We start from the raw sequence: 99,322 nt of genomic DNA on the forward strand, positions 1-99,322 counted from the left end.
ATGGAGCTGACTGATACTAATCGGTCGAGGGCATGACCAAGCAAGGTGATAGGTAGGATGAAGAAAATATTTCTTGTATGCAGTTTTGAAGGTATATATAAAAGGTAAAAAGCAATCAACATATGTTGGTTGCTTTTTTTACAGAAAAAATATCAGTGAGAGAATTTTTATATTTATTTACAACAAGATTTATGATCAAATTCAGGATTAAATGCGTAGAAGTTTTTACTATCTAATTTATCCTGGACAATTCTGAGGCTTTCTCCAAAACGTTGATAATGAACAATTTCACGTTCGCGAAGGAATCGGATAGGATCACAGACTTCAGGATCTTTGATAAGACGCAAAATATTATCATAGGTAGTACGGGCTTTTTGTTCGGCAGCCATATCTTCATGAAGATCTGTAATAGGGTCACCTTTAGACTGGAAAGTTGTAGCACTCCAAGGAGTTCCACTGGCAGCCTGTGGCCAAAGAGCAAGTGTATGGTCAACATAATATTTATCAAAACCGGATTTTTCTAGCTGTTCCGGAGTCAGATTGCGTGTGAGCTGGTGTACAATGGCGCATACGATTTCCATATGGGCAAATTCTTCGGTAGCAATGTCTGTTAGTGTGCCAATTACTTCATTATAAGGCATGGTATATCTCTGAGAAAAATATCTCAAAGAAGCTCCTAATTCTCCATCCGGTCCACCGAACTGTGATAAGATAATCTGAGCAATCTTCGGATTTGTCTGAGTAATTTTAACAGGGTATTGTAACCGTTTTTCATAATTCCACATAAATTAACATCCTCCTTCCTGCCATGGCCAAGGTTCATTGATCCATTTCCAGCAATCCATAGGTGTATTTGCAGTATCCAGTGTTAGAGGTCCATAATATTTTGCGTATTCCTTTAAGGCCTGCACACGCTGTTTTTTAAATTCATCAAAGAATTCCAGGGCTTCAGGACAATTTGGATGTGTGTCGAGAAATAATTTTACGTCATCAACAGCAAAACTTACGATATTGATCCATTCCAGAAGCTCTTTTTTACAAGGTCTGTTTTCATTCATCGAGGGCTACCACCTTTCCAACAAAATGGAAGATTCAGTTCGGCAAAAATAGTTCCGCACCGGAATCCTTTTTCAACTTCATAGAGAGAACGCCACTCCTGCCATGGAACATAGGCCATTGCAATGGAAAGACCGCTTAATTTGTCGTGATCGTAAATATTACAGCACGGACGGGACGGTGTGGACGGTGATACAGAAGGCGGCATTGTTCTATTGCTTCCACCGACATGACATCCGTTAGAATGGTTTTGACGCATATAATCCGGCGTATTATAACGATAATTTGGCATTTAAAGTACTCCTTTCGATAAGATTATGCAATAATAGTATATGAAAATTAAAGAAAGTTGTGAATCAGACAGTTGTTTTTAAGAACGTATCTGAGTATAATAGATACGATTGGAGAGTAGAATATGGTAAAAGAAAATAAAAAAAGAAGCACGAATACCAGAGTGAAAAAGAAAGAACACAGCATCGCATACTTCGATTACAGTCTGTTGGCAATATTGATCTGCCTGATCTGCTTTGGACTGGTCATGCTATATAGTACGAGCTCTTACAGCGCAATGATGAAACAAAACGGAGACAGCCTGTTTTACTTTAAAAGACAAGTCCTGTTCTGCATTGTGGGTTTGATCGGGATGTGGATCGTAAGTAGAATAGATTATCATTGGTATTTTGAAAGATCAAAGTTCTTCTATTTTATTTCTATTTTTATGATGTTCCTTGTAAAGACACCATTGGGAAAAGAAGTAAATGGAGCAAAAAGATGGATTAAACTTCCGTTCGGACAGCAGCTACAGCCGGCAGAGATTGCCAAGATTGCGATCATATTGTTTATTCCGGCATTGATCTGTACGATGGGAAGAGAGATAAAGACGCTGGAAGGAATTGTGAAAGTACTGGCATGGGGGGCTTTTTCAGCAACAGTAGTCTTTATTATTACAGAAAATTTAAGTACGGCAATTATTGTTATGGGAATTACGTGTATTATGATTTTTGTGGTACATCCAAAGACAAGAATATTTATCATAATTGCCGTAGGAATTATTTTAATAGGAATTGTCGGTGCGAGGGTTCTTGGTATGGCAATGGAGACCAGTGGGAACTTCCGTCTGAGACGTATTCTAGTATGGCTGAATCCAGAGAAATATGCATCAGAAGGCGGCTACCAGATCATGCAGGCATTGTACGCAATTGGATCAGGAGGATTTTTTGGAAAAGGTCTTGGTAACAGTGCCCAGAAAATGATCATTCCAGAAGTTCAGAATGATATGATTCTTTCTATTATCTGTGAGGAGCTTGGAGTATTTGGTGCAATCATGGTTCTGATCCTGTTCGGAATGCTTCTGTACAGATTATTATTTATTGCGCAGAATGCACCGGATCTTTATGGTTCATTAGTGGTGAGCGGAATATTTGCACATATTGCATTGCAGGTAATATTAAATGTTATGGTTGTGATCAATTGTATTCCGACAACAGGAATCACACTTCCCTTTATCAGCTATGGCGGTACGTCGGTGCTATTCTTAATGGCGGAAATGGGACTGGCATTGGGAGTCTCTTCAAAGATTAAAATTGCTGAATAAAAAGCTTTCATTTCTTTTTCAAATATGCTATGATAAATAATGTAGTATTTAAAACTACTTCTGATGAGAATAGATGACTCGGAAAGAGTTTTGATATCAATAATATAAAGTAATAATACGTTACATTGGGAGGAATATATGAGTTACAAGATTATCATAGATAGTTGTGGTGAATTGACAGAAGAAATGAAGAAATCGGGGAATTTCGAGACAGCTTCGTTACAGATCGATGTTGGCGGACATCATATCGTAGATGATGAAACATTTGATCAGGCAGATTTTTTGAAGAAGATCAGAGAATCTGAAGAATGCCCGAAGTCATCATGTCCGTCTCCGGAACGTTATATGGAAGAATATCACTGTGAGGCAGAGCACATATATGCAGTGACGTTGTCTGCAGAACTCAGCGGTTCTTATAACAGTGCGGTACTTGGAAAGAATTTATATGAAGAAGAATACGGAGAGAAGGATATTTACGTATTTAATTCCAGATCGGCATCGGTAGGAGAGACGCTGATCGGGTTGAAGATTGCCGAATGTGAGAAAAAAGGACTCAGCTTTAAGGAAGTAATTGATACAGTAGAAGCTTATATTGAAGAGCAGCATACCTATTTCTTACTGGAAACATTGGATATACTGAAAAAGAACGGAAGACTGAAAGGGTTAAAAGCAGTGGTCGCAACGGCATTAAATATTAAGCCGGTGATGGGATCTACTCCGGATGGAAATATTCAACAGCTTGCAAATACAAGAGGAATGAAAAAAGGGCTGGTCAGAATGGTGGAACAAATAGTGGCTGATCTTAAGAACCCGGAAGAGAAGATACTTGCGATCTCTCACTGCAATTGCAGAGAACGCGCAGAGACAGTGAAAAATATGCTTCTTGAAAAAGCAGGATTCAAAGATATTATTATTGTAGATACTGCGGGAATCAGTAGTATGTATGCAGCTGACGGAGGCGTGATTGTAGTTGTATAATCCGATGGAGTGTGGTAGAATAGATACATCGGAAAAAAAGGAGCAAAAGAACTATGAGTCAGGCAAAAGTAGATAAATATAAAGAAGCGAAGAAAAACCGGAAGAAGCAGATGAAAAAAGAAAAGATACAAAGCTATCTGCGCAGAGGTGTGGCATGTATCGTTGCAGCAGCACTGATAGGAATGGCAGGTTTTTCTATATATAATATATATGAGTCAAAACAGCCGAAGCAGGAAGTAACGGTTGATTATTCTGCAATAGCAAGTCTCAGTCAGTCTTTGTCAGATAACGGAACGTCGGCCGAATAGAGAAGAAGAAAGAAAAATGCGAGTGAACAGGAAAAATCCTGTTCACTATTTTTTTGCCTTAAAATTCTCTTAATTTCCCTAAAAGGCTTGAAAACAGTAAAAAAGTAGTTTACAATGGGTTCAAGTGGTAGAAAGTGGTGAAAAGTGGAACAAAGTGGTATGAAAATGGATGAAGCCGGAAAGGAAGAATAACTGATTTTACCGGAAGAACTTCAGAAGATACCACCGGGAAAAGGAGAATTCTATGCTGAAAGGAGAGTACAGTCATAATATTGATGCCAAAGGGCGGCTGATCATTCCGGCCAAGTTTCGTGACGATTTAGGGGAGCATTTCGTCATTACAAAAGGAATGGAGAATTGTCTGTACGTATATCCGGAAGCAGAATGGAACACTTTTGAAGAAAAACTTAATGCATTGCCAACCACCACTGACAAAAAAGCACGTGCGTTTGCATATTTCTTTCAGGGAAGTGCAGCGGACGGCGACCTTGATAAGCAAGGCAGAACTCTAATCCCTTCTGTACTGCGTACATTTGCACATCTGGATAAAGAAGTTGTATTCATCGGTATGGGGAAGCGTGCCGAGATCTGGGATAAGGCAAGATGGGATGAAAAGAATGCTGAAGTGGAACTTAACATTGAAGATATTGCATCTGATATGGAAGAAAACGGATTCAGTATCTAGAGGGAGAAGATATGGGATTCGAACACAAATCAGTATTACTGAATGAGACAATTGAAGGATTAAACATCAAGCCGGATGGTATCTATGTAGACGGAACGCTTGGTGGAGGCGGACATGCATACGAGGTGTGCAGGCGTCTCGGTGAAAAAGGGAGTATTATAGGAATAGACCAGGATGAAGCAGCAATCGAAGCTGCAGGCATCCGATTAAAAGACTTCGGGGAGAAGGTCACAATAATCCGAAGCAATTATTGTGATATGAAGTCGAAGCTTCAAGAACAGGGAATTGACAAGGTCGATGGAATAGTACTTGATCTGGGCGTATCTTCTTATCAGTTAGATACGGCAGATCGGGGATTTTCCTATCGCGAAGATGCACCTCTGGATATGAGAATGGACAGACGTCAGAAGATGACTGCCAGAGACATCGTCAATGATTACTCAGAGATGGATTTGTACCGCGTGATCAGAGACTACGGGGAGGATAAGTTTGCAAAAAATATTGCAAAACATATCGTGGCGGCACGCGGGAAAAGTCCGATTGAAACAACGGGGCAGCTGACAGAGATCATCAGAGCTTCAATACCAATGAAATATCAGAAAAAATCCGGACATCCTGCAAAGAGAACATTTCAGGCTATTCGGATTGAACTGAACAGAGAATTAGAAGTATTGAAAAATTCTCTGGATGACATGATTGAAATACTAAACCCGGGTGGAAGATTGTGTATTATTACATTCCATTCGCTGGAAGACCGGATTGTAAAGAGTGCATTTAAGAAAAATGAGAATCCATGCACCTGCCCTCCGGATTTTCCTGTGTGTGTATGTGGCAATGTTTCTAAAGGGCGTGTTGTTACCAGAAAGCCGATTCTTCCAAGTGAAGAAGAATTAGAGTATAACAGTCGTTCTAAAAGTGCGAAACTCAGAATATTTGAGCGTTCTTAATGAAGAATGATATGTGATCAGACAGAAAGGAGTGGCGTAGATGGCAGCAAGAAGATCTTATGCAAGCGATAGACGCCAGTCCGGTGGATATCGTTCCATGCAGTATGGAAGCAGACAGGCTTATATGTATGGTAATATAGTTACCAAGCCGGAATATGAACCGCGAAGAAGAAAATCATCTGCAAAACCAAAAAAGAAAGTAAGCAGACAGGTGCAGAAGAACAGAAATCGTGCACTGCATATGAATGCAGCTTATGTGATTTTTCTCGCAGTTGCAGCAACTGTTGTGCTGTTATTGTGCGTTAATTATGTACGCTTACAGTCGGAACTGACTCGAAGATCCAAACATGTCACTGCATTACAGGAAGAACTGGCGGATCTGAAAGAGGAAAATACGACAAAATATAACGCAGTAGTGGATTCTGTCAATCTTGACGAGATCCGGGAAAGAGCGATCAATCAACTTGGCATGACATATGCTGCGGCTGATCAGATCGTGGAATATGATAATCCTGCTTCAGACTATGTAAAACAGTATGAAAATATTCCGGAAAATGGTGTACTTGCTCAGTCAGACAAGAATAAGAAATAGGTGGAAATATGGCAAGAAAGAAGAAAAATTTCTTTAAGAAAAAAATTTCAGGCCTTATGCAGAGAAAGCTAGTAATGCTCTTTGGAGTAATCATACTAGCTTTTGTTTTCTTGATAGGGTGGATTACTTATATCAATGCTTCGAAAGGAGAAAAATATACCAAAGTCGTGCTGGATCAACAACAGTATAATAACCGTACGATTCCATTTAAACGTGGAGATATCGTAGACCGTAACGGTACGAAACTTGCGACAAGTGAGAGAGTATATAATGTTGTAGTCGATGCCAAAGTGATAACAAGTAACAAAAAGTATATGAATCCGACAGTAAAAGTATTGGCAGAGTGCTTCAGTTTGAAGAAGAAAGCAATACGTACTCAGGTGAAGAAGAATCCGAACAGCCGGTATATTGTCCTGAAAAAAGGAGTCAGCTATGCAAAGGCGCAGGAATTTGAGAAGATTACAGCAGATACGAAGCATAATCCTAATGTGCAGGGCGTATGGCTGGAGGAAGATTATACAAGGCAATATCCGTATAAAACACTGGCAAGTGATGTAATCGGATTTACAACGAATGGAAATGTAGGAAGTAATGGAATAGAGGCATCATATAATTCCATTCTGAATGGAACAGATGGCAGGGAGTATGGGTATCTGGATGAAAGTTCTGGATTTGAAAGAACTGTGAAGGAACCGGATAATGGAAGCACTGTTGTATCAACAATTGATCTTCAGGTGCAGAGTATTGTAGAACAGCATATACTTGCATTTAACGAAGAACACAAGGATGAAGAGACAGAGGGAGAAGGAAGTAAGAATACCGGAGTGATCGTGATGAATCCTCAGAATGGAGAGATTCTTGCAGAAGCTTCGTATCCGAATTATGATCTGAATCATCCAAGAGATCTGACAAAGTATTATACAAAAGCACAGCTGAAAAAGATGACGGATAAAGAAAAGCTGAATATACTGAATGATCTTTGGAATAATTATTGTGTCAGCAATACTTATGAACCGGGATCGACATTCAAACCATTTACCATATCGGCAGGTCTTGAACTTGGAGATCTTACAGGAAATGAGAATTATGTCTGTGGCGGTGTATTGCACGTGGGAGATCATGACATTCACTGTAGTAACAGATCAGGACACGGGCCGGAGACGTTGAAACAGGCTTTGGAGAATTCGTGCAACGTTGCACTGATGCAGATCGGTGAAAGTATCGGAACAGAAGAATTCTGCAGGTATCAAAGATTGTTTGGGTTCGGAGAATATACAGGAATCGATCTTCCGGGAGAGGGAGAGACAAGCGGACTGTTGTATACACCGGCGACTATGGATCCGGCCAGTCTGGCGACAAATGCATTTGGGCAGAATTTTAATGTTACAATGACTCAGATGGCGGCATCTTTCTGTTCGCTGCTCAATGGCGGCAATTATTATGAGCCGCATGTTGTAAAGCAGATTCAGGATGAAAATGGAAATGTTACAGAGAACAAAGATCCGGTGCTGGTTAAGAAAACAATTTCAAAAGAGACCAGTGATATCATTAAGGATTATATGCTGGGAGTTGTTGAGGAAGGAACCGGTGCGAGTGCGGCGGTAGAGGGGTATGCTGTCGGAGGTAAGACCGGTACAGCCGAGAAGCTGCCTCGTGGAAATGGAAAATATCTTGTTTCTTTCATCGGATATGCACCACAGGAAAATCCACAGGTTATGGTGTATGTTGTCATTGATGAGCCAAACTCGGCTGTTCAGGCAAACAGTGGTTATGCAACACAGCTTGCATCACAGATCATGACAGATATATTCCCTTATCTTGGAGTAGAGAAAAAAGATGGTGCGTCTGATACTATAGAAACATCCGCAGAAGAGACAACAACACAGACAGCACAGGAATAACTGTAAAAGTATATGGAATTCATAACCTCATAGAAGTTTTCATAAATTATAAGAAAAACTTCTATGAGGATTTTTTATTATGAAAAACAAAACATTTCATAAAAGAAAAATACTGGTGGTATTCGCCGGAGCCTTTGCGATGATATTTGTTTTGATCGGAAGACTGACCTATCTTATGGTATTTGATGCAGAATATTATCAGAAAAAAGCGGAAGATCTGCATGAGAGGGAGCGTGACATTAAGGCTGCGAGAGGAGAAATCCTTGACAGGAATGGGAAAGTTTTGGCAACAAACCGGACGGTATGTACAATTTCTGTGATCCATAGTCAGATCAGGGAAGCGGAAACAGTCATTGATAACTTATCGGAACTTCTTGAAATGAATAGCAGTGAGGTGCGCAAACGTGTGGAAAAGATATCATCCATAGAAAGGATAAAATCAAATGTGGATAAAAAAACGGGAGATAAGATCCGAAATCTGGGGATGGCAGGAGTAAAAGTAGATGAAGATTTTAAAAGATTTTATCCATATGATGCGCTTGCCTCTAAAGTATTGGGGTTTACCGGAGCTGACAATCAGGGAATCATCGGACTTGAGGTAAAATATGATAAATATCTGAAAGGTGTTGACGGTAAGATCCTGACAACAACAGATGCAAGAGGAATCGAACTGGATGGTGTCGCAGAAGACAGAAAAGAGCCAGTGGCAGGGAATACATTAAAGATCAGTCTGGATTATAATATGCAGAAGTATGCTATGCAGATGGCGGAAAAAGTGCGGCAGGAAAAGCAGGCGGAAAAAACGGCAATTCTTCTTATGAATCCTCAGAACGGGGAAATATATGCGATGGTAAACGTTCCGGAATTCAATCTGAACCGGCCGTTTGAGCTGAATACGGAAGAAGAGTCGGATGAAAATATGACGGATGAGCAGAAGCAGGATGCTCTGAATCAGATGTGGAGAAACGGATGTATCAACGATACTTATGAGCCGGGGAGCACATTTAAGATCATTACAGCATCTGCAGGTCTGGAAGAAGGGGTAGTCCGTCTTACAGATCAGTTTCAATGTCCCGGATATAAAATGGTAGAAGACCGCAGGATACGGTGTCATAAGGTGGGAGGGCATGGTACGGAGAACTTTGTGCAGGGTATACAGAACTCATGCAATCCGGTATTTATAGAACTGGGACTTCGTATCGGAGTCGATAGATTTTGCGATTATTTTCATAAGTTTGGTCTGATGAATCTGACGGGGGTAGATATCCCGGGAGAAGCAGGGACGATCATGCATAAAAAGGAAAATATCGGACAGGTAGAACTGGCTACGATCAGTTTTGGACAGTCGTTCCAGATTACACCAATCCAGCTTGCAGCGACAGTAAGTGCACTGATCAATGGGGGAAAGAGAGTGACGCCGCACTTTGGAACGGAGATCCTGAATGAAGACGGGAAAGTAACGAAAGAATTTCACTATAGTGAAAAAAAGCATATTGTTTCGGAAAAGACATCTGAGACTATGAGGATACTTCTGGAAAGTGTCGTTTCTGAAGGGTCCGGAAAGAATGCGTATGTGGAAGGATACAGAATCGGAGGCAAGACGGCGACCTCCCAGACATTACCGAGAAGTGCGAACAAGTACATATCTTCTTTTGTGGGATTTGCCCCGGCAGATGATCCAAAGATCCTGGGAATGTGTGTGATCTATGATCCGCAGGGAATTTATTACGGAGGTACGATCGCAGCTCCGGTAATCGGTAATATTTTCGAAAATATATTGCCTTATCTTGGCATTGAAAAACAATTGGAAATGCAGTATACTAGGTAAAGTTAGAGATTAACTGAATAACAAAAGAATTAAAGAGGTGGATTATGGATTATAAGGTGTTTATTCCGGTATTGATTTCATTTGTGTTAAGTGTGATTCTTGGTCCTCTTGTGATACCTGTACTCAGAAGACTTAAGATGGATCAGACGGAGAGAGAAGATGGAGTGCAGTCTCATTTGAAGAAAGCAGGAACTCCGACGATGGGAGGCGTAATGATCCTGTTGGCGGTTGTGATCACTTCCGTTATTTATATCGGACGTTATCCGAAGATCATTCCGATCCTGTTTTTGACACTTGGATTTGGTCTGATCGGATTTTTGGATGATTATCTGAAAGTTGTAATGAAACGTTCGGACGGGTTATATCCAAAGCAGAAGATGGCACTTCAGATCGTGGTAACAGCAATCTTTGCATTTTATATGGTGAAATTTGCAGGGGTTCCACTTACAATGCTGATTCCTTTTAGTGGGGGAAGATATCTGAACATTGGATGGCTGGCAATTCCATTGATGTTCTTTGTAGTGATCGGAACCGTAAATGGTGTGAATTTTACAGATGGACTGGACGGCCTGGCATCCAGTGTTACGGTTTTGGTTGCAACATTCTTTACGGTTGTCGCAATTGGAACAAAAAGCGGAATTGAGCCGATTACCTGTGCGGTGGTGGGAGCACTCCTTGGATTTCTGCTGTTTAATGTATATCCGGCAAGTGTGTTTATGGGGGATACGGGTTCCCTGGCGCTGGGAGGATTTGTAGCATCCGCAGCATATATGCTCCAGATGCCGATTTTCATCATCATTGTTGGATTTATCTATCTGGTAGAAGTATTATCCGTTATGATCCAGGTAACATATTTTAAAAAGACCGGCGGTAAAAGAATCTTTAAGATGGCGCCGATACATCATCATTTTGAACTGTGCGGATGGTCAGAGACAAGAGTTGTTGCAGTATTTTCGATTATCACAGCAATTTTATGCCTGATCGCACTGATGGCTATGTAGGAGGGTAACATGGAAGTAAAAGGAAAAAAAGTACTTGTATTTGGTCTTGGGATCAGTGGAATCGGAGCTGGAAAGATTCTGGAAAGACAGGGAGCGGAAGTCGTACTGTATGATGGAAATAAGAAGCTTATGGAAGAAAAAGTAAGACAGCAGTCCGGTGCAGACAGCAACGCAAAGATCATAATTGGTGAGTTTCCTGAAGAAATCCTTGCAGAACTTGATATGACTGTATTAAGTCCGGGAGTTCCGACAGACCTTCCGGTGATCGAAAAGATGCGTAAGCAGGGAATTACGGTTATCGGAGAGGTGGAGCTTGCTTATCAGTTTGGAAAAGGCGATGTTCTTGCTATTACAGGAACGAACGGCAAGACGACTACAACTACACTTCTTGGTGAGATTATGAAGAATTATCAGGATGATGTATTTGTTGTTGGAAACATTGGAACACCGTACACAACTGCAGTAGAAGATATGACAGAGAATTCGATCACGGTTGCGGAGATGAGCAGTTTCCAGTTGGAAAGTATTGTTGAATTCCGTCCGAGGGTCAGTGCAATTCTTAATTTTACACCGGATCATCTGAACCGGCATCATACGATGGAAGCGTATGTGAATGCAAAGAAGAATATTGCAAAGAATCAGACAGAAGAAGACTACTGTATCCTGAATTATGAAGACAAACTGACAAGGGAATTTGGCAATGAAGTAAAAGCCAGAGTTCTATATTTCAGCAGTCAGCGTAAACTGGAAGAGGGAATATATCTGGAAGAGGGAAATATCATCTACAATTATGAAGGTGTAAAAGAGACAATCTGCCATGTAGATGAACTGCAGATTCTTGGAACACACAATCACGAGAATGTTATGGCGGCATGTGCGATGGCAGCAGTTTACGGAGTTCCTGTAGGAGTGATCCGTGAAAGTGTGAAAGCGTTTGGTGGTGTGGAGCATCGTATTGAATATGTAACAGAGAAGAATGGAGTTACATATTATAACGATTCAAAAGGAACCAATCCGGATGCTGCGATCAAAGGAATCCAGGCAATGAAGCGTCCGACTGTTCTGATCGGTGGCGGATATGATAAAGGCTCTGAATATACAGAGTGGATAGAAAGTTTTGACGGAAAAGTAAAAAAACTGATTCTTCTTGGGGATACCAGAGAAAAAATTGCTGCTGACGCTGAAAAGTGCGGATTTACTGATTATATGTTTGTAGATTCATTTGAAGAAGCAGTGCTCACGGCAGCGAAGATTGCAAAAGAGGGAGAAGCGGTTCTGCTTTCACCGGCATGTGCAAGCTGGGATATGTTCCCAAGTTACGAAGTACGCGGAGAGAAGTTCAAAGAGATTGTAAATTCCTTATAAGGAGTGAACGGGTTGAAGTATTCGTGGCAGTCAGAACAAACGGAACAGAAAAAATGTGACAGAGTTCTGATATTAGTACTGGCAATCATTATCGTAACTGGTCTTGTGATTCTCTACAGCACAAGTGCATATAATGGAGAGATAAAATTCCAGGATACGTTTTATTATCTGAAAAAACAGGTATTTGCAACGCTTCTCGGGATTATGGGTATGTGGTGTATAGCGAATATAGACTATCATATCTGGAAAAAGTGGGCAGTTCCGGGATATCTGTTATCTATTTTACTCGGAGTACTGGTAATGTTGTTCGGAGAAGAATACAATGGGTCCAAAAGATGGTTGTCTTTTGGACCATTTTCTTTTCAGCCATCGGAATTTGCAAAGGTTGCGGTGATTCTGTTCCTGACATATATCATACTAAGAAATGCAGAAAAAATGTGGAAATTTTCAACAGTCTGCAAGATTGTTATCAGTGTGCTGCCAATTGTAGGTCTGGTTGGGGCGAGCAATTTGAGCACAGCGGTTATTATTCTGGGAATAGCAGTCATCCTGGTATTTGTCGCAAGTCCGAAGTATGGGCAATTTGCGTGGATGGTGTGTCTGGGGTGTGCATTTATGGGGATATTTCTTGCTATGGAAAGTTACCGGCTTGAACGGCTGCAGATCTGGCAGCATCCGGAAAAATATGAGAAAGGCTATCAGACACTTCAGGGGCTGTATGCAATCGGATCAGGAGGATTGTTTGGCAGGGGACTTGGAAGCAGTATCCAGAAACTCGGATTTGTACCGGAAGCGCAGAATGATATGATATTTTCTATTATCTGTGAGGAAATGGGATTGATCGGGGCAGTATTTGTAATGTTATTATTTTTCATCCTGATATGGCGCTTTTTTATTATTGCATCTCATGCACCCGATCTGGAGGGAGCTTTGATCGCATCCGGCGCAATGGCACACATGATGATACAGGTAATTCTTAATATTGCGGTTGTGACAAATACCATACCGAATACGGGAATTACATTGCCATTCATCAGTTATGGAGGAACTTCGGTTATGTTCCTGCTTTTTGAAATGGGGCTTGTGTTGAATGTGTCATGTTTGGTAAAATAATATACATGTGGATGAAAGGAAGTTTGAATCATATATGGGAAACCAGAGGCCAAAGAAAAAACAAGGGAACAAGAAGAATGGAAAAAAGCATCATGTATATGCAGTGATTGTTCTGCTGCTGGCAGCAGCGATCATCATTATCGGAGGTATTTTGCTGTTCTATATTCAAGAAATAGAAGTAAGCGGAAATGAGTACTGTGACAGTCAGGAGATTGTGAATTGCGTGCAGAATGATAAGCTGTCGGATAATTCTTTATATGTAGTTGCAAAATATTCTATGGGAAAAGGAACCGTACCGAAATGTCTGGATTCTTTAAAAGTCAGAATGAAAAATCCGTGGACACTGCAGATTACGGTAAAAGAAAAGGCAATTACCGGGTGCGTGAAAACCGGAACAACCTATAGTTATTTTGATCAGAGTGGACTTGTGGTAAAACAATCTTCGGTAAAAGATGCGCAGATACCGGTTGTAGAGGGACTGAAGATAAAATCAGGCAAACTGTATAAGCAGATCCGAACATCAAATCAGACAAAATTTAATGAAATACTGGAAGCATGTGCAGAAAGTCAGAAATATGGGATATATCCGGAAAATGTGACGGTAAAACAGCAGCAGATCTATATGAAATTTGGAAATGTAAGTGCCTGTCTGGGAAGCCAGGTATCTGGTGAACAGATTGCTCAGATCAAGCCGATCTTAAAAAAGCTTGGTGATAAAGAGGGAATCCTGCATTTGGAGACCTATTCAGAGAATAACACTACGATTACTTTTGAGATGAAAGAAATTTCACAAGAAAATTAGAAAAATTAGAGAAATTCTATTGATATTTTACACGAAAGTCTATATTATATACTATATATAGCAAACTGAGTTCATCTCACTTGCTCTATCAATGGGATGTATAATATATAATAAGGATAACAAAGGAGGAGAAACCCTTGCTAGAAATTAAAACAAATGAATCAGAAGCAGCGGCAAAAATAATTGTTGTTGGAGTCGGTGGAGGCGGTAATAACGCAGTAAACCGAATGATTGATGAGCAGATTGCCGGTGTTGAATTTATAGCGATCAATACAGATAAACAGGCACTTCAGCTGTGTAAAGCTCCGACATTGATGCAGATCGGTGATAAGATCACAAAAGGTCTGGGAGCTGGTGCAAGACCAGAGATTGGTGAGAAAGCTGCAGAAGAAAGTGCAGAAGAAGTATCAGCAGCACTGAAAGGTGCTGATATGGTATTTGTAACTTGTGGTATGGGCGGCGGAACAGGAACAGGTGCTACACCGGTTGTTGCCCGCATTGCAAAAGAACAGGGAGCATTAACAGTTGGTGTTGTAACAAAGCCTTTCCGTTTTGAGTCAAAGACACGTATGAACAATGCCCTTGCAGGAATTGAAAAATTAAAAGAAAGTGTAGATACACTGATCGTAATCCCGAATGATAAACTGCTGGAAGTTGTAGACAGACGTACAACGATGCCGGAAGCTTTGAAGAAAGCTGACGAAGTGTTACAGCAGGGTATTCAGGGAATCACAGATCTGATCAATGTACCTTCACTGATTAACCTTGACTTCGCAGATGTACAGACAGTTATGACAGATAAGGGAATTGCCCACATTGGTATCGGTCAGGGACGTGGTGATGATAAAGCACTGGAAGCTGTAAAACAGGCTGTTGCCAGTCCGCTTCTGGAGACAACTATTGCCGGAGCATCTCATGTCATCATCAATGTATCCGGTGATATCACACTTATGGATGCATCCGATGCAGCAGAATATGTACAGGAACTGGCCGGAGAAGATGCGAACATCATTTTTGGTGCAATGTATGATGATTCCAGAGCAGACGAAGCTACAATTACTGTAATTGCTACAGGACTTCATAATGTTGGCGGAAGTGCTTCAAAATTAAAATCAAGACTGGAAAATCAGGGAAGAACATCTGCGATGCCACATGGTCAGCAAGGACATGCATCTGCATATGAGAGACCGGTACGTCAGAGCAGTGCAATGTATGGACAGCAGCAGGCAGTACGTACACCGCAGGCAGAACGTCCGGTATCACCAAGACTTGATTTCGGAACAACAACACAGAGAGAGACAACGGGAACTGCAACAAGACGTCCAATGGGTGGAACCACTCCTACACTGGATACACCTAGAACACCTACAAGCAAGGTGAAAGAACAGTCAATTAAAATTCCTGATTTCTTTAAAAAATAATCACATAAAGAATAGTACTACTTAGAATACAGAGAATATGCCGCAGGCAGTTTCTCTTACATACATTACTATAAGAAAGATCGTACACAGGTTGGCGTGAGCTGACTTGTATACGGTCTTTTTTTGTGTATCTTAGTTTTACTAATATGTTCGCAGGGTTACGAGAGCTGTCGAACGAAAAACGGAATCACATACAGTATCTGACAAAATCCTTTTGAAAAAATTTATATAATGTTACTTGTTTAAAAAAACAAATTTATTTCTGTGCACGGAAAGAGAAAGAAGGCCTGATGTGTACTATGAATTATATGTAGATGTGTTTTTTATGGTGAATTTTACAATGGATGCGATTCTTTTGATCCTTCTGAAGAAATTACTTGCCTGTCCGGCGGGGTATGGAAGGGTTTTTGCAGGAGCAGCAACTGGAGCCGCGATGACATGTATTGCAATTGTCATATTCAGGAAAACACCGGTATTAAGATTTGTAGTATTTCATGGAGTCATTAATGTAGTAATGATGAAGGCCGGCCTTGGAATAAAATGGGGCCGGGAATTGTTCAGAGGATGGGTGCTCTTGTATATAGAGTCATTTCTGCTGGGAGGTGTGTTCCAGTTCGTTCAACAGTATATAAGGCGGGGAAGTATGTTCTTTTTATTGGCTGTAATCAGTTACTACCTCGTGTCGGTAATCTGGAAAATCATTTTATTCTTTTCAGAGAAAGGAAATCGTTACTGTGAAGTCGAAGTGTTTTTTGGAGAAAAAAATGACAGACTGAGAGGACTGATAGATACAGGGAATACATTGAGTGATACGATCAGTAATGATCCTGTCAGTATTATAGACAGAGCATCTGTAAGAAGACTGACAGAGGAAAAGAAACCGGAACGATTCAGATATATTTCTTATCATTCCATCGGGAAAAAAGAGGGTGTGATGCCGGCGTTCCGGCTGGATAAGATGCAGATCATACGGGATGGAAACAAGATAAATGTGGAACATCCATTAGTGGCAGTAAGTGAAGAAGAATTAGGTTCAGAAAATTATCAGATGATTATCAATCCAGATATATTGACAGGAGGAAAGAAAAATGGTGATAAAAGTGGCAGTTCCACATCAGTTTAAATTGAAAGTTATTCCGGATTTCCGGTCTCTCTTTTTTTCGGACAAAAAAGACATTCATTATATAGGAGGATCGGATATTCTTCCGGCACCATTGGAAACAGAGGAAGAAAGAAAAGCAATACGGGGACTGGGGACAGAGAATGATGAACAGGCAAGAAAAATGCTGATTGAACACAATCTTCGTCTGGTTGTGTATATTGCAAAGAAATTTGATAATACCGGAGTAGGAGTTGAGGATTTGATTTCTATAGGTACAATTGGGTTGATAAAAGCAATTAATACGTTTGATCCAGATAAGAATATCAAACTTGCAACGTATGCATCCAGATGTATTGAAAATGAGATTCTGATGTATCTGAGGAGAAATAGTAAGACCAAGATGGAAGTGTCGATTGATGAGCCTTTAAACGTCGACTGGGATGGAAATGAACTGCTGTTGTCGGACATTTTGGGAACAGAGGAAGATGCTGTCTATAAGGATCTGGAAAATGATGCAGAGAAGAAAGTACTGATCAAAGCAATCAGCCGCCTGTCAGGAAGGGAACAGATGATCATCCGGATGAGGTTCGGTTTGGGGACAGCCGACGGAGAAGAAAAGACACAGAAAGAGGTGGCAGATATGCTTGGTATTTCCCAGTCTTACATATCCAGATTAGAGAAAAAGATTATGCAAAGATTGCGCCGGGAAATGGTGAAGTATTCCTGAAAATGTGCTACAATAAAAAGAAAAAGGGGTTGGTCATATGAGGCTTAGTTTTTTTGGAGCAGCCCATGAAGTGACTGGAAGCTGTCATCTTCTTGAAGCATGCGGAAAGAATATCTTGATTGACTGTGGAATGGAGCAGGGACCGGATCTTTACGAGAATCAGGAACTTCCGGTTGCACCGGGAGATGTAGATTACATTCTTCTGACACATGCACATATTGATCATTCCGGAAATATTCCGCTTCTGGTGAAAAAAGGATTTTCCGGGGAGATCATCACCACATTTGCAACGGCGGATCTTTGTGATATTATGCTTCGTGACAGCGCACATATTCAGGAATTTGAAGCGGAATGGAGAAACAGGAAGGCAAGAAGAAGCGGAGAACCGGAATACGAACCGATTTATACGGTTGCAGACGCAGATGCCGCAACGAAGCTTCTGGCACCGGTAGATTACGGACAGAAGATTACGTTGTGTGACGGAATTGAAGTAAGATTCAATGATGTGGGGCATCTGCTTGGATCGGCAAGCATTGAAGTATGGATAACCGAAGGAGATGTCTCAAAGAAGGTTGTATTTTCCGGAGATGTGGGAAATGTCAATCAGCCGATCATTAAAGATCCCCAGTTAGTAAAAGAGGCAGACTATCTGGTGATCGAATCTACATACGGAGACCGTACACATGGTGAGGATATTCCAGATTATGTGGGAGAGTTTACAAGGATTTTGAGAGAGACATTCCAAAAAGGCGGCAATGTGGTGATTCCTTCTTTTGCGGTTGGACGTACGCAGGAGATTTTGTACTTTATCCGTGAGATCAAAGAAAAGAATCTGCTTCCGGAATTTCCGGGATTTGAAGTATATGTGGACAGTCCGCTTGCAATCGAAGCGACGAATGTGTTTAATAAAAATGTCAAAGGATGTTTTGATGAGGAAGCAATGGAATTGGTAAATCAGGGGATTAATCCTCTGCTGTTCCGGGGTCTGAAGACGACGATTACCAGTGACGAGTCCAGACAGATCAACTTTGATACAAAACCGAAAGTTATCCTGTCTGCATCCGGTATGTGCGAAGCAGGACGGATCCGGCATCATTTGAAACACAATCTGTGGCGTCCGGAATGCACGATCTGTTTTGTGGGATATCAGGCAGTCGGAACGCTTGGAAGAAAACTGATTGAGGGTGCAGAGAGTGTAAAGCTGTTTGGAGAGAATATTACGGTCAATGCCAGGATCGAGGTATTGAAAGGAATCAGCGGACATGCAGATATGAATGGTCTTTTGGACTGGATTAGGGGATTTGAAAAAATACCGGACCGCGTAATGGTTGTGCATGGGGAAGATACAGTGACAGATCATTTTGCAAAACTGGTAGAAGATACATTCGGTTGTCCGGCATTCGCACCATATTCAGGTGGAACGGTAGACCTCGCAGCAAATGAGATTATAACGATCGGACAGAAGATTCCGAAAAAATCAGATGAGAAACCGAGTAAGCTTAAGAGTGCATCCGCATTTAATCGTCTGGTGGCAGCTGCAAAGCGTTTGCTGAACGTTGTGTATAAGAATGAAGGCCTGGCGAATAAAGATATGGCCAAGTTCGAGACCCAGATTCAGAATCTGGCAGATAAGTGGGATAGATAACGCAGAATCTGCCAGATGTCAAGGAGTAAAATTTTTTTTATTTGATAAGAAACCGCATAAGCCTGTGCGATAAGGAGCATCATCTTAATAGAAACTGATGGATGAGATTCTGACAGGAGGTCTGTAATGGCACAGGGAAAGGTAGAAATATGTGGTGTGAATACGGCAAAGCTTCCTATCCTGAATGAAGAGGAGAAGGAAGCTTTGTTTGTACGCATCAAAGAAGGAGACCGGGAAGCGAAAGAAGAGTACATTAAAGGAAATTTACGACTTGTCCTGAGCGTGATAAGACGATTTGGGGCAAGCGGGGAGAACCCGGATGATCTGTTCCAGATTGGGTGTATCGGACTGATTAAGGCGGTTAATAATTTTAACACAGAATTAGAGGTAAAATTTTCCACCTATGCAGTACCAATGATCATTGGAGAAATCAGAAGGTACATGAGAGATAACAATTCCATTCGTGTCAGCCGGTCACTCAGAGATACGGCATATAAAGCAATCTATGCAAGGGAAAGTTACAGAAAGAAGAACCAGAAAGAACCGACGGTGCAGGAAATTGCGACAGAAATTGGCATATCCAAAGAGGATATTATGTTTGCTTTGGATGCAATCCAGATACCGATGAGTCTGCAGGAACCGGTCTATAATGATGGTGGAGATGCATTGTATGTGATGGATCAATTGAGTGATCAGACGAATAAAGAAGAAAAATGGGTGGAAGACCTGTCACTGGAGGAAGCAATGAAGCATCTTGATGAACGGGAACGTTATATTATCAAGCTCCGGTTCTTTCAGGGAAGAACGCAGATGGAAGTTGCAAAGGAGATACGGATATCCCAGGCTCAGGTCAGCAGGCTGGAGAAGAATGCGTTGAAAACTATGCGCCAGTACCTTATCTAAGGGCTGGCGCATTTTTGGTATTGCATTTTTGACGGTCTCATACTATGATATTTGCAGGAGGAATTTGTATAATGAAAGCTTGTATATTTGATCTGGATGGAACATTAACAAATACATTGGAATCTATGACATATTCCGTAAATCTGACACTTGAGGAGATGGGACTTTCCAAGATCACAAAAGATCAGTGCAGGTTGTTCGTCGGGAATGGCGCCAGGGTATTAATGGAAAAGTCACTGAAAGCAGCCGGAGACACAGATGCTTCAAGGATTGAAGAGGGGATGGAAATATACGGACGTATATTTGACCGGAATTGTACATATCATGTAACACCTTATGAAGGAATCCCGGAGATGTTGAAAGCATTGAAAGATAAAGGAATTCACCTGGCAGTTCTTTCCAATAAGCCGGACCGTCAGACAGTAAAAGTTGTGAAAGCAATCTTTGGAGAAGAATTGTTTGATTATGCACAGGGACAGAAAGAAGGTATCCGAAGAAAACCGGAACCGGACGGAGTATGGTATCTTATAGAACAGATGCATGTATCAAAAGAAGAATGCCTGTATATCGGAGATTCAGAAGTTGATGCGGCAACCGGAAGGAATGCAGGCCTTAAGACGATAGGCGTGTTGTGGGGATTCCGGGACAGAAAAACGTTAGAAACTGCGGGAGCAGATGATCTGATCGACAGACCGGATGAACTGTTGCAGTTTGTGTAATATTACGATAAGGGAGGTTGAGATGTATGTACGAGTATGATGAAGAATGTCTGCAGACGTTTATTTTGAATCAGGGACAGCTGTTTGATGAACCGGTTGCAGAGACTTTGGAAGAGGCAGAGGCTTTTCTGGAGGACTGTATGGCTTCTATCGTAGATAATATCGGAGAAGTCAGGGAATTCCTTGATCAGGAAGGAATGGATGTCAGTGGAATGTCTGACGAAGAGATTGAAGATGCATCAGAAGTATTTGCGCTATCGGATGGTCGTTATCTTATCGTTGAAGGATAAAAGCAAAAAGACGAAAGTACCTGCCGGGTGGCATCGCACAGGCCACTGTCAGATGTAAGAAAAAGCCGCAACTACTTTGTAGTTCCGGCTTTTTTCAATGCAGTTTCAATGGCCTGGACAATCAGCTGGGAAGTGTAAGGAGTGTCAGATGAATACTGGATATTGTCGAGTGACTGTTTTTTGTAGACCTGTTCGGCAATATCTTCGATCGCAGGTTCGATGAACGGATACATGGTTGTGATAGATTCGTTCAGATTGGTGAAACGGATGGAATTGATATGGGATTCATCTACAGTCACCTCAACTTCCAGCGCAGTATTGTTCAGAGTGATATCTGAGGTGTAGATTCCTGGAGTATAGATCTGGTTATCTTTTGAGGCGGAGCGATGTTCTGGGCGGAACATGAATATCAAAAGCAGGATCAGAATAATGGCCAATACTGCGAAAATAACGGTATAGATGATTTCTTTCATGTGAAGTACAACAATTTTTGTTTTGGAACTCATAGTGAGACCTCCTGGTAATTGGTTTCAAAGATTGTTTCATTTTCTATAATGTATGAAAAATGTGGAAGAATTATTCGTTTAATTTTTCCGTGACAAATGGAAAAGGTTCTTGTAGAATGATAAAAGAAATGGAAGGTGAAAAATTATGTTTATTATTGCAGGACTTGGAAATCCTACACTTCAGTATGAAGGAACCAGACACAATGTAGGGTTTGATGTCATAGATATGTTGGCAGACAGATATAATATTTCTGTAGACGGAAGAAAAGGAAGAGCACTGATCGGCAAAGGAATGATCGGGGGACAGAAGGTGCTTCTGGCAAAACCGCAGACGTATATGAATCTGAGCGGGGAAAGCTTAAGAGAACTGGTCAATTATTATAAGATTGATGAAGAACACGAACTTCTTGTGATCTATGATGATATCAGTCTGGATGTAGGGCAGTTGAGAATCCGTAAGAAAGGAAGCGCCGGAGGGCATAATGGAATAAAAAATATTATTGCCAACCTTGGAACCGATGTGTTTCCGAGAATCAAGATCGGTGTTGGGGAGAAGCCAAAGAAATACGACCTGGCGGATTATGTACTGGGACATTTTTCGAAAGAAGACCGTGAATTGATGGAAGAGGGATATGACCGCGCAGACCATGCGGTGGGAATGATCTTAAATGGAGAGATCGAGGCTGCCATGAACCAGTATAACAGGAAAGTAAAGCCTAAGGAGGCATAAAAAGATGCAGGGCTTAATCGGACCGTTAAAAGAACTTGCAGAGTTTGAAGAACTTTGTATAAATAAGAAAAAAGATGCAGGAATGATCCGTGTATGCGGATGTGTGAATTCCCAGAAATCTCATATGATGTATGCAATTGGCGATGGCTGTAAATACAAGGTCATCGCCTGTTCCAGTGAGACAAAAGCAAAACAGATATATGAAGAATACCGATTCCTGGACAACAATACTTATCTGTATCCGGCAAAGGATTTTCTGTTCTATAAAGCAGATATCCGTAGTAAAGAGCTGGTGAAGCAGAGAATGGAAGGAATCCAGGCAGTGCTTTCCGGAACACCTGTGACGATTGTGACAAGTCTGGACGGGTTCATGGATCACCTCGCACCAAAAGAGAGTATTGAAGAAAAAGTACTGAAGATACAAAACGACAGTGTCCTTAAACTGGACGAGATGGCAGAGAGACTTTCTGATGTAGGGTATGACAGGGAAGTACAGGTAGAAGGCCCGGGGCAGTTTGCAGTGCGGGGAGGAATACTGGATATCTATCCACTGACGGAGGAGTTTCCGGTAAGGATTGAATTTTGGGGAGATGAGGTGGATTCTATCCGGACTTTTGACGTGGAGAGTCAGCGGTCCCTTGAGAATATGACAGAAATTACCATCTATCCGGCGGTGGAATTTCCGCAGGGAGAAGAGAAGGGAGTATCGTTCCTGGATTATTTTTCGAAAGAAGATACCATTCTTTTTCTGGATGAACCGGTGCGTCTTGTGGAGCGCGGACAGAATATTGAAGAAGAGTTTTTGGAAGCGCAGAAAAAGCGTCTGGAGAACGGGTATGAACTGGAAGAGGAAGAGGCAAAGATATTTCCGGTTGCAGATATCCTGAAGAAGATCAATACTTACAGCAGTATCGGCTTTTTTGCGTTAGAGATGAAGTGCAGGGGATTGGAAGTAAGAGAATCTTATGAAATCCAGGCTAAGAGTGTGAATCCGTACAATAACAGTTTTGAGATGCTGACACAGGATCTTAAGAGACTGAAAAGAAACGGATACAGGGTAGTCCTGCTGTCAGGATCGAGAACTCGTGCAAAGAGGCTGGCGGAAGATTTAAGAGATTATAATCTAAGCAGTTATTACGGTGAAGAATTGGACCGCGAAGTAAAGCCTGGAGAAATTATGACGGCATATGGATACATTGCGGAAGGGTATGAATATCCAATGCTTAAATTCACTGTGATCGCAGAGTCGGACATTTTCGGAAAAAGAAAAAAGAAGAAAAAGAGAAAGACTTATGAAGGACGCAAGATCCAGAGCTTTTCGGAACTGAAGCCGGGAGATTATGTTGTTCATGAGAATCATGGTATAGGCGTCTATCAGGGAATTGAAAAGATCGTTGTAGACAAGATTTCAAAAGATTATATGAAAATCTCGTATGCACAGGGCGGGAATCTCTATATTCCGGCAACACAGCTGGATCTGATACAGAAATATGCCAGTGCCGATGCAAAAAAACCAAAGCTGAATAAGCTGGGAACCCAGGAGTGGAATCGGACCAAGACCAGGGTGCGCGGTGCCGTAAAAGAGATTGCAAGAGATCTGGTGAAGCTGTATGCGGCAAGACAGGAGCAGGATGGTTATGTCTACGGAGAAGATACAGTATGGCAGAGAGAATTTGAAGAGATGTTTCCGTTTGAAGAGACGGAAGATCAGATGATGGCGATCGAGGCTGTAAAAAAAGATATGGAAAGTCATAAGATCATGGATCGTCTGATCTGTGGGGATGTTGGATTTGGTAAGACGGAGGTTGCAATCCGTGCGGCATTCAAAGCTGTACAGGAGAGTAAGCAGGTAGTCTATCTGGTTCCGACAACGATTCTTGCACAGCAGCATTACCGGACATTCGTACAGCGTATGAAAGAGTTCCCGGTGCGGATTGACCTGATGTGCAGATTCCGTACACCGGCACAGCAGAAAAAGACGATCGAGGATGCGAAAAAGGGACTGGTAGATATCATTATCGGAACACATCGGGTACTGAGTGAAGACTTGAAATTCAAAGATCTAGGGCTTCTGATCATCGATGAAGAACAGCGGTTCGGTGTTCAGCACAAAGAAAAAATCAAGAAATTGAAGGAAAATGTAGATGTATTGACACTTACAGCGACTCCGATCCCGAGAACACTTCATATGAGCCTGATCGGTATTCGCGATATGAGTGTATTGGAGGAAGCACCGAATGACCGTATGCCGATCCAGACATATGTTATGGAATATAATGACGAGATGGTACGTGAAGCAATCGAACGGGAATGCGCAAGACAGGGGCAGGTATACTATGTCTATAACCGTGTGGAAGATATCGATGAGGTAGCAGGACATGTGCAGAAGCTGGTGCCGGATCTGTCGGTTGCCTATGCGCACGGACAGATGCGGGAGCATGAACTGGAGAGGATCATGTACGACTTTATCAACGGAGAGATCGATGTGTTGGTATCCACAACGATCATAGAGACCGGACTGGATATCTCAAATGCAAATACGATGATCATTCATGATGCAGACCGGCTTGGACTTTCACAGCTTTACCAGCTGCGCGGACGTGTCGGACGTTCCAACCGCATGGCATATGCATTCCTTCTCTACCGGAGAGATAAGATGTTAAGAGAAGTGGCAGAAAAGAGGCTGGCTGCTATCCGTGAATTCACGGACCTTGGCTCAGGATTCAAGATTGCGATGCGTGACCTGGAAATCCGTGGAGCGGGAAATCTTTTGGGTGCGGAGCAGCATGGTCATATGGAGGCGGTCGGATATGACCTTTACTGTAAGATGTTGAACGAAGCGGTGAAGCATCTGAAAGGTGAGATGGAAGAAGAGGAGACCTTCACAACTACGATGGATCTGAATGTGGATGCATTTATTCCGGCATCTTATATTCCGAATGAATACCAGAAACTGGATGTCTATAAACGAATCGCTGCAATTGAGAGCCGGGAAGAAATGGAAGATATGGCAGAAGAACTGACAGACCGGTTTGGAGATATTCCGAAGAAGGTGGAGAAACTTCTGGAAGTTGCCGCATTGAAAGCACAGGCACATCAGTTGTATGTAACGGCTGTCGAACAAAAGGGAGAGGTTTACACATTTATCATGTATGAAAAAGCGAAGGTACATCCGGAACGGATTCCGAAGCTGATCGAAGATTTCCGTGGGGAACTGACATTCAAAGCAGATGGAGCCCAGCCGTGTTTTATCTATGAGAAGAAGAGAAGAAATCTGAAAGAGAAGCAGACAGATGCACTGGAAATTACGAAAAATGTGTTAAATGGGTTGAAAGGATTGATAGGCGGAGAAAAAAGCGGTATAATTGACCCATTAAGCAAATAAAGGCAGGTTAGGATAAATGAAAAAAAGAGCATTAATATTAGCGCTGGCAGGGATTATGGCAGCATCACTTACCGGATGTGGATCGCTGAAGGATGATGCGGTGGTCGTAAAAGCAGGAGATGAAGAGATCACGGCAGGTGTTGCAAATTTCTATGCAAGATATGCACAGGCTCAGTACGAAACATACTTTGCGAGTTATTTCGGCGGAGATGATATGTGGACGAAAAATGCGTCAGACGGCAAGACCTATGAAGAATCGATCAAAGAAACTTTGCTGGATGATCTGAAGAATATGGCACTTCTGGAAAAGCATATGAAGGATTATGACGTAAAGCTTACAAAAGCAGATAAAAAGGCAATCGATGATGCGGCTGAAGAATTTGACAAGGCCAACTCCCAGAAGAAAAAAGACAAGGTATCTGGTTCCGAAGAGAATGTAAAACGTGTCATGACATTGATGGTGATCGAGCAGAAGATGCGTTCGGCAATCGTAACGGAAGCAAATGTGAATGTAACAGATGAAGAAGCAGTACAGAAGCATATGCAGTATGTGGAGTTTGATTATACTACATCATCAGATTCGTCCGATTCATCAGATACGACTGTATCCGATGATGAGAAGAAGCAGGTAAAGGAAAAAGCTGCGGTATTTGCAGAGGGAGCAAAGACGGCGGAAGATTTTGCATCCTATGCAACCGAACAGGGAACCGAAGCAAAAGATGCAACGTTTGATTCGGATTCTGTAAGTCCGTCTAAAGAAGTTGTAAAAGCAGCAGACAAATTGGGAGAAGGTGAGCTTACGGGTGTGGTTGAAAGCGATACCGCATGCTATGTGGCAAAAGTTACAAGCCTCAATGATGAAGCAGCCACAGAGACCAAGAAACAGTCCCTGCTCACGGAGAAACAGGATAAATACTATAAAAAAGTATTAAAGAAATGGAAGAAAGAGGAAAAAATCACTGTTCACAAAGGAACATGGAATAAGATTGATTTCACGAAATTGAGCGTAAAAGCCAAAGATACAAGTACAACCGGAACAAGCACAGACAGTGCTTCGGGTAACTAAGACGAATAGAGATAAGAAGAATGGGCAGCATCCAACCGGGTGCCGCCCATTAATAATGGTACTGTCTTAATTCATAAAAGCAGATACGATCTCGTTAACGAGCTTTCCGTCTGCCTTGCCTTTTACTTTAGGCATCAGGTTCTTCATGATCTTTCCTTTATCCTTTGCAGTAGGAGCATCCAGTCCCATTTCTGCAAGAACAGAAGCAACAACTTCTTTGATCTCTGCTTCATCCATCATCTTAGGAGCATACTGTTCCAGAACTGCAAGACGCTTATTGCATTCTTCGATGATCTCTGTACGGTCTGCAGGAGTCATATCGAGTGTCTCTTTTGTCTGCTTGATCTCTTTTAAGATAACCTGTGTCTCTTCTTCCGGTGTCAGATCCGCACGTTTGTCGATTGCTTTATTCTTAAGAGCTGCAAGCAGCATGGATAAAGTTTCCTTTGTGTCTTTGTCTTTTGCTTTCATGGCTTTGACCATATCAGCACGTACTTCATCAATTTTACTCATGATTCATTCCTCCTAATATTTTCTTCCAACTATTATACAAAACTATTGAAAAAATATCCAGTCTAATATCAGAATGAATAATTCCATCTTTTTCTCAGCATACTAACCATATGTTAGAAAATATGGAAAAAACAGAAAAAAACAGGAGGAAGATAAATGCTATGAAAGCAACAGGAATCGTAAGAAGAATCGATGATCTGGGACGTGTAGTCGTTCCAAAAGAAATCAGAAGAACACTGAGGATCAGGGAAGGCGACCCACTGGAGATATTCACGGACAAGGAAGGAGAGATTATTCTGAAGAAATATTCTCCGATCGGAGAATTATCGGCATTCGCCAAACAGTATGCAGAAAGTCTGTCGCAGATGCTGGGATGTCTGGCAGGAATCTGTGATATGGATCAGGTGGTCGCAGCGGCAGGAAACGGGAAGAAAGAGCTGCAGGATGAAGATATAACAAGGGAACTCGGAGAGTTTCTGAAGGAAAGAAAGACGCAGAATGCAAAAGCAGGAGAAAAAAGATATGTGCCGGTGGTGAGCAAAACAGAACCTTACAGTCAGGAGGTGATCAGTCCGATCCTGTGTGCGGGGGATGTGATCGGGGCGGTACTCCTGCTGAACATGGATCAGAAAGACCTGTTTGAAGAAAGAGAAATCTGCCTTGCGGAATATACAGCGAAGGTTCTGGGAAAACAGATGGAACAATAGAACAATTATGGACAGAACAGAAGCATAAATGAGAGTCTCTCTTCATAATCTGTGATAGATGAGGAGGGAGCAGATGAGAAAAAAAGAACAAAATGAAGTATGGATCATGTGGATGGTGAAAGCTCTTCTTGCGGCATATGTAGTGACAGGTATTCTTCTGATAATACTGGCGCTGGCTCTTTATAAATTCGAATTAAATGAAGGCGCGGTGACGGCAGGAGTGACGGCAGTCTATCTGATCTCGACATTTACCGGCGGACTTGTGGTGGGAAAACTTGCAAAAGTCAGGCGGTTCCTGTGGGGAATTGTTCTGGGAATATTGTATTTTGCGTTACTTTTGCTTGTCACAGTCGGAATCTACCGCACATTTCATGGAAGCAGTACAGAGATATTGGTGACATTTGCGTTGTGTGCGGGAGGCGGCATGGCCGGCGGAATGATATCCTAAGAAAAGGATTGCGAAACCTATATTGAAATGTTATAATAACATAAGTTAAGCAATAGTAAGGAGGGACATGAACATGAAACATGTAAAATCATTGAATAAACCTATGAACAGCAACCTGAAAAAAAGTGGATGTGGCGAATGTCAGACATCATGCCAGTCAGCATGTAAGACATCCTGCACAGTAGGAAATCAGACTTGCGAACAGAACAAATAATTTAAAATCATATGGATACTCGGGACAGCGGTCTTTAGGGTCGCTGTTTCTTGCTGTTCATGGAATTATTTGACAACATGAGATTTCAGACAATCAGAGAAATAACAGGAATTTTCCGATATAGAATATGAAAAACAAGAAAGGGGTACCAGATATGATTCATCAGTACCGTAATAATGGATACAATATCGTTATGGATGTGTACAGCGGCTCTGTACATGTGGTAGATGATGTCTGTTATGATGTGATCGCAAAATTGAACGGATCAGAGACAGAACCAACTGCCGGAACATTAAAAGAAACAGATGTAAAAGATCAGCTTCTACAGTCACTGGGAAATAAATACGAAGCGTCAGATATCGAAGATGCATTGTCAGACGTGATCGAGCTGACAGAAGGCGGACAGTTATTTGTAAAAGATACATACGAATGTATGATTGAAGAGGTGAAGAAGAGGAAAACGGTCGTAAAAGCATTGTGCCTGCACATTGCACATGACTGTAACCTTGCCTGTAAATATTGCTTCGCAGAAGAGGGAGAGTACCACGGAAGACGTGCACTTATGAGCTTTGAAGTGGGTAAGAAGGCACTGGATTTCCTGATCGCAAATTCCGGAAACCGCCGCAACCTGGAAGTTGACTTCTTCGGAGGGGAACCTCTGATGAATTGGCAGGTTGTAAAAGATCTGGTGGCTTACGGAAGAGAACAGGAGAAGATCCATAACAAGCATTTCCGTTTTACCGTTACGACCAATGGTGTCCTTTTAAATGATGAGATACAGGAATTTGTAAATAAAGAGATGGACAATGTTGTATTAAGTCTGGATGGAAGAAAGGAAATCAATGACCAGATGCGTCCGTTCCGTAACGGAACGGGAAGCTATGATTTGATCGTTCCGAAATTCCAGAAGCTTGCAGAAAGCAGAAATCAGGAAAAATATTATATCCGTGGAACATTTACAAGAAACAATCTGGACTTTTCCAATGATATTATGCATTTTGCAGATCTTGGATTCAAACAGATGTCGATCGAGCCGGTCGTTGGAGATGAAAGCGATCCGTATGCGATCAGGGAGGAAGATCTTCCTAAGATCATGGAGGAATATGATAAACTTGCGAAGATGATGATCGAACGCGAGAAAGAGGGAAAAGGCTTCAATTTCTTCCATTTTATGATAGATTTAAATGGTGGTCCGTGTGTGGCAAAACGTTTATCCGGATGCGGTTCCGGAACAGAATATCTGGCTGTTACACCATGGGGCGACCTCTATCCATGCCATCAGTTCGTCGGACAGGATGATTTTCTGATGGGTAATGTGGACGATGGAATCGTGAAGCCGGAGATTGCGGACGATTTCAGAAGCTGTAATGTGTATTCGAAAGATAAATGCAGAAACTGTTTTGCAAAATTCTATTGCAGTGGTGGATGTATGGCAAACTCTTACAATTTCCACGGTACGATCCATGATACCTATGAGATCGGCTGTGAGATGCAAAGGAAGCGTGTAGAGTGTGCGATCATGATGAAGGCTGCACTTGCAGAAGAATAAATAATTCGAGAGGATGTGTAGGAGAACGATGAAAAAGTCAAAAAGCATACTGAGTCTGCTTCTGACGGTAATCCTCATCGTCGGTCTTGGTTTTACTGTTATCGCAGGAATTGGAAAATCTAAGACCGGTGCGATGAAGAACATCAAACTTGGTCTGGATCTAGCCGGTGGTGTCAGCATCACTTATCAGGTAAAAGATAAGAATCCGACCAAAGAAGAGATGAGTGATACAATCTATAAGCTGCAAAAGCGAGTAGAGCAGTACAGTACAGAAGCAAGTGTATACCAGGAGGGAGACGATCGAATCAATATCGAGATTCCTGGTGTTACAGATGCCAATAAGATTCTGGATGAACTTGGAAAACCAGGTTCCCTTTCTTTCCAGACGGCAGATGGTGAGACGGTCCTTACAGGAACCGATGTAAAGAGCGCATCTGCAAAGAGTGGTCAGGATGATATGGGGAATAAAGAATACTCCGTAGAACTGAACCTGACAAAATCAGGAACAAAGAAATTTGCTACAGCAACACAGAACAATATCGGAAAACAGATTGCGATCATTTATGACGGTGAGACCATCTCCAGTCCGGTTGTCCAGTCTGCGATCACAGGCGGACAGGCTTATATTACCGGAGACTTTACATACGAAGAAGCTGATAATCTGGCATCAACGATCCGTATCGGTGGACTGAAACTGGAACTGGAAGAATTACGTTCGAATGTAGTCGGAGCACAACTTGGAGAACAGGCACTTAGCACAAGTCTGAAGGCGGGAGTGATCGGTCTGATCCTGGTATTCCTGTTTATGATTCTAGTATACAGGCTTCCGGGACTGGCATCCAGTCTGGCACTGCTGATCTATACAGAGATTGTACTGGTGATCCTGAATGCATTTGATGTAACCTTAACCCTTCCGGGTATTGCAGGTATCATTTTAAGTATTGGTATGGCGGTGGATGCGAACGTTATCATCTTTGCCCGTGTGCGTGAAGAGATGGCGAAAGGAAAAACTGTGAAGTCATCACTCAAGGCAGGATTCCAGAAAGCAATGTCAGCTATCGTTGACGGTAACATAACAACCCTGATTGCAGCAGCGGTTCTGTGGTTCAAAGGTTCCGGAACAGTAAAAGGATTCGCACAGACACTGGCAATCGGTATTGTGGTATCCATGTTTACCGCACTGGTGATCACACGTATGATCGTATATGCATTCTATGGAATCGGAATCCGCAAAGAGAGTCTGTATTATCATCAGATGAAAGAAAGAAAGCCGGTGAATTTCCTCGGAAAGAAGAAGATATTCTTCAGCGTTTCCATTGCACTGATCCTTGCAGGATTTGTGATCATGGGAGTCAATTCGGCAAAGGGAAATGGAGCACTGGCATACAGTCTGGATTTCCAGGGCGGAACTTCTATGAATGTGAAATTTGACAAAGATTATTCTATCGATGAGATCGATGAAGAGATTGTTCCTGTAGTAGAAAAGATTACAGGAGACCACAACATTCAGACACAGAAGGTGTCCGGAACCAAACAGGTCATTATTAAAACAAAGACATTAAGTCTTGCGAAACGTGAGCAGGTCAACAAAGCACTGAAAACTACATTCGGAGTGAAAGAATCCGATATCACAGCTGAAAATATAAGTTCTACGATCAGTGGTGAGATGCGTCGTGATGCAGTAATTGCTGTGATCGTGGCAACAATCTTTATGCTGCTTTACATCTGGTTCCGTTTCAAAGATGTACGTTTTGCTACAAGTGCGGTTGCGGCACTGTTACATGACGTTCTGGTGGTACTTGCATTCTATGCGGCATCCAGAATCTCAGTGGGAACAACATTTATTGCATGTATGCTGACGATTGTCGGTTATTCCATCAATGCAACGATTGTAATCTTTGACAGAATCCGTGAGGAACTTCCACTGATGAAGAGAAACGATGATCTGGCTGAAGTGGTAAATAAGTGTATAACACAGACGTTGACAAGAAGTATTTATACATCGTTGACGACATTTATCATGGTATTTGTTCTGTTTATTATGGGTGTAAGTTCTATTCGTGAATTTGCAGCACCGCTTATGGCAGGTATCATCTGCGGAGGATATTCTTCCGTATGTATCACAGGAGCCCTGTGGTATGTTATGAAAACAAAAGTCTCTAAAAAAGCAACAAACAAAAAGAAAAAATAAATCAGAAAATGATTTGAAAAGCAGTTATGCCTGTTGACAGGGTATAACTGCTTTTTTAAAATTAAAAAGTAATTGTACTTAGACTGAAGAGACAAAGGAGCGACAACAATGGAACGATGGGTTCTGCTGCGGAAAGGCGCAGATTTTGAGGCAATAGGGAAAAAATACCAGATCAGCCCGCGGCTGGCATGTCTGATCCGGAACAGGGATGTGATCGGGGAAGAAGCGGTTGACCGCTATCTGAATGGAACAATCAGTGATCTGTATGATGGAATGCTGATGAAAGATATGGATAAAGCAATCGATATTCTGAAAGAGAAGATCCTGGAAGATAAGAAAATCCGGGTGATCGGAGATTATGATATAGACGGGGTGAATGCAACTTACATTCTGCTGGAAGGACTGGAACGTCTCGGTGCGGATGTGGACAGTGATATACCAGACCGTATCAGTGACGGATATGGACTGAACAGGCATCTGGTCGAAAGAGCTTATGAAGCCGGTGTAGATACGCTCATTACCTGTGATAATGGGATCGCGGCAGCAGATGAAATCGCGTATGGAAAAGAAATGGGGATGACAGTGATCGTAACAGATCACCATGAGGTCCCGTTTGATGAACAGGATGGAGAAAAACGATACAGAATTCCGCCGGCAGATGCGGTTATGGATCCTAAGCAGCCGGATTGTCTCTATCCATTTAAAGGACTCTGCGGTGCTGCGGTTGCATACAAGCTGATGGAGGCATTGTGGGAGAGTATGGGAATGGATTCGGCGGATCTGGATGATCTGATCGAAAATGTTGCGATCGCTACGATCGGAGACGTGATGGATCTGGAAGATGAGAACCGTATTTTTGTCAAAGAAGGTCTTCAGATGCTGAGGCGCACAAAGAATCCGGGATTGAAAGCTTTGATCGAGTGTACAGGGATTGACAAGAACAGCCTGAATTCCTATCATATCGGTTTTGTACTCGGGCCATGTATCAATGCCAGCGGAAGATTGGATACAGCAAAACGTGCGCTGGAATTACTGAGAGCAGGAACGCAGAAGGAGGCAGATATCCTTGCAGGAGACTTGAAAGCGTTGAATGACAGCAGGAAGGATATGACGGAAGAGGCTGTAAAACAGGCAGAAGAGCAGGTGGAGACAACAACCATTTCCAAGGACAAGGTGTTGGTCGTTTATCTTCCGGATTGTCATGAAAGTCTGGCAGGTATCGTCGCTGGAAGGATAAGAGAGAACTATTATAAACCGGTGTTTGTACTGACGGATGCAGAAGAAGGAGTGAAAGGATCCGGCAGGTCGATCGACGGATACCACATGTATGAAGAACTGAATAAATGCAAAGAATTTCTGACGAAGTTTGGCGGACACCGGCTGGCAGCCGGATTGTCACTTCCGAAAGAGAATGTCGGGAAATTTCGCGAGATGTTGAATAAAAACTGTACGCTGACCGAAGAAGAGATGAAAGAAAAAGTAACTATCGATATGGAGATGCCGTTCGGATGTGTGACGGAAGGATTGGTGAAAGAATTGGAACTTCTGGAACCATTTGGAAAAGGAAATACAAAACCGGTATTTGCAGCACGCGATGTCACATTACTTGGTGCAAGAATTCTTGGGAAGAATAGAAATGTACTGAAATTACAGGTGCAGGATGTGAATGGATGCAGGATCGAAGCAATGCTGTTCCATCATGCAGATGATTTTCTGGGCAAACTGGAAGAACAGTATGGAAAGACAGAAGTGGAGGCACTCTTAAAAGGTCGTGGCAGACAGATCCGGATCTCGATGACATATTATCCGGATATTAATGAATATATGGGGAAAAAGACACCACAGATTGTGGTGACGCATTACCGTTAAACCATAGATTGAAAATTAGAAAAAGTAATGCTATACTTAAAGTTGTATTTTAGACAGAAATGGAGAGAGTATCATGAAAGCGATAGAAGAGTATGTAAGAAGCATTCCGGATTTTCCGGAACCGGGAATTATATTCAGAGATGTAACAAGCATTCTTCAGGATGCGGAGGGGTTACATCTGGCAATAGATCTGATGCAGGAAAAATTAAAAGACGTAGAGTTTGATGTGGTTGTAGGACCGGAATCCAGAGGATTTATTTTTGGAGTTCCGATTGCATATAACCTGCATAAGCCATTTATCCCGATCAGAAAAAAAGGAAAGCTCCCTTGCGAGACTGTTTCTGTTGAATATGAACTGGAATATGGTACTGCTACGATCGAGATGCATAAAGATGCGATCAAACCGGGACAAAGAGTGGTTATCATTGACGACCTGATCGCAACAGGCGGAACCAATGAAGCAATGGTAAAACTGATTGAAGGACTTGGCGGAAAAGTGGTAAAGACGGTATTTCTTATGGAACTTGCGGGATTAAAGGGAAGAGAGCGATTAGAAGGATATGATGTGGATGCCGTGATCACATATCCGGGTAAATAATAGAAGCATCAAGGGAAGGAGGCGTTGATATGTCAGACAAGACAACATATGAATCACTGGACAACCGGATTGCACCGGAAGCCCTGACGAAAGACCATACAAAAGGACTCGCGGTCGTAGACGGACATGCGGTGAAATCGCAGGAAGATTATGAAGATCCAGACCGGTTGTATGGCATGTTGATTGCCCGTATCCGAAAGTATCATCCGTCCACAGATGTTTCCCTGATTGAGAAAGCTTATAAGCTGGCAGTTGAAGCACATGGAGATCAGCGCAGAAAATCCGGAGAGCCATATATCATCCATCCGTTATGGGTAGCGATCATTCTGGCAGATCTTGAGATGGATAAAGAGACGATCGCTGCAGGAATGCTGCACGATGTGGTTGAAGATACAAAGTTTACGGAAGAAGATATCCGAAAGGAATTCGGAGCAGAAGTAGCACTTCTGGTAGATGGAGTTACCAAGCTGGGAAGACTTTCTTATTCTTCGGATAAACTGGAGGTACAGGCAGAAAATTTAAGAAAGATGTTCCTGGCAATGGCAAAGGACATCCGAGTCATCATCATCAAACTTGCAGACCGTCTGCATAATATGCGTACACTGCAGTTTATGACACCGGCGAAACAGAAAGAAAAAGCAAAAGAGACGATGGACATTTACGCACCGATCGCACAGCGTCTTGGAATTTCCAAGATCAAGACAGAACTGGATGATCTGGCACTTAAGTATTCACAGCCGGAAGTGTTCTATGATCTGGTGAATCAGATCAATGCCAGAAAGACTGAGCGGGAAGAATTTGTAGAGCAGATTGTAGATGAAGTGTCGACACATATGAAGAATGCGGGCATCAAAGCAGAAGTCAACGGGCGTGTCAAACATTTCTTCAGCATTTATAAAAAGATGGTCAATCAGGATAAGACAGTAGATCAGATCTATGATCTGTTCGCAGTCCGTATTATCGTAGAATCTGTAAAGGACTGCTATGCGGCACTCGGTGTGATTCATGAGATGTATACGCCGATCCCGGGACGATTTAAAGATTATATTGCAATGCCAAAACCGAATATGTACCAGTCACTGCATACAACGCTGATGAGTTCGGTCGGACAGCCGTTCGAGATCCAGATCCGTACAGAAGAGATGCATAAGACAGCTGAATATGGTATTGCGGCGCATTGGAAATATAAAGAGTCGAATGACGGTAAGAAGAGTGTTGAAGCACAGGAAGAAGAGAAGTTAAGCTGGCTGCGCCAGATCCTGGAATGGCAGAGAGACATGTCGGATAACCGGGAATTCCTGAATCTGATCAAAGGTGACCTTGATCTGTTTGCAGAAGATGTGTATTGCTTTACACCGCAGGGAGATGTCAAGAACCTGCCGAATGGTTCGACGCCGATTGACTTTGCTTATGCGATCCATAGTGCAGTTGGAAATAAGATGGTTGGGGCCAGAGTGAACGGAAAACTGGTCAATATCGATTATAAAATTCAGAACGGGGATCGAATTGAGATCCTGACTTCACAGAATTCCAAGGGGCCAAGCAGGGACTGGCTGAATATTGTAAAAAGTACACAGGCAAAGAACAAGATCAACCAGTGGTTTAAAAAAGAATTCAAAGAAAGTAATATCATCCGTGGAAAGGATATGATTGCTACATACTGCAAGGCAAAGAGTATCAATCTTACAAATATTATTCAGCCGAAGTACCAGGAGATCGTGCAGAAAAAATATGGATTCAAAGACTGGGAATCTGTGCTGGCGGCAATCGGTCACGGAGGATTAAAAGAAGGACAGGTAGTAAACCGGCTTGCAGAAGAGTATGGAAAAGATCACAGACAGGCAATTACGGATGAAGTTGTTCTGGAGAGAGTGGCTGAGGCTGCAAAAAATAAGGTGCATATTGCCAAGTCCAAGAGCGGTATTGTAGTCAAGGGAATTGATGATATGGCGGTCCGTTTTTCCAGATGCTGTAATCCGGTACCGGGAGATGAGATTATCGGATTCGTTACCCGTGGAAGAGGTCTGTCCATTCACCGTACAGACTGTATCAATATGATACATCTGTCCGAAGCGGAACGCGCAAGACTGATTCCGGCAGAGTGGGAGACGGAAGTGACAGAAAAATCAGGAGGTCAGTATCTTGCCGAGATCAAGATGTATGCCAATGACCAGCAGGGGCTTCTGATGGAGATTTCCAGAATTTTCACAGAAGAGAATGTGGATGTCAAATCTATGAATGTCCGTACCAGTAAGAAGGGAACAGCAACAATTGAGATGGGATTCATCGTTCACGGCCGTGAAGAACTGGAGCGTATCGTGAAGAAATTGCAGCAACTTTCCGGAATCATTGATATAGAAAGGGCAACAGGCTAAAAGTATGAAGATAAAGAAATACGTAGTTGGAATGATTGGTACGAATTGCTATCTGGTAATCAACGAAGAGACAAAAGAGACGGTCATGGTTGACCCGGGAGCTTATCCGGCGAAGGTAAAGAATGCGGTAAAGGAGCAGGGACTGAAACTGAAAGCGGTGCTTTTGACACATGCACATTTTGATCATATTATGGGACTTTCTGATGTGATGGAAGACGTAAAAGTTCCGGTATATGTAGAAGAAGCGGACCTTCCGATGATGACGGACGGTGAAAGTAATCTGTCTTCTACATATGTGCGTGGAGGATACCGGTTTGAGGAGGCGGTTCCGGTCAGTGATGGGCAACAGCTGGAAATTGCAGGTTTTCAGTTCCGTGTGATCCATACACCGGGACATACACCGGGTGGATGCTGTTATTATATGGAACAGGAAGGTGTTCTCTTTAGCGGTGATACATTATTCCAGACATCGGTTGGCCGTTCAGACTTCCCGGGTGGAAGTGCATCGGCATTGGTTCGTTCTGTAAAGGAGAAACTGTTGGTATTGCCGGAAGAGACACATGTATATCCGGGGCATATGGAAGAAACGACGATCGGTTATGAAAAACTCCATAATCCATTTATATAATGAATGTTGGCAAAAGACAGTGATAAAAAACAGAATGGAGAATTAAAATGATTCAGATTATATGTAAAAGCGAGTCTTATACTTATAATGCGTATCATATATTAAAGGCTTTTTATCCGTCGCAGGAAGTATCCTGCAAGACGGATGAAGAAGCCTCTAATTATGTAACGGTACAATTACCGGATGGTCAGGAAATTTTTGCAGAAACGGAGAATCTGCAAACGGAGAAAAAGCGGCAGACAGACCTGAATCTGTATGACCAACTGGAGAAGATCACCGGAGAACCACTTGCGTGGGGAGTGCTTACAGGCGTACGTCCGACCAAGCTTGCTATGCAGAAGCTGGAAGCCGGCTGGAAAAAAGAAGATTATATCAGATGGGCATGGGAAAGCGCAAGAGTAAGAAAAGAAAAGGCAGTGCTTGCATGGGAGATTGCCGAGAGGGAGCGGAAGATTCTGGAAGAACTGGATTATGAAGAAGGGTACAGCTTGTATGTAGGAATCCCGTTCTGTCCGTCGGTCTGTTCTTATTGTTCTTTCAGTTCCGGACCGCTGGATCGCTGGAAAGAAAAAGTAGATGTATATGTAGATACACTTTGTAAAGAGTTGGAATTTATCGCAGAGCGTTCAAAAAATAAAAAGCTGAATACAATCTACATCGGCGGAGGTACACCGACTACTCTGACGGCAGAGCAGCTGGAACGACTGATGGGATGGATTGATGAGAAATTTTCGAGAGAACATCTGTTGGAGTATACTGTAGAAGCAGGAAGACCAGACAGCATAACAGAAGAAAAATTAAAGGTCATAAAGAGCCACGGCATTACCAGGATTTCCATCAATCCGCAGAGCATGCAGCAGAAGACACTGGATGCGATCGGAAGAAAGCATACCGTAGAAGAGATAAAAGAGGCCTATGCATTGGCCAGAGAGACCGGATTCGATAATATCAATATGGATATTATCGCAGGACTTCCGGGGGAAGATATTTCTGATATGGAAGATACACTGGCTCAGATCGCTCAGATGAAGCCGGACAGTCTGACGGTGCATTCACTGGCAATCAAGAGAGCGGCCAGAATGGAAATGAGAGATTTACACCGGGATGTGAAGGAGACACATGACATCCTTTCCGGCATGATCGAAAAAGCAGCAAAAACAGCAGAAGAGATGGAACTTTTCCCGTATTATCTGTACAGACAGAAGAATATTGCAGGGAATTTTGAAAATGTTGGTTATGCAAAGGTTGACAAAGCCGGAATATACAATATACTTATTATGGAAGAAAAACAATCTATTATTGCCGCAGGCGCAGGTGCATCGACAAAAATCGTATTAAAGAATCCGATTCCTATGCCGGGCAGTAAAAAGAAGAAAATGACACGTCTGATCCGTCAGGAGAATGTCAAGGCAGTAGATGCCTATATCGACAGGATCGACGAAATGATAGAACGCAAAGGAGAATGGTTATGGCATTAAAGAAAAAACCGGTTACCGGTATGAAAGACATGCTCCCACGTGAGATGGAGATCCGTGATTACCTGATCGGACTTATTAAAGAGACGTATAAGACATACGGATTCTGTTCCATCGAGACACCGTGTGTGGAACATATCGAGAACCTGTGCAGCAAGCAGGGAGGAGACAACGAGAAACTGATCTTCAAGATTTTAAAAAGAGGTGAAAAACTGAAGATCGATACAGCAAAAGAAGAGAATGATCTGGTGGATGGAGGTCTGCGTTACGACCTTACCGTACCGCTTGCCAGATATTATGCGAACCATTCGAATGAGCTTCCGGCGCCGTTCAAAGCATTGCAGATCGGGAATGTATGGAGAGCAGACCGTCCGCAGAAAGGACGTTTCAGACAGTTCATGCAGTGCGATATTGATATTCTGGGTGAACCGGGAAATCTTGCAGAGATTGAGCTGATCCTTGCAACCACAGCTATGCTTGGAAAGTTAAGCTTCCAGAACTTTACGGTATGTATCAATGACCGTAACATACTGAAGGCAATGGCTGCATATAGTGGCTTCCGTGAGGAAGACTATGATGAAGTCTTCATTATCCTGGATAAGATGGACAAGATCGGGGCAGAAGGCGTTGCAAAAGAACTGGAAGAGATGGGATATGCAAAGGAAAATGTAGAGACTTATCTTCAGCTGTTTCAGGATGTTGCACCGGATGTGACAGGTATCCGTTTTCTGAAAGAAAAATTAGGAGACTGCTTAAGTGGAGAGACAGCAGATAGTATGGAAATGATCATTTCCAGCGTTGAGACTGCAAAGGAATGCGAATTTAATATCAAATTCGACCCGACACTTGTAAGAGGACAGTCTTACTATACAGGAACTATCTTTGAAGTAACAATGGATGACTTCGGCGGATCAGTAGCCGGAGGCGGACGTTATGATAAGATGATCGGTAAATTTACCGGACAGGATACACCTGCATGTGGATTCTCCATCGGATTCGAGAGAATTGTTATGCTGCTCCTGGAAAATGGATATGAAGTTCCGACTGTAAAAGAGAAGAAAGCATATCTGTTAGAAAAGAAGATGACAAAAGAAGGTCTTTTAAAAGTAATGTCACTTGCAAAGACAGACCGTCAGGCAGGAAAACAGGTTCTGATCGTCAACATGAAAAAGAATAAGAAATTCCAGAAAGAACAGCTGGCAGAAGATGGTTATATAGAAATCGTGGATTGCTATGCAGATTCCGTAGAGAACTTATAATATGTTTTAGAGAACAATAAATCACGGCGTAAAGACGCCGAAAAAGGAGAAAAAAGAACATGGCAGAATCAATGAAAGGGTTGAAAAGAACCCATAGATGTGCAGAATTATCTGCAGCCAATGTAGGAGAAAAAGTTACCATCATGGGATGGGTACAGAAGAACCGCAACAAAGGAGGTCTGGTATTTGTAGATGTCAGAGATCGCTCCGGTATCATTCAGGTGGTATTTGAAGAAGGAAAATCAGAAGCTGCGCTGATCGAAAAAGCAGCAAAGCTTCGTGCAGAATATGTAGTAGCAATCGTGGGAACGGTTGCAAAGCGTTCCGGTGCAGTGAATGATCATCTTGCAACAGGTGAAATTGAGGTACTTCCGGAAGAACTCCGTATTCTTTCCGAGTCAGAGACACCTCCGTTCCACATTGAAGAAAATTCCAAGACAAAAGAAGAAGTACGTCTGAAATACAGATATCTGGACCTCAGGAGACCGGATCTGCAGCGCAATCTGATGATGAGAAGTAAAGTTGCAACTCTGACACGTCAGTTCCTTGCAGAAGAAGGATTTCTGGAGATTGAGACACCGGTCCTGATCAAGAGTACACCGGAAGGAGCAAGAGATTATCTGGTACCGAGCCGTATCCAACAGGGACAGTTCTATGCACTGCCGCAGTCGCCGCAGTTATTCAAACAGTTACTGATGTGCTCCGGATATGACAGATATTTTCAGATTGCAAAATGTTTCCGTGACGAAGACTTACGTGCAGACCGTCAGCCGGAATTCACACAGATTGATATGGAGTTATCTTTTGTAGATGTTGATGATGTCATCGAGGTAAATGAAAGACTGCTTGCAAAATTATTCAAAGAAGTACTGGGGGTAGAAGTATCCCTTCCAATCCAGAGAATGACATGGCAGGAGGCAATGGATCGCTTTGGTTCTGACAAGCCGGATATCCGTTTCGGTATGGAACTGACGAATGTTACAGATGTTGTAAAAGACTGCGAGTTCGTTGTATTCAAAAATGCAATTGCAAATGGTGGAACTGTTCGCGGTATCAACGCCAAAGGACAGGGTGGAATGGCCCGCAAGAAGATCGACAAGCTGGTTGATTTTGCGAAAGATTACGGCGCAAAGGGACTTGCCTATATTGCAATCCATGAAGACGGAACTGTAAAATCCTCATTTGCCAAATTTATGACAGATGACGAGATGAAAGCACTGATTGAGGCAATGGGCGGAGAGAACGGTGACCTGTTATTATTCGCGGCAGATAAGAATAAAGTTGTATGGGATACACTTGGAGCACTTCGTCTGGAACTTGCCCGCCAGATGGAACTCCTTGATAAAAACGAATACAAATTCCTGTGGGTAACAGAGTTCCCGCTTCTTGAGTGGAGTGAAGAACAGAACCGCTTTACGGCAATGCATCATCCGTTTACGATGCCGATGGAAGAAGATCTTCAGTATATCGACAGTGATCCGGGAAGAGTGCGTGCGAAAGCATACGATATCGTATTAAATGGTAATGAAATCGGTGGCGGAAGTGTCAGAATCTTCGATCAGGATATCCAGAGCAAGATGTTCAAAGTACTTGGATTTACGGAAGAACAGGCTCAGGAGCAGTTCGGATTCCTTCTGACAGCATTCAAATACGGAGTACCGCCGCACGCAGGACTGGCTTACGGTCTGGACCGTCTGGTTATGCTGATGGCAAAACAGGACAGCATCCGTGACGTGATCGCATTCCCGAAGGTAAAAGATGCATCTGACCTGATGACAGAAGCACCGGGACATGTAGATGCAAAACAGCTGGAGGAACTCGGAATTGCAGTAGTGGCAAAGGAAGAGAAGAAAGACGACGCTGAGTAAGTAAAGAATAAAATGCCGGGAACAGTCAGATAAAGATTATTCCTGGCATTTGTTAAATTATTTGAATTTTCAGATAGAAAGAAAAATTCAAAAAACTTGAAAAAGATATTGACATAATGAGAAAGTTGCGATATACTAAATATCGTTCTGATGAACACGAAAACATGAAATATACTTGATGTGCGATAGTAGTACAGTTGGTAGTACGCCACCTTGCCAAGGTGGAGGTCGCGGGTTCGAGTCCCGTCTGTCGCTCTGAAAAGACGTTGCAAGTAGTTGTTATGCGATAGTAGTACAGTTGGTAGTACGCCACCTTGCCAAGGTGGAGGTCGCGGGTTCGAGTCCCGTCTGTCGCTCTGAATTGACTGTTTGCAACGTTTTTTTGTTGTACTAATTTACGAGCAGAGAAAGAATCCGATTGAAATCATATGTGGCACTGTGCTATACTAAAGTGTACATAAACAAAAAGAGAGTGAACAAGAAAACGAGGATGTGAGAAGATGAATCAGGAAAGAGTAGTAAAAGCAGGTCTTCTGGGACTTGGAACGGTTGGCAGTGGTGTATATAAGCTTGTAGAATGCCAGAAAGATGAGATGGCAATGAAAGCCGGGGCAGGTCTTAAGATCCAGAAGATACTGGTACATAACATGAATAAGAAGAGAAAAGGCGTAGACCAGTCTCTTTTAACAGATAAGTGGGAAGATATCATTAACGATGATGAAATCGAGATCGTGATCGAAGTGATGGGCGGCATTGAGCCTGCAAGAACTATGATTCTGGAAGCTCTGTATGCAGGGAAGAATGTTGTAACTGCAAATAAAGATCTGGTGGCAACACATGGACATGAACTTCTGGAAGCTGCAGAAGAAAGTGGAGTGGACTTCTTATTTGAGGCAGCCGTAGCAGGAGCAATCCCGATCATCCGTCCACTGAAGCAGTGTCTGGCTGCAAATGAGATCCAGGAAGTCATCGGTATTGTCAATGGTACAACGAACTTTATCCTGACCAAGATGATCGAAGAAGGCATGGATTTTGGCGATGCACTGGCACTTGCTACCGAGCTTGGCTATGCTGAGGCAGACCCGACAGCCGATATCGAAGGACTGGATGCCGGACGTAAAGTAGCGATCATGGCATCGATCGCATTCCATTCCAGAGTGACATTTGATGATGTATATACAGAAGGAATTACGAAGATTACGGCAAAAGATGTAGAGTACGCAGAAGAATTCGGTGACGTGATCAAATTGCTCGGTGTCGCACATAATACAGAAGGTGGTATAGAAGTTGCAGTACATCCGATGATGATTCCGAAGGAGCATCCTCTTGCATCTGTCAGAGATTCCTTTAATGCAGTATTCGTACATTCCGATGCAGCAGATGATACGATGTTCTATGGACGTGGAGCGGGAGAACTTCCGACAGCCAGCGCGATCATGGGTGATGTGATCGATGTGATCCGTGATATTCAGTATCATTGTACGGGAAGAATCAGCTGCACCTGTTATCGTGACACACCGGTAAAGGATTTTAAAGAAGTAAAGAATAAATTCTATATCCGTATGCTGGTGGATAATAAACCGGGTGTGCTTGCAGCAATCGCGAGTGTATTTGGAGTACATAAGGTAAGTATTGCCAGAGTCATCCAGAAGACGGAGGCAGATGATGCGGCAGAACTGGTTATCGTGACAGAAGCAGTAAAGGAAAAGCATCTGGAAGATGCACTGGAACATCTGGCGGATATGGATACGACACGTGAGATCGGAACTGTGATCCGTGAATATTAGAGCATAAATAGAAAAGCATAAATAGCAGAATATTTTTAAAGGACGGAGACCGTAACAAGCTCCGTCTTTTATAATCGGATAAGGAGTGAAGATGAGATGGAGGAACAGAAAAAAAGAAATCTTCTGGAGACAGAAAAAGAAGGAAAACTGATCGCGAAATTTGCAATTCCGGCAATTATCAGTATGCTGGTGAGCTCGTTATATAATATTGTAGACCAGATCTTCATCGGACAGGGAGTCGGACTTCTGGGAAATGCGGCGACCAATATCGCATTTCCGGTGTCGATCATCTGTACGGCAACAGCGCTTCTTCTGGGAATCGGCAGTGCATCGAATTTTAACCTGTGTTCCGGAGCGGGAGATCATGAGAAGGCAAGCAGGATCGCAGGAACCGGACTTGCTATGCTGGTGATCTGCGGAGTGATCATTGCGGCGGTCACACTTGTATTTTTGAATTCGTTACTGCACATCTTTGGGGTAACAGCGAAGATCCTGCCATACGCACAGGATTACACGGGGATTACCGCATTCGGAATACCGTTTCTAATCCTGACGACGGGTGGGAATCATCTGATCCGTGCAGACAGAAGTCCGACATATTCGATGACGTGTATGCTGACGGGAGCAATCATTAATACGATCTTGGATCCGTTATTTATCTTCGGATTCCATTGGGGAATCAAAGGTGCTGCCTGGGCAACCGTGATCGGTCAGATCGTATCAGGTATTATGGTCATTGTATATTTTGGACGATTCCGTAAAATGGAACTGAAAAAAGAGATGTTCCGTCCGTCAGGGAAGATTTTGAAGAAGATCATATCACTGGGAATGGCTTCCTGTATCAATCAGATTGCTATGGCTGTGGTACAGGTCACGATGAATAATACATTGCGGCATTACGGAGCGGCTTCTGTGTATGGAACGGATATTCCACTGGCATGCGTGGGGGTGATCTCTAAAGTAAATATGGTGTTTATGGCGATCGCAATCGGGATTTCACAGGGCTGCCAGCCAATCTGGGGATTCAATTACGGTGCGGAGGCGTATGACAGGGTGAAGAGGACCTATTGGAAAGCATTCCAGATCGCCATGGCGGTTGGCATTGTATTTTTTCTGTGTTTCCAGTTCTTCCCGACGCAGCTTGTGAGTATCTTTGGTACAGGAAGTAAGGAATATTATCAATTTGCAGCAAGATATTTCCGGATTTTTATGTTCATGACATTTATCAATGGAATACAGCCGATGTCCTCCGGATTCTTTACATCGATCGGTAAGGCAAAGCTGGGTATTGTAGTTTCACTTACAAGGCAGGTGATTTTCCTGCTTCCACTGATAATTATTTTCCCGCTTTATATGGGAATTGATGGTGTAATGTATGCAGGACCGATTGCTGATGCAGCAGCAGGAATTGTTGCAATAGGGTTTGCGCTAAAAGAGCTTCGTGCGATGGATGAGATTGCATAGCCTGTTGGAATATGGTAAAATAAATTGATTGAATGAGTCCGTCCGGGGATGTGAATCTTCCCGGACGGATGATGTTTACAGGGGAATGGGAGAAGACAAAGGATGAAAGAACGATTACCCGTTGGATTTATGTTTAAACAGATTAATAATATTTACGAGAAAGAATTCAATAATCTGCTCCGCGGGATTGGAATCACATCGTCACAGTGTGCGGTGCTGGATTACCTTCTTGGTAGCAGCAAAGAATTCATGAATCAGAAAGACATTGAGAAAGCTCTAAGTCTTAAGAATCCGACGGTGACAGGAATCTTAAAAAGGCTGGATGAAAAGGGATTCATTCTGGCGGTTCCAAGTAATCAGGATAAAAGATGCAAGAACATATACCCGACAGAAAAAGCATACGATATCCAGAAAAAAATGGATAACTACCGGAAGAAGATCGACCGGCGGCTTACGATCGGAATGAGTAAAAAAGAAATTGCAGCATTGGAAAAGATGCTGGACCGGGTCCTTTATAATATCAGTGATCCGTAGACAGAACGAAAAGCAGAGAGACAGGAGATGTAAAAATGAGTTATGCAGATAAAGTGTTTATCAACATGTGCCGTGACATCATCGATAACGGTACCGATACCAGAGGAGAAAAGGTAAGACCGGTATGGGAAGACGGGACACCGGCGTATACGATCAAAAAATTCGGAGTCGTGAACCGTTATGATCTGTCGAAAGAATTTCCGGCATTGACACTTCGAAGAACCGCGATTAAAAGCTGTACGGATGAACTTCTCTGGATCTGGCAGCAGAAATCAAATAATATCAAGGACCTGCACAGCCATATCTGGGACAGCTGGGCAGATGAAGACGGATCGATCGGAAAAGCTTACGGATATCAGATGGGCGTAAAGCATCAGTATAAAGAAGGAATGTTCGATCAGGTAGACCGTGTGATCTATGATCTGAAAAATAATCCATACAGCAGAAGGATCATGACGAATATCTATGTACATCAGGATTTGCATGAGATGAACCTGTATCCATGTGCTTACAGTATGACATTTAATGTGACGAAGAAACCGGGACATGATAAACTGACACTGAATGCGATCCTGAACCAGAGATCCAATGATGTTCTGGCTGCAAATAACTGGAACGTATGTCAGTACGCTGTGCTGATCCATATGCTTGCGCAGGTGTGTGATATGGAAGTGGGAGAATTTGTCCATGTGATCGCAGATGCGCATATTTATGACAGACATGTACCGATGATCGAAGAACTGATCAGCCGTGAACCGCTTCCGGCACCGCAATTTTGGCTGAATCCGGAGATTAGGGATTTCTATCAGTTTACAAGAGATGATGTGAAATTGATCGATTATCAGACACATGACCAGATTAAAAATATTCCGGTAGCGGTATAAGTAGGAGGAAATAATATGAATTTGATCGTAGCAGTAGATTCGAACTGGGCAATTGGAAAAGAGAATAAATTACTGGTGAGTATTCCGCAGGATATGAAATTTTTCCGTGAGACAACGAAGGGAAAAGTTGTTGCGATGGGAAGAAAGACACTGGAAAGCTTTCCGGGAGGACAGCCGCTGAAGAACCGAGTCAATGTGGTACTTACGACAGATAAGAATTATAAAGTAAAAGATACCGTGATCGTACATTCTGTAGAAGAGATGGTAGAAGAATTAAAAAAATACAATTCGGAAGATGTCTATGTGATCGGTGGAGAGAGTATTTACCGCCAACTTCTTCCGTATTGTACAAAGGCTTATGTTACAAAGATCGATCATGCATATGATGCAGATACATACTTCCCGGATCTGGATGCAGATCCGGAGTGGGAAATGACAAAAATCAGTGATGAGCAGACATATTTTGATCTGGAATATGTATTTGTGATATATGAGAGGAGATAAAGAAAGCGGGATGAGAATACTTAGTGTCACGGCACAGAAACCATGCAGTACCGGGAGCGGAGTCTATCTGACAGAGGTTGTGAAGGCACTTGCAAAAGAGGGACATACGCAGACTGTGCTGGCAGGCATTGCAAGAGGGGAACAGATGGATATGCCGGATGGCGTGAAGGCATATCCGGTATATTTTGAATCGGAAGGATTACCATATCCGGTTGTGGGTATGTCAGATGAGATGCCATATATCAGTACAAGATACAAGGATATGACAGAAGAGATGACAGTACAGTTCAGAAATGCATTTCTTGCAGTATTGGGTGAAGTAATAGAAAGAGAAGATCCGGAACTGATCTTATGCCATCATCTGTATTATCTGACAGCACTGGTGCGGGAGCGCTATCCGGAAAAGAAAGTATATGGATTCTGTCATAATACGGATTTGAGACAGATGAAAAATACGTCATTTCAACGGGAATTTATACGCAGTCAGATTCCGCGTCTTGACCGGATCTTTGCACTTCAGGAAGCACAGAAAGAAAAGATCAGACAGATATATCCGGTGAAAAGCGAGAGCATGACGGTAATCGGCACGGGGTACAATAGTCATGTGTTCCGGATAACCGGTGAGAAGCCGGGAAAAAAAGATGAAGTGGTGCGGCTGGTTTTTGCCGGGAAAATCACGCAGAAGAAAGGCGTAAAAAGTCTTTTGCGTGCAATGAACCTGCTGGATGAAGAAAGCGGACAGATAAAACTTGTGCTTGCGGGTGGAGCTGGAAATCAGAAAGAATATGAAGAAATAAAAGAACTGGCTGCACACTGCAGATATCCGGTTAGATTTGCCGGTTGTGTGTCGCAGGTGGAACTGGCAAAACTGTATAACGACGGAGATATCTTTGTCTTGCCGTCTATGTATGAAGGACTGCCGCTTACAGTGATCGAAAGTCTGGCGTGTGGTGACCGCGTAGTGATGACGAGGCTGGATGGAGTGGCAGACTGGCTTGAGGATATGATACCGGATGCTGATATCCGTTATGTGGATCTGCCAAAGATGAAAGGTGCGGATGAAGCAGTGGAAGAAGAACTTCCGGTTTTTGAAAAAAGACTGGCACAGACACTGGAAGATGCAATTAGGACAGTAAAACAGGAAAATAGAGGACTTGTGAAAAACAGGGCATGTGATGTGAGCAGAATATCCTGGCAGAAGATTGCGCAGGAAGTCATCCGGTAAAAGGTAGATAAAAGAGAGCGAAAAGATCAACTTGATGATTTTTTCGCTCTTTTTTTGTTATATTTCCGTTAAAGGCATATTCTATAATGTATCGTTCCTTCTTACATATCCAGGACGGTCTTCAGAAGCGGACAGCTCTTTTGCATGTGTGATTTTAGCATGTTTGTCAATTACCTGATTCTCTACGTGAACATTTTCACCGATGTAAGCATCAGAAAGTACGATGCAGTTTTTGACAACAGCTCCTTTCTTGATGATACATCCACGTCCGATAACAGAATGATCAATCTCTCCTTCGATCAGACAGCCATTTGACACAACAGAGTTTTTTGCTGTTCCGGTTTCGAAATACTGGGTTGGGCAGGAATCGTTGGTCTTGGTATAGATCGGCCAGTCCGGCACGAACAGATTCTGTGCTGTTTTGATATCTGTCAGGGACAGGTTGGACTCATAGTAGCTGTTAAAATCTGAGATTGCTGCAAAGTAACCTCTGTGAGAAACTCCGCGGATATCAAGGTCTTCGCAGGAAGCATTTACGATATCCAGTAATGTGTATACAGAAGAAGTCTTTCTTGATTTGTGGATCAGTTCGATGAACAAATCTTTCTTCATGATATAAGTATCCATAAAGATGTTTTTGTTCTTTGCATTTCCGTGATTTTGTTCCAGTGAAAGAACTCCTTTCTGCTTGTTCAGATTAACAGCATAGCAATTCAGAAAATATTCTTTTGCATTGTCTACGGAGTGATACAGTAAGGTAATATCAGCACCGGATTCGATATGAGTGTTTAACAGTTTGTTGTAATCCTGGGTATAGATCATATAACTTGGAGCGATTACGACATATTCCTCCAATTGCTGTTCAATATATTCTAAGTTCTCGATGTAGGATGCAATGTCATTGTTATACAGACTCATATTCATTCCGAGTCCGGAATAAAGAATCTGGAGATTACCACTCTTGGAGTTGATATTATAATGACGTCCGGTTCCGAGATGTGCAGTCAGTGACTGCGGTTTTCTGCGGATATAAACCTGAATATGGTCGATGCCGCTGTTACTCATATTAGAGATCGGGAAGTCGATGACACGGTAACGTCCAAGGAAAGAAAAAGCACCTACCGGACGATATTCCTGCATACCTTCTACTGCAATGTGATTTCCGGCAAAATTTACGATTCCAAATGCTTTAGCCATGTTATTCTACCCCCTTTACACGTTTTGAAATGAGCTCGATGTGCTCGCTCTTGGCATCGCCGACAACTGCGCCTGCACCAATCTTTACATTATCGGCAACCAGTGCACGTGTAACGACAGCATTCTCTTCCACTTCAACACCAGGCATCAGGACGCTGTCGATGATCTTTGCGCCTTTTCTGACTTTGGCACCGGTGAAGAGAACGGAATTCTGGATATCTCCTTCGATCACACAACCCTGATTGACAAATGCATGTCTGATATTGGCATCCGGGCCGATGTACTGAGGAAGAGTAGTTGTATCTTCGGTGTAAATCTTCCAGGTCGGATCATTCAGATCCAGTTCATTGTTTTTGCTCAGCAGATCCATATTTGCTTCCCAGAGAGAATCAATTGTTCCGACATCTTTCCAGTACCCCTTGAACTTGTATGCATATAATTTTTTTTCATCACTCAGAAGAGACGGAATGATATCTTTTCCGAAGTCATGGTTGGAATCAGGATCTTTCATATCAGCAATTAATTTCTTACGTAAAAGCTTCCAGTTAAAGATATAGATTCCCATAGAAGCAAGATTGCTCTTTGGATGTTCCGGCTTTTCTTCAAATTCTATGATCTGGCCTTCTTCGTCGGTATTCATGATACCGAAACGGCTTGCTTCTTTCATAGGAACTTCGATGACTGCGATGGTTGCATCGGCACCGTTGTCTTTGTGCGCCTGCAGCATCTTGTCATAATTCATCTTGTAGATATGGTCACCGGAGAGAACCAAAAGATAATCCGGTGAATATGTATCAATAAAATCGATGTTCTGAGAAATTGCATCTGCTGTACCTCTGTATACATCCAGGTTCGCATCTGCCTTCTCACGTGGCGGAAGAACGAATACGCCGCTTTCTTTGGCATCTAATCCCCAACGACGTCCGGCTGCCACATAACTGTTCAGCAGAATTGATTCATACTGCGTTAAAACTCCTACTACGTTAATTCCGCTGTTTGCGCAGTTGCTGAGTGGAAAATCGATGATTCTGTATTTTCCACCATAAGAAACAGCTGGTTTTGCAACTTTATTTGTCAGTTCGTGAAGGCGTGAGCCTCTACCGCCGGCTAATATCATCGCTAACATATTATTTTGTTTCATGATATATCCTCCTTATTGCTTATGTATCTATTGTATAATTTTTTGCATTTTTTTGCCATACATTTTTGGAAAAAAATACAAAAAATCACAAAAAAATTTAAAATTAAATGTGAAATTTGTGAAAGATGGAAAAATAACGAAATTTGTCGGGAAAATGATAAAAAAGATCAATAACACGATTATGCAAAAGTTCATTATAAAAATCAGCAGTAAATGAATCGGATAAAAAGAGTTGACAATACCAAAGAATGTCACCTATAATGTTTTATAAATATTCAGTGAAATGCTGTAAAGATGCAATAATCGCCCTGAGCTTGCAGCTTAGGGCTTTTCTTTTTATTTTATAGAAAAGTAAAAAATCAAGGAGGTAGTATATGAAAAAGATCAGTGGAAATAAATTATTGGTAAAAGCGCTGAGAGAAGAACAGGTAGATACAATTTTCGGGTATCCGGGAGCCTGTACGATCGATATCAGTGATGAACTTTATAAGCAGGATTATACGAAGGTAATTCTTCCGAGACAGGAAGTAGCACTGGTACATGAGGCAGATGCTTATGCAAGATCAACCGGAAAAACAGGAGTGTGTCTGGTTACAAGCGGACCGGGGGCAACGAATCTTGTGACAGGTCTTGCAACTGCCTATTACGACAGTGTACCACTGGTATGCTTTACGGGGCAGGTGTCCAGACATTTGATCGGAAATGATGCGTTCCAAGAAGTAGATATTATCGGAATCACCAGAAGCATTACGAAATATGGTGTTACGGTCAGAAACAGGGAAGATCTCGGACGTATCTTGAAAGAAGCATTTTATATTGCAAGAACAGGAAGGCCGGGACCGGTATTGATCGACCTTCCAAAAGATGTAATGGGAGAATTGGGAAGTGCCGAGTATCCGGATGAAGTGAATATCCGTGGATATAAGCCGAATACCCATGTACATGTCGGACAGTTAAAACGTGCGGTTAAGATGCTTTCCAAGGCAAAGAAACCATTGTTCCTCGCAGGCGGAGGTATCAATATAGCACATGCCAATGAAGAATTTACGAAACTGGTGGATATGACGAATGTCCCGGTTGTAACAACAGTTATGGGACGTGGGGCGGTTCCGACTACACATCCGTTATATATAGGAAATCTTGGAATGCATGGTGCCTATGCATGTAATATGGCGGTAAATGAATGTGATCTGTTATTTTCGATCGGAACCAGGTTCAATGACAGGATCACAGGAAAGCTGCATTCATTTGCACCGAATGCACAGATTGTACATATTGACATTGATACAGCCGCAATTTCTAAAAATGTGCAGGTGGATGTGCCGATCGTAGCAGATGCCAAAGAAGCCGTTACGAAGATGTTAGAATATGTCACTCCTTGTGAGACGGGAAAATGGCTGGATACGATCGAAGACTGGAAAGCGGAGCATCCGCTGAAGATGAAAAAGAAACCGATCATGACACCGCAGGATGTTATTGAGACGATTAACCGGATCTTTGATGAGGCGATTATTGTAACGGATGTCGGACAGCACCAGATGTTCACCGCGCAGTTTATTGAGATTACAGAGAAGAAAAAGCTTCTGATGTCCGGAGGACTCGGAACAATGGGATATGGTATGCCGGGAGCGATTGGAGCGAAGATCGGGAATCCGGATACACCGGTCATCTCAATCTCCGGAGACGGTGGTTTTCAGATGAACAGTCAGGAACTGGCAACCGCAGTGTTGGAAGAACTGCCGATCATCAGTTGTATCTTTAATAATAATAATCTTGGAATGGTGCGTCAGTGGCAGAAATTATTCTATGGAAAGCGCTATTCCATGACATGTCTACGCTCGGGAGCAGCCTGCAGAGGAAAATGCGGAGAGGTTGAATGTCCTGTTTACACACCGGATTTTATGAAACTGGCAGACGCTTATGGTGCAAAAGGCATCCATATTACGAAAAAAGAAGAGATCGAGCCGGCATTCAGAGAAGCTATGAAGAGTACAAAGACACCATATATCCTGGAATTCGACATTGATCCGGAAGATCTGGTATATCCGATGGTAAAACCGGGCGGGACACTGGAAGATCTGATCATGGATTGTTAGGAAGAAGAGGACAGGAGGGAAAAACAATGAATAATAACGGTATGAAAAAACGATGGATTTCCTTATATGTAGAGAACCAGGTAGGAGTTCTGTCAAAAATCTCAGGGCTGTTCTCCGGCAAATCTTATAACCTGGACAGTCTGACTGTTGGTACGACAGAAGACCCGACCGTGTCCAGAATGACGATCGCAACAGTCAGCGATGATGAGACATTTGAACAGATCAAGAAACAGCTGAACCGTCTGGTGGAAGTGATCAAGGTCATCGATTTTACAGATGTATTTGTCCGTATGAAAGAAATACTGTATGTCAAAGTGCGAAAATGTTCAAAAGATGATAAAGTGGAATGTTTTCAGATTGCAGAGACATTCAAGGCAAAAATCATTGATTACGGCAAAGACAGTGTACTGCTGGAATTTGTACAGACGGCAACGAAAAATGATGCAGTGATCAAACTTATGAAAGAAGAATTCGCCAGTATTGAAGTTGTACGAGGCGGAAGTGTGGGAATTGAATCCATAAGTATGATGGAAAGATAAAAAAACAGAGTGCACTCTTGAATTTTAAAAACAGTAGTATTATAATAAGACAAGATGATAAATCAAACATTTGTTTAAAGGACGGAGGAGTCACAATGGAGAAGAAAAATATTGACTGGTCAAACATAGGATTTGGCTATATGAAGACAGATAAGAGATATGTTTCCAATTTTAAAAACGGAGCATGGGATGAAGGTACACTTACCTCCGATGATCAGATTACTATCAGTGAATGTGCAGGTGTACTTCAGTATGCACAGACATGTTTTGAAGGAATGAAAGCGTATACCACAGAAGACGGTCATATCGTAACATTCCGCCCGGACTTAAATGCAGCGAGAATGGCAGACTCTGCAGCAAGACTTGAGATGCCTGTATTCCCGGAAGATAGATTTGTAGATGCTATTAAACAGGTTGTAAAGGCTAATGCAGCTTATGTACCGCCATATGGATCAGGAGCAACCTTATATGTCAGACCATATATGTTCGGTTCCAGTGCTGTAATCGGTGTAAAACCGGCAGATGAGTATCAGTTCCGTGTGTTTGCAACACCGGTTGGACCATATTTCAAAGGCGGCGCAAAACCGATCACGATCAAGGTGTCTGATTTCGATCGTGCAGCACCGCATGGAACAGGGCATGTAAAAGCCGGACTGAACTATGCGATGAGCCTTCATGCAATCGTAACAGCTCATGAAGAAGGATACGATGAGAATATGTATCTGGATGCAGCAACCAGAACAAAAGTGGAAGAGACCGGTGGAGCTAACTTTATCTTTGTAACAAAAGATAACAAAGTTGTAACACCAAAATCATCTACAATCCTTCCATCCATCACAAGACGTTCTCTGATGTATGTTGCAGAACACTATCTTGGACTGGAAGTAGAAGAAAGAGAAGTTTATTTAGATGAACTTGGCGACTTTGCAGAATGCGGACTTTGCGGTACAGCAGCAGTTATCTCTCCGGTAGGAAAGATTGTTGACCACGGCAAAGAGATCTGTTTCCCAAGCGGAATGGAAGAGATGGGACCAGTTACAAAGAAATTATATGAGACATTAACCGGTATTCAGATGGGACACATCGAAGCTCCGGAAGGATGGATCTGCAAGATCTGTTAATTGTTTTACAGATGTTGAAAATGTAGAAAGAAGAGACGGGACACTGTGTAAATAGCTGGCTTGTCTCTTTTTTATACCCGGATTATAAAATCGTAAGGAGAGGTTTCATGAAACATATGTTGTGTTCAACAATGAAAAATTATAAAAAAGAATATCTTCCCAAAGATATTTTCTCGGGGATCATCATGGCAGCAGTGTCAATCCCTATCTCAATGGGCTATGCACAGATTGCCGGACTGCCTGCAGTATATGGACTATACGGTTCGGTATTCCCGATTCTGTTCTTTGCACTGTTCTCAACATCGCGGCAATTCATTTTCGGAGTCGATGCGGCACCGGCGGCAATTGTCGGAGCAGCACTGGTATCACTTGGGATTGAAAGCGGAAGTGAAGCGGCAATGCAGTATGTGCCTGTGATCGCATTTCTGACAGGAATCTGGCTGCTGCTGTTTTATTTTTTAAAAGCCGGAAGAATCGTGGACTTCATTTCGACACCGGTGATGGGAGGATTTATCAGCGGGATTGCACTGACGATTATTCTGATGCAGATACCGAAGATCCTTGGCGGAAAGGCCGGATCTGGAGAACTTCCGGAACTGCTCAGGCATATCGCAGAGACGTGCAAAGAAATCAGCTGGCTGTCAGTGGTACTTGGTGTGGGAGCGTTGCTGCTGCTTCGCATGGCAGGAAAAGTAATTCCCAAATTCCCGGCAGCAATTGTGATCATGGCAGCAGGTGTAGCAGCAACGATGTGCTTTCGTGTAGACGAACATGGCGTGGTACTTTTGGATGCGGTGGAAAAAGGACTTCCGAAGCTGGTACATTTCCATTTTGCGGGAATTGACCTGAGGCAGGCATTTGGAAGAAGTCTGATGATCGCAGCGGTTATCATGTCGGAGACGCTGCTGTCGGAAAATAATTTTGCCATGAAGAATGGCTATAAGATTGATGAAAACCAGGAGATCCTGGCTTGTGCGATGGGAAATATCGCAGCGGCATGTGTAGGTTGTTGTCCGGTGAATGGCAGTATATCCAGAACATCCATGAATGAACAGTATGAAGGAAAGACACAGGCGGTATCTGTCGTAGCGGCAATTACGATGGCAGCCGTATTGCTATGTGCAACTGGATTTATCGGATACCTGCCGGTTCCGATTCTGACAGCGATCGTAATCTCGGCACTGATGAATGTAGTAGAACTGCATCTGGCGGTGCGCTTATTCAAAGTAAGCCGTAATGAATTCTATATTTTTGTAGCTGCGTGTGTGAGCGTATTATTTTTAGGTACTATTTATGGTGTGGTGATCGGATTGCTGCTTTCTTTTGTAGCTGTGGTACTTCGTGCGACGAATCCTCCGAGGTCTTTCCGCGGTATGATTCCGGGAAAAGAGGCTTATTACGATCTTAAGAGAAACCGCAATGCATATCCGATACGCCATACGATCATTTACCGGTTCAGTGAGAACCTTTTCTTTGCAAATGTAAAGATATTCCAGTCGGACATTGAGAACAGTATCAAAGAGGATACAGAGGTTGTAATCGTGGATGCGGCTGCGATCAACAGTATTGACGTTACGGCAGCAGACCGGCTGGAAATGATGGCGGAAAATTTTGATAAGAAAGGGATCAGGTTTTATATTACAGAGCATTCCGAAAATGTAAATGAACAGATGCGCAGTCTTGGAATCGGTCATCTGATCGAGGAAGGAAAGGTCAGAAGAACGATTCTTGCAGCATTGCAGGATGCAGGTGTTGCAACACCGGGGACGAGTATGGAATCGGAGGAATCTTCGGTTATCCAGATGCCGTGGCAGTTGGAAATCCCGGCGGCAGTGCATGCGGTTCACGAAGCAATGATCCCGGCAGAAGAAGAGAATACATTAGAAGAATTCGCGTGGGCGTTCGGTGATGATGCGGTGGAAGAGATGGAAAAGAAAGTCCATCAGGTTATGGAACAGATTCACAGACTTCCGGATCTGGAAAGGCTTGCAGACGTAGGGTTTGAAGAAAAACTCAAAAACTGGCATTCACTGGGGGCGTTGGATGAAGATGAGATCTTAAGACGAATGGAAATGCATCTGGATGAACTTCCGGAGAATCTGCGTGGAGACAAAAAAGTGATCCTGCAGTTGATCGAAAAGAGAAGACGCAAGATCGAGCAGCAGTTATTAATGCATCATCCGGAGATCCTGGACCATCTGAAAAAGAACCGCAAACGATTGGAGAGACGGCTGGAAAAACAGAATCCGGAGGCAGCGAGAAAGCTGCATGAATGGGAACGGCAGATGCGGGAAAAATAGAAGAACAGTGTGAGCACAGAAATTTCCTGACGACCGGAATATGCAGGAAATATGCAGAAAATATGCAGGAATACGCCGGATAATCTTGCGTGAAAGTATATTTCTTGCTATAATACATGGGTATATCGGACAATAGTTTGCAATTTACAGGAGAGTACAGAAGAATGAACGATTTAGAAATGTACAGAGAGCAGCTGGCTCTGTGTGATGATAAGATTATTGACGCTTTGGTAGAACGTAATTCTATTATTGAAAAGATCATGGCGTATAAAGAAGAATATGGTATGCCAATCTTACAGCCGCATCAGGAAGAAAAACAGAAGAGAAGACTGGAAGAAAAACTGAAAGAAAACAAATATAAAGAAGAAATCTTTGATGTGTTTGGATGTATCTTGCGTAACAGTAAGAGAATCCAGGCAAGAAAACTCTTTGATTATAACATTGTACTGATCGGATTCATGGGGGCTGGAAAGTCAACAATTTCTGATTATCTGAGCACGATGTTTGATATGGATATTGTAGAGATGGATCAGGTGATCGCAGAACGTGAAGAGATGAGTATTCCGGATATCTTTGCTACATATGGCGAAGAATATTTCCGTGATCTGGAGACGAATCTTCTGATCGAGATGCAGTCGCATAAGAATGCAGTAATCTCATGCGGTGGTGGTGCGGCCTTAAGAGAGAAAAATGTAGCAGAGATGAAAAAGAACGGAAGAGTTGTTCTTCTTACTGCTACACCGGAGACGATTTTTGAACGTGTAAAAGACAGCAATGACAGACCGGTATTAAATGGCAGAAAGAATGTCAAAGGCATTTCAGAACTTATGGAGCAGCGCCGTGAGAAATATGAAGCGGCAGCAGATATAGTAATCAATACGGATGATAAGACAGTTCTTCAGATCTGTGAAGAGCTGGTACAGCAGCTGCAGGAGTTAGAAGAATAATATGTTTGATAGATTTTTCCCGGATCAGTATGTAGCATCCACTTATGTGATCGATTTTGAAAAATTATATGAAGAGGGTGTACGCGGACTGATCTTTGATATTGATAATACGCTGGTTCCGCACGGAGCACCGGCGGACGAGAGAGCAAAGGCATTATTTGCCAGACTGAAAGCAATTGGATTCCGATGCTGTCTGATCTCGAATAACCAGAAGCCAAGGGTAGAGATGTTCAATAAAGATATCCAGGTGGATTATGTTTATAATGCGCACAAGCCATCGACCAGGAATTATCTCAGGGCGATGGAGATTATGGGAACAGACAGAAGGAGTTCTGTGTTTATCGGAGACCAGCTTTTTACAGATGTATGGGGAGCAAAACGTGCCGGAATCCCGAATATTCTGGTAAAACCGATACATCCAAAGGAAGAAATCCAGATTGTTCTGAAGCGTTATCTGGAAAAAATTGTGTTACATTTCTACAAGAAGAGTCAGAGACACGAAAAAAAGGTTGAAAAATAATATCATGTATTATAGAATAATATGAGATGAAATTACGTAAGCGTGTATACGCGGTTTAAGGAGGATAAGGTAATGGCTAAAGTTTCAGCAGGAGACATCCGTAATGGTGTAACAATCGAAGTTGATGGAAAAGTATGTCAGGTTATTGATTTCATGCACGTAAAACCTGGTAAAGGTGCAGCTTTTGTGCGTGTTAAGATGAAAAATATTATCGACGGTGGTGTGGTAGAGACAACATTCCGTCCTACAGAGACATTTGAACAGGCTCACATTGAAAGAAAGAAAATGCAGTATCTGTACAACGATGGTGAGTTCTATAACTACATGGACAACGAGACATTTGAGCAGATTATGATCAGCGCAGATGATGCAGCAGATTCTATGAAGTTTGTAAAAGAAAACGAAGAAGTATCTATCAGCTTCTATCAGGGAAATGCATTTGCGATCGAGCCGCCGCTCAGTGTTGAACTGGTTGTAACAGAGACAGAGCCAGGTGTAAAAGGTAACACAGCTACAGGTGCTACAAAGCCGGCTATCGTTGAGACAGGTGCGAAAGTTAACGTTCCGCTTTTCGTTGATCAGGGCGAGACGATCAAGATTGATACTCGTACAGGAGCATACCTCTCAAGAGCATAAGAGTCATAAGAATTCTAAATTAAATAATTATAAAAAGCCTTGCATTTTGTGCAGGGCTTTTTTATAATCTAATTACCATAATATTTCAGAAACAATTCAAGAGATGTTCTGTTATCTCAAGCGGTAATATCACCGCAGATTTTCAAGATGATTTTTGTATATTGCTGGATAGGAAGGAGCTTTTATGACATATTTTCAGTTTATCCATGCAGTAGAGACAAAAGTAAAGAAAGAGGTGGAAGAAGAAAAAACAGTAAGCATTCATACCAATGTGAAGAATAATGGTGTGAGGAGAAGCGGTATTATGATTTCGGAAAAAGGAATCAATATTTCACCGACGATTTATCTGGAGGAGTATTTTCATCAGTTCCGGATGGGGTATCCGTTGGAACAGATTGCAAAAGATATTGTCGGATTATATGAGAAAATCCGGTTTCAGAATTCATGGGAGGACGGTGAAAAGGTAAAAGACTATGAATTTGTCAAAGATAAGATCATATACCGTCTGATAGGCAGAGAGGAGAATCAGGAGCTTTTAAAAGAAATTCCATATAAAAGTTATCTGGATCTTGCAATTATTTATTATGTACTGTTAGAGGTAGATGAATATGGCATGGCATCCATGATGGTCAGAACAGAACATATGGATATGTGGAAAGTAACGGAAGAAGATCTGTATTACCGGGCCTCTAAGAATACCCAGGAGTTACTGCCGTATGAATTTGCACCGATGCGCACGGTGATCGAAGAATTGCTGGGACTTGGGATGGAAGAGGGACCGGCAGAAAAAATGTATATCCTGAGCAATGAAATGCGTAGCTATGGGGCTGCGGCACTGATCTATCCGGATTGCCTGAGAAAGATTGCCGGTGTAGTGGGAGAAAATTTCTTTGTGATCCCAAGCAGTGTGCATGAGACCATTATTGTGGCTGAAAGCGAAGCGCCGGGCAGAGAAGAACTGGGAAGCATGATCGAGGAGATCAATGAGACACAGGTAGAGGCGGAAGAAGTACTTTCGGACAGGGCATATTATTATGACCGGGAGAGTGGAAAACTTGCGCTGTAAGATTTAAAAAGGAAAATTAAAGAAAAATATTAAAAAAGTAGAGGAAATGATCGAAAAGTGGGATGCATTTCCTTTACTTTATCTCAAAGATGTGTTAATATTACTAAGGCAATTTCATATAGTAATTGTATACGCACCCGTAGCTCAGGGGATAGAGCACCGCCCTCCGGAGGCGGGAGCGGCGGTTCGAATCCGCCCGGGTGTGTACTTTTTTTGCTATTTTTGATGGAAATTTATAGGAATTATAGAAAATATAGGAGATATGAAGTGAAGAAAATCATTGATTATATTGCAGAAGAACTTTCAGAAGCATTCGAAAAGGCAGGTTATGACAGAACGTATGGAAAAGTAACACTGTCAAACCGTCCGGATCTCTGCGAATACCAGTGTAACGGAGCGATGGCAGGAGCAAAAGCTTACAAAAAAGCACCGTTCATGATCGCAGAGGATGTTGTTGCCCTGTTAAAAGACAGTGCATGTATGGAAGAAGTAGAGGTTGTAAAACCTGGATTTATCAATATCAGACTGAAAAAGTCATTTGTTGCAGATTATCTGAATCAGATGGAAGAGACGGATAATCTCGGAATCGAGAAGACAGAACATCCGGAGATGATCGTGCTGGATTATGGCGGACCAAATGTGGCAAAGCCGTTGCATGTAGGGCATCTCCGTTCGGCGATCATCGGAGAAAGCGTAAAGCGCATCTCAAGAAAGATGGGACATGAAGTTCTTGGCGATATCCATCTTGGAGACTGGGGATATCAGATGGGACTGATCATCACAGAATTGAAAGAAAGAAAGCCAGAACTGCCATATTTTGATGAAGCGTTTGAAGGTGAATATCCAAAAGAGGCTCCATTTACAATCAGCGAACTGGAAGAAATCTATCCGACAGCAAGCGGTAAGGCAAAAGAAGATGAGACATACAGGGAGAATGCATTGCATGCGACGTATCTGTTACAGAACGGGCATAAAGGATATCGTGCGATCTGGAATCATATCATTCGTGTATCGGTATCTGATCTTAAGAAAAATTATGCGAATCTGAATGTAAGTTTTGATCTCTGGAAAGGGGAGTCTGATGCCCAGGCATACATCCCGGATATGATCGAGAGATTGAAGAAAGAAGGATTTGCACATGAAGACCAGGGAGCACTGGTGATTGATGTGCAGGAAGAGACAGATACCAAAGAGATTCCTCCTTGCATGATCCAGAAATCAGACGGAGCATCTCTTTATGGAACAACAGACCTTGCCACACTGGTACAACGTGTACAGGATTATCATCCGGACAAGGTTGCCTATGTGGTGGATAAGCGTCAGGAACTGCATTTTACACAGGTGTTCCGTGCTGCAAAGAAGACAGGAATCGTTCCTGCGGAAACAGAACTGAAATTCTTAGGTTTCGGTACCATGAATGGAAAAGATGGCAAGCCGTTCAAGACAAGAGAAGGCGGGGTAATGCGTCTGGAGACACTGATCTCAGAGATTACAGAGAAGATGTATGAGAAAATCTCTGAAAATCATTCTATCGAGGGAGAAGAAGCAAAACAGACAGCAAAACTCATCGGAATGGCAGCAATTAAATACGGAGATCTGTCAAACCAGGCATCAAAAGATTATGTATTTGACGTAGACAGATTTACTTCCTTTGAAGGAAATACCGGTCCATACATTCTGTATACAATTGTACGTATCAAATCGATCCTGAATAAATACCAGTCACAGGGAAATAGTCTGGATGGACTGAAAGTACAGGAAGCATATGCGGATTGTGAAAAAGCTCTGATGCTGGAAGCTGCAAAATATAATGATGTGATGGCGAATGCATTCCAGGATCTTGCACCGCATAAGATCTGTGCATACATTTATGATCTTGCCAATGCATTCAATCGTTTTTATCATGAGACAAAGATTCTGGCAGAAGAAGATGCCGGAAAACAAAAGAGTTATATTGCGCTTCTGAAAGTGACGAAGGATGTACTGGAAGCTTGTATCGACGTACTTGGATTTGAAGCACCGGAGAGGATGTAGGAAAAATGACAGAGAAATTATTTTATGAGGACAGTCACAGAACTGAATTTACAGCAAAAGTAATTTCCTGTGAAGAAGCGAAGGATGGTTTCTGTGTGGTGCTGGATCAGACAGCATTCTTCCCGGAAGGTGGCGGTCAGTATGCCGACACGGGCATTCTCGGCAATACAGAAGTTACCGATGTGCACGAAAAAAATGATGTGATCTTTCATTCTGTGACAGCACCATTGGAAGTGGGAAGTATAGTATCCGGTAAGATCAACTGGAAAGAACGCTTTGAGAAGATGCAGCAGCATACAGGAGAACATATAGTGTCCGGTATTGTGCATGAAAGATTTGGCTATAATAATGTCGGTTTCCATCTGGGAGCCGACTATTGTACCATGGATTTTGACGGACCGATCAGTAAAGCGCAGCTGAAAGAAATCGAGGCAGCAGCCAATGAAGCAGTATACCGGAATCTGGAAGTTGAGGTTCTGTATCCATCCAAAGAGGAATTGAAAGATATGGATTACCGCAGTAAGATCGAGATTGAAGGTCAGGTTCGTATCGTGAAGATTCCGGGATATGATGTATGTGCATGCTGTGCTCCGCACGTGAAGACAACCGGTGAGATCGGAGCTGTCAAACTGGTAAGCATGGTAAGTTATAAAGGCGGTGAACGCATTACGATGCTTTGCGGAAGACGTGCCATGAGAGACTATGAGAAAAAGGATGCCATGACAAAAGAAATTTCAACCATGTTGTGTGCGAAAGAATATGAAGTGGCAGAAGCGGTCGGCAGACTGAAGAATGAGCAGACACGTATGAAGAGTCAGATTGCAGAACTGCAGCAGAAACTTCTGAAGTTTTGTGTGGCAGAGATACCGGTGGATGAGAAGATTGTGACTGTATTTGACGGATCTTTATCGGGAAATCTTCCGAGAGAGATGATGAACCAACTGCTGGATAAAGGGGCAGTCATCTGCGCGGTATTTGCAGGAACGGACGAGGAGGGGTATCGCTATGTGATCGGAAGCAGAAGTGAAGATGTCCGTTCAATCAGTAAAACGTTAAACAGTACATTAGAAGGACGCGGCGGCGGAAAGCCGGAGATGGTCCAGGGTTCTGTGAAAGGAACAGAAGACGCCGTGAAAGAAATAATTGCACGGTATCAGTAGCCGGATGACAAGTCCTGTAGCCGGAAGAAGCTTTAAGCTTCTTCGCGGTGACTCCGGATGATCAGGCGGACCGTACGGTACAGGAACGGCTTGTACGCTTCGATAGATACAGGCTCTTCAAAGAGGATAGAATTATATCCGGTAGAACCGGCCAGTTCGAGGATCGTGAACAGCATGATGTCAATATCTTTATAATTATAGGTGTCGGCTTCTACCAGTTCAAGATATCTTTCATAAAAGATCTTGTCGGATTCTTCTTCTGACCAGAAAGCAGACTTTAAGGCACCCATTACAAGATTTTTAGAAATGAAATTCAGCAATGGCTTGTTGTTGACCAGAATATTGATGATGTCATCGATAATAAAGACAAGCTGATCTTCCAGACCGGTGATGCCGGAATTTTCCAATGCAACGGCAGCATGATCAAACAGTTCTTTTGTCTTATGTGCGATCAGCTTGTTTTTGATATCATATTTGTCCTTGAAATATAGATAGAACGTTCCTTTCGCTACACCAGCCTTTTCAACAATGTCGGAAATGGCAGTTGAATTAATTCCTTTTGTGGTAAATAATTCATATGCGGTGCGAAAGAGCGCTTCCTTTTTTTTCTTTTTGTTTTCTTCGACTCTTCCCATGAGTAATCAGACTTCTTTCTTGAAATTCTTAAATCTATAGTTCTTAATTCATTATATAAAATTCATTCGAACAAGATATTAAAGTAATATATTCAATAAAATAAGTATAACAAATTGCAGATAAGAAGTCAAAAACAAATTGACTAATGGTCATATTTTCTACGTTGCCTTTTTTACTGATAGCAGATATAATAGAAATGTTAAATATGCAAGGATTTATAAGGAGGAAGAGATGGAGGCATATACAAGTTTTGCCGAGGTCTATGATACATTCATGGATAATGTGCCATATGAGGAATGGGCAGATTATCTGGAAGACAGATTAAAAGAATATGGAATAAGAGACGGGCTGGTTCTGGAACTGGGATGCGGAACCGGAAGCATGACGGAACTGCTGGCAGAAAAAGGATATGATATGATCGGGGTGGATAATTCCGAAGACATGCTGGAAATCGCAATGGAGAAGCGTATCGAGAGTGGACATGATATCCTCTATCTGTTACAGAATATGCAGGAGTTCGAATTATATGGAACAGTGAGAGCTATTGTCAGTGTATGTGACTGTGTAAATTATGTGACAGATAAAAATGAATTGCAGGAAGTATTCTGCCTGGTCAATAATTATCTGGACCCGCAGGGAATCTTTATCTTTGATTTTAATACAGAATATAAGTACAGAGAAATTCTGGGTAATCAGGTAATCGCAGAAGACAGGGATGAGTGTAGCTTTATCTGGGAAAATTATTATAACCATACATCGATGATCAATGAATACGAACTGACATTATTTGTCCGCGAGGATGAAGAGGAAGCACTGTACAGAAAGTATCAGGAGAGTCATTTCCAGAAAGCATATACACTCAGAGAAATCAGAACACTAATTGAAAAAGCGGGTCTGAAATTCGTTGCAGCTTATGATGCGTATACAAAGAAAGCACCGATGCATACGAGTGAACGGATCACCGTGATCGCAAGAGAGCATGGTAAATAATAGAGATGAGAAGTAACTCATCGGAATAAAAATAGAAAAACAGAAGAAGGAAAGGAATATATATGAACGACTATATCGTAAGAGCAACCGCAGCAGACGGCCAGGTAAGAGCGTTTGCTGCAACAACAAAAGAACTTGTGGAAGCGGCCAGAGAACATCATAATACCAGCCCGGTGGCAACCGCAGCACTGGGAAGACTTCTTACTGCAGGAGCTATGATGGGAAGTATGATGAAGAATGATACAGATATGCTGACACTTCAGGTAAGAGGAGACGGACCGCTTGGCGGGATTACAGTTACTGCGGACAGCAAGGGAGATGTGAAAGGTTATGTAAATCATCCGGATGTCATGCTGCCGCCAAAGAATGGAAAGCTGGATGTAGGCGGTGCTGTCGGAATCGGACTTCTCCAGGTTATCAAAGATATGGGACTCAAAGAGCCATACTCCGGACAGACCATTCTGGTATCCAGTGAAATTGCGGAAGATCTGACGTACTATTTTGCCAATTCGGAGCAGGTGCCATCCTCGGTAGGACTTGGGGTGTTGATGGATAAAGATAATACAGTGGCATGTGCAGGAGGCTTCATTATCCAGATGATGCCATTTGCAAAGGAAGAGACGATCAGTCAGATTGAGGAAAATCTGAAGAATATCACATCTGTAACGGATCATCTGAAAAAAGGTGAAACACCAGAGCAGATCCTGGAAATCCTGCTTGGAAATCTCGGACTTGAAATTACAAGTACAATGCCGACAAAATTCTATTGTAATTGCTCAAAAGAAAGAGTAGAAAAGGCTGTGATCAGTGTCGGAAAGAAAGAAATCCAGGATATGATAGATGACGGTCAGGATATAGAAGTAAAATGTCATTTCTGTAATACGGCATATAAATACAGCGTAGAAGAGTTGAAAGATATCTTAAAACGCTGTAAACGATAAGGAGAAAAGTCATGAGAGACGGGTTTGTAAAAGTGGCAGCAGTAACTCCAGATATCCGTGTGGCGGATGTTGCCTATAATACACAAAATATCTGTAAGATGATTGATGAGACTGTTGCAAAAGGAGCAAAAGTTATCGTATTTCCGGAATTATGTGTAACGGGATATACCTGCAGTGATCTTTTTACGCAGGACATTTTGTTAAAGAAATCGAAAGAAGCACTGTTTAAAATAGCCGAATATACAAAAGAGAAGGATGCGATTATATTTATCGGGGTTCCACTTGCCATAGATGGAGAACTTTATAATGTCGCAGCAGCTTTGAATCATGGTAAGATCCTTGGCCTTACGACGAAGACATTTCTCCCGAATTATGGGGAGTTTTATGAAATGCGGCAGTTCCGTCCGGGACCGGATAAGGCGAGATGGATCACACTGGATGGAAAGCAGATCCCGTTCGGACCACAGCTTTTATTCGTGGCAGATCAGATGGAAGAATTGGTAATCTCCGCAGAAATCTGTGAGGATGTATGGTCGCCGGTTCCGCCAAGTACACTTGCAGCAAGAGAAGGAGCAACTGTGATCGTGAATTGTTCTGCAAGCGATGAGACGATCGGTAAAGCATCTTATCGTGAAAGCCTGATCGAAGGACAGTCAGCGAGACTGATCTGCGGATACATTTATGCCAATGCCGGAGAGGGAGAGTCTACGACAGATCTGGTATTCGGAGGACATAATATTATTGCGGAGAACGGAACAACACTTGTGGCGAGTGATCGCTTCGTAAATGAAGTGATTTATACAGAATTGGATGTGAAGCGCCTGTTAAGCGAGCGACGTAAGAATACAACATTCCAGACAGAAAAAGAAAGAATGCTGATCCGTATTCCATTTTCAATCCATGTGGAAGAGACGGAACTTACCAGAAAATTTGCTTCCAGACCGTTTGTTCCAAGTGTGATGGCAGAGAGAAATTTACGTTGTGAAGAGATTCTGACAATTCAGGCAATGGGACTGAAGAAACGTCTTGCACATGCACATGCAAAGAGTGCGGTTGTCGGAATCTCCGGCGGACTGGATTCTACACTTGCGCTTCTTGTGTCCGCAAAGGCATTTGATGCACTTGGAATGGACCGCAGTGGAATTACAGCGGTAACAATGCCATGTTTTGGAACAACGGACAGAACTTATCAGAATGCATGTAAGATGTCACTGAAACTGGGAGCAACACTGCGTGAGATTCCGGTGGGGGCAGCAGTAGAGCAGCATTTTAAAGATATCGGACATGATCCGGAAGATCACAGTGTAACCTATGAAAATTCTCAGGCAAGAGAAAGAACACAGGTACTGATGGATGTTGCAAATCAGACCGGTGGAATTGTAATTGGTACAGGAGATATGTCTGAACTTGCTCTTGGATGGGCGACTTATAACGGAGACCATATGTCTATGTATGGAGTCAATGCGTCGGTTCCAAAGACACTGGTACGCCATCTGGTCCATTATTATGCGGATACCTGTAAAGACCAGGAATTAAAAGATGTCTTGTATGATGTACTGGACACACCGGTGAGTCCGGAACTTCTTCCGCCAAAAGACGGTGAGATTGCCCAAAAGACAGAGGATCTGGTCGGGCCGTATGAGCTGCATGACTTCTTCTTGTATTATCTGCTGAGATTCAGTTATGAACCGGGTAAGATATACCGTATTGCGAGATATGCATTTGACGGTGAATATGATGATGCAACCATTTACAAATGGTTATATACGTTCTGCAGACGATTCTTCATCCAGCAGTTTAAACGCTCCTGTCTGCCGGACGGACCAAAGGTAGGAACTGTGGCACTGTCTCCAAGAGGTGACTGGAGAATGCCGAGTGATGCATGCGCGGAAGTATGGCTGAGAGATCTGGAGAAGGCGAAGCCGGTAGGGATGTAATTGGGATTTAATTTATTAACTGGGGAAGCGGCCTCTCAGTCCTTGAAGGAAACAATAGATAAGGCTTCTTGTTCAGGTTCCATACCATAAGAAACACTAAGAGAGTCAGAAGCACCTAAAAGCAAAGGAACTACGCTCAAACTCGGCGTTCGCCTCAAACACGTTCGCTTCGTTCCTTTAACGGTGCTTCTGACTCTCTAACTGTTTCTAACGGCATTTCACATTCACAATAATCCTTATCTATTGTTTCCTTCAAGTCGTGAATGGCAGCGAATGTTAATAAATAAAATGCCCGGAAGTGTAACCCAGTGGAGGCCACTACGGTTACGCAATTGCCATTTCATTCGTAAGGCATTTGATACACACGGAATAAAACTTGGAAAGGTGTTCCAGTGAATGTGAAAGAGGCGTTGGTAATTCTTAAGGGGCAAAATTCTGCGTTGGGTTTTCAAAATTTGACTGTCTGAGGCGTATGCCGAGTTTCAAATTTTGAAAGCCTGCTTTTAGCAGAATTTTGCCCCTTTAGAATTGACCCGCCGATGGAACCTGAGCAGGAACGCCTTTCCAAGCTTTATTCCGGTTCGGGTATCCACAGCCTTCCTGAATTAAATCCCAACTAATCTAATTTCAACCCTTTGAATAAATCTCCGAGACTTGTACCAATCTCCTCAGCTTTAGGAATCTCTACATGGATTTCCTCTTCTTCTTTTTTCTCTTCTTCAAGAGCTTTCATGCTGAGACTGATCTTACCGTCTTTTACGCCGATGATCTTTACATTTACCTCATCTCCGACATTTAACACATCAGAAGGTGATTTGATCCGTTTTAAACTGATCTGGGAGATGTGTACCAGTCCGGAGAGTCCGTCGCCGAGATCTACAAATGCGCCGTAGTTCTGAAGACTTTCTACCGTACCAGTTACTATGCTGCCGACTTTAACAGCTGCAATTCGGGCTTCTCTTTCTTTTCTTGCTTTTTCCTGTAGGATCTCACGTGCAGAGAGCACAAGACGGTTATTGGCTTCATCTACATCAATGACCCTGACTTCAATATCTTTTAACAGATATGTTTCCAGATCTTCGATATAAGAAAGAGATAATCTGGATGCAGGAATGAATCCGCGGATTCCCTCGATCATGGCAATGGCTCCGCCGTTCACGATTCCTTCTACTTTTACAGGCAGGATCGTGCCTTTTTCCATATAAGATTTTACTACGTTCCATGGATTTGCATCATCGAAATGTTCCTCAAGGTCAGCCATTGTAACAGCTGCTTCTGTCTGTGTTTGTTCGTGTAATAATTCTTCGCTCATAGTGTAATAATTCCCTTCTTAGTAATAGTAAGAACATGCAAATAACATGTTCTCCAGTATTAATTTCAGTATAGCATAGAACCATAATATTGTTCAAAGAAAAATACGAAATACATGGAAATAAAGGTTGACGAAACTTCAAAAAGATGGCAAGCTTAATACTTGAAGGATATAAGCAAAAGGATGTGAAAGATAAAAGATGGCTAAAAAAGAAGAAAAAATATACGTTGTGGGACATAAGAATCCAGATACGGATTCCATCTGTTCGGCAATTGCCTATGCGAATTTAAAAAGAGAAATAACCGGTAATGATTATGTAGCCAAAAGAGCCGGTCAGATAAATGAAGAGACACATTATGTATTACAGAAGTTTGGGGTAAAAGCACCGACACTTCTTGAAAATGTAAAACTGCAGGTAAAGGATATGGATATCCATCAGATTGATGGTATCGGTCCGAATGTGTCTATGAAAGATACATGGATAAAGATGAAGGAGAATAATATCAAGACCATTCCTATATTAAGAGACGAAGAACTTCTTGGTGTGATTTCCACAGGAGATATTGCAACATCTTATATGGAAGTATATGATAACATGATCCTTTCCAAAGCAAAAACACAGTACCGTAACATTATGAATACACTGGATGGAGAGATGGTAACCGGTAATGAACACGGATATTTTACCAAAGGGAAAGCGGCAATCGGTGCGTCCAGTCCGGAACTGATGCAGGAATTTATTGAAAAGGATGATCTGGTGATTCTTGGAAACCGTGTAGAGTCACAGATGTGTGCCTTGGATATTGATGTAAGCTGCATGGTTGTCTGCCAGAATGCGGAGGTTTCAAAAGAAGTGATCAAGCGTGCAGATGAACAGAGTACGGTGATTATCAGTACGCCACACGATACATTTACCGCGGCAAGACTGATCAACCAGAGTGTCCCGGTTAAGCGCTTTATGACGAAGGCACCTCTGATTTCTTTCCATATGAGTGATTATGTGGAAGATATCAAGGAAGTGATGGCAAAGAAGAAGTACCGTGATTTCCCGATCATTGACAGACATGGAAAGTTCAGGGGGTTCATATCCAGACGTCGTTTTTTAAATGTAAGTAAGAAGAAAGTAATTCTGGTAGATCATAACGAGAAGAATCAGGCTGTAGACGGTATCGAAGAAGCAGAGATTGTGGAGATCATCGATCATCACAGACTGGGAAATATAGAGACAATGGGACCAGTGTTTTTCCGTAACCAGCCAGTAGGATGTACCGCAACGATTGTATATCAGATGTACAAAGAAAATGATGTGGAGATCAAGCCGACAATTGCAGGACTTCTGTGTTCGGCAATTATTTCAGATACACTTTTATTCCGTTCACCGACCTGCACACCGCTGGATGAAAAGATTGCCAAAAAACTGGCGAAGATTGCGGGTATCAATCTGGAAGAACAGGCACAGGCGATGTTCAAGGCAGGAAGCAGCCTTGCCGGAAAGACAGCAGAAGATATTTGCTTCCAGGATTTTAAACAGTTTACAGTCAATGATATGGTATTTGGCGTAGGACAGTTGAATTCCATGAGTAAAGAGGAACTGCAGAAAGTAAAAGAGATGCTGACACCATATCTTCCGAAAGTACTGGAGAAGAATGGAGTGCAGATGGTGTTCTTTATGCTGACAGACATTCTGGATGAGTCGACAGAACTGTTATGCTGTGGGGCAAGGGCAAAAGAGTATATCATTGATGCATTTGACCTGAAAGAAAACACGGAGAAGATGATCTTAAAGGGTGTGGTATCTAGAAAGAAACAGCTGATACCGACTTTGGTAAGTGAATTACAGCAGTAAAGGAAACGGGGGAGAAGACATGGCAAAGCAGATCTGGAAACCGGGGAATATGCTGTATCCGCTTCCGGCTGTGATGGTAAGTACTGCAGATAAATCCGGCAGATCGAATATCATAACAGTTGCGTGGACAGGAACAGTATGTACGAATCCGGCGATGCTGTATATATCTGTAAGACCGGAACGATATTCGTACAATCTTTTGAAAGACAGCGGAGAGTTTGTAGTAAATCTGACGACCGAGAAGCTGAAAAAGGCAACAGACTGGTGCGGTGTACGTTCCGGTCGTGATGTCGACAAATGGAAAGAGATGCATCTGACGGCCGGCAAAGCGTCAAAGCTTGATCATGCACCGATCATAGAAGAATGTCCGGTGAACATTGAGTGTAAAGTAACAGAGATAAAAGAACTTGGTTCGCATCATATGTTTCTGGCAAAAGTAGAGGCTGTTCAGGTAGGAGAAGAATATCTGGATAAAAAGGGAAGACTACAGCTGGGAAAGGCCGGACTTTTGGCATATTCTCACGGAGAATACCTGACATTGGGAAAGACTCTCGGAACATTTGGATGGAGTGTCAGAAAGCTTTCTGCGTCGGGAAGAAAAGCGGCATCACGAAAACGAAAGAAATAAAAACAAAATAAATGTAGGGCGTCAGAATGCTGACGCTTTTTTTAATTCCATGCGTTCGAAATAAGGGTATGAGCATGGAATTTTCTGTCTTTGCATATAGTAAAATGAAATGGTGGTATGTGGGGACAGCATGGAATTAAATCGGGATTATGAATCTGCTGCAATATATAAATGGCGGAAGAAGAGAAAGAAAGCATTTGTTTTGTTCATTTGCATAGTTGGAATCTGTTTTCTTGTGACAAGGATGGTGCGGGTGGAAGATAAGACAACGGTGAAAGTTCATAACATGCATACGGAACAGAATGAAAAAGCCATTCGGTATGTTGCATCAAATATGATAAAAGAGGATCCAAAGATTGCAATTACCTTTGATGACGGACCAAGTCCGGCATGGACTCCGCAGCTTCTGGATGGATTGAAAGAGCGGAATGTAAAAGCAACATTTTTTCTGATCGGAGAAAACGCAAAAAATAATCCGGAACTGGTAAAGAGGGAAGCGGAAGAAGGACATCTGATAGGCAATCATACCTATCATCATGTGGAAATCACACGGGTGCCGGATGAGACGGCACAGGAAGAAATACTGATGACCAATGAAGTGATCACCGGAATTACCGGAGAGGAAGTCTCTTATATGAGACCGCCGTTTGGAGTCTGGCAGAAGAATCTGGAGAGGAAACTGGATGTCATGCCTGTGTTGTGGACCATAGATCCACTGGACTGGACAACGGACAATGAAGACGAAATTATCAATAAAGTAGTGACGCAGGCGGGGGAAAATGATATTATTTTATTACATGACTGTTATGAATCTAGTGTGAATGCAGCACTACGTATAGTGGATATTTTGCAGAAAGAAGGGTTTGGATTTGTAACAGTCGATGAACTGATAATGAATTAGAGTTGTACTCTTGTGGTTCAACTAAATGGAGATGAAAGAATGGATTTATTTGATTACATGCGGGAGCAGAACATGGAAAAGGAAGCTCCGCTTGCATCCAGACTGCGGCCGACAACATTGGAAGAAGTAGTAGGACAACAGCATATTATAGGAAAAGACAAATTGCTTTACAGGGCGATCAAGGCGGACAAATTAAGCTCAGTCATTTTTTATGGTCCTCCGGGAACTGGGAAGACAACGCTTGCCAAAGTAATTGCCAACACGACCAGTGCGGAATTTATCCAGATCAATGCAACGACTGCGGGTAAAAAAGATATGGAAGAAGTGATTGCCAAAGCAAAAGAGATGCAGGGAATGTACCGTAAGAAGACCATCCTGTTCGTAGATGAGATCCACAGATTTAATAAAGGACAGCAGGATTATCTGCTTCCGTTTGTGGAGGATGGTACGATCATCCTGATCGGTGCAACGACGGAAAATCCGTATTTTGAAGTAAATGGGGCACTGCTTTCAAGATCGAGCATTTTTGAGTTGCAGCCGCTTGCAAAAGAAGATATTAAGACGTTGATCACGAGAGCGGTCTATGACACGGTAAAAGGTATGGGAAGTTATCAGGCAGTGATAGAGGAAGATGCATTGGAATTTCTTGCAGATATTTCCGGCGGGGATGCCAGAAGTGCATTGAATGCGGTTGAACTTGGTATCCTGACAACAGAACGGGGGGCAGACGGAAAGATTCATATAACACTGGATGTTGCGTCCGAATGTATTCAGAAACGGGTAGTCAAATACGATAAGACCGGGGATAATCATTACGATACGATCTCTGCATTTATCAAAAGTATGCGGGGTTCTGATCCGGATGCGGCAGTGTATTATCTTGCAAAAATGCTGTATGCAGGAGAAGATATCAAGTTCATAGCCAGGCGTATTATGATCTGTGCATCGGAAGACGTCGGAAATGCAGATCCGATGGCACTTACGGTAGCAGTATCTGCGTCCCAGGCAGTTGAAAGAATCGGTATGCCGGAAGCACAGATCATCCTTTCGCAGGCAGTCACTTATGTGGCAACTGCCCCAAAGAGTAATGCCTCATATATCGCAATCGCTGATGCAATGGCAAGTGTGAAGAGGACAAAGACGACTGTTCCGTCACATCTGCAGGATGCTCACTATAAAGGAGCACAGAAACTGGGACACGGAACCGGATATAAATATGCTCATGATTATCCGCACCATTACGTAGAACAACAATATCTTCCGGACGAGATCGCAGGAGAAAAATTCTATGTGCCGTGTGAGAATGGACATGAGAGAAAGATTAAAGAGTGGATGCAGTATATTCGGGAGAATCAGTAATTCCGGAATGTCATTTATTAACCGGAACGGCCTCTTTCTAAAAAATATCTAAACAGTGTTGACAAAAATATGCGGGAGTGCTATCTTAATAGTCGAAAGGTGTTAGCACTCGGATATAAAGAGTGCTAATAACCCGAAACCGAAAGGAGGAGGTACCGGTGATAAATTATGAAGAACTGAGTGAAAGAAAATTGAAAATACTTCATGCAGTCATTCAGAATTATCTGGAGACAGGAGAACCGGTTGGTTCCAGAACAATTTCCAAATATACGGATCTGAATTTAAGTTCAGCAACGATTCGTAATGAGATGGCTGATCTGGAAGAGATGGGATATATCATCCAGCCTCATACGTCGGCAGGACGTATTCCTTCGGACAAAGGATACAGGCTCTATGTAGACATGCTGATGGAGGAGAAAGAGCAGGAATTAAATGAGATGCAGGAGCAGATGCTTGATAAGGCTGACAAGATGGATCAGCTTCTGAAGCAGGCGGCAAGGGTTCTTGCAACGAATACAAATTATGCAACGATGGTTTCCACTCCGATGAACAATTCGAATAAGATTAAGTTCATTCAGTTGTCTATGGTAGATGAGGAACAGGTGATTGCAGTCATTGTACTGGGCGGCAATGTGATCAAGAATAAGATCATCAACATTGACGAACCAATCAGTAATGAGAATCTGCTGAAGTTAAACATGCTGTTGAATACAACACTCAATGGCATGGCAATCGAAGAGATCAACCTGGGGCTGATCGCCAGATTGAAAGAGCAGGCAGGAATCCACAGTCAGGTGGTCGGATATGTTCTGGATGCAGTTGCGGATGCCATTCATCTGGATGATGACATGCAGATTTATACAAGCGGTGCAACGAATATTTTTAAATATCCGGAGCTGAGTGATAACCAGAGTGCACAGGAGATCATCAGTGCATTTGAAGAAAAACAGCAGTTATCCGAGCTGGTAACCCAGACCCTGGCAAAGGAAGACAATACAGGAATCCAGGTATATATCGGTGATGAGACGCCGGTACAGACCATGCGGGACTGCAGTGTGGTAACCGCAACGTATGAACTGGGGGATGGTATGAAAGGAACGATAGGAATTATCGGACCGAAACGTATGGATTATGAACATGTTTTAAAATCTATGAAGCGTCTCCAGACAGAACTGGATCAGATGTTTCATAAGAATGATAGAAAGGTGGAATAACCCTTGGAGAATAAGCAGGAAAAAAGTCAGGAAGATATGGTAAAAGAAGCTGTGGAAGAAGCCAAAAAGTCTGCAGCTGAGACTGAATCTGCAGAAGCTGAGGCGGAAGAGACAGAAGAAACTTCCGAAGAAGCCAAAGAGGATGCAGAAAAGAAAACTGGCAAAAAATTATTTGGTAAAAAGAAAGATAAAAAGGACGAGAAGATAGAAGAACTGACAGATAAGCTTACTCGTCAGATGGCAGAGTTTGATAACTTCCGCAAACGTACAGAAAAGGAAAAGTCCCAGATGTATGAAGTTGGAGCGAAAGATATCATAGAAAAGATTCTTCCGGTTGTAGATAACTTCGAAAGAGGATTAGATGCGGTAAAGGAAGAAGAAAAAGAAGATCCGTTCGTTCAGGGAATGGAAAAGGTATACAAACACCTGGTTACCACACTTGAAGGAATAGAGGTGAAGCCTATTGAAGCAGTAGGTCAGCCGTTTGATCCGAATTTCCACAATGCGGTGATGCATGTGGAAGATGAAAACTTTGGTGAAAATATTGTTGCCGAAGAATTTCAGAAAGGTTACACATACCGTGATTCGGTCGTAAGACACAGCATGGTAAAAGTAGCAAACTAGAAACAAGCATATTCACAATTATCAGAATAAAGAATAATACAGGAGGAAATTTATCATGGGTAAAATTATAGGTATTGACTTAGGAACAACAAACAGTTGCGTAGCCGTAATGGAAGGTGGACAGCCGACAGTTATCGCCAACACAGAAGGTGCAAGAACAACACCATCTGTAGTTGCATTTACAAAGACTGGTGAGCGTCTTGTCGGAGAACCTGCAAAACGTCAGGCAGTAACAAACGCAGAGAGAACAATCTCTTCTATCAAGAGAGAGATGGGAACCGACTATAAGGTAACAATTGAAGATAAGAAATATTCTCCACAGGAGATTTCAGCAATGATCCTTCAGAAATTGAAAGCAGATGCAGAAGGATACCTCGGAGAGAAAGTAACAGAGGCTGTTATCACAGTACCTGCTTACTTCAACGATGCTCAGCGTCAGGCAACAAAAGATGCAGGTAAGATTGCAGGACTTGATGTAAAACGTATCATCAACGAGCCAACAGCAGCAGCTCTTGCATATGGTCTTGACAATGAAAAAGAACAGAAGATCATGGTATATGACCTTGGTGGTGGTACATTCGACGTATCTGTTATCGAGATCGGTGACGGAGTTATCGAAGTATTATCTACAGCCGGTAACAACAGACTTGGTGGAGATGACTTCGACCAGAAGATTACAGATTACATGATCGCTGAATTTAAGAAACAGGAAGGTGTTGACTTATCTGCAGATAAGATGGCACTTCAGAGATTAAAAGAAGCAGCTGAGAAAGCTAAAAAAGAACTTTCTTCAGCAACAACAACAAACATCAACCTTCCATTCATCACAGCTACAGCAGAAGGGCCAAAACATTTCGATATGAACCTTACAAGAGCTAAATTTGATGAACTGACACATGATCTTGTACTGAAGACATCTGAGCCGGTACAGAGAGCATTATCAGATGCTGGTATCACAGCTTCTGAACTTGGTCAGGTACTGTTAGTTGGTGGATCTACACGTATCCCTGCAGTACAGGAAGAAGTAAAACGTCTGACAGGTAAAGAGCCAAGCAAATCTCTGAACCCGGATGAGTGTGTAGCACTTGGAGCATCTGTTCAGGGTGGTAAACTTGCAGGAGATACAGGCGCCGGCGACATCCTTCTTCTGGATGTAACTCCACTGTCACTGTCTATCGAGACAATGGGTGGTGTAGCTACTCGTCTGATCGAGAGAAATACAACAATTCCTACAAAGAAGAGCCAGATTTTCTCTACAGCTGCTGATAACCAGACAGCCGTTGATATCAACGTAGTACAGGGAGAAAGACAGTTCGCAAGAGATAACAAATCCCTCGGACAGTTCAGACTGGACGGAATCGCACCAGCTCCACGTGGAATCCCACAGATCGAAGTTACATTCGATATCGATGCAAATGGTATCGTAAATGTATCTGCAAAAGACCTTGGAACTGGAAAAGAACAGCACATCACAATTACAGCAGGATCTAACATGTCTGATGAAGATATCGACAAAGCTGTAAAAGAAGCTGCTGAATTCGAAGCTCAGGACAAGAAACGTAAAGAAGGAATCGATGCTAAGAACGAAGCTGACGCTATGGTATTCCAGACAGAGAAAGCTCTGCAGGAAGTTGGCGACAAGCTTGACGGTGCAGACAAAGCAGCAGTAGAAGCTGACTGCAAAGCTCTGAAAGAGTTACTGGAAAAAGCAAATACAGATACTCTTACAGACGAGCAGGTTGCTGAGATCAAAGCAGGTAAAGAAAAACTGACAGAAAGTGCTCAGAAGCTTTTCACAAAGATGTATGAGCAGGCTGGTGCAGCAGCAGGAGCTCAGGGAGCAGGTCCTCAGGCAGATGCTTCAGCAGGAGCAGGTCCGGCACCAGAAGGATTCCAGGGCGACGATGTCGTAGACGGAGATTACAAAGAAGTCTAAGAACATTAAGTGAGGAATAGGAAATGGCAGAGTCAAAAAGAGATTACTATGAGGTGCTTGGGGTCAGTAAAGATGCTGACGAAGCAACTTTGAAAAAAGCATACAGACAGGTTGCCAAGAAGTATCACCCGGATATGAATCCGGGTGATGCTGAAGCTGAAAAGAAGTTCAAAGAAGCTTCTGAGGCATATGCAGTCTTGAGCGATCCGGAAAAACGTCGTCAGTATGATCAGTTTGGACATGCTGCTTTTGACGGAAGTGCAGGAGCAGGCGGCGGATATGGCGGATTCGATTTTAACGGTGCTGATTTTGGAGATATTTTCGGAGATATCTTCGGAGATCTGTTCGGCGGCGGACGCAGAGGCGGACGTGCGAACCAGGGACCAATGAAAGGTATGAATATCCGGAAGAGTGTCAGGATCACATTTGAAGAGGCTGTATTCGGATGCGAGAAAGAATTGGATGTTGTATTAAAAGACCCATGTCCGAAATGTAACGGAACAGGTGCCAAACCGGGAACATCTCCGGAGACTTGTCCGAAATGCGGCGGTAAAGGTCAGGTTGTATATACACAGCAATCTTTCTTTGGAACCGTACAGAATGTACAGACCTGTCCAGATTGCCAGGGAACTGGTAAGATTATTAAGGAAAAATGTCCGGATTGCGGCGGTACAGGTTATGTAGCCAGCAAGAAGAAGATATCCGTATCCATTCCGGCAGGTATTGATAATGGTCAGAGTGTGCGTATCCGTGAAAAAGGTGAGCCAGGTGTAAACGGCGGACCAAGAGGAGATCTTCTGGTAGAGGTCGTGGTATCAAGACATCCGATCTTCCAGCGTCAGGATATGCATATCTTCTCAACGGTACCGATTACATTTGCACAGGCGGCGCTTGGTGCGGATATCCGTATCAAGACGGTAGACGGAGAAGTAATCTATACTGTAAAACCGGGAACCAAGACCGATACAAAAGTACGTCTGAAAGGAAAGGGAGTTCCATCTCTTAGAAATGCACAGGTTCGCGGCGATCATTATGTAACGCTTGTTATCCAGACACCGGAACACTTAAGTGCCGAAGCAAAAGAAGCACTTCGTAAATTCGATGAACTGACAGGCAATTCTCTTGGAACAGAAAAGAGTGACAAGACGGAAGAGCATAAAGGTAAAAAGAAAAAAGGATTTATGGATAAATTAAAGGAAACCTTTGATGATTAATTTCATCAGGGGTTTCCTCTTTGTGTCTAGAAGTATCTATGGAAAACCGGTGATGGCAGGTTCTGTAAATCTGACAGGTATTGAAAAATATACAAAAAATGCTGGCATTCACCGTGGTAAAGTGCTATCATATTAAACAAATCAAATTTTTAACAAACCAGGAGGACTCAAGTATGTACGCATTTGATGAAATTAAAAAAGCAGACAGTGAAATTGCAGATGCCATTCAGGCCGAGATGGAGAGACAGAATTCGCATCTGGAACTGATCGCATCGGAGAACTGGGTAAGTAAAGCGGTCATGGCAGCAATGGGAAGTCCGCTTACAAATAAATACGCAGAAGGCTATCCAGGCAAACGTTATTATGGTGGATGTCAGTGTGTGGATGTAGTAGAAGATCTTGCAAGAGAAAGAGCAAAGAAGTTATTCGGCTGTGATTATGCCAATGTACAGCCGCATTCCGGCGCACAGGCAAACCTGGCAGTATTCTTTGCGATGCTGGAGCCCGGAGACAAAGTTATGGGTATGAACCTGGATCACGGCGGACATCTGACACATGGTTCTCCGGTTAATATTTCCGGTAAATATTTCAACGTCGTATCATATGGAGTGAACGACGAAGGCGTGATCGATTATGATAAAGTCCGTGAGATCGCAGTGAAAGAAAAACCAAAGATGATCATTGCGGGAGCCAGTGCTTATGCAAGAATCATTGATTTCAAAAAGTTCCGTGAGATTGCAGATGAAGTAGGAGCATACCTTATGGTTGATATGGCACATATCGCGGGACTTGTTGCAGCAGGACTTCATCCAAGTCCGATCCCGTATGCAGATGTAACTACAACTACTACACATAAGACACTGCGCGGACCAAGAGGAGGTCTGATTCTTTGCAATCAGGAAGCAGCAGATAAGTTCAACTTTAATAAAGCTGTATTTCCGGGAATTCAGGGAGGTCCACTGGAACATGTGATTGCGGGAAAGGCTGTGTGCTTTAAAGAGGCACTGGAGCCTGAATTCGCAGAATATCAGAAGCAGATCATCAAAAATGCACAGGCACTCAGCAAAGGTCTGATGGGTCGTGGTGTAAAGATCATATCCGGCGGAACAGATAATCACCTGATGTTGATTGACTTAAGAGACGAAGAGGTAACCGGTAAAGAACTGGAAAAACGTCTGGATGCCGCACACATCACATGTAACAAGAATACGGTACCGAACGATCCAAGATCTCCGTTCGTGACAAGTGGTGTCAGACTTGGAACACCTGCAGTTACAACAAGAGGATTAAAAGAAGAAGATATGGATGTGATCGCAGAGTGCATCGCACTGGTACTTCAAAGTGAAGACAATATTGAAAAAGTCAAAGGAATGGTTGCAGAGCTGACTGCAAAATATCCTCTGGATATGTAATATTCGAGAATAACGAAAGAAAATAAGAAAATCAAGGATGCGTCGGAGTATGGTTTTTAAACTTATTCAGACGCATTTTTGCTGTGCAGATACCAAAAATTTTAGTAATAAGACAGCGTATTTTTATGAGTTTTTATGAAAATGATAAAAACAAAGTAATAACAGGATGGAAATTTAAAAGCAGGAAGCGTATAATCAAAAATAATGTATATTAATCTATACAAGAAGAATCTCGATAACAGCGATGAGACAAAACAGCAGATCACGACAACAGGGGAAGAACAATATAAAACGGCGGAAGAAACAGTAAAAATAAAGCAGACGGAATTACAGCAACAGGAACGCCGGTGGTAGAAGGTCAGACGATTGCGGTTGATCCAAGAGTTATTCCTTACGGAACGAAAGTGATCATCGGAGGTCATATATTTACAGCTGAGGATTGCGGCGGTGCAATTCAGGGAAACCACATTGACATCTATGTAAATAATCACGCAGAGGCAGCGGCGCTCGGGGTGACAAATGCAGATGTATTTCTTGTGAAATAAGAATAAAATAAAAATGAGAAAAGACAGCTTTTTCAGATTTGAAAGTTTGAAAAGCTGTCTTTTAATATTACGTTGCATTCATAAAAAACGCTGGATAGATATGGATTATTTACAGATCTTTAAAAGTTCTTTCAGATAATCCCACATACGCTTTGTAGATTCGATATGTACGCGTTCATTATAAGTATGTACACCTGTCAGTTCCGGTCCGAAAGAAATGATATCAAGATCATTCTTCTTTCCGAATAAGATTCCACATTCCAGTCCTCCGTGAGTTGTCTCAACGGTAGGCTCTTTGCCGAACATTTCTTTATAAAGTTCAATTGCTTTCGGACGGATCACGGAATCTGCATTGTAGCTCCATGCCGGATATTCACCGGAGATTTCGCGGGAAGCACCTGCAAGATCTGTTGCAAGATCCAGTTTGTTTCGCATATCATCTAACTTGGTAGCAACGGAGCTGCGAACCTGGAATTTGATCTTTACCGTATCTTCTGTGGTTTCAACGATACCTGTATTCAGGGAAGATTCTACAGCTGTAGGGAACGCACGGTCATAGCATTGTACACCATCGATTGCTCCATACAGGAATCCGATTACATGTGCAGTAGTATCTGCGTCAAATGCTTTTAAGGCAGTCTCGCCTTCGGAAACAGCGTTCAGAGATAAAGTTGGTTCCTGTCCGGCAAACTCAGCGGAGATCGTCTGTTCCAGTTCGGTAACAGCATCTGCGATAGCCTGAGCCTGTGCAGGGTCAGCAATAATCTCAGTCGTATTATATTGTGCGATTACGTTTGCTGCATTTCCGCCGTTTGTGCTTACAATGTTGAAGTCGTAATCTTTTGCAAGAGCATACAGGACGCGTCCCATGATCTTGTGTGCATTTCCAAGCTGGTTCTGGATTTCTGCGCCAGAATGTCCGCCCTGCAGACCGGAAATGGAGATCGTCATCTTTGTTCCGTTTTCTTCACTCCATTCGATCGGGATGAAGGTATCGTAAATGTAGCCGCCGGCACATCCGACAGTCATAACACCTTCAATTTCAGAATCAATGTTCAGACAGATCTTTCCTTTTAATACAGATGTATCCAGGTGATGTGCACCGCCCATACCAATCTCTTCATCAATTGTGAATACAGCTTCGATCGGTGGGTGTGGAATGTCTGTGCTGGCAAGGATTGCCATAGCGTAAGCAACGGCGATGCCATCATCGCCACCGAGAGTGGTGTTCTTTGCCCCAATCAGATCACCATCTACAAAAAGGTCTAAAGGATCATTTTCAAAATCATGATCACTGTCGGTTGTCTTTGTAGCGACCATGTCCAGATGTCCCTGGATGATCACCGGATCACTGTTCTCGTATCCGGCAGTACCAGGTTTTTTGATGATTACGTTGTTCACTTCATCCTGGATATATTCCAGATTGTGAGCTTTTGCAAATTCCACACAAAAATCACTGATTTTTTTTGTGTGGAAGGTACTTCTGGGTACCATACTTAATTCTTCGAAGTAATGGAATACTTCTTTTGGTTCAATATTAGACAAAATTCCCATTGTTCATTCCTCCGTTTGTCTTTAGTCTCTATCTATCATTGTACCATGAAATTCAGCACTTTACCATGATAAAATTTAATGTATACATAACGGAATGTAATAGCTATAATAACTGTAGCTTATAAGATTTTATTAAAACATTCAATAACTGCAGGACTACACAAAAAAGAAGAAAAAATATATAATATTTAAGTTGAAAATAATATGAATCGCCATGCGTTCGAAAGAAATTTACAGGAGGATATATATGAGTACAAAAGAAGCAAAACAGATGGACAAAGCATTATTTGATTTTTATGGAAAACCATCTATCGGACAGGCTTTGCCACTTGCAATCCAGCATGTACTTGCGATGATCGTCGGATGTGTAACACCATCGATCATTGTTGCGGGAGTGGCCGGAATTTCACAGGAAGATTCCGTGATCTTAATACAGGCAGCACTGGTGATGTCGGCACTGACGACATTACTGCAATTGTTTCCATTTATAAAAACAAAGAATTTCCGGATCGGTTCGGCACTTCCGGTTATGATGGGAATCAGCTTTGCGTATGTTCCAAGTATGCAGGCAATTGCGTCTGATTTTGACATTGCAACAATTCTGGGTGCACAGATTATCGGAGGTGTGGTTGCACTTCTGGTGGGATTGAATATTAAGAGAATCCGCAAATTCTTCCCGCCACTGATTACAGGAACCGTCGTATTTTCTATCGGTCTTTCTCTGTATCCGACAGCAATTAACTATATGGCCGGAGGTGCGAGCAGCAAGACTTATGGATCATGGCAGAATTGGGTGGTTGCGATTATTACATTGATCATTGTAACAGCATTGAATCATTACGGAAAAGGGGTATGGAAACTGGCATCCATCCTGATCGGAATTATTGCAGGATATATCGTAGCGTTGTTCTTTGGAATGGTAGATTTTTCATCTGTGTCATCGGCAGCGTTCTTCCAGCTTCCGAAACCAATGCATTTTGGAATTAAGTTTGAACCATCTGCATGTGTTGCGATCGGAATTCTGTTTGCGATCAATGCAGTACAGGCAATTGGTGATTTTTCGGCAACAACAACAGGATCTATGGACCGTATGCCGACAGATGAAGAACTGACAGGTGGAATTGTAGGCTATGGAATCAGTAACATTTTCTGTGCATTCTTTGGAGGACTTCCGACTGCGACATACAGCCAGAATGTAGGTATCGTATCAACAACAAAGGTCGTCAGCCGTGTGGTAATGGGGCTGGCAGCAGTGATATTACTGGCAGCAGGATTGATTCCGAAGTTTTCTTCTCTGCTTACGACAATTCCGTATTGTGTACTCGGCGGTGCGACAATCTCTGTATTTGCTTCGATTACAATGACGGGAATCAAACTGATCACGACAGAGCCAATGGATTTCCGTAATACAACAGTTGTAGGACTTGCAGTAGCAGTAGGAATGGGTGTGACACAGGCAAATGCTTCACTGGCACAGTTCCCGGAATGGGTGACAACAATTTTCGGAAAATCTCCGGTTGTTCTTGCAACGATCGTAGCAATTGTGTTAAATTTAACCCTTCCAAAAGCAAAGAAAAAAGAGGAGAAATAATCCTTATATGATAATAAGTTATATAAATGGTGAATGGAAAGAGCCTGGCAGTTTATGCCAGGCTATTGGAATTTTTAAAGAAAATTTTCATAAGACGGTATCCGTTGTCGGCGGAGGCGGAAAGACGACAGTGATCCGCAGGCTTATGGATGAATGCCGGAATGCCGAAATTCCATGTGCGGTTTCTACAACAACTCATATACAAAAATGTGATGCCGGATATTTTCTGGGAAAACCTTCGGTGGAAATGTTCCGTCAGATTATGATAAAATATGGTGTTGTATGGATGGGAAGAGAGACAACGGATGGGAAGCTTGCATCTTTTCAAGAAGAATATCTAAAAGAGATCAGCCGTGAACCAGGTGTACTGCTTCTAGAGGCAGACGGAGCGAAGCGTCTGCCGGTTAAAACCCCTGCGGAACATGAGCCGGTGATCTGTGAGCAGACAGATATTGTTTTGAATGTATATGGGATGAGTGCGGTTGGAAAGAAGCTGAAAGAAGGTTGTTTCCGGGTGAAAGAGACCGGGAAGATTCTCGGAAAGACAGAAGAAGATATTCTGTGTCCGGAAGATATTGTCACACTTGCGGTAAGTCAGAGTGCGGGACGAAAATACGTGACGGATGATATGGAATATCAGGTGATACTGAATCAGGCAGATACTAAGGAGCAGAAAAAAATAGCAGTGGAACTTGCGGAAGAGATCGTAAAGCAGTTGTCAGACAGGCATGCAGATAGTATGGAATGCCCGGGGCAGATCCACAGAGTGCATGTGGTATCGGACCTGATTCCGTTGAAAGAAAGATGGTAACTATGTCAGAAATGTATAAAAACAGAAAAAAAGTATTAATCAGAGGAGCCGGAGATCTGGCTACGGGTGTAGGAGTGGCACTTCACAGGGCAGGATTCCGGGTGATCATGACGGAGATTGCAGTGCCGCTTACCGTCAGACGTGAAGTTGCAATGTCACGGGCAGTCTATGAAGGCAGGATAGAAGTAGAAGGAATAGAAGGAATTCTTGTGGAAAATTATCAGGAAGCCAGGAGGGTACTGGCAGCGGATAAGATTGCCGTAATCGTAGACCCGGAGGCAGAGATCCGGAGAGAATTCAGACCGGATGTACTTGTGGATGCAATTCTTGCAAAAAGAAATACAGGAACCAGCCGGGCAGATGCACCATATGTGATCGGTCTCGGACCGGGGTTTATAGCGGGAAAAGATGTCCATGCTGTCATAGAGACAATGCGTGGATTAACACTTGCGGATATCATCTATGACGGACAGCCGATTCCCAATACCGGCATTCCGGGATATGTGGGCGGCTATGCGCTGGAACGTCTGATCAGGGCGTCAGCAGCCGGACGGATGGAGCCGAAAGCACAGATCGGGGATGTTGTCCGAAAAGGACAACTTCTAGCTCTGACCGGAGGAAAACCGGTCTATTCTCAGTTGGAGGGTGTGATCCGGGGGATGTTACAGGAAGGCGTGCAGGTAAAAAAGGGTCTGAAGATTGGAGATGTGGATCCGAGAAAGGACAAGAAATTGTGTTATCTGATCTCGGATAAGGCAAATGAGATTGGCAGTTCCGTGGTAAAGACAGTAGAAGCACGTCTGTCAGATAAAGATTATGCGATGATTCTCCTGGCAGCCGGAAAGTCAAGCCGGTACGGGAACAATAAGCTGCTGGAGAAACTGGATGGAGGGCAGATGTTCGAACATACCCTTCGTAAAATGCGTGCATTTCCATTGTGTACACAGGTAGTGGTAACAAGATTTGAAGAGATAGAGAATGCGGCAAAAACACAGGGGATGCTGGTGGTACAGAATACGGAGCCGGATCTTGGAATCGCACATTCGCTGAAGTTAGGATTAAAGAGAGCATTAGATGAGAATCCTGGGTTAAAGGGGGCTATGTTCATCGTATGTGACCAGCCGGGATTGACAGCCGGGACATTTGCCCGTATGCTTGAGATGGGGAAGATGCATCCGGGAAAGATTGTATGTGCCGGATGGAAAGGAAGAACCGGGAATCCCGTATTATGGGATTCGTGCTTTTTCCGGGAGTTGTGCAGACTTTCCGGTGATAAAGGCGGAAAACAGATCATCTGTGCACATAAAGAAGATGTGGTGCTCTGTGAGACAGAAGAAGCAGAACTCCGGGATGTAGATGTACCGGAACAACTGATAAAATGGGAGAGAGATTATGGAGAATCAGGAAAATCAAGAGAAGAAACATAAACGGAGAGTCCGATATTCCGGAACACATCCGAGAAATTATAAAGAAAAATATAAAGAACTGAATCCGGAAAAGTATGCAGATACTATTTCAAAGGTGATCCAAAAAGGCGGAACACCGGCAGGAATGCACATTTCCATCTGTGTACAGGAGATTTTAGACTTTTTTGATATCCAGCCGGGACAGCAGGGACTGGATGCAACGCTTGGATATGGAGGGCATACCTCAAAGATGCTGGAAAAACTGCAGGGAGAGGGTCATATCTACGGACTGGATGTAGATCCGATCGAATCAGCAAAGACAAAGAAACGTCTGGAGAAAAAAGGATTCGGATCAGACATCCTGACAGTAAAGCTTGAGAACTTTGCTAATATTGACAAAGTAGCAAAAGAAGCCGGAAAATTTGATTTTGTACTGGCAGATCTTGGTGTGTCATCCATGCAGATCGATAACCCGGACCGGGGATTCACGTTTAAAGCAGAAGGTCCTCTGGATCTGCGGATGAATCCGGAGAAAGGAATCAGTGCGGCAGAACGGCTGCATGACATTTCAAAAGAAGAACTTGCAGGGATGCTGGTTGAAAATGCAGATGAACCTTATGCAGAAGAGATTGCAGAAGCAGTTACGGAAAAGATCCGAAAAGGCGGAAAGATTGAAACAACAACGGGATTGCACCAGGTGATCGGAGAGGCACTTGCATTTATTCCGGAAAAAGAAAGAAAAGAAGCAATACGTAAGTCGAGCCAGCGGGTATTCCAGGCACTTCGTATTGATGTGAATCATGAATTTGAAGTATTGTATGATTTCCTGGATAAGCTGCCGGGTGTGCTAAAACCGGGAGGAAAAGTGGCAATCCTTACCTTCCATTCGGGGGAAGACCGTCTGGTAAAGAAATCATTCAAACAATGGAAAAAGGAGGGCCTGTACAGTGAGATCGCAAAAGACGTCATCCGACCGTCCAAAGAAGAATGCTTCCGCAACAGCCGTGCGAAATGCACGAAAATGCGCTGGGCAATCAGGTCAGAAGAGTAAAGTACAGAAAAATAAAAAGCAGACACGGAGTCAGACTTCTGCATGTAAAATCGATAAAAAATGTGGCGGCTGCCAGTTCCAGAAGATACCATACAAAGAACAGCTGAAAAGAAAACAGAAGCAGGAAGAAAAATTATTGGGCGGCTTTTGCAAAGTCAGTCCGATCATCGGTATGGAGCATCCATATTTTTATAGAAATAAAGTACATGCGGTATTCGATCATGACAGAAAAGGAAATGTGATATCCGGCATCTATGCAGAAGGAACGCACCGTGTGATCGCAGTGGAAGAATGTCTGATCGAAGATAAGAAAAGTCAGGAGATCATCCGTACAATCCGTGAACTTCTGCCGTCTTTTAAGATTAAGACATATAATGAAGATACAGGATATGGACTTTTGAGACATGTATTGATCCGCAGAGGTTTTGAGACTGGTGAGATTATGGTCGTTCTGGTGTTGGGGTCGCCAATTCTTCCATCAAAGAATAACTTTGTGAAGGCTTTGAAAAAAGTACATCCTGAGATTACGACCGTAGTACTGAATGTGAATAACAAGCAGACCAGTATGGTGCTGGGAGAAAAGGAAAAGCCGATCTACGGACCGGGATTTATTAAAGACAGATTATGCGGCTGTACGTTCCGTATTTCTCCAAAATCGTTCTATCAGGTGAATCCTGTACAGACGGAGATCCTTTATAATACAGCCATGGACTATGCGGAACTGACCGGAAAAGAGACGGTGATCGATGCGTACTGCGGAACCGGTACAATTGGTCTGATTGCAGCCAGGAATGCAAAGAGAGTCATAGGAGTAGAGCTGAACAAAGATGCGGTGAAAGATGCGAGAATCAACGCAAAAGAAAATGGCATCAAGAATGCCGAGATCTATGCAGGTGATGCGGGAAGATTCATGGTAGATATGGCTTCGAAGAACCAAAAAGCAGATGTGGTATTCATGGATCCGCCGAGAGCCGGAAGTGATGAGAAGTTCCTTTCTTCTGTAATAAAGCTCGGGCCCAAGAGGGTTGTCTATGTGTCCTGTAATCCGGAGACACTGGCAAGAGATCTGAAATATCTGACGGGAAACGGATATCAGGCAGTGAAGATCCAGCCGGTGGATAACTTCCCGTTCTGCGATCATATCGAGACGGTAGTAAAGCTTGTGAAAAAGAGATAGATAAAGGAGGAAAAATATATGGGACTTATCAAAGCAGCAACAGGCGCAGCAGGTGGAACACTGGCAGACCAGTGGAAAGAATTCTTCTACTCTGATTCATTAGACAATGACACGTTGATGGTACGCGGAAAGAAACGTACAGACAGGCGTTCATCGAACACAAAAGGACACGATAATGTGATCACGAACGGATCTGGAATTGCCGTGGCGGACGGGCAGTGTATGATGATCGTGGATCAGGGGAAGATTGTGGAAGTATGTGCGGAACCGGGAGAATACACATATGATATGTCGTCGGAACCAAGTGTTTTCTGCGGCAGTCTTGGAGAAGGAATCAAGGCGACCTTTCAGACAATCGGGAAACGATTTACGTTCGGCGGAGATACGGCGAAAGATCAGAGAGTGTATTATTTTAATACCAAAGAAATTACGGACAATAAATTCGGCACGGCGAATCCGGTATGGTTCCGTGTGGTAGACAAAAGAATCAATCTTGATAAAGATATCGAGATCCGCTGTAACGGAATCTATTCGTTCCGTATCACAGATCCACTGTTATTCTATACAAGTCTCGGCGGAAATGTGACGGATTGCTATGAGAAAGACCAGATTGTTCCACAGTTAAAGACGGAATTCGTGAATGCCCTGCAGCCGGCATTTGCGAAGATTGCAGAGCTGGAGATCCGCCCAAGTCAGATCCCGGCACATTCGATGGAAATCAGTGATGCGATGAATGAGATCCTGACGAAGAAATGGTCAGAACTCAGGGGAATCTCAGTTGTATCGGTTGCATTCAATCCGGTCACGATCAAGGATGAGGATGCAGAAGCGATCAAGCAGGCACAGAATACTGCTATGTATACAGATCCGAGTATGATGGCTGCAACGCTTGGCATGGCGCAGGCAGAGGCAATGAAGAGTGCGGCAGATAATCCGAATGGAGCAATGATGGGCTTCATGGGTATGAATATGGCGTCCGGTATGAATGGTGGGGCGAATCTGCAGGGTCTTTATAACCAGGGGGCAGAGAAACGTCAGCAGGAAGAACAGGCAAGACAGATGGCTGCACAGGAACAGTCTGCACAGCAGCAGACCGGAAGCTGGACTTGCAGCTGTGGCACTTTGAATGAAGGAAAGTTCTGTATGAACTGTGGAAGTCCGAAGCCACAGGCACCGGAGAACTGGATTTGCAGCTGTGGAGCTGTAAATCATGGGAAATTCTGTACAAACTGCGGCAAACCATTTGCTTAAGAATTACGATTGGATGAGACTCAGATAAGGAGTATATATGTCTGCTATAAAAGAATATAAATGTCCGGCCTGTGGAGGAACGATGGAATTCGACAGTACTTCCCAGAAGATGAAATGTCCTTACTGTGATACAGAGATTTCGGTGGAAGAATATGAAGCACTGAATGAATCGCAGACGAGTGAGGACAAAAAAAGCGGACAGACGGAAAAAAGCACGAAAGAAAGCACTTTTGTTACATATATCTGTGAATCCTGTGGAGGAGAGATTACAGCCGATAAGACGACCGGAGCAACAACCTGTCCGTTCTGCGGGAACCGTGTTGTATTAAAAGGGCAGTTTGAAGGTGGATTAAAACCGGACTATGTCATTCCGTTTAAGCTGGATAAGAAAGCGGCAAAGGCGGCTTACCAGAAGCATCTGGAAGGAAAAGCTTTTGTACCGTCTGTTTTTAAAGAGGAAAATCATATTGATGAGATTGTAGGAATTTATGTACCGTTCTGGCTGTTTGATATGGAGACAAATGCACTGGTTACTTATGATGCAGAACGATCAAGAGTATGGATGAGCGGTGATGTAGAATACACAGAACATGAATTCTTCAAGATTGAGCGTGGAGGAACGATGGCATTCGAGCATATTCCGGAAGACGGATCAAGGAAGATGGAAGATGATCTGATGGAATCGCTGGAACCATACGATTTCAAAGATGCGGTGCCGTTCAAAGATCCGTATCTGGCAGGTTATGTGGCAGAACGGTATGATGTGGAAGCAGATGAGTGTAAGAAACGGGCAAAAAAACGTGCAAAGGCAAGCATAAAGCGGGAACTTCGGGACACAGTGAAAGGCTATTCGATCGTAAAACCGGTTTCAGACAATGTGAAGATCCAAAAGGCATCTCAGAAATATGCGCTGTATCCGGTGTGGATATTAAATACAACCTGGCGGGATCAAAAGTATGTATTTGCCATGAACGGACAGACGGGAAAGATGGTAGGAGATCTGCCGGCAGATAAAGGCGCATTCTGGAAGTATGTTGTATCCAGAGGACTGGTGATCGGAGTCATACTTTATGCACTGATGTGGCTGACGGTTCTGATATAAGAAAAGGAGAAAAGACATGAAACGAAAGAAAACAAGACGGTATATATCCGGTATGCTCGTGGCAGTTCTCCTGTTTCTACTATGCGTAGTTCAGAATGTAAATGCAGAAGATGTACCGGCTGGCAGCGAACTGCCAAGGCTGGTAGATGATGCAGAACTCCTGACAGACAGTGAAGAAAAAGAACTGAATCAGCAGCTGGATACAGTCAGCGAGGAGCAGGAGTGTGACGTGATCATAGTGACTGTGGATTCTCTGAATGGAAAGACCGTGGAAGAATATGCGGATGATTATTATGATGACAACAGCTATGGATATGGAGAAAATAACAGTGGGATTCTGTTTCTGGTGGTAATGGATGACCGGGAATGGAATATATCTACAAGTGGAGATGCGATCACGGCGTTTACAGATGCGGGGCTTGCGTATATGGAAGACCAGTTTGTATCAGATCTGAGTGACGGAGCATATATGGACGCATTTTCAAAATATGCATCGTTGTGTGATGATTTTCTGACGCGGGCGGAGAATGGAGAGCCATATGATACGGGGCACCTTCCGAAAAAGAAGGTATCACCGTGGTGGATAGCGGGAGATCTACTGATCGGCGTCATTATCGCATTTGTAATGGCATTGATCAAAAAAACAAAACTCAAATCCGTAAAATCGCAGGTAACGGCAGGCGCATATGAAAAAGCAGGCAGTCTGGATCTGACGGTCAGGACGGATTACTTTGTGAATCGTGTCGTAACAACAAGAAAGATTGAACGGAAGCAGGAAAGTGGTGGAAGTTCTGTGCATACCGGCTCTTCCGGTAAGAGTCACGGAGGACGCAGCGGAAAGTTTTAATCATGAACTTCCGGTACAGAACGCCAGACGGATAAGACGATGCTCAATGGGAGAATTTTTGAGTGAATAAAATGGATATAAATAGACATTTTCTCTGGATTGTTGGTTTTATGATCTGAAAAAAAGAGCTATAGTTAAAGTATACAAGATGGAATATACTTGCAAAAAGGAGGAAGCGTTATGATTATTTGTATCGGAAGAGAATTTGGAAGCGGCGGTCATGAAATCGGAAGAATACTTGCAAAAAAACTGGGACTGGAATTATATGACCGGGATCTGATCGACAAGGCAGCAGAAAAGATTGTTGCAATGCCTAAAGAAGTTCTGGAAAAGGCGGATGAAAAAAAACATAATCCATGGCTGCACCAGGTGTGGTATGATGTGCCGAATCAGGAACTCAACGGAATGACAGCCAATGACACACTGCATCAGGCATACAGTTCTATTATCCGGGAACTGGCAGGAAAAGAAAACTGTGTGTTTGTCGGACGCTGTGCAGATTACATATTGGAACAGGCAGAACTTGATCATATCAGCCTGTTTATAGCGGCACCGTTTGAGTGGCGTGTGCAGAGAAAGATGGAACAGCTTTCGATAGATGAGAAAGCGGCGACTTCGATGGTCAGAAAGAAAGACAAAGACAGGAAAGCATATTATGATTATTACACCGGCAGAAGCTGGGGCAGACCGCATAATTATGATCTGTGTATTAATAGTTCTAGGCTAGGAATCGAAGTGACAGCAGAAAAGCTGGCAGAGATGGTTCTGCAACTGGAAAAAGGTACGTCTTCTGTTGATTTTGGTCTATAAAAAACTGCAATTGATAATATTGTTATAACGGTATTATCAATTGCAATTTTTTATCTTTATTTGCAGTTCTTTCCGTGAAGATAGAAAAATAAGCCGCCAATGATAAATCCACCGCCTATAATGTTACCGATTGTAACAGGCAGAAGATTGACAAGGAAGAAATTTTCCCAGTTCAGGGAAGCAATCTGACTTTCGGTGATGCCGTACAATTCCTTTGCTTTGGCAACATAATCCGCATTCATGGAAGCAAAGATTCCGGCCGGGATATAATACATATTTGCAACGCAGTGTTCGAAGCCGGATATAACGAATGCCATGATCGGGAAGAAGATGGCGAGGGATTTTCCGGCAATATCTTTTGCAGTAGAAGCCATCAATACTGCAGCGCACACCAGGATGTTACATAAAATTCCGGAGATCAGAGCAGGCAGAAAAGACAGGCTGACTTTTCCGAGAGCTACTTTTATTGTAAATGCACCGAGAGCACCACTGGTGTAATTATACTGTCCGGACAGATATACCAGATACGCGAGAGCAACTGCACCGACCATATTTCCGAAATATACAATTACCAGAGTACGGATGAGAGAAGCAACGCTGATCTTTCTCTTAATACATGCCATCGTCATCATACAATCTCCGGTGAACAATTCTCCTCCGATAAATATAATCATCATCAGACCTACCGGGAAGACGCATCCTGCAACCAGACGTGCAAGCCCTACATTTGAAATATCATGCATGGCAACATTACTGGACTGAGCACCGAGTGCGATGCAGACACCAGCCATGATTCCCATAAAGAATACTTTCTTTTTAGAAGTCGCAGTTTTTTTTACAGCACCGTTCATATTGGCCTGTACAACTTCCTGCGGAGTGTTAAACATTGAATCCATAATAACCCTTTCCTTTAGTAATAGTTTGATAAAAATATCACATAAAATATAACATGGATAACAAAGCAGGGGCAACCTGTAATCGCAATGTTTATGCTCTTTTTTACATACAGTATCGGAAAAATATGTTATAATCGATGAAAAACAGAGAAATTCAATTATCAAATCAGAAAAAGGAGAATTACGATGGCTCAGAATAGCTGTGAAAGCTGTACTTATTATACATACGATGAAGATTATGAAAGTTATATGTGCGATATCAATATGGATGAAGATGAATATATGCGTCTTATATCTGACCAGCATTATCAGTGTCCTTATTACCGGAATGGGGATGAGTATATGGTGGTGAGGAAGCAGATGTGATTGGGATTTAATTTATTAACTGGGGAAGCGGCCTCTCAGTCCTTGAAGGAAACAATAGATAAGGCTTCTTGTTCAGGTTCCATACCATAAGAAACACTAAGAGAGTCAGAATCACCTAAAAGCAAAGGAACTACGCTCAAACTCGGCGTTCGCCTCAAACACGTTCGCTTTGTTCCTTTAACGGTGCTTCTGACTCTCTAACTGTTTCTAACGGCATTCCACATTCACAATAATCCTTATCTATTGTTTCCTTCAAGTCGTGACTGGCAGCGGATATTAATAAATGAAATGCCCGGAAGTGTAACCCGGTGGAGGCCACTACGGTTACGCATTTGCCATTTCATTCGTAAGGCATTTGATACCCACGGAATAAAAAGTAGGAAGCCGTTCCAGTGAATGTGAAGAAGGTGTTGGAAATAGTTAAGCGTCAAAATTATGCGTTGGGTTTTCGAAATTTGCCTGTTTGAGCCGAATGGCGAGTTGCAAATTTCGGAAGCCCGTTTTTAGCATAATTTTGACGCTTTAGTATTTCCTGCCGACGGAACCTGAACAGGAACGGCTTCCTACTTTTTATGCAGGTCCGGGTAATCATGCCTTCCTGAATTAAATCCCAATTACGCAGATTCTATCTCGTAAGTGAATCCGGCATCGGTTATCGTCTGGATCGTATCGTTGATTCCCTGTCCACCAGCAGTAAGGTAACCGGAGGCAAAGATGGAGTCGACCACACTTAATAATTCTTTTTCATGTCCTTTAAAATACACTTCACGACCTGCGGCGCATCGAATATCAGACTGCGGGACCAGAAGTCTTGCAAGGCAGAGGACTTTCATTCCATATTCATAAGTAAGCCCGGAGATATCCTGATCGCCAAGAGGAGTACCGGGAATCGGAAGCAGGAAGTTGATTGGAAGAGCTTCCGGATTGATTCCTTTTAGTTCCAAAAGCATATCGACCACATCTTCTTTACTTTCTCCCATACCGATGATACCACCGCTGCAGATTTCAAATCCGAGCCGTTGAAGCATATGTATATTTTCCACACGCTGGTCAAAGGTGTGCGTAGTACAGATATGACTATAATAATTACGGCTGCTGTTCAGATTGTGGTTGATGCGGTCAAGCCCGGCATCTTTCAACATTCTGGCCTGCTTTTCGGTTAAGAATCCAATGGAGCAGCAGAGATGGGTTCCGGTTTCCTTCATCTTGCGGATACGCCCGGCAAGCTGTTCAATATCGGCATCGGTGAATCCCATACCACTTAATCCGATGCAGTGGCGGGAAAGATGATATTCATTTACAAAATCATTATCATTATATAATTTGTCGTCGTCTACCCATTTGTAAGTGTCGATGTCTGCATCAGAACGGCAGGATTGTGCGCAGTAAGCACAGTCCTGAGTACAGTTGCCGCTGCGGACATTGGTCAGAATATGAATGCTGACACGGTTTCCTTTATATTTTTTACGGAGAATCCCGGCACGTTCGATGAGCATATCTAACTGATCATCAGGAGTATTAAGAATTTCAATGGCTTCTTCTCGTGTTAAAATGGGATCTTCGTGTGTGTGAATTTCTGAAATCATGGTGTTACCTTCCTTTATATGTAGTATAAATCACTTGTTAACTGATATAGTCAAAAGGTTAACATACTGAAAGGAGAAAGTCAACATCAGTCAAATGATTGGTTAACATTTGTGCGTAAATAAATATTACATTGACACATTCTCAGAGAAGTAGTGTATAATATTATTATGGTATGTACAGATGTATTCTATGAGGAGAAATATTATGCCAACACAGAAAGAAGAGTTACGACTGAATACACAACAGGATATGTCATCGGAGGATATGTATGTTTTAAAGGAACTGTTCACGGAATATGTATCATTATACCGGCTGGAACTGAATTCCGGAAAATATGAAATTCTGCGGCTGATTGCAAATACGAACGCAAAACAAATCGTCGGAGAGGAGTACAGAATATTTGCTGATTATGATGAATTTACAAGACGGTATGCAGAGACCTTTATTCCGGAAACGGAACAGGAGGAATTTTTAGACTGGCATAAGTGTGAAAATCTGAAAAAGAGACTTCAGGAGAAGGAAAGACTTACTTATTATTATCACAGTGTTTCCAAAGACGGAAAAGACAGTTATTATGAGGCTTATGCAGTGAAAGGAAAGACAGACGGGAAAAATTTTTACATATTTCTGGGGTATCGGAACGTGGACGGTATTCTGTATAAAGAAAAAGCAATTCAGGAACAATTACAGAGGGCACTGGATGAAGCGAAACTAAGCAATGAGATTATAGAGGCTATTGCCAAAAGCTATCAGTATATTTCAAGAATTGATATTTCGAAAAACTGGTTTGAAGAAATTTCAAACCGGGCTGTTGAGAATATGAATTATAAAAAATCCGGAGAAGTGACTTCTGGCAACAGGAATGCATGCAAGAAGCTTGTGGCAGAAGAGTATCAGGAAGCATTTCTTAAATTTGCAGATATAACGACACTGCCTGTACGAATGAAGAATGAAGAGACCATTGTGATGGAGTACCAGATGAAAGATGGCAACTGGCATAAACTTCGTTTTATCGAGAAGAAAAGGGACAAAGACGGTAATCTGACCCATGTATTGTGTGCGATTCGCAGTATCAGTGATGTTAAGAAAAAAGAACAGGAACTGTTACAGCAGGTTGCGGAAGCCAGGAAAGATGCAGCGCTTAAATCACGGTTTTTGTCTAATATGAGTCATGATATCCGGACACCGATAAATGGAATCATCGGTATGACCGAGCTTGCGGATCGTTATCCGGACAATCCGGAGATGCAGAAAAAATGTAGAGAGAAGCTTTTGGAATCCGCCAGGCATCTTGTTTCTATGGTAAATGATATTCTGGATATGAACAAGTTAGAGACGGAGCAATTTGTCGAAAATGATATACCGTTTAATTTGGCGGTAGTGTTAAACCGAGTCAACACAGATCAACAGATGCAGGCAGGTAAAAAAAGATTGATTATGTTGTGGACTGGGAAAAATCGGAGCTGAATCATATGTATCTGACGGGAAATCCGGTTTATATAGAAAAACTTCTGACAGTAATTACTGATAATGCAGTGAAATTTACAAAGCCAGGCGGCAATGTGAGTGTGTGGTGCAGGAAAATATCGGAAGATGACGAGAGAGCGGTTTATGAATTTGGGTGTTCAGATAATGGAATTGGTATGAGTGAGGAGTTTGCAGGACACGCATTTGAGATGTTTTCGCAGGAAAATAAGACAAGCCGGACACAGTATGAAGGTACCGGGCTAGGTCTTGCGATAGCGAAGAAGATTACAGAAAGACTTGGCGGGACAATTGAGATAAAGAGTAAAAAGAGCTGTGGAACAACTGTGACTATGACGATTCCATTTAAGACCGGGGTACAGAATCTGATGCAATATACAGAAAATGTGAATACAGAAAGTACAGAAGATATTCCGTTGGAAGGCTTGCATGCATTGATCGCAGAAGATAATGAGTTGAATCTGGAGATTGCAAAGTTAATGCTGGAAGAGAAAGGAATCTGTGTAGAGTGTGCGGCAGACGGTAAAGAAGCAGTTGCGAAGTTTGAGGAGTCTGAACCGGGATATTACGATGTGATTTTTATGGATATTATGATGCCGTATATGAATGGATGGGATGCGACAAGGAAGATCCGGACATTGCAAAGACCGGATGCGGATAAGATACCAATCATAGCAATGAGTGCAAATGCGTTTGCAGAAGATATCATTAACAGCCATATTTCAGGGATGAACTGGCATCTTACAAAGCCTATTGATGCAGATAAACTGATGACGGCACTGAAGGAGTGTATAAGAAAAAATAATATCAGATGATGGTATAAGGCTGCAAAAGATTGTTGAAAAAAGTAAAGAGGAAGATTAGAATATGCTATAGAGAAATCTGTAGCATATTTTAAGTATGTGGGAAAGAAGGAGAACTTATGTATAATTTTAATTATTACACACCGACCAAAGTTGTATTTGGAAAGAATACAGAAGACCAATGTGGAGAACTCGTAAAGGAACAGGGCTGTAAAAAAGTTCTGATTCATTATGGAAGTGGAAGTGTCAGACGTTCCGGGCTTTTAGATAAAGTGAAGGCTTCTCTGGATGATGCAGAGGTAGATTATATAGAACTTGGAGGAGCAGTACCGAATCCAAGACTTTCTCTGGTGTATGAAGGAATCGAGCTTGCAAAGAAAGAAGGTGTAGATTTCATTCTTGCAGTAGGCGGAGGAAGTGCGATTGATTCCGCAAAAGCAATCGGATATGGAGTAGCCAATGAAGGGGATGTATGGGATTTCTATGACAGAAAGCGTCAGGCAACAGGCTGTCTTCCGATTGGGGTTGTACTTACAATCGCAGCAACCGGAAGCGAGATGAGTAATTCTTCTGTTATTACAAAAGAAGAAGGATGGGTCAAGAGAGGATACAGCAGTGATTATGGAAGACCGCGTTTTGCGATCATGAATCCGGAACTTACCATGACACTGCCAGATTATCAGACTGCATGCGGATGTACGGATATCTTGATGCATACGATGGAACGTTATTTTACAAATGGCGGGAATATGGAGATTACAGACAGCATTGCAGAAGGTCTGATGCGTACCGTAATTGAAAATGCAAGAATTCTGATCCGTGATCCGAAGAACTACGATGCCCGGGCAGAAGTGATGTGGGCAGGAAGTTTGTCGCATAATGGTCTGACCGGCTGCGGCGCTGTCGTCGGAGGAGACTTCGCATCTCATGCGTTGGAACATGAGATAGGAGGAATCTATGATGTGGCACATGGTGCTGGACTTGCTGCAATCTGGGGATCCTGGGCAAGATATGTATACAAAGACTGTCTTCCAAGATTCGAAAAGTTTGCGATGAATGTTATGCAGGTGGATCCGGAAGGAACAGCCGATGATGTGGCCTTACGCGGAATAGAGGCAATGGAAGATTTCTACCGTGAGATTAAAATGCCAACATCTATCCATGAACTTGGCATTGATCCGGGCGATGATGAGTTGAAACTGATGGCACATAAATGCAGTATCGGATGCAAGGGAAGCAAAGGATCAGCGAAGGTGCTGCATGAAGAAGATATGTATGAGATATATAAAGCGGCATTATAGGAGAATTGGGATTTAATTTATTAACTGGGAAGTGGCCTCTCAGTCCTTGAAGGAAACAATAGATAAGGCTTCTTGTTCAGGTTCCATACCATAAGAAACACTAAGAGAGTCAGAATCACCTAAAAGCAAAGGAACTACGCTCAAACTCGGCGTTCGCCTCAAACACGTTCGCTTCGTTCCTTTAACGGTGCTTCTGACTCTCTAACTATTTCTAATGGCATTCCACATTCACAATAATCCTTATCTATTGTTTCCTTCAAGTCGTGACTGGCAGCG

At 42.7% G+C, this 99,322-nt stretch carries 89 protein-coding genes and 3 tRNA genes; 80 read left to right on the top strand and 12 right to left on the bottom strand.

Features of this window, described 5'->3' with window-relative positions; translation table 11 throughout:
• Nucleotides 1-173: 173 nt before the first annotated feature.
• From OCV72_RS00005 to OCV72_RS00015, 3 genes are read right to left on the bottom strand one after another with little or no spacing between them, the layout of a single operon-like run.
• Nucleotides 174-785 (bottom strand): manganese catalase family protein, encoded by a 612-nt coding sequence (locus tag OCV72_RS00005; protein WP_055280932.1) that lies wholly within the window; start codon nucleotides 783-785, stop codon nucleotides 174-176.
• Nucleotides 786-788: 3 nt separating this feature from the next.
• Complete coding sequence (locus OCV72_RS00010; RefSeq protein ID WP_055280934.1) at nucleotides 789-1,058, bottom strand: spore coat protein CotJB; 270 nt, start codon at nucleotides 1,056-1,058, stop codon at nucleotides 789-791.
• On the bottom strand, nucleotides 1,055-1,348 hold the full coding sequence (locus OCV72_RS00015) for a spore coat associated protein CotJA (RefSeq protein WP_226850725.1): 294 nt from the start codon (nucleotides 1,346-1,348) through the stop codon (nucleotides 1,055-1,057). Before OCV72_RS00015 ends, OCV72_RS00010 begins: the two co-directional genes overlap by 4 nt.
• Nucleotides 1,349-1,471: 123 nt before the next feature.
• Here OCV72_RS00015 and OCV72_RS00020 point away from each other — a divergent pair, with 123 nt between their 5' ends.
• The 19 genes from OCV72_RS00020 (at nucleotide 1,472) to OCV72_RS00110 (ending at nucleotide 20,977) form a co-directional block, all read left to right on the top strand.
• The gene (locus tag OCV72_RS00020; RefSeq protein ID WP_055280936.1) at nucleotides 1,472-2,650 is read left to right on the top strand and encodes an FtsW/RodA/SpoVE family cell cycle protein; all 1,179 of its coding nucleotides are present in this window, start codon (nucleotides 1,472-1,474) and stop codon (nucleotides 2,648-2,650) included.
• A gap of 138 nt (nucleotides 2,651-2,788) precedes the next feature.
• On the top strand, nucleotides 2,789-3,628 hold the full coding sequence (locus OCV72_RS00025) for a DegV family protein (RefSeq protein WP_055280938.1): 840 nt from the start codon (nucleotides 2,789-2,791) through the stop codon (nucleotides 3,626-3,628).
• A 53-nt stretch (nucleotides 3,629-3,681) separates the two neighbouring features.
• Nucleotides 3,682-3,936 carry a hypothetical protein gene (locus OCV72_RS00030; RefSeq protein ID WP_028086717.1) on the top strand — a complete coding sequence of 85 codons (255 nt, stop codon included), beginning with the start codon at nucleotides 3,682-3,684 and terminating at the stop codon, nucleotides 3,934-3,936.
• A gap of 244 nt (nucleotides 3,937-4,180) precedes the next feature.
• Nucleotides 4,181-4,621 (top strand): division/cell wall cluster transcriptional repressor MraZ, encoded by a 441-nt coding sequence (gene mraZ / locus OCV72_RS00035; protein ID WP_028086716.1) that lies wholly within the window; start codon nucleotides 4,181-4,183, stop codon nucleotides 4,619-4,621.
• An 11-nt stretch (nucleotides 4,622-4,632) separates the two neighbouring features.
• Nucleotides 4,633-5,568 carry a 16S rRNA (cytosine(1402)-N(4))-methyltransferase RsmH gene (gene rsmH / locus OCV72_RS00040; RefSeq protein ID WP_028086715.1) on the top strand — a complete coding sequence of 312 codons (936 nt, stop codon included), beginning with the start codon at nucleotides 4,633-4,635 and terminating at the stop codon, nucleotides 5,566-5,568.
• Between the two features lie 40 nt (nucleotides 5,569-5,608).
• Complete coding sequence (locus tag OCV72_RS00045) at nucleotides 5,609-6,160, top strand: fused uroporphyrinogen-III synthase HemD/membrane protein HemX (protein ID WP_055280940.1); 552 nt, start codon at nucleotides 5,609-5,611, stop codon at nucleotides 6,158-6,160.
• Between the two features lie 8 nt (nucleotides 6,161-6,168).
• Nucleotides 6,169-8,061: a peptidoglycan D,D-transpeptidase FtsI family protein gene (locus OCV72_RS00050; protein WP_055280942.1), complete on the top strand. Its 1,893-nt coding sequence runs from the start codon at nucleotides 6,169-6,171 to the stop codon at nucleotides 8,059-8,061.
• 79 nt (nucleotides 8,062-8,140) lie between these two features.
• Nucleotides 8,141-9,889, top strand: a complete 1,749-nt coding sequence (locus OCV72_RS00055) for a peptidoglycan D,D-transpeptidase FtsI family protein (protein WP_055280944.1) — start codon at nucleotides 8,141-8,143, stop codon at nucleotides 9,887-9,889.
• Nucleotides 9,890-9,933: 44 nt separating this feature from the next.
• Nucleotides 9,934-10,890 (top strand): phospho-N-acetylmuramoyl-pentapeptide-transferase, encoded by a 957-nt coding sequence (gene mraY, locus OCV72_RS00060; protein ID WP_028086711.1) that lies wholly within the window; start codon nucleotides 9,934-9,936, stop codon nucleotides 10,888-10,890.
• A gap of 9 nt (nucleotides 10,891-10,899) precedes the next feature.
• On the top strand, nucleotides 10,900-12,255 hold the full coding sequence (gene murD, locus OCV72_RS00065) for a UDP-N-acetylmuramoyl-L-alanine--D-glutamate ligase (protein WP_055280947.1): 1,356 nt from the start codon (nucleotides 10,900-10,902) through the stop codon (nucleotides 12,253-12,255).
• A 66-nt stretch (nucleotides 12,256-12,321) separates the two neighbouring features.
• Complete coding sequence (locus tag OCV72_RS00070) at nucleotides 12,322-13,368, top strand: FtsW/RodA/SpoVE family cell cycle protein (RefSeq protein ID WP_171029286.1); 1,047 nt, start codon at nucleotides 12,322-12,324, stop codon at nucleotides 13,366-13,368.
• Nucleotides 13,369-13,402: 34 nt separating this feature from the next.
• Nucleotides 13,403-14,170 (top strand): cell division protein FtsQ/DivIB, encoded by a 768-nt coding sequence (locus OCV72_RS00075; protein WP_055280949.1) that lies wholly within the window; start codon nucleotides 13,403-13,405, stop codon nucleotides 14,168-14,170.
• Between the two features lie 137 nt (nucleotides 14,171-14,307).
• On the top strand, nucleotides 14,308-15,591 hold the full coding sequence (gene ftsZ / locus OCV72_RS00080; protein ID WP_028086707.1) for a cell division protein FtsZ: 1,284 nt from the start codon (nucleotides 14,308-14,310) through the stop codon (nucleotides 15,589-15,591).
• Between the two features lie 292 nt (nucleotides 15,592-15,883).
• Nucleotides 15,884-16,714: a sigma-E processing peptidase SpoIIGA gene (locus OCV72_RS00085; RefSeq protein ID WP_028086706.1), complete on the top strand. Its 831-nt coding sequence runs from the start codon at nucleotides 15,884-15,886 to the stop codon at nucleotides 16,712-16,714.
• Nucleotides 16,680-17,420, top strand: coding sequence for an RNA polymerase sporulation sigma factor SigE (sigE, locus tag OCV72_RS00090; RefSeq protein ID WP_055280951.1), 741 nt, complete (start codon nucleotides 16,680-16,682; stop codon nucleotides 17,418-17,420). Before OCV72_RS00085 ends, sigE begins: the two co-directional genes overlap by 35 nt.
• A gap of 37 nt (nucleotides 17,421-17,457) precedes the next feature.
• Nucleotides 17,458-19,065 carry an MBL fold metallo-hydrolase RNA specificity domain-containing protein gene (locus OCV72_RS00095; RefSeq protein WP_055280952.1) on the top strand — a complete coding sequence of 536 codons (1,608 nt, stop codon included), beginning with the start codon at nucleotides 17,458-17,460 and terminating at the stop codon, nucleotides 19,063-19,065.
• Nucleotides 19,066-19,191: 126 nt separating this feature from the next.
• Nucleotides 19,192-19,968 (top strand): RNA polymerase sporulation sigma factor SigG, encoded by a 777-nt coding sequence (gene sigG, locus OCV72_RS00100; protein WP_055280954.1) that lies wholly within the window; start codon nucleotides 19,192-19,194, stop codon nucleotides 19,966-19,968.
• Between the two features lie 71 nt (nucleotides 19,969-20,039).
• Nucleotides 20,040-20,687, top strand: coding sequence for an HAD family hydrolase (locus OCV72_RS00105; protein WP_055280955.1), 648 nt, complete (start codon nucleotides 20,040-20,042; stop codon nucleotides 20,685-20,687).
• Between the two features lie 26 nt (nucleotides 20,688-20,713).
• On the top strand, nucleotides 20,714-20,977 hold the full coding sequence (locus OCV72_RS00110; RefSeq protein ID WP_028086701.1) for a hypothetical protein: 264 nt from the start codon (nucleotides 20,714-20,716) through the stop codon (nucleotides 20,975-20,977).
• A 71-nt stretch (nucleotides 20,978-21,048) separates the two neighbouring features.
• Here OCV72_RS00110 and OCV72_RS00115 read toward each other — a convergent pair whose 3' ends face one another.
• Nucleotides 21,049-21,483: an FMN-binding protein gene (locus OCV72_RS00115; protein WP_055280957.1), complete on the bottom strand. Its 435-nt coding sequence runs from the start codon at nucleotides 21,481-21,483 to the stop codon at nucleotides 21,049-21,051.
• Between the two features lie 145 nt (nucleotides 21,484-21,628).
• Here OCV72_RS00115 and pth point away from each other — a divergent pair, with 145 nt between their 5' ends.
• The 3 genes from pth to OCV72_RS00130 are packed head-to-tail and all read left to right on the top strand — an operon-like array spanning nucleotide 21,629 to nucleotide 26,664.
• Nucleotides 21,629-22,213 carry an aminoacyl-tRNA hydrolase gene (gene pth, locus OCV72_RS00120; RefSeq protein WP_055280959.1) on the top strand — a complete coding sequence of 195 codons (585 nt, stop codon included), beginning with the start codon at nucleotides 21,629-21,631 and terminating at the stop codon, nucleotides 22,211-22,213.
• 4 nt (nucleotides 22,214-22,217) lie between these two features.
• Nucleotides 22,218-25,598 carry a transcription-repair coupling factor gene (gene mfd, locus OCV72_RS00125; protein ID WP_055280961.1) on the top strand — a complete coding sequence of 1,127 codons (3,381 nt, stop codon included), beginning with the start codon at nucleotides 22,218-22,220 and terminating at the stop codon, nucleotides 25,596-25,598.
• A gap of 16 nt (nucleotides 25,599-25,614) precedes the next feature.
• Entirely contained in the window at nucleotides 25,615-26,664 is a 1,050-nt protein-coding gene (locus tag OCV72_RS00130; protein WP_055280963.1) for a peptidylprolyl isomerase, read from the top strand.
• Nucleotides 26,665-26,730: 66 nt separating this feature from the next.
• On the opposite strand, the gene OCV72_RS00135 is transcribed toward OCV72_RS00130, so the two are convergent.
• Nucleotides 26,731-27,177 (bottom strand): GatB/YqeY domain-containing protein, encoded by a 447-nt coding sequence (locus OCV72_RS00135; RefSeq protein WP_028086696.1) that lies wholly within the window; start codon nucleotides 27,175-27,177, stop codon nucleotides 26,731-26,733.
• Nucleotides 27,178-27,338: 161 nt separating this feature from the next.
• On the opposite strand from OCV72_RS00135, the gene OCV72_RS00140 reads away from it, so the two are divergent.
• The 20 genes from OCV72_RS00140 (at nucleotide 27,339) to OCV72_RS00235 (ending at nucleotide 48,756) form a co-directional block, all read left to right on the top strand.
• On the top strand, nucleotides 27,339-27,884 hold the full coding sequence (locus tag OCV72_RS00140; protein ID WP_055280965.1) for a stage V sporulation T C-terminal domain-containing protein: 546 nt from the start codon (nucleotides 27,339-27,341) through the stop codon (nucleotides 27,882-27,884).
• A 73-nt stretch (nucleotides 27,885-27,957) separates the two neighbouring features.
• Nucleotides 27,958-28,332, top strand: a complete 375-nt coding sequence (locus OCV72_RS00145; RefSeq protein ID WP_028086694.1) for a TIGR04086 family membrane protein — start codon at nucleotides 27,958-27,960, stop codon at nucleotides 28,330-28,332.
• A gap of 73 nt (nucleotides 28,333-28,405) precedes the next feature.
• Nucleotides 28,406-28,546: a six-cysteine ranthipeptide SCIFF gene (scfA, locus tag OCV72_RS00150; protein WP_044924571.1), complete on the top strand. Its 141-nt coding sequence runs from the start codon at nucleotides 28,406-28,408 to the stop codon at nucleotides 28,544-28,546.
• A 154-nt stretch (nucleotides 28,547-28,700) separates the two neighbouring features.
• Entirely contained in the window at nucleotides 28,701-30,095 is a 1,395-nt protein-coding gene (gene scfB, locus OCV72_RS00155; protein WP_028086693.1) for a thioether cross-link-forming SCIFF peptide maturase, read from the top strand.
• 28 nt (nucleotides 30,096-30,123) lie between these two features.
• Complete coding sequence (gene secD / locus OCV72_RS00160) at nucleotides 30,124-32,286, top strand: protein translocase subunit SecD (RefSeq protein ID WP_055280967.1); 2,163 nt, start codon at nucleotides 30,124-30,126, stop codon at nucleotides 32,284-32,286.
• A gap of 108 nt (nucleotides 32,287-32,394) precedes the next feature.
• Nucleotides 32,395-34,155: a single-stranded-DNA-specific exonuclease RecJ gene (gene recJ, locus OCV72_RS00165; protein WP_055280969.1), complete on the top strand. Its 1,761-nt coding sequence runs from the start codon at nucleotides 32,395-32,397 to the stop codon at nucleotides 34,153-34,155.
• A gap of 73 nt (nucleotides 34,156-34,228) precedes the next feature.
• Entirely contained in the window at nucleotides 34,229-34,753 is a 525-nt protein-coding gene (locus OCV72_RS00170) for an adenine phosphoribosyltransferase (protein WP_055280971.1), read from the top strand.
• A gap of 29 nt (nucleotides 34,754-34,782) precedes the next feature.
• On the top strand, nucleotides 34,783-37,128 hold the full coding sequence (locus OCV72_RS00175) for a RelA/SpoT family protein (protein ID WP_055280974.1): 2,346 nt from the start codon (nucleotides 34,783-34,785) through the stop codon (nucleotides 37,126-37,128).
• A 4-nt stretch (nucleotides 37,129-37,132) separates the two neighbouring features.
• Complete coding sequence (locus OCV72_RS00180; RefSeq protein ID WP_055280976.1) at nucleotides 37,133-37,756, top strand: MBL fold metallo-hydrolase; 624 nt, start codon at nucleotides 37,133-37,135, stop codon at nucleotides 37,754-37,756.
• 47 nt (nucleotides 37,757-37,803) lie between these two features.
• Nucleotides 37,804-39,234, top strand: a complete 1,431-nt coding sequence (hemZ, locus tag OCV72_RS00185) for a coproporphyrinogen dehydrogenase HemZ (RefSeq protein ID WP_055280978.1) — start codon at nucleotides 37,804-37,806, stop codon at nucleotides 39,232-39,234.
• The gene (hisS, locus tag OCV72_RS00190; protein ID WP_055280980.1) at nucleotides 39,219-40,490 is read left to right on the top strand and encodes a histidine--tRNA ligase; all 1,272 of its coding nucleotides are present in this window, start codon (nucleotides 39,219-39,221) and stop codon (nucleotides 40,488-40,490) included. The genes hemZ and hisS overlap by 16 nt, the downstream gene beginning before the upstream one ends.
• 59 nt (nucleotides 40,491-40,549) lie before the next feature.
• Entirely contained in the window at nucleotides 40,550-42,358 is a 1,809-nt protein-coding gene (gene aspS, locus OCV72_RS00195; protein ID WP_055280982.1) for an aspartate--tRNA ligase, read from the top strand.
• Nucleotides 42,359-42,540: 182 nt separating this feature from the next.
• Nucleotides 42,541-42,613: transfer RNA gene (locus OCV72_RS00200), tRNA-Gly, on the top strand.
• A 28-nt stretch (nucleotides 42,614-42,641) separates the two neighbouring features.
• A tRNA-Gly gene (locus OCV72_RS00205) sits at nucleotides 42,642-42,714 on the top strand.
• Between the two features lie 144 nt (nucleotides 42,715-42,858).
• The gene (locus OCV72_RS00210) at nucleotides 42,859-44,145 is read left to right on the top strand and encodes a homoserine dehydrogenase (protein WP_055280984.1); all 1,287 of its coding nucleotides are present in this window, start codon (nucleotides 42,859-42,861) and stop codon (nucleotides 44,143-44,145) included.
• 96 nt (nucleotides 44,146-44,241) lie between these two features.
• Entirely contained in the window at nucleotides 44,242-45,609 is a 1,368-nt protein-coding gene (locus OCV72_RS00215) for an MATE family efflux transporter (RefSeq protein ID WP_055280985.1), read from the top strand.
• A 102-nt stretch (nucleotides 45,610-45,711) separates the two neighbouring features.
• Entirely contained in the window at nucleotides 45,712-46,143 is a 432-nt protein-coding gene (locus OCV72_RS00220; RefSeq protein ID WP_028086683.1) for a MarR family winged helix-turn-helix transcriptional regulator, read from the top strand.
• Between the two features lie 35 nt (nucleotides 46,144-46,178).
• On the top strand, nucleotides 46,179-47,027 hold the full coding sequence (gene thyA / locus OCV72_RS00225; RefSeq protein ID WP_055280987.1) for a thymidylate synthase: 849 nt from the start codon (nucleotides 46,179-46,181) through the stop codon (nucleotides 47,025-47,027).
• A gap of 15 nt (nucleotides 47,028-47,042) precedes the next feature.
• The gene (locus tag OCV72_RS00230; RefSeq protein ID WP_028086681.1) at nucleotides 47,043-47,531 is read left to right on the top strand and encodes a dihydrofolate reductase; all 489 of its coding nucleotides are present in this window, start codon (nucleotides 47,043-47,045) and stop codon (nucleotides 47,529-47,531) included.
• 10 nt (nucleotides 47,532-47,541) lie between these two features.
• Complete coding sequence (locus OCV72_RS00235; protein ID WP_055281256.1) at nucleotides 47,542-48,756, top strand: glycosyltransferase family 4 protein; 1,215 nt, start codon at nucleotides 47,542-47,544, stop codon at nucleotides 48,754-48,756.
• 81 nt (nucleotides 48,757-48,837) lie between these two features.
• Here OCV72_RS00235 and glgD read toward each other — a convergent pair whose 3' ends face one another.
• Together glgD and OCV72_RS00245 are read right to left on the bottom strand one after the other, a co-directional pair.
• A complete protein-coding gene (glgD, locus tag OCV72_RS00240) occupies nucleotides 48,838-49,953 on the bottom strand; it encodes a glucose-1-phosphate adenylyltransferase subunit GlgD (protein ID WP_055280989.1) in 1,116 nt (371 codons plus the stop codon).
• 1 nt (nucleotide 49,954) lies between these two features.
• Entirely contained in the window at nucleotides 49,955-51,094 is a 1,140-nt protein-coding gene (locus tag OCV72_RS00245) for a glucose-1-phosphate adenylyltransferase (protein WP_055280991.1), read from the bottom strand.
• Nucleotides 51,095-51,468: 374 nt separating this feature from the next.
• On the opposite strand from OCV72_RS00245, the gene ilvB reads away from it, so the two are divergent.
• The 11 genes from ilvB (at nucleotide 51,469) to OCV72_RS00300 (ending at nucleotide 63,513) form a co-directional block, all read left to right on the top strand.
• Complete coding sequence (ilvB, locus tag OCV72_RS00250; protein WP_055280993.1) at nucleotides 51,469-53,190, top strand: biosynthetic-type acetolactate synthase large subunit; 1,722 nt, start codon at nucleotides 51,469-51,471, stop codon at nucleotides 53,188-53,190.
• A gap of 26 nt (nucleotides 53,191-53,216) precedes the next feature.
• Entirely contained in the window at nucleotides 53,217-53,729 is a 513-nt protein-coding gene (gene ilvN, locus OCV72_RS00255; protein WP_055280996.1) for an acetolactate synthase small subunit, read from the top strand.
• A gap of 95 nt (nucleotides 53,730-53,824) precedes the next feature.
• Nucleotides 53,825-54,850, top strand: coding sequence for a branched-chain amino acid aminotransferase (locus OCV72_RS00260; protein ID WP_028086675.1), 1,026 nt, complete (start codon nucleotides 53,825-53,827; stop codon nucleotides 54,848-54,850).
• A gap of 107 nt (nucleotides 54,851-54,957) precedes the next feature.
• Nucleotides 54,958-57,150 carry a SulP family inorganic anion transporter gene (locus tag OCV72_RS00265; protein ID WP_055280998.1) on the top strand — a complete coding sequence of 731 codons (2,193 nt, stop codon included), beginning with the start codon at nucleotides 54,958-54,960 and terminating at the stop codon, nucleotides 57,148-57,150.
• A gap of 164 nt (nucleotides 57,151-57,314) precedes the next feature.
• Nucleotides 57,315-58,097 carry a shikimate kinase gene (locus OCV72_RS00270; RefSeq protein WP_055281000.1) on the top strand — a complete coding sequence of 261 codons (783 nt, stop codon included), beginning with the start codon at nucleotides 57,315-57,317 and terminating at the stop codon, nucleotides 58,095-58,097.
• Nucleotide 58,098: 1 nt separating this feature from the next.
• Nucleotides 58,099-58,617 carry a YqeG family HAD IIIA-type phosphatase gene (locus tag OCV72_RS00275; RefSeq protein WP_028086672.1) on the top strand — a complete coding sequence of 173 codons (519 nt, stop codon included), beginning with the start codon at nucleotides 58,099-58,101 and terminating at the stop codon, nucleotides 58,615-58,617.
• A 72-nt stretch (nucleotides 58,618-58,689) separates the two neighbouring features.
• On the top strand, nucleotides 58,690-59,253 hold the full coding sequence (gene efp / locus OCV72_RS00280) for an elongation factor P (RefSeq protein WP_028086671.1): 564 nt from the start codon (nucleotides 58,690-58,692) through the stop codon (nucleotides 59,251-59,253).
• A gap of 184 nt (nucleotides 59,254-59,437) precedes the next feature.
• Nucleotides 59,438-60,319 (top strand): DUF5688 family protein, encoded by an 882-nt coding sequence (locus tag OCV72_RS00285; protein ID WP_055281002.1) that lies wholly within the window; start codon nucleotides 59,438-59,440, stop codon nucleotides 60,317-60,319.
• 133 nt (nucleotides 60,320-60,452) lie between these two features.
• Nucleotides 60,453-60,524, top strand: a tRNA-Arg gene (locus OCV72_RS00290).
• 62 nt (nucleotides 60,525-60,586) lie between these two features.
• Entirely contained in the window at nucleotides 60,587-62,353 is a 1,767-nt protein-coding gene (argS, locus tag OCV72_RS00295; RefSeq protein WP_055281004.1) for an arginine--tRNA ligase, read from the top strand.
• Nucleotides 62,354-62,358: 5 nt separating this feature from the next.
• Nucleotides 62,359-63,513, top strand: a complete 1,155-nt coding sequence (locus tag OCV72_RS00300; RefSeq protein WP_055281006.1) for an alanyl-tRNA editing protein — start codon at nucleotides 62,359-62,361, stop codon at nucleotides 63,511-63,513.
• Between the two features lie 32 nt (nucleotides 63,514-63,545).
• Here OCV72_RS00300 and OCV72_RS00305 read toward each other — a convergent pair whose 3' ends face one another.
• Nucleotides 63,546-64,148 (bottom strand): TetR/AcrR family transcriptional regulator, encoded by a 603-nt coding sequence (locus tag OCV72_RS00305; protein ID WP_055281008.1) that lies wholly within the window; start codon nucleotides 64,146-64,148, stop codon nucleotides 63,546-63,548.
• A gap of 232 nt (nucleotides 64,149-64,380) precedes the next feature.
• Here OCV72_RS00305 and OCV72_RS00310 point away from each other — a divergent pair, with 232 nt between their 5' ends.
• From OCV72_RS00310 to OCV72_RS00320, 3 genes are all read left to right on the top strand, one after another.
• A complete protein-coding gene (locus tag OCV72_RS00310; RefSeq protein ID WP_055281010.1) occupies nucleotides 64,381-65,139 on the top strand; it encodes a class I SAM-dependent DNA methyltransferase in 759 nt (252 codons plus the stop codon).
• 62 nt (nucleotides 65,140-65,201) lie between these two features.
• Nucleotides 65,202-66,080 carry an Hsp33 family molecular chaperone HslO gene (gene hslO / locus OCV72_RS00315; protein WP_028086666.1) on the top strand — a complete coding sequence of 293 codons (879 nt, stop codon included), beginning with the start codon at nucleotides 65,202-65,204 and terminating at the stop codon, nucleotides 66,078-66,080.
• 11 nt (nucleotides 66,081-66,091) lie between these two features.
• On the top strand, nucleotides 66,092-68,017 hold the full coding sequence (locus tag OCV72_RS00320; protein WP_055281012.1) for an NAD(+) synthase: 1,926 nt from the start codon (nucleotides 66,092-66,094) through the stop codon (nucleotides 68,015-68,017).
• A gap of 616 nt (nucleotides 68,018-68,633) precedes the next feature.
• Here the strand turns inward: OCV72_RS00320 and OCV72_RS00325 are convergent.
• A complete protein-coding gene (locus tag OCV72_RS00325) occupies nucleotides 68,634-69,329 on the bottom strand; it encodes a S1 RNA-binding domain-containing protein (RefSeq protein ID WP_055281015.1) in 696 nt (231 codons plus the stop codon).
• Nucleotides 69,330-69,528: 199 nt separating this feature from the next.
• Between OCV72_RS00325 and OCV72_RS00330 the strand changes: the two genes are divergently transcribed.
• The 11 genes from OCV72_RS00330 to OCV72_RS16525 all read left to right on the top strand — a co-directional run bounded on the left by OCV72_RS00330 (nucleotide 69,529) and on the right by OCV72_RS16525 (nucleotide 81,008).
• On the top strand, nucleotides 69,529-71,175 hold the full coding sequence (locus OCV72_RS00330; RefSeq protein WP_055281017.1) for a putative manganese-dependent inorganic diphosphatase: 1,647 nt from the start codon (nucleotides 69,529-69,531) through the stop codon (nucleotides 71,173-71,175).
• A gap of 19 nt (nucleotides 71,176-71,194) precedes the next feature.
• Entirely contained in the window at nucleotides 71,195-71,803 is a 609-nt protein-coding gene (locus tag OCV72_RS00335) for a flavin reductase family protein (protein ID WP_055281019.1), read from the top strand.
• A gap of 286 nt (nucleotides 71,804-72,089) precedes the next feature.
• On the top strand, nucleotides 72,090-72,704 hold the full coding sequence (locus tag OCV72_RS00340) for a polysaccharide deacetylase family protein (protein ID WP_044924795.1): 615 nt from the start codon (nucleotides 72,090-72,092) through the stop codon (nucleotides 72,702-72,704).
• A gap of 39 nt (nucleotides 72,705-72,743) precedes the next feature.
• Entirely contained in the window at nucleotides 72,744-74,063 is a 1,320-nt protein-coding gene (locus OCV72_RS00345; protein WP_055281021.1) for a replication-associated recombination protein A, read from the top strand.
• A gap of 158 nt (nucleotides 74,064-74,221) precedes the next feature.
• A complete protein-coding gene (hrcA, locus tag OCV72_RS00350) occupies nucleotides 74,222-75,277 on the top strand; it encodes a heat-inducible transcriptional repressor HrcA (RefSeq protein ID WP_055281023.1) in 1,056 nt (351 codons plus the stop codon).
• 36 nt (nucleotides 75,278-75,313) lie between these two features.
• Nucleotides 75,314-75,901 (top strand): nucleotide exchange factor GrpE, encoded by a 588-nt coding sequence (gene grpE / locus OCV72_RS00355; protein WP_172677187.1) that lies wholly within the window; start codon nucleotides 75,314-75,316, stop codon nucleotides 75,899-75,901.
• A 55-nt stretch (nucleotides 75,902-75,956) separates the two neighbouring features.
• Nucleotides 75,957-77,837, top strand: a complete 1,881-nt coding sequence (dnaK, locus tag OCV72_RS00360) for a molecular chaperone DnaK (protein WP_055281028.1) — start codon at nucleotides 75,957-75,959, stop codon at nucleotides 77,835-77,837.
• A 23-nt stretch (nucleotides 77,838-77,860) separates the two neighbouring features.
• On the top strand, nucleotides 77,861-79,051 hold the full coding sequence (gene dnaJ / locus OCV72_RS00365; protein WP_028087089.1) for a molecular chaperone DnaJ: 1,191 nt from the start codon (nucleotides 77,861-77,863) through the stop codon (nucleotides 79,049-79,051).
• A 173-nt stretch (nucleotides 79,052-79,224) separates the two neighbouring features.
• On the top strand, nucleotides 79,225-80,463 hold the full coding sequence (glyA, locus tag OCV72_RS00370) for a serine hydroxymethyltransferase (RefSeq protein WP_055281030.1): 1,239 nt from the start codon (nucleotides 79,225-79,227) through the stop codon (nucleotides 80,461-80,463).
• Between the two features lie 204 nt (nucleotides 80,464-80,667).
• Complete coding sequence (locus tag OCV72_RS00375; RefSeq protein ID WP_155515184.1) at nucleotides 80,668-80,817, top strand: hypothetical protein; 150 nt, start codon at nucleotides 80,668-80,670, stop codon at nucleotides 80,815-80,817.
• On the top strand, nucleotides 80,811-81,008 hold the full coding sequence (locus OCV72_RS16525; protein WP_055281032.1) for a 3D domain-containing protein: 198 nt from the start codon (nucleotides 80,811-80,813) through the stop codon (nucleotides 81,006-81,008). The genes OCV72_RS00375 and OCV72_RS16525 overlap by 7 nt, the downstream gene beginning before the upstream one ends.
• A 105-nt stretch (nucleotides 81,009-81,113) precedes the next feature.
• Here the strand turns inward: OCV72_RS16525 and OCV72_RS00385 are convergent, their stop codons facing one another.
• Nucleotides 81,114-82,562 carry an aminoacyl-histidine dipeptidase gene (locus OCV72_RS00385; RefSeq protein ID WP_055281034.1) on the bottom strand — a complete coding sequence of 483 codons (1,449 nt, stop codon included), beginning with the start codon at nucleotides 82,560-82,562 and terminating at the stop codon, nucleotides 81,114-81,116.
• 247 nt (nucleotides 82,563-82,809) lie between these two features.
• On the opposite strand from OCV72_RS00385, the gene OCV72_RS00390 reads away from it, so the two are divergent.
• The 9 genes from OCV72_RS00390 (at nucleotide 82,810) to OCV72_RS00430 (ending at nucleotide 92,608) form a co-directional block, all read left to right on the top strand.
• Nucleotides 82,810-84,153: a uracil-xanthine permease family protein gene (locus tag OCV72_RS00390; RefSeq protein WP_055281037.1), complete on the top strand. Its 1,344-nt coding sequence runs from the start codon at nucleotides 82,810-82,812 to the stop codon at nucleotides 84,151-84,153.
• Between the two features lie 7 nt (nucleotides 84,154-84,160).
• Complete coding sequence (gene yqeC / locus OCV72_RS00395) at nucleotides 84,161-84,964, top strand: selenium cofactor biosynthesis protein YqeC (protein WP_055281039.1); 804 nt, start codon at nucleotides 84,161-84,163, stop codon at nucleotides 84,962-84,964.
• Complete coding sequence (gene yqeB, locus OCV72_RS00400) at nucleotides 84,898-86,391, top strand: selenium-dependent molybdenum cofactor biosynthesis protein YqeB (RefSeq protein ID WP_330376531.1); 1,494 nt, start codon at nucleotides 84,898-84,900, stop codon at nucleotides 86,389-86,391. Before yqeC ends, yqeB begins: the two co-directional genes overlap by 67 nt.
• Nucleotides 86,357-87,421 (top strand): 16S rRNA (cytosine(1402)-N(4))-methyltransferase RsmH, encoded by a 1,065-nt coding sequence (rsmH, locus tag OCV72_RS00405; protein WP_055281042.1) that lies wholly within the window; start codon nucleotides 86,357-86,359, stop codon nucleotides 87,419-87,421. Before yqeB ends, rsmH (OCV72_RS00405) begins: the two co-directional genes overlap by 35 nt.
• The gene (gene rlmD, locus OCV72_RS00410; protein ID WP_081020956.1) at nucleotides 87,318-88,598 is read left to right on the top strand and encodes a 23S rRNA (uracil(1939)-C(5))-methyltransferase RlmD; all 1,281 of its coding nucleotides are present in this window, start codon (nucleotides 87,318-87,320) and stop codon (nucleotides 88,596-88,598) included. The genes rsmH (OCV72_RS00405) and rlmD overlap by 104 nt, the downstream gene beginning before the upstream one ends.
• An 18-nt stretch (nucleotides 88,599-88,616) precedes the next feature.
• Nucleotides 88,617-89,849 (top strand): SPFH domain-containing protein, encoded by a 1,233-nt coding sequence (locus tag OCV72_RS00415; RefSeq protein ID WP_055281044.1) that lies wholly within the window; start codon nucleotides 88,617-88,619, stop codon nucleotides 89,847-89,849.
• A gap of 37 nt (nucleotides 89,850-89,886) precedes the next feature.
• Entirely contained in the window at nucleotides 89,887-90,951 is a 1,065-nt protein-coding gene (locus tag OCV72_RS00420) for a TFIIB-type zinc ribbon-containing protein (protein ID WP_055281046.1), read from the top strand.
• Nucleotides 90,952-90,967: 16 nt separating this feature from the next.
• Nucleotides 90,968-91,798: a TPM domain-containing protein gene (locus OCV72_RS00425; RefSeq protein ID WP_055281048.1), complete on the top strand. Its 831-nt coding sequence runs from the start codon at nucleotides 90,968-90,970 to the stop codon at nucleotides 91,796-91,798.
• Nucleotides 91,799-91,978: 180 nt separating this feature from the next.
• On the top strand, nucleotides 91,979-92,608 hold the full coding sequence (locus tag OCV72_RS00430; protein ID WP_055281050.1) for a cytidylate kinase-like family protein: 630 nt from the start codon (nucleotides 91,979-91,981) through the stop codon (nucleotides 92,606-92,608).
• Between the two features lie 56 nt (nucleotides 92,609-92,664).
• Here OCV72_RS00430 and OCV72_RS00435 read toward each other — a convergent pair whose 3' ends face one another.
• Nucleotides 92,665-93,504 carry a formate/nitrite transporter family protein gene (locus tag OCV72_RS00435; RefSeq protein WP_055281053.1) on the bottom strand — a complete coding sequence of 280 codons (840 nt, stop codon included), beginning with the start codon at nucleotides 93,502-93,504 and terminating at the stop codon, nucleotides 92,665-92,667.
• Between the two features lie 186 nt (nucleotides 93,505-93,690).
• On the opposite strand from OCV72_RS00435, the gene OCV72_RS00440 reads away from it, so the two are divergent.
• Nucleotides 93,691-93,870: a DUF6472 family protein gene (locus OCV72_RS00440; protein ID WP_006426050.1), complete on the top strand. Its 180-nt coding sequence runs from the start codon at nucleotides 93,691-93,693 to the stop codon at nucleotides 93,868-93,870.
• 614 nt (nucleotides 93,871-94,484) lie between these two features.
• Here the strand turns inward: OCV72_RS00440 and bioB are convergent.
• On the bottom strand, nucleotides 94,485-95,456 hold the full coding sequence (gene bioB / locus OCV72_RS00445; protein ID WP_055281054.1) for a biotin synthase BioB: 972 nt from the start codon (nucleotides 95,454-95,456) through the stop codon (nucleotides 94,485-94,487).
• A 205-nt stretch (nucleotides 95,457-95,661) separates the two neighbouring features.
• Between bioB and OCV72_RS00450 the strand changes: the two genes are divergently transcribed.
• The 3 genes from OCV72_RS00450 to OCV72_RS00460 all read left to right on the top strand — a co-directional run bounded on the left by OCV72_RS00450 (nucleotide 95,662) and on the right by OCV72_RS00460 (nucleotide 99,046).
• On the top strand, nucleotides 95,662-96,924 hold the full coding sequence (locus OCV72_RS00450; RefSeq protein ID WP_055281056.1) for a sensor histidine kinase: 1,263 nt from the start codon (nucleotides 95,662-95,664) through the stop codon (nucleotides 96,922-96,924).
• Nucleotides 96,925-96,929: 5 nt separating this feature from the next.
• Nucleotides 96,930-97,757, top strand: coding sequence for a hybrid sensor histidine kinase/response regulator (locus OCV72_RS00455; RefSeq protein ID WP_055281058.1), 828 nt, complete (start codon nucleotides 96,930-96,932; stop codon nucleotides 97,755-97,757).
• 107 nt (nucleotides 97,758-97,864) lie between these two features.
• Complete coding sequence (locus OCV72_RS00460) at nucleotides 97,865-99,046, top strand: iron-containing alcohol dehydrogenase (RefSeq protein WP_055281060.1); 1,182 nt, start codon at nucleotides 97,865-97,867, stop codon at nucleotides 99,044-99,046.
• Nucleotides 99,047-99,322 lie beyond the last annotated feature (276 nt).

The sequence above is a fragment of the Dorea amylophila genome (assembly GCF_025567265.1).
GTDB lineage: Bacteria > Bacillota > Clostridia > Lachnospirales > Lachnospiraceae > Dorea_A > Dorea_A amylophila.

What these genes read in the sequence shown, in the direction of transcription:
- OCV72_RS00005 (WP_055280932.1), bottom strand. Translation starts at nt 785, where the DNA reads ATGTGGAATTATGAAAAACGGTTACAATACCCTGTTAAAATTACTCAG.
- OCV72_RS00010 (WP_055280934.1), bottom strand. Translation starts at nt 1,058, where the DNA reads ATGAATGAAAACAGACCTTGTAAAAAAGAGCTTCTGGAATGGATCAAT.
- OCV72_RS00015 (WP_226850725.1), bottom strand. Translation starts at nt 1,348, where the DNA reads ATGCCAAATTATCGTTATAATACGCCGGATTATATGCGTCAAAACCAT.
- OCV72_RS00020 (WP_055280936.1), top strand. Translation starts at nt 1,472, where the DNA reads ATGGTAAAAGAAAATAAAAAAAGAAGCACGAATACCAGAGTGAAAAAG.
- OCV72_RS00025 (WP_055280938.1), top strand. Translation starts at nt 2,789, where the DNA reads ATGAGTTACAAGATTATCATAGATAGTTGTGGTGAATTGACAGAAGAA.
- OCV72_RS00030 (WP_028086717.1), top strand. Translation starts at nt 3,682, where the DNA reads ATGAGTCAGGCAAAAGTAGATAAATATAAAGAAGCGAAGAAAAACCGG.
- mraZ (WP_028086716.1), top strand. Translation starts at nt 4,181, where the DNA reads ATGCTGAAAGGAGAGTACAGTCATAATATTGATGCCAAAGGGCGGCTG.
- rsmH (WP_028086715.1), top strand. Translation starts at nt 4,633, where the DNA reads ATGGGATTCGAACACAAATCAGTATTACTGAATGAGACAATTGAAGGA.
- OCV72_RS00045 (WP_055280940.1), top strand. Translation starts at nt 5,609, where the DNA reads ATGGCAGCAAGAAGATCTTATGCAAGCGATAGACGCCAGTCCGGTGGA.
- OCV72_RS00050 (WP_055280942.1), top strand. Translation starts at nt 6,169, where the DNA reads ATGGCAAGAAAGAAGAAAAATTTCTTTAAGAAAAAAATTTCAGGCCTT.
- OCV72_RS00055 (WP_055280944.1), top strand. Translation starts at nt 8,141, where the DNA reads ATGAAAAACAAAACATTTCATAAAAGAAAAATACTGGTGGTATTCGCC.
- mraY (WP_028086711.1), top strand. Translation starts at nt 9,934, where the DNA reads ATGGATTATAAGGTGTTTATTCCGGTATTGATTTCATTTGTGTTAAGT.
- murD (WP_055280947.1), top strand. Translation starts at nt 10,900, where the DNA reads ATGGAAGTAAAAGGAAAAAAAGTACTTGTATTTGGTCTTGGGATCAGT.
- OCV72_RS00075 (WP_055280949.1), top strand. Translation starts at nt 13,403, where the DNA reads ATGGGAAACCAGAGGCCAAAGAAAAAACAAGGGAACAAGAAGAATGGA.
- sigE (WP_055280951.1), top strand. Translation starts at nt 16,680, where the DNA reads ATGGTGATAAAAGTGGCAGTTCCACATCAGTTTAAATTGAAAGTTATT.
- OCV72_RS00095 (WP_055280952.1), top strand. Translation starts at nt 17,458, where the DNA reads ATGAGGCTTAGTTTTTTTGGAGCAGCCCATGAAGTGACTGGAAGCTGT.
- sigG (WP_055280954.1), top strand. Translation starts at nt 19,192, where the DNA reads ATGGCACAGGGAAAGGTAGAAATATGTGGTGTGAATACGGCAAAGCTT.
- OCV72_RS00105 (WP_055280955.1), top strand. Translation starts at nt 20,040, where the DNA reads ATGAAAGCTTGTATATTTGATCTGGATGGAACATTAACAAATACATTG.
- OCV72_RS00110 (WP_028086701.1), top strand. Translation starts at nt 20,714, where the DNA reads ATGTACGAGTATGATGAAGAATGTCTGCAGACGTTTATTTTGAATCAG.
- OCV72_RS00115 (WP_055280957.1), bottom strand. Translation starts at nt 21,483, where the DNA reads ATGAGTTCCAAAACAAAAATTGTTGTACTTCACATGAAAGAAATCATC.
- pth (WP_055280959.1), top strand. Translation starts at nt 21,629, where the DNA reads ATGTTTATTATTGCAGGACTTGGAAATCCTACACTTCAGTATGAAGGA.
- mfd (WP_055280961.1), top strand. Translation starts at nt 22,218, where the DNA reads ATGCAGGGCTTAATCGGACCGTTAAAAGAACTTGCAGAGTTTGAAGAA.
- OCV72_RS00130 (WP_055280963.1), top strand. Translation starts at nt 25,615, where the DNA reads ATGAAAAAAAGAGCATTAATATTAGCGCTGGCAGGGATTATGGCAGCA.
- OCV72_RS00135 (WP_028086696.1), bottom strand. Translation starts at nt 27,177, where the DNA reads ATGAGTAAAATTGATGAAGTACGTGCTGATATGGTCAAAGCCATGAAA.
- OCV72_RS00140 (WP_055280965.1), top strand. Translation starts at nt 27,339, where the DNA reads ATGAAAGCAACAGGAATCGTAAGAAGAATCGATGATCTGGGACGTGTA.
- OCV72_RS00145 (WP_028086694.1), top strand. Translation starts at nt 27,958, where the DNA reads ATGAGAAAAAAAGAACAAAATGAAGTATGGATCATGTGGATGGTGAAA.
- scfA (WP_044924571.1), top strand. Translation starts at nt 28,406, where the DNA reads ATGAAACATGTAAAATCATTGAATAAACCTATGAACAGCAACCTGAAA.
- scfB (WP_028086693.1), top strand. Translation starts at nt 28,701, where the DNA reads ATGATTCATCAGTACCGTAATAATGGATACAATATCGTTATGGATGTG.
- secD (WP_055280967.1), top strand. Translation starts at nt 30,124, where the DNA reads ATGAAAAAGTCAAAAAGCATACTGAGTCTGCTTCTGACGGTAATCCTC.
- recJ (WP_055280969.1), top strand. Translation starts at nt 32,395, where the DNA reads ATGGAACGATGGGTTCTGCTGCGGAAAGGCGCAGATTTTGAGGCAATA.
- OCV72_RS00170 (WP_055280971.1), top strand. Translation starts at nt 34,229, where the DNA reads ATGAAAGCGATAGAAGAGTATGTAAGAAGCATTCCGGATTTTCCGGAA.
- OCV72_RS00175 (WP_055280974.1), top strand. Translation starts at nt 34,783, where the DNA reads ATGTCAGACAAGACAACATATGAATCACTGGACAACCGGATTGCACCG.
- OCV72_RS00180 (WP_055280976.1), top strand. Translation starts at nt 37,133, where the DNA reads ATGAAGATAAAGAAATACGTAGTTGGAATGATTGGTACGAATTGCTAT.
- hemZ (WP_055280978.1), top strand. Translation starts at nt 37,804, where the DNA reads ATGATTCAGATTATATGTAAAAGCGAGTCTTATACTTATAATGCGTAT.
- hisS (WP_055280980.1), top strand. Translation starts at nt 39,219, where the DNA reads ATGGTTATGGCATTAAAGAAAAAACCGGTTACCGGTATGAAAGACATG.
- aspS (WP_055280982.1), top strand. Translation starts at nt 40,550, where the DNA reads ATGGCAGAATCAATGAAAGGGTTGAAAAGAACCCATAGATGTGCAGAA.
- OCV72_RS00210 (WP_055280984.1), top strand. Translation starts at nt 42,859, where the DNA reads ATGAATCAGGAAAGAGTAGTAAAAGCAGGTCTTCTGGGACTTGGAACG.
- OCV72_RS00215 (WP_055280985.1), top strand. Translation starts at nt 44,242, where the DNA reads ATGGAGGAACAGAAAAAAAGAAATCTTCTGGAGACAGAAAAAGAAGGA.
- OCV72_RS00220 (WP_028086683.1), top strand. Translation starts at nt 45,712, where the DNA reads ATGAAAGAACGATTACCCGTTGGATTTATGTTTAAACAGATTAATAAT.
- thyA (WP_055280987.1), top strand. Translation starts at nt 46,179, where the DNA reads ATGAGTTATGCAGATAAAGTGTTTATCAACATGTGCCGTGACATCATC.
- OCV72_RS00230 (WP_028086681.1), top strand. Translation starts at nt 47,043, where the DNA reads ATGAATTTGATCGTAGCAGTAGATTCGAACTGGGCAATTGGAAAAGAG.
- OCV72_RS00235 (WP_055281256.1), top strand. Translation starts at nt 47,542, where the DNA reads ATGAGAATACTTAGTGTCACGGCACAGAAACCATGCAGTACCGGGAGC.
- glgD (WP_055280989.1), bottom strand. Translation starts at nt 49,953, where the DNA reads ATGGCTAAAGCATTTGGAATCGTAAATTTTGCCGGAAATCACATTGCA.
- OCV72_RS00245 (WP_055280991.1), bottom strand. Translation starts at nt 51,094, where the DNA reads ATGAAACAAAATAATATGTTAGCGATGATATTAGCCGGCGGTAGAGGC.
- ilvB (WP_055280993.1), top strand. Translation starts at nt 51,469, where the DNA reads ATGAAAAAGATCAGTGGAAATAAATTATTGGTAAAAGCGCTGAGAGAA.
- ilvN (WP_055280996.1), top strand. Translation starts at nt 53,217, where the DNA reads ATGAATAATAACGGTATGAAAAAACGATGGATTTCCTTATATGTAGAG.
- OCV72_RS00260 (WP_028086675.1), top strand. Translation starts at nt 53,825, where the DNA reads ATGGAGAAGAAAAATATTGACTGGTCAAACATAGGATTTGGCTATATG.
- OCV72_RS00265 (WP_055280998.1), top strand. Translation starts at nt 54,958, where the DNA reads ATGAAACATATGTTGTGTTCAACAATGAAAAATTATAAAAAAGAATAT.
- OCV72_RS00270 (WP_055281000.1), top strand. Translation starts at nt 57,315, where the DNA reads ATGAACGATTTAGAAATGTACAGAGAGCAGCTGGCTCTGTGTGATGAT.
- OCV72_RS00275 (WP_028086672.1), top strand. Translation starts at nt 58,099, where the DNA reads ATGTTTGATAGATTTTTCCCGGATCAGTATGTAGCATCCACTTATGTG.
- efp (WP_028086671.1), top strand. Translation starts at nt 58,690, where the DNA reads ATGGCTAAAGTTTCAGCAGGAGACATCCGTAATGGTGTAACAATCGAA.
- OCV72_RS00285 (WP_055281002.1), top strand. Translation starts at nt 59,438, where the DNA reads ATGACATATTTTCAGTTTATCCATGCAGTAGAGACAAAAGTAAAGAAA.
- OCV72_RS00300 (WP_055281006.1), top strand. Translation starts at nt 62,359, where the DNA reads ATGACAGAGAAATTATTTTATGAGGACAGTCACAGAACTGAATTTACA.
- OCV72_RS00305 (WP_055281008.1), bottom strand. Translation starts at nt 64,148, where the DNA reads ATGGGAAGAGTCGAAGAAAACAAAAAGAAAAAAAAGGAAGCGCTCTTT.
- OCV72_RS00310 (WP_055281010.1), top strand. Translation starts at nt 64,381, where the DNA reads ATGGAGGCATATACAAGTTTTGCCGAGGTCTATGATACATTCATGGAT.
- hslO (WP_028086666.1), top strand. Translation starts at nt 65,202, where the DNA reads ATGAACGACTATATCGTAAGAGCAACCGCAGCAGACGGCCAGGTAAGA.
- OCV72_RS00320 (WP_055281012.1), top strand. Translation starts at nt 66,092, where the DNA reads ATGAGAGACGGGTTTGTAAAAGTGGCAGCAGTAACTCCAGATATCCGT.
- OCV72_RS00325 (WP_055281015.1), bottom strand. Translation starts at nt 69,329, where the DNA reads ATGAGCGAAGAATTATTACACGAACAAACACAGACAGAAGCAGCTGTT.
- OCV72_RS00330 (WP_055281017.1), top strand. Translation starts at nt 69,529, where the DNA reads ATGGCTAAAAAAGAAGAAAAAATATACGTTGTGGGACATAAGAATCCA.
- OCV72_RS00335 (WP_055281019.1), top strand. Translation starts at nt 71,195, where the DNA reads ATGGCAAAGCAGATCTGGAAACCGGGGAATATGCTGTATCCGCTTCCG.
- OCV72_RS00340 (WP_044924795.1), top strand. Translation starts at nt 72,090, where the DNA reads ATGCATACGGAACAGAATGAAAAAGCCATTCGGTATGTTGCATCAAAT.
- OCV72_RS00345 (WP_055281021.1), top strand. Translation starts at nt 72,744, where the DNA reads ATGGATTTATTTGATTACATGCGGGAGCAGAACATGGAAAAGGAAGCT.
- grpE (WP_172677187.1), top strand. Translation starts at nt 75,314, where the DNA reads ATGGTAAAAGAAGCTGTGGAAGAAGCCAAAAAGTCTGCAGCTGAGACT.
- dnaK (WP_055281028.1), top strand. Translation starts at nt 75,957, where the DNA reads ATGGGTAAAATTATAGGTATTGACTTAGGAACAACAAACAGTTGCGTA.
- dnaJ (WP_028087089.1), top strand. Translation starts at nt 77,861, where the DNA reads ATGGCAGAGTCAAAAAGAGATTACTATGAGGTGCTTGGGGTCAGTAAA.
- glyA (WP_055281030.1), top strand. Translation starts at nt 79,225, where the DNA reads ATGTACGCATTTGATGAAATTAAAAAAGCAGACAGTGAAATTGCAGAT.
- OCV72_RS00375 (WP_155515184.1), top strand. Translation starts at nt 80,668, where the DNA reads ATGTATATTAATCTATACAAGAAGAATCTCGATAACAGCGATGAGACA.
- OCV72_RS00385 (WP_055281034.1), bottom strand. Translation starts at nt 82,562, where the DNA reads ATGGGAATTTTGTCTAATATTGAACCAAAAGAAGTATTCCATTACTTC.
- OCV72_RS00390 (WP_055281037.1), top strand. Translation starts at nt 82,810, where the DNA reads ATGAGTACAAAAGAAGCAAAACAGATGGACAAAGCATTATTTGATTTT.
- yqeC (WP_055281039.1), top strand. Translation starts at nt 84,161, where the DNA reads ATGATAATAAGTTATATAAATGGTGAATGGAAAGAGCCTGGCAGTTTA.
- yqeB (WP_330376531.1), top strand. Translation starts at nt 84,898, where the DNA reads ATGCCCGGGGCAGATCCACAGAGTGCATGTGGTATCGGACCTGATTCC.
- rsmH (WP_055281042.1), top strand. Translation starts at nt 86,357, where the DNA reads ATGGAGAATCAGGAAAATCAAGAGAAGAAACATAAACGGAGAGTCCGA.
- OCV72_RS00415 (WP_055281044.1), top strand. Translation starts at nt 88,617, where the DNA reads ATGGGACTTATCAAAGCAGCAACAGGCGCAGCAGGTGGAACACTGGCA.
- OCV72_RS00420 (WP_055281046.1), top strand. Translation starts at nt 89,887, where the DNA reads ATGTCTGCTATAAAAGAATATAAATGTCCGGCCTGTGGAGGAACGATG.
- OCV72_RS00425 (WP_055281048.1), top strand. Translation starts at nt 90,968, where the DNA reads ATGAAACGAAAGAAAACAAGACGGTATATATCCGGTATGCTCGTGGCA.
- OCV72_RS00430 (WP_055281050.1), top strand. Translation starts at nt 91,979, where the DNA reads ATGATTATTTGTATCGGAAGAGAATTTGGAAGCGGCGGTCATGAAATC.
- OCV72_RS00435 (WP_055281053.1), bottom strand. Translation starts at nt 93,504, where the DNA reads ATGGATTCAATGTTTAACACTCCGCAGGAAGTTGTACAGGCCAATATG.
- OCV72_RS00440 (WP_006426050.1), top strand. Translation starts at nt 93,691, where the DNA reads ATGGCTCAGAATAGCTGTGAAAGCTGTACTTATTATACATACGATGAA.
- bioB (WP_055281054.1), bottom strand. Translation starts at nt 95,456, where the DNA reads ATGATTTCAGAAATTCACACACACGAAGATCCCATTTTAACACGAGAA.
- OCV72_RS00450 (WP_055281056.1), top strand. Translation starts at nt 95,662, where the DNA reads ATGCCAACACAGAAAGAAGAGTTACGACTGAATACACAACAGGATATG.
- OCV72_RS00455 (WP_055281058.1), top strand. Translation starts at nt 96,930, where the DNA reads ATGTATCTGACGGGAAATCCGGTTTATATAGAAAAACTTCTGACAGTA.
- OCV72_RS00460 (WP_055281060.1), top strand. Translation starts at nt 97,865, where the DNA reads ATGTATAATTTTAATTATTACACACCGACCAAAGTTGTATTTGGAAAG.